Annotated in this window: 92 protein-coding genes, 1 tRNA gene and 3 pseudogenes (2 of these 96 cut by a window edge); 53 read left to right on the plus strand and 43 right to left on the minus strand. The window is 72.8% G+C overall.

Features of this window, described 5'->3' with window-relative positions:
- From ACGF3A_RS40065 to ACGF3A_RS40080, 4 genes and pseudogenes are all read left to right on the plus strand, one after another.
- Positions 1–498 carry the 3' portion of an acyl-CoA dehydrogenase family protein gene (locus ACGF3A_RS40065; RefSeq protein ID WP_393735490.1) on the plus strand. It extends 1,854 nt beyond the left edge of the window, so the window shows 498 of its 2,352 coding nt (coding positions 1,855–2,352); its start codon lies off the left edge, out of view; its stop codon occupies positions 496–498.
- Positions 499–713: 215 nt separating this feature from the next.
- On the plus strand, positions 714–2,258 hold the full coding sequence (locus ACGF3A_RS40070; protein ID WP_393735491.1) for a DHA2 family efflux MFS transporter permease subunit: 1,545 nt from the start codon (positions 714–716) through the stop codon (positions 2,256–2,258).
- Positions 2,255–3,688, plus strand: coding sequence for an MFS transporter (locus tag ACGF3A_RS40075; protein ID WP_393735492.1), 1,434 nt, complete (start codon positions 2,255–2,257; stop codon positions 3,686–3,688). The genes ACGF3A_RS40070 and ACGF3A_RS40075 overlap by 4 nt, the downstream gene beginning before the upstream one ends.
- Positions 3,689–3,860: 172 nt before the next feature.
- A pseudogene (locus tag ACGF3A_RS40080) lies at positions 3,861–3,992 on the plus strand (ABC transporter ATP-binding protein); the annotation flags it as partial.
- Positions 3,993–4,250: 258 nt separating this feature from the next.
- Here the strand turns inward: ACGF3A_RS40080 and ACGF3A_RS40085 are convergent.
- Complete coding sequence (locus tag ACGF3A_RS40085) at positions 4,251–6,266, minus strand: APC family permease (protein ID WP_393735493.1); 2,016 nt, start codon at positions 6,264–6,266, stop codon at positions 4,251–4,253.
- A gap of 159 nt (positions 6,267–6,425) precedes the next feature.
- Between ACGF3A_RS40085 and gap the strand changes: the two genes are divergently transcribed.
- Together gap and ACGF3A_RS40095 are read left to right on the plus strand one after the other, a co-directional pair.
- On the plus strand, positions 6,426–7,442 hold the full coding sequence (gap, locus tag ACGF3A_RS40090) for a type I glyceraldehyde-3-phosphate dehydrogenase (RefSeq protein ID WP_393735494.1): 1,017 nt from the start codon (positions 6,426–6,428) through the stop codon (positions 7,440–7,442).
- Between the two features lie 56 nt (positions 7,443–7,498).
- Entirely contained in the window at positions 7,499–8,407 is a 909-nt protein-coding gene (locus tag ACGF3A_RS40095) for a universal stress protein (protein ID WP_393735495.1), read from the plus strand.
- Between the two features lie 15 nt (positions 8,408–8,422).
- On the opposite strand, the gene ACGF3A_RS40100 is transcribed toward ACGF3A_RS40095, so the two are convergent.
- From ACGF3A_RS40100 to ACGF3A_RS40160, 13 genes are all read right to left on the minus strand, one after another.
- Positions 8,423–8,908, minus strand: a complete 486-nt coding sequence (locus tag ACGF3A_RS40100; protein ID WP_393735496.1) for a cyclic nucleotide-binding domain-containing protein — start codon at positions 8,906–8,908, stop codon at positions 8,423–8,425.
- Positions 8,905–9,150 (minus strand): CBS domain-containing protein, encoded by a 246-nt coding sequence (locus tag ACGF3A_RS40105; RefSeq protein ID WP_393735497.1) that lies wholly within the window; start codon positions 9,148–9,150, stop codon positions 8,905–8,907. Before ACGF3A_RS40105 ends, ACGF3A_RS40100 begins: the two co-directional genes overlap by 4 nt.
- Positions 9,151–9,183: 33 nt before the next feature.
- The gene (hypE, locus tag ACGF3A_RS40110; protein WP_393735498.1) at positions 9,184–10,236 is read right to left on the minus strand and encodes a hydrogenase expression/formation protein HypE; all 1,053 of its coding nucleotides are present in this window, start codon (positions 10,234–10,236) and stop codon (positions 9,184–9,186) included.
- Entirely contained in the window at positions 10,233–11,354 is a 1,122-nt protein-coding gene (gene hypD / locus ACGF3A_RS40115; RefSeq protein ID WP_393735499.1) for a hydrogenase formation protein HypD, read from the minus strand. Before hypD ends, hypE begins: the two co-directional genes overlap by 4 nt.
- A 10-nt stretch (positions 11,355–11,364) precedes the next feature.
- Complete coding sequence (locus ACGF3A_RS40120; protein WP_393735500.1) at positions 11,365–12,711, minus strand: Ni/Fe hydrogenase subunit alpha; 1,347 nt, start codon at positions 12,709–12,711, stop codon at positions 11,365–11,367.
- Positions 12,708–13,499 (minus strand): oxidoreductase, encoded by a 792-nt coding sequence (locus ACGF3A_RS40125; RefSeq protein ID WP_393735501.1) that lies wholly within the window; start codon positions 13,497–13,499, stop codon positions 12,708–12,710. The genes ACGF3A_RS40120 and ACGF3A_RS40125 overlap by 4 nt, the downstream gene beginning before the upstream one ends.
- A 1-nt stretch (position 13,500) precedes the next feature.
- Positions 13,501–14,322, minus strand: coding sequence for an FAD/NAD(P)-binding protein (locus tag ACGF3A_RS40130; protein ID WP_393735502.1), 822 nt, complete (start codon positions 14,320–14,322; stop codon positions 13,501–13,503).
- The gene (locus ACGF3A_RS40135; RefSeq protein ID WP_393735503.1) at positions 14,319–15,503 is read right to left on the minus strand and encodes a 4Fe-4S dicluster domain-containing protein; all 1,185 of its coding nucleotides are present in this window, start codon (positions 15,501–15,503) and stop codon (positions 14,319–14,321) included. The genes ACGF3A_RS40130 and ACGF3A_RS40135 overlap by 4 nt, the downstream gene beginning before the upstream one ends.
- Before the next feature lie 29 nt (positions 15,504–15,532).
- A complete protein-coding gene (locus ACGF3A_RS40140) occupies positions 15,533–18,226 on the minus strand; it encodes a GNAT family N-acetyltransferase (protein WP_393735504.1) in 2,694 nt (897 codons plus the stop codon).
- A 149-nt stretch (positions 18,227–18,375) separates the two neighbouring features.
- Positions 18,376–19,269, minus strand: a complete 894-nt coding sequence (locus tag ACGF3A_RS40145; RefSeq protein WP_393735505.1) for an AAA family ATPase — start codon at positions 19,267–19,269, stop codon at positions 18,376–18,378.
- Between the two features lie 144 nt (positions 19,270–19,413).
- Complete coding sequence (locus ACGF3A_RS40150; protein WP_393735506.1) at positions 19,414–19,680, minus strand: HypC/HybG/HupF family hydrogenase formation chaperone; 267 nt, start codon at positions 19,678–19,680, stop codon at positions 19,414–19,416.
- Between the two features lie 5 nt (positions 19,681–19,685).
- Positions 19,686–22,016 carry a carbamoyltransferase HypF gene (gene hypF / locus ACGF3A_RS40155; protein ID WP_393735507.1) on the minus strand — a complete coding sequence of 777 codons (2,331 nt, stop codon included), beginning with the start codon at positions 22,014–22,016 and terminating at the stop codon, positions 19,686–19,688.
- A complete protein-coding gene (locus ACGF3A_RS40160) occupies positions 22,013–22,522 on the minus strand; it encodes a hydrogenase maturation protease (protein ID WP_393735508.1) in 510 nt (169 codons plus the stop codon). Before ACGF3A_RS40160 ends, hypF begins: the two co-directional genes overlap by 4 nt.
- A gap of 262 nt (positions 22,523–22,784) precedes the next feature.
- Here ACGF3A_RS40160 and ACGF3A_RS40165 point away from each other — a divergent pair, with 262 nt between their 5' ends.
- Positions 22,785–23,816 carry an Acg family FMN-binding oxidoreductase gene (locus ACGF3A_RS40165; RefSeq protein WP_393735509.1) on the plus strand — a complete coding sequence of 344 codons (1,032 nt, stop codon included), beginning with the start codon at positions 22,785–22,787 and terminating at the stop codon, positions 23,814–23,816.
- Positions 23,817–23,973: 157 nt separating this feature from the next.
- Positions 23,974–24,852, plus strand: a complete 879-nt coding sequence (locus ACGF3A_RS40170; protein WP_393735510.1) for a universal stress protein — start codon at positions 23,974–23,976, stop codon at positions 24,850–24,852.
- A 59-nt stretch (positions 24,853–24,911) separates the two neighbouring features.
- Here ACGF3A_RS40170 and ACGF3A_RS40175 read toward each other — a convergent pair whose 3' ends face one another.
- Entirely contained in the window at positions 24,912–25,334 is a 423-nt protein-coding gene (locus ACGF3A_RS40175; RefSeq protein ID WP_393735511.1) for a hypothetical protein, read from the minus strand.
- 21 nt (positions 25,335–25,355) lie between these two features.
- Positions 25,356–25,784 carry an Hsp20/alpha crystallin family protein gene (locus tag ACGF3A_RS40180; protein ID WP_393735512.1) on the minus strand — a complete coding sequence of 143 codons (429 nt, stop codon included), beginning with the start codon at positions 25,782–25,784 and terminating at the stop codon, positions 25,356–25,358.
- Positions 25,785–26,101: 317 nt separating this feature from the next.
- On the opposite strand from ACGF3A_RS40180, the gene ACGF3A_RS40185 reads away from it, so the two are divergent.
- A complete protein-coding gene (locus tag ACGF3A_RS40185) occupies positions 26,102–26,962 on the plus strand; it encodes a universal stress protein (RefSeq protein ID WP_393735514.1) in 861 nt (286 codons plus the stop codon).
- 80 nt (positions 26,963–27,042) lie between these two features.
- Here ACGF3A_RS40185 and ACGF3A_RS40190 read toward each other — a convergent pair whose 3' ends face one another.
- Together ACGF3A_RS40190 and htpX are read right to left on the minus strand one after the other, a co-directional pair.
- On the minus strand, positions 27,043–28,050 hold the full coding sequence (locus ACGF3A_RS40190) for an Acg family FMN-binding oxidoreductase (protein ID WP_393735516.1): 1,008 nt from the start codon (positions 28,048–28,050) through the stop codon (positions 27,043–27,045).
- 40 nt (positions 28,051–28,090) lie between these two features.
- Entirely contained in the window at positions 28,091–28,996 is a 906-nt protein-coding gene (gene htpX / locus ACGF3A_RS40195; protein WP_393735669.1) for a zinc metalloprotease HtpX, read from the minus strand.
- A gap of 210 nt (positions 28,997–29,206) precedes the next feature.
- On the opposite strand from htpX, the gene ACGF3A_RS40200 reads away from it, so the two are divergent.
- The 13 genes and pseudogenes from ACGF3A_RS40200 to ACGF3A_RS40260 all read left to right on the plus strand — a co-directional run bounded on the left by ACGF3A_RS40200 (position 29,207) and on the right by ACGF3A_RS40260 (position 44,363).
- Positions 29,207–29,440, plus strand: a complete 234-nt coding sequence (locus ACGF3A_RS40200; RefSeq protein ID WP_393735518.1) for a hypothetical protein — start codon at positions 29,207–29,209, stop codon at positions 29,438–29,440.
- A gap of 11 nt (positions 29,441–29,451) precedes the next feature.
- Positions 29,452–31,830, plus strand: coding sequence for a stealth conserved region 3 domain-containing protein (locus ACGF3A_RS40205; RefSeq protein ID WP_393735520.1), 2,379 nt, complete (start codon positions 29,452–29,454; stop codon positions 31,828–31,830).
- A gap of 71 nt (positions 31,831–31,901) precedes the next feature.
- The gene (locus ACGF3A_RS40210; protein WP_393735522.1) at positions 31,902–32,831 is read left to right on the plus strand and encodes a universal stress protein; all 930 of its coding nucleotides are present in this window, start codon (positions 31,902–31,904) and stop codon (positions 32,829–32,831) included.
- The gene (locus ACGF3A_RS40215; RefSeq protein WP_393735524.1) at positions 32,828–33,322 is read left to right on the plus strand and encodes a Gmad2 immunoglobulin-like domain-containing protein; all 495 of its coding nucleotides are present in this window, start codon (positions 32,828–32,830) and stop codon (positions 33,320–33,322) included. The genes ACGF3A_RS40210 and ACGF3A_RS40215 overlap by 4 nt, the downstream gene beginning before the upstream one ends.
- Before the next feature lie 23 nt (positions 33,323–33,345).
- A pseudogene (locus ACGF3A_RS40220) lies at positions 33,346–33,645 on the plus strand (FAD:protein FMN transferase); the annotation flags it as partial.
- Between the two features lie 76 nt (positions 33,646–33,721).
- Positions 33,722–34,486, plus strand: coding sequence for a hypothetical protein (locus ACGF3A_RS40225; RefSeq protein ID WP_393735526.1), 765 nt, complete (start codon positions 33,722–33,724; stop codon positions 34,484–34,486).
- A 354-nt stretch (positions 34,487–34,840) separates the two neighbouring features.
- Positions 34,841–35,266, plus strand: coding sequence for a hypothetical protein (locus tag ACGF3A_RS40230; protein WP_393735528.1), 426 nt, complete (start codon positions 34,841–34,843; stop codon positions 35,264–35,266).
- Positions 35,267–35,340: 74 nt separating this feature from the next.
- The gene (locus tag ACGF3A_RS40235) at positions 35,341–37,992 is read left to right on the plus strand and encodes a tetratricopeptide repeat protein (protein WP_393735530.1); all 2,652 of its coding nucleotides are present in this window, start codon (positions 35,341–35,343) and stop codon (positions 37,990–37,992) included.
- 86 nt (positions 37,993–38,078) lie between these two features.
- Positions 38,079–38,441 (plus strand): hypothetical protein, encoded by a 363-nt coding sequence (locus ACGF3A_RS40240; protein WP_393735532.1) that lies wholly within the window; start codon positions 38,079–38,081, stop codon positions 38,439–38,441.
- Positions 38,442–38,981: 540 nt separating this feature from the next.
- Positions 38,982–40,559: a phytoene desaturase family protein gene (locus tag ACGF3A_RS40245; RefSeq protein ID WP_393735671.1), complete on the plus strand. Its 1,578-nt coding sequence runs from the start codon at positions 38,982–38,984 to the stop codon at positions 40,557–40,559.
- Positions 40,560–40,850: 291 nt separating this feature from the next.
- Positions 40,851–42,509: a nitrilase-related carbon-nitrogen hydrolase gene (locus ACGF3A_RS40250; RefSeq protein WP_393735535.1), complete on the plus strand. Its 1,659-nt coding sequence runs from the start codon at positions 40,851–40,853 to the stop codon at positions 42,507–42,509.
- A 50-nt stretch (positions 42,510–42,559) separates the two neighbouring features.
- Positions 42,560–43,696, plus strand: a complete 1,137-nt coding sequence (locus tag ACGF3A_RS40255; RefSeq protein WP_393735537.1) for a sensor histidine kinase — start codon at positions 42,560–42,562, stop codon at positions 43,694–43,696.
- On the plus strand, positions 43,689–44,363 hold the full coding sequence (locus ACGF3A_RS40260; protein ID WP_393735539.1) for a response regulator: 675 nt from the start codon (positions 43,689–43,691) through the stop codon (positions 44,361–44,363). The genes ACGF3A_RS40255 and ACGF3A_RS40260 overlap by 8 nt, the downstream gene beginning before the upstream one ends.
- 158 nt (positions 44,364–44,521) lie before the next feature.
- Here ACGF3A_RS40260 and ACGF3A_RS40265 read toward each other — a convergent pair whose 3' ends face one another.
- Together ACGF3A_RS40265 and ACGF3A_RS40270 are read right to left on the minus strand one after the other, a co-directional pair.
- Positions 44,522–45,115: a hypothetical protein gene (locus ACGF3A_RS40265; RefSeq protein WP_393735541.1), complete on the minus strand. Its 594-nt coding sequence runs from the start codon at positions 45,113–45,115 to the stop codon at positions 44,522–44,524.
- Between the two features lie 216 nt (positions 45,116–45,331).
- Positions 45,332–46,588 (minus strand): amidohydrolase, encoded by a 1,257-nt coding sequence (locus tag ACGF3A_RS40270; RefSeq protein WP_393735543.1) that lies wholly within the window; start codon positions 46,586–46,588, stop codon positions 45,332–45,334.
- A 248-nt stretch (positions 46,589–46,836) separates the two neighbouring features.
- Between ACGF3A_RS40270 and ACGF3A_RS40275 the strand changes: the two genes are divergently transcribed.
- A complete protein-coding gene (locus tag ACGF3A_RS40275; protein WP_393735545.1) occupies positions 46,837–48,372 on the plus strand; it encodes an ABC transporter substrate-binding protein in 1,536 nt (511 codons plus the stop codon).
- A 60-nt stretch (positions 48,373–48,432) separates the two neighbouring features.
- On the opposite strand, the gene ACGF3A_RS40280 is transcribed toward ACGF3A_RS40275, so the two are convergent.
- Entirely contained in the window at positions 48,433–50,043 is a 1,611-nt protein-coding gene (locus ACGF3A_RS40280) for a family 20 glycosylhydrolase (RefSeq protein ID WP_393735547.1), read from the minus strand.
- Between the two features lie 220 nt (positions 50,044–50,263).
- On the opposite strand from ACGF3A_RS40280, the gene ACGF3A_RS40285 reads away from it, so the two are divergent.
- Together ACGF3A_RS40285 and ACGF3A_RS40290 are read left to right on the plus strand one after the other, a co-directional pair.
- Positions 50,264–51,541, plus strand: coding sequence for a glycoside hydrolase family 1 protein (locus tag ACGF3A_RS40285; RefSeq protein WP_393735549.1), 1,278 nt, complete (start codon positions 50,264–50,266; stop codon positions 51,539–51,541).
- A gap of 10 nt (positions 51,542–51,551) precedes the next feature.
- The gene (locus tag ACGF3A_RS40290) at positions 51,552–52,133 is read left to right on the plus strand and encodes a TetR/AcrR family transcriptional regulator (protein WP_393735551.1); all 582 of its coding nucleotides are present in this window, start codon (positions 51,552–51,554) and stop codon (positions 52,131–52,133) included.
- Between the two features lie 82 nt (positions 52,134–52,215).
- On the opposite strand, the gene ACGF3A_RS40295 is transcribed toward ACGF3A_RS40290, so the two are convergent.
- Positions 52,216–54,492: a glycoside hydrolase family 3 C-terminal domain-containing protein gene (locus ACGF3A_RS40295; RefSeq protein WP_393735553.1), complete on the minus strand. Its 2,277-nt coding sequence runs from the start codon at positions 54,490–54,492 to the stop codon at positions 52,216–52,218.
- 213 nt (positions 54,493–54,705) lie between these two features.
- On the opposite strand from ACGF3A_RS40295, the gene ACGF3A_RS40300 reads away from it, so the two are divergent.
- Positions 54,706–55,602: an SGNH/GDSL hydrolase family protein gene (locus tag ACGF3A_RS40300; RefSeq protein ID WP_393735555.1), complete on the plus strand. Its 897-nt coding sequence runs from the start codon at positions 54,706–54,708 to the stop codon at positions 55,600–55,602.
- Here the strand turns inward: ACGF3A_RS40300 and ACGF3A_RS40305 are convergent.
- Positions 55,592–56,224 (minus strand): TetR/AcrR family transcriptional regulator, encoded by a 633-nt coding sequence (locus ACGF3A_RS40305; RefSeq protein WP_393735557.1) that lies wholly within the window; start codon positions 56,222–56,224, stop codon positions 55,592–55,594. The two genes, ACGF3A_RS40300 and ACGF3A_RS40305, sit on opposite strands and share 11 nt — an antisense overlap.
- Positions 56,225–56,485: 261 nt before the next feature.
- Here ACGF3A_RS40305 and ACGF3A_RS40310 point away from each other — a divergent pair, with 261 nt between their 5' ends.
- From ACGF3A_RS40310 to ACGF3A_RS40320, 3 genes are read left to right on the plus strand one after another with little or no spacing between them, the layout of a single operon-like run.
- Complete coding sequence (locus tag ACGF3A_RS40310) at positions 56,486–57,427, plus strand: ABC transporter permease (protein ID WP_393735559.1); 942 nt, start codon at positions 56,486–56,488, stop codon at positions 57,425–57,427.
- Positions 57,424–59,226: a dipeptide/oligopeptide/nickel ABC transporter permease/ATP-binding protein gene (locus ACGF3A_RS40315; RefSeq protein ID WP_393735561.1), complete on the plus strand. Its 1,803-nt coding sequence runs from the start codon at positions 57,424–57,426 to the stop codon at positions 59,224–59,226. The genes ACGF3A_RS40310 and ACGF3A_RS40315 overlap by 4 nt, the downstream gene beginning before the upstream one ends.
- On the plus strand, positions 59,223–60,113 hold the full coding sequence (locus ACGF3A_RS40320; RefSeq protein WP_393735563.1) for an ATP-binding cassette domain-containing protein: 891 nt from the start codon (positions 59,223–59,225) through the stop codon (positions 60,111–60,113). The genes ACGF3A_RS40315 and ACGF3A_RS40320 overlap by 4 nt, the downstream gene beginning before the upstream one ends.
- Before the next feature lie 970 nt (positions 60,114–61,083).
- On the opposite strand, the gene ACGF3A_RS40325 is transcribed toward ACGF3A_RS40320, so the two are convergent.
- The 9 genes from ACGF3A_RS40325 to ACGF3A_RS40365 all read right to left on the minus strand — a co-directional run bounded on the left by ACGF3A_RS40325 (position 61,084) and on the right by ACGF3A_RS40365 (position 76,478).
- Complete coding sequence (locus ACGF3A_RS40325; RefSeq protein ID WP_393735565.1) at positions 61,084–62,115, minus strand: DUF6907 domain-containing protein; 1,032 nt, start codon at positions 62,113–62,115, stop codon at positions 61,084–61,086.
- A gap of 209 nt (positions 62,116–62,324) precedes the next feature.
- Positions 62,325–63,800: a CBS domain-containing protein gene (locus tag ACGF3A_RS40330; protein ID WP_393735567.1), complete on the minus strand. Its 1,476-nt coding sequence runs from the start codon at positions 63,798–63,800 to the stop codon at positions 62,325–62,327.
- 317 nt (positions 63,801–64,117) lie between these two features.
- On the minus strand, positions 64,118–65,695 hold the full coding sequence (locus tag ACGF3A_RS40335) for a protein kinase (protein ID WP_393735569.1): 1,578 nt from the start codon (positions 65,693–65,695) through the stop codon (positions 64,118–64,120).
- Between the two features lie 186 nt (positions 65,696–65,881).
- Positions 65,882–69,088 carry a type I restriction endonuclease subunit R gene (locus ACGF3A_RS40340; protein ID WP_393735571.1) on the minus strand — a complete coding sequence of 1,069 codons (3,207 nt, stop codon included), beginning with the start codon at positions 69,086–69,088 and terminating at the stop codon, positions 65,882–65,884.
- A gap of 2 nt (positions 69,089–69,090) precedes the next feature.
- On the minus strand, positions 69,091–69,729 hold the full coding sequence (locus tag ACGF3A_RS40345) for a DUF4276 family protein (protein WP_393735573.1): 639 nt from the start codon (positions 69,727–69,729) through the stop codon (positions 69,091–69,093).
- Complete coding sequence (locus tag ACGF3A_RS40350; protein ID WP_393735575.1) at positions 69,726–70,955, minus strand: AAA family ATPase; 1,230 nt, start codon at positions 70,953–70,955, stop codon at positions 69,726–69,728. The genes ACGF3A_RS40345 and ACGF3A_RS40350 overlap by 4 nt, the downstream gene beginning before the upstream one ends.
- The gene (locus ACGF3A_RS40355; protein WP_393735577.1) at positions 70,952–72,247 is read right to left on the minus strand and encodes a restriction endonuclease subunit S; all 1,296 of its coding nucleotides are present in this window, start codon (positions 72,245–72,247) and stop codon (positions 70,952–70,954) included. Before ACGF3A_RS40355 ends, ACGF3A_RS40350 begins: the two co-directional genes overlap by 4 nt.
- Positions 72,244–74,241, minus strand: coding sequence for an N-6 DNA methylase (locus ACGF3A_RS40360; protein WP_393735579.1), 1,998 nt, complete (start codon positions 74,239–74,241; stop codon positions 72,244–72,246). Before ACGF3A_RS40360 ends, ACGF3A_RS40355 begins: the two co-directional genes overlap by 4 nt.
- A gap of 107 nt (positions 74,242–74,348) precedes the next feature.
- Positions 74,349–76,478, minus strand: a complete 2,130-nt coding sequence (locus tag ACGF3A_RS40365) for an N-6 DNA methylase (protein ID WP_393735581.1) — start codon at positions 76,476–76,478, stop codon at positions 74,349–74,351.
- A gap of 166 nt (positions 76,479–76,644) precedes the next feature.
- Between ACGF3A_RS40365 and ACGF3A_RS40370 the strand changes: the two genes are divergently transcribed.
- From ACGF3A_RS40370 to ACGF3A_RS40385, 4 genes are all read left to right on the plus strand, one after another.
- A complete protein-coding gene (locus ACGF3A_RS40370) occupies positions 76,645–77,871 on the plus strand; it encodes a hypothetical protein (protein WP_393735583.1) in 1,227 nt (408 codons plus the stop codon).
- A 76-nt stretch (positions 77,872–77,947) separates the two neighbouring features.
- On the plus strand, positions 77,948–78,370 hold the full coding sequence (locus ACGF3A_RS40375; protein WP_393735585.1) for a hypothetical protein: 423 nt from the start codon (positions 77,948–77,950) through the stop codon (positions 78,368–78,370).
- Positions 78,367–80,415, plus strand: a complete 2,049-nt coding sequence (locus ACGF3A_RS40380) for a hypothetical protein (RefSeq protein WP_393735587.1) — start codon at positions 78,367–78,369, stop codon at positions 80,413–80,415. Before ACGF3A_RS40375 ends, ACGF3A_RS40380 begins: the two co-directional genes overlap by 4 nt.
- 68 nt (positions 80,416–80,483) lie before the next feature.
- Positions 80,484–81,122, plus strand: coding sequence for a hypothetical protein (locus ACGF3A_RS40385; protein WP_393735589.1), 639 nt, complete (start codon positions 80,484–80,486; stop codon positions 81,120–81,122).
- A gap of 349 nt (positions 81,123–81,471) precedes the next feature.
- Here the strand turns inward: ACGF3A_RS40385 and ACGF3A_RS40390 are convergent.
- From ACGF3A_RS40390 to ACGF3A_RS40400, 3 genes and pseudogenes are all read right to left on the minus strand, one after another.
- A pseudogene (locus ACGF3A_RS40390) lies at positions 81,472–82,239 on the minus strand (transposase).
- A 120-nt stretch (positions 82,240–82,359) separates the two neighbouring features.
- Positions 82,360–82,584, minus strand: a complete 225-nt coding sequence (locus ACGF3A_RS40395) for a DUF397 domain-containing protein (protein ID WP_393735591.1) — start codon at positions 82,582–82,584, stop codon at positions 82,360–82,362.
- Positions 82,581–82,769: a hypothetical protein gene (locus ACGF3A_RS40400; protein ID WP_393735593.1), complete on the minus strand. Its 189-nt coding sequence runs from the start codon at positions 82,767–82,769 to the stop codon at positions 82,581–82,583. Before ACGF3A_RS40400 ends, ACGF3A_RS40395 begins: the two co-directional genes overlap by 4 nt.
- A gap of 53 nt (positions 82,770–82,822) precedes the next feature.
- On the opposite strand from ACGF3A_RS40400, the gene ACGF3A_RS40405 reads away from it, so the two are divergent.
- Positions 82,823–83,149 (plus strand): hypothetical protein, encoded by a 327-nt coding sequence (locus ACGF3A_RS40405; RefSeq protein WP_393735595.1) that lies wholly within the window; start codon positions 82,823–82,825, stop codon positions 83,147–83,149.
- On the opposite strand, the gene ACGF3A_RS40410 is transcribed toward ACGF3A_RS40405, so the two are convergent.
- Positions 83,114–83,198, minus strand: a tRNA-Leu gene (locus tag ACGF3A_RS40410). The genes ACGF3A_RS40405 and ACGF3A_RS40410 overlap by 36 nt on opposite strands.
- Before the next feature lie 169 nt (positions 83,199–83,367).
- Here ACGF3A_RS40410 and ACGF3A_RS40415 point away from each other — a divergent pair.
- Positions 83,368–84,654, plus strand: a complete 1,287-nt coding sequence (locus ACGF3A_RS40415; protein WP_393735597.1) for a DUF2254 domain-containing protein — start codon at positions 83,368–83,370, stop codon at positions 84,652–84,654.
- 31 nt (positions 84,655–84,685) lie between these two features.
- Here ACGF3A_RS40415 and ACGF3A_RS40420 read toward each other — a convergent pair whose 3' ends face one another.
- Positions 84,686–86,272 (minus strand): aldehyde dehydrogenase family protein, encoded by a 1,587-nt coding sequence (locus ACGF3A_RS40420; protein WP_393735599.1) that lies wholly within the window; start codon positions 86,270–86,272, stop codon positions 84,686–84,688.
- A 138-nt stretch (positions 86,273–86,410) separates the two neighbouring features.
- Positions 86,411–87,454: an alpha/beta hydrolase gene (locus ACGF3A_RS40425; protein ID WP_393735601.1), complete on the minus strand. Its 1,044-nt coding sequence runs from the start codon at positions 87,452–87,454 to the stop codon at positions 86,411–86,413.
- A 194-nt stretch (positions 87,455–87,648) separates the two neighbouring features.
- Between ACGF3A_RS40425 and ACGF3A_RS40430 the strand changes: the two genes are divergently transcribed.
- Positions 87,649–88,026 (plus strand): nuclear transport factor 2 family protein, encoded by a 378-nt coding sequence (locus ACGF3A_RS40430; RefSeq protein WP_393735603.1) that lies wholly within the window; start codon positions 87,649–87,651, stop codon positions 88,024–88,026.
- Here the strand turns inward: ACGF3A_RS40430 and ACGF3A_RS40435 are convergent.
- On the minus strand, positions 87,980–91,321 hold the full coding sequence (locus tag ACGF3A_RS40435; protein ID WP_393735605.1) for a BTAD domain-containing putative transcriptional regulator: 3,342 nt from the start codon (positions 91,319–91,321) through the stop codon (positions 87,980–87,982). The two genes, ACGF3A_RS40430 and ACGF3A_RS40435, sit on opposite strands and share 47 nt — an antisense overlap.
- Before the next feature lie 79 nt (positions 91,322–91,400).
- Here ACGF3A_RS40435 and ACGF3A_RS40440 point away from each other — a divergent pair, with 79 nt between their 5' ends.
- From ACGF3A_RS40440 to ACGF3A_RS40480, 9 genes are all read left to right on the plus strand, one after another.
- Entirely contained in the window at positions 91,401–91,676 is a 276-nt protein-coding gene (locus ACGF3A_RS40440) for a heavy-metal-associated domain-containing protein (RefSeq protein WP_393735607.1), read from the plus strand.
- Complete coding sequence (locus tag ACGF3A_RS40445) at positions 91,673–92,074, plus strand: nuclear transport factor 2 family protein (protein ID WP_393735609.1); 402 nt, start codon at positions 91,673–91,675, stop codon at positions 92,072–92,074. The genes ACGF3A_RS40440 and ACGF3A_RS40445 overlap by 4 nt, the downstream gene beginning before the upstream one ends.
- Before the next feature lie 70 nt (positions 92,075–92,144).
- Positions 92,145–93,011 (plus strand): metallophosphoesterase family protein, encoded by an 867-nt coding sequence (locus ACGF3A_RS40450; RefSeq protein ID WP_393735611.1) that lies wholly within the window; start codon positions 92,145–92,147, stop codon positions 93,009–93,011.
- The gene (locus ACGF3A_RS40455) at positions 93,008–93,760 is read left to right on the plus strand and encodes a 4'-phosphopantetheinyl transferase (RefSeq protein ID WP_393735613.1); all 753 of its coding nucleotides are present in this window, start codon (positions 93,008–93,010) and stop codon (positions 93,758–93,760) included. Before ACGF3A_RS40450 ends, ACGF3A_RS40455 begins: the two co-directional genes overlap by 4 nt.
- An 11-nt stretch (positions 93,761–93,771) precedes the next feature.
- Positions 93,772–94,095, plus strand: a complete 324-nt coding sequence (locus tag ACGF3A_RS40460; protein ID WP_393735615.1) for a PadR family transcriptional regulator — start codon at positions 93,772–93,774, stop codon at positions 94,093–94,095.
- Entirely contained in the window at positions 94,092–94,760 is a 669-nt protein-coding gene (locus ACGF3A_RS40465; protein ID WP_393735617.1) for a permease prefix domain 1-containing protein, read from the plus strand. The genes ACGF3A_RS40460 and ACGF3A_RS40465 overlap by 4 nt, the downstream gene beginning before the upstream one ends.
- 134 nt (positions 94,761–94,894) lie before the next feature.
- On the plus strand, positions 94,895–97,117 hold the full coding sequence (locus ACGF3A_RS40470) for an MMPL family transporter (protein ID WP_393735619.1): 2,223 nt from the start codon (positions 94,895–94,897) through the stop codon (positions 97,115–97,117).
- Positions 97,114–97,542, plus strand: coding sequence for a hypothetical protein (locus ACGF3A_RS40475; RefSeq protein ID WP_393735621.1), 429 nt, complete (start codon positions 97,114–97,116; stop codon positions 97,540–97,542). Before ACGF3A_RS40470 ends, ACGF3A_RS40475 begins: the two co-directional genes overlap by 4 nt.
- Positions 97,539–99,179: a multicopper oxidase family protein gene (locus ACGF3A_RS40480; protein ID WP_393735623.1), complete on the plus strand. Its 1,641-nt coding sequence runs from the start codon at positions 97,539–97,541 to the stop codon at positions 99,177–99,179. Before ACGF3A_RS40475 ends, ACGF3A_RS40480 begins: the two co-directional genes overlap by 4 nt.
- Positions 99,180–99,194: 15 nt before the next feature.
- Here ACGF3A_RS40480 and ACGF3A_RS40485 read toward each other — a convergent pair whose 3' ends face one another.
- A complete protein-coding gene (locus ACGF3A_RS40485; RefSeq protein ID WP_393735625.1) occupies positions 99,195–100,070 on the minus strand; it encodes a pentapeptide repeat-containing protein in 876 nt (291 codons plus the stop codon).
- Positions 100,071–100,172: 102 nt separating this feature from the next.
- Here ACGF3A_RS40485 and ACGF3A_RS40490 point away from each other — a divergent pair, with 102 nt between their 5' ends.
- The 4 genes from ACGF3A_RS40490 (at position 100,173) to ACGF3A_RS40505 (ending at position 105,423) form a co-directional block, all read left to right on the plus strand.
- Positions 100,173–100,928 carry a hypothetical protein gene (locus ACGF3A_RS40490; protein WP_393735627.1) on the plus strand — a complete coding sequence of 252 codons (756 nt, stop codon included), beginning with the start codon at positions 100,173–100,175 and terminating at the stop codon, positions 100,926–100,928.
- 56 nt (positions 100,929–100,984) lie between these two features.
- Complete coding sequence (gene pip / locus ACGF3A_RS40495) at positions 100,985–101,965, plus strand: prolyl aminopeptidase (RefSeq protein ID WP_393735629.1); 981 nt, start codon at positions 100,985–100,987, stop codon at positions 101,963–101,965.
- 129 nt (positions 101,966–102,094) lie between these two features.
- The gene (locus ACGF3A_RS40500) at positions 102,095–103,039 is read left to right on the plus strand and encodes a pirin family protein (protein WP_393735631.1); all 945 of its coding nucleotides are present in this window, start codon (positions 102,095–102,097) and stop codon (positions 103,037–103,039) included.
- 89 nt (positions 103,040–103,128) lie between these two features.
- Positions 103,129–105,423 carry an ATP-binding protein gene (locus tag ACGF3A_RS40505; protein WP_393735633.1) on the plus strand — a complete coding sequence of 765 codons (2,295 nt, stop codon included), beginning with the start codon at positions 103,129–103,131 and terminating at the stop codon, positions 105,421–105,423.
- A 153-nt stretch (positions 105,424–105,576) separates the two neighbouring features.
- Here the strand turns inward: ACGF3A_RS40505 and ACGF3A_RS40510 are convergent, their stop codons facing one another.
- The 3 genes from ACGF3A_RS40510 to ACGF3A_RS40520 form a co-directional block, all read right to left on the minus strand.
- Positions 105,577–106,071, minus strand: coding sequence for a phage holin family protein (locus ACGF3A_RS40510; RefSeq protein WP_393735635.1), 495 nt, complete (start codon positions 106,069–106,071; stop codon positions 105,577–105,579).
- Positions 106,064–109,168, minus strand: a complete 3,105-nt coding sequence (locus ACGF3A_RS40515) for a helix-turn-helix transcriptional regulator (protein WP_393735637.1) — start codon at positions 109,166–109,168, stop codon at positions 106,064–106,066. The genes ACGF3A_RS40510 and ACGF3A_RS40515 overlap by 8 nt, the downstream gene beginning before the upstream one ends.
- Positions 109,169–109,279: 111 nt before the next feature.
- Positions 109,280–109,834: a flavoprotein gene (locus ACGF3A_RS40520; protein ID WP_393735639.1), complete on the minus strand. Its 555-nt coding sequence runs from the start codon at positions 109,832–109,834 to the stop codon at positions 109,280–109,282.
- A 513-nt stretch (positions 109,835–110,347) separates the two neighbouring features.
- Here ACGF3A_RS40520 and ACGF3A_RS40525 point away from each other — a divergent pair.
- The 4 genes from ACGF3A_RS40525 to ACGF3A_RS40540 all read left to right on the plus strand — a co-directional run.
- The gene (locus tag ACGF3A_RS40525; protein ID WP_393735641.1) at positions 110,348–111,586 is read left to right on the plus strand and encodes a hypothetical protein; all 1,239 of its coding nucleotides are present in this window, start codon (positions 110,348–110,350) and stop codon (positions 111,584–111,586) included.
- Positions 111,583–113,760 carry a tetratricopeptide repeat protein gene (locus tag ACGF3A_RS40530; protein ID WP_393735644.1) on the plus strand — a complete coding sequence of 726 codons (2,178 nt, stop codon included), beginning with the start codon at positions 111,583–111,585 and terminating at the stop codon, positions 113,758–113,760. The genes ACGF3A_RS40525 and ACGF3A_RS40530 overlap by 4 nt, the downstream gene beginning before the upstream one ends.
- Positions 113,757–114,284: a flavin reductase family protein gene (locus tag ACGF3A_RS40535; RefSeq protein WP_393735646.1), complete on the plus strand. Its 528-nt coding sequence runs from the start codon at positions 113,757–113,759 to the stop codon at positions 114,282–114,284. The genes ACGF3A_RS40530 and ACGF3A_RS40535 overlap by 4 nt, the downstream gene beginning before the upstream one ends.
- 259 nt (positions 114,285–114,543) lie before the next feature.
- Positions 114,544–114,613, plus strand: the 5' end (the start) of a protein-coding gene (locus tag ACGF3A_RS40540; RefSeq protein ID WP_393735648.1) for a hypothetical protein. It continues 347 nt past the right edge of the window; the window shows 70 of its 417 coding nt (coding positions 1–70); its start codon is at positions 114,544–114,546; its stop codon lies off the right edge, out of view.

Genomic DNA, 114,613 nt, shown 5'->3' on the forward strand with positions numbered 1-114,613 from the left:
CCGGAACTGTTGGCGGAGCCGGAGGCGCGGCTGGGCTGCGCGGCCGGGGACGGCGGTCGGTCGGCCGCCACGCTGGCCAGGCATCTTCCGTTCGTACGGGTGCTCGCGCTGGAGCCGGGTGCCGTCCGGGCGCCGGAGTCCGACGCCGCCTTGCTGAGTTTCCGCACCGGCCACCTCACCGGCTTCGAGGCGGACGACCGCCTGGCCCTCGTGTGGCTGCCCGTCGCCGGACTGTCCAGCGCGCAGTTGCGGAGCGCGGTGGGATCGGCGACGGAGGCGCTCAGGCCCGGGGGCTGGCTCGTCCTGCCGTGCCCCACAGCCCCGCAGCGTGCGCTCGGCGCCGCCGTGACACGCCTGGACGCCGAACTCGCCGGTGCGACGTCGGCGCCGGAGGCGGAGGCCGAGGCGCTGCTGCGGGCAGCAGGGCTGGGACACGTGCGGGTGGCCTGGAAGGAGGAGGTGCTCGGTGTCCGGCTCGTCGCGGCGCGCCGTCCCTAGGTGGGGGTACCCCCTGCTCGAAGAGCTTGGGGGAGGAGTCGCAGGGCGCCGCGAGCCCAGCAAGATCCGCCAGAAGGGGCCCAGGGGAGCTGCTGCCGCGGGTGCCCCCTCACACCTCGCGCAGCGCGCGTACCCGCCTCCTTCCAGCCGGCCCCACTCGTTCCACTCGCTCCTTGTCCCTCCTGGAGGCACCCTTGCCGTCGACAGCCCCTCTCGTGAACGCGCCGATACGCGGTGGCGCCCCGCCCGCAAGGCGGTGGCTCGTCCTCGCTGTGCTCGGCGGAAGCCTGGTGCTGACCGGTCTCGACACCACCGTGCTCAACGTCGCCCTGCCGACACTGGTCGGTGAACTGGGGGCCACGACCAGCGGGTTGCAGTGGATCGTCGACAGCTACGCCCTCATGGCGGGCAGTCTGATGCTGTTCTGCGGCAGCCTCGCCGACCGTCTCGGCCGCAAGTGGGTGTACCTGAGCGGGCTGGTGCTGTTCACGGCCTCCTCGGTGGCCGCCGCGTACGCGGACTCCGTGGCGGCGCTCATCATGGCTCGGGGCGCCATGGGTGTCGGCGAGGCCCTGCTGATGCCCGCGACCCTCGCGATCATCGCGAGCATCTTCCCGAAGGGCCCGGAACGTACGAAAGCCATCGGCATCTGGTCGGCCGCGGTCGGCGTCGGCACGGTCCTCGGGCCGATGGCCGGCGGCTGGCTGCTGAACCACTTCTGGTGGGGATCGGTCTTCCTGATCAACCTGCCGATCGGCCTCGCCATAGTCCTCGCCACGGTCTTCCTCGTGCCCAACTCCCGGGCCCGGCAGATACGCAGGCCCGACGTCCCCGGCGCACTGCTCTCCGTGACCGCCGTGGGCTGCCTGCTGTGGGCGGTGATCGAGGGACCCGACCGGGGCTGGACCAGCGTCCCGGTGCTCGGCGGCATGGCCGCGGGGGCGGTGCTCGTCGGCGCGTTCATCGCCTGGCAGTGGCACAGTCGGGCCCCCATGCTGCCGCTGAGCATCTTCCGGCACCGGGCCCTGGCCGCCGGTGATCTCCTCATCCTGCTCGGCGCCTTCAGCCTGATCGGCATGCTCTTCGTCGTCGTGCAGCATCTGCAGTTCGTCCTCGGCTACAGCGCGGGGGAGACCGGCCTGCGGCTGGGACCCGCGGCCCTCGCTCTGCTGATCGCGGGACCGCTGGCCGGCGTCCTCGCGCCGCGTCTGGGCATGCGGGCCGTCGCCGTGGCGGGCCTCACCTGTCTGGGCGCCGCGCTGGCCGTACTGGGCACGGCGACGGCCGAGGACGGCTACGGACGGGTGCTCGTCTCTCTCCTTCTCCTGGGAACCGGCGCCGGGTTCGTCATCACCTCCACCAGCGACGCCATCATCGGCTCACTGCCGGAGAACGACCTCGGAGTCGGCGCCGCGACCAACAGCGCCTCCCTCCAGCTCGGTGCCGCGACCGGAGTGGCCGTCCTGGGCAGCCTCCTCAACAGCGGCTACCGGGCCGACCTCGACCAGGACCTGGGCCGCACCGCACCGCCCGAACTGCTCGATGCCGCACGCGAATCGCTCGGCACCGCGCTGACCGCTGCCGCAAAGCTGCCCGGCGAAGCCGGAGCCGCCTTCGCCGACACGGCCCGCCGCGCCTTCACCGACGGCATGGGCTCCGCGATGGCTGCAGGTACCGGCGTCTGCGCGCTCGGCATCGTCCTCGCCCTCTGCCTCGCCCCCTCGCGCCCCCGCGACCGCCGACCCAAGGACCCGTCATGAGCCACCACGAGGCCGCCACCCACCACGAATCGCCCGAACAGCGACCCCCCGCCGACCCTCGCCGCTGGACGGCGCTCACCCTCATCTGCCTCGCCCAGTTCATGCTGATCCTCGATGTGACCGTGGTGAACGTCGCCCTGCCCGACATGGCCGCCGACCTCGACCTCGGCCGCACGACACTGACCTGGGTCGTCACCGCGTACACCCTCTGCTTCGGCGGGCTGATGCTGCTCGGCGGCCGTCTCGCCGACGCCCTCGGCGCCCGCCGTACCCTGCTCGCCGGGCTCGCCGTCTTCACCGCTGCCTCACTGGCCACCGGGCTCGCCACCAGCGGGACGGCTCTGCTCGGCGGACGCATCGCCCAGGGCGTCGGCGCGGCGCTGCTGTCCCCCGCGGCGCTCGCCATCGTCACCACCACCTTCCACGGCCCCGAACGCAACCGTGCCCTCGGGATCTGGTCGGCCATCGGCGCCGCCGGTTCGGCCGCGGGCGTGCTCCTCGGCGGCATTCTCACCGACGGCCCGGGCTGGCAGTGGGTGTTCTACGTCAACGTGCCCGTGGGGGTGCTCGTCCTCATCGCCCTCCCCGCAGTCGTCGCGCACCGCCCCCCGCGCCCGGCCCGCCTCGACCTGCCCGGCGCGCTGCTCGTCACCGCCGGTACCGGGGCGCTGATCTACGGCCTGGTGGAGGCGGGCGACTCGGGCTGGTCCGGCCCCGCCACGCTGCTGCCCCTCGCCGCGGCGATCGTCCTCTACGGCGTCTTCGCGGCCGTCGAACGCGCCAGCAGCTCCCCGCTGATGGACCTCCGCATGTTCACCCGGCGTCCCGTGGTGGCGGGCTCGTTCCTGATGCTCATCGCCACCGCGCTGCTCATCGCGTTCTTCTTCCTCGGCTCGGTGTACCTCCAGCACGTCCGAGGCCTCAGCCCGATGAGGACCGGACTCGTGTTCCTGCCCGTGGCCGCGGCGACCGCACTCGGCGCACACCTCGGCTCACGGACGGTCGGCAAGCTGGGCAGCCGTACGACCGCGGTCACCGGTATGACCGTCGCCGCGCTGGGTACCGTGCCGCTGGCCTGGTTCCTGGACGGCGGCGGGGTCGGCACGGTCCTGCTCCCCGGCTTCGTCGTTGCCTCCTTCGGTATCGGCGCGGTGTTCGTCACCGCCACGACCACGGCCCTCGCCATGATCGACCACCACGAGGCCGGACTCGCCTCGGGAGTCGTCAACACCTTCCACGAGGTGGGCGGTTCGATCGGCGTCGCCGTCGTCTCCACGGCGGCCGCGGCCGGCATCGAACGCGGCGCCGTCTCCGGCTTCACCACCGCCTTCGCCGTCTGCGCGATCGGTGCGGCGGTCAGCGCCCTGGCAGCCCTGGCCCTGGTGCCCACGGGCAAGCCGCAGATGTCGGGCGGCATGCATGCGCACTGAGGGGACGGCTCCGGAGAACGCGAGAGCCGAGGCCGCAGGTGTGAGTGACGCTTTCGTCCATGCGCTCCCATGTCCGCCGACGACGCTGGTGCGGTGCTCGTGACTCGTGGTCATCACGGGCACCGCTGCCGTCATGGGGAGGACGTACGACTCGCAGCCGGTCCCTCTCAGGAATGGTCTCGATCCCGAGGGAATCGTGTGGATCCGCTCTCTCATGCGCAGGATGGCCGCCGAGGGACCTGCCGTGCTGATGTCCAGCCATCTGATGAGCGAGATGGAGCTGACTGCCGACCATCTCCTCGTCAGGCGTCCCTGGAAAAGGCATTCATGGACCTGACCCCTGCACGACCTGAGAGCCCTCGCCCCGGGCCGGACGGTCACCCTGACCGGGCCCGGCGGCGGCCCGTCCGGCGGCGCGCCCTCACCTCAGACCGTGCACGACGCACTTCGCGGCCCGCGAGGACCTCGCCGAGCAGGGCGGGAAGCTCACGTACGGACGTGTGGTGGATGACGGGGACCTGATCACCTGCGGCGGCATCAGTCCGTCCGGTGTCCCGTCCCGTCAGCGCTTGCGCTGGGGCGGCGGGTGGCCGCGGCGGACCGCGCCGGGTGCCGATACGGCGGGGCGGTCGGCGCGTGCGGAGGAGGCGAGTTGCCAGGGGACGCTGATGACCGTCACGCCGGGGGTGAACAGCAGGCGGCTCTTGAGCCACAGGGCGGACTGGTTGTGCAGGAGGTTCTCCCACCAGTGGCCGACCACGTACTCGGGGATGAACACGGCGAGCAGGTCGCGTGGACTGTCGCGGCGGACCGAGCGCACGTAGTGGACGACGGGGCGGGTGATCTCGCGGTAGGGCGAGTCGAGGACCCTGAGGGAGATGTCGGTGCCGAGGGTCTGCCACTGGTCCTCCAGGGTCCGTGTGTCGTCCCGGTCGACGGCGACGGTGAGGGCCTCCAGCCGGTCCGGCCGGAAGGCCCGTGCGTAGGCGAGGGCCCGGAGCGTCGGCTTGTGGAGGGTGGAGACCAGCACGATCGCCACGATCCTGGAGGGCGGGCGCAGTTCGTCACGCGGGTCGGTGACGGCGAGTTCGGCGGCGGTGGCGTCGTAGTGGCGGCGGATGCCCCGCATCGTCAGCCAGAGGACGGCGGCGGCGAGGACGGCGAGCCAGGCTCCCTGGGTGAACTTCGTCGCCAGGACGATCACCAGGACCAGGCCGGTGACGACGGCCCCGACCGCGTTGAGGGCGCGGATCAGGTGGTGACGGCGGCGCTCCGCCGGGTCGCTGAGGGTGCGCAGCACCCCGTTCCAGTGACGCACCATGCCTGACTGGGAGAGCGTGAAAGAGGTGAACACGCCCAGGATGTAGAGGTGGATGAGGCTGGTGACGTCGGCCTCGAACCCCCACAGCAGCAGCCCGGCCATGGTCGCCAGGGCGAGGATGCCGTTGGAGAAGGCCAGCCGGTCGCCGCGGCTGTGCATCTGGCGGGGCAGGTAGCGGTCGCGGGCCAGGATCGAGGCCAGCAGCGGGAAGCCGTTGAAGGCGGTGTTCGCGGCCAGGATCAGGATCAGGGCGGTGGCCGCCTGGATGGCGTAGAAGCCGACGCTGTGCTCGCCGCCGAAGACGGCGGCGGCGACCTGGGCGATCACCGTGCGCTGATGGACGGAGCCGCAGTCGCCGTCGGCGCCGGTCAGCCGGCAGGCGTCGTCGGCGATGTGCACCTTGGAGATCAGGGCCAGCGTGGTGACGCCGACGAACATGGTGAGGGCGAGGGCGCCCATCGCGGCCAGGGTGGTGGCGGCGTTGCGGGACTTGGGCTTGCGGAAGGCGGGCACGCCGTTGGAGATCGCCTCCACCCCGGTCAGCGCGGTGCAGCCGCTGGAGAAGGCCCGCAGCACCAGCATGACCAGGGCCAGGCCGGTCAGGTCGGCGCTGCCGTCGGCGGGCTCGATGCCGTGGGCGGCGCTCTCCGCCACGGGCGCGTCGCCGAGCGCGTAGCGCACCAGGCCTGTGGCGACCATGATCAGGATGCCGCCGATGAAGAGGTAGGTCGGGGCGGCGAAGGCGCGGCCCGACTCGCGGACACCGCGCAGATTCACCGTGGTGAGCAGGACGACGAAGCCCACGGCGAGCAGGACGCGGTGCTCGGCGAGCTGCGGCAGCGCGGAGAGGACGTTGTCCACCCCGGAGGCGACGGAGACGGCCACCGTCATCACGTAGTCGACCATGAGCGACGCGGCGACCAGCAGGCCGGCGGACGGGCCCAGGTTGGTCGAGACGACCTCGTACGAGCCGCCGCCGCTGGGGTAGGCGCGCACGACCTGCCGGTAGGAGAGGACCACCACGGTCAGCAGCAGCACCACAGCGGCCGCGATCCACGGGACGAAGTGCAGGTACGCCAGGCCGCCGAGGGTGAGGACGAGCAGGATCTCCTGCGTGGCGTAGGCCACGGACGACAGCGGATCGGAGGCGAAGACCGGCAACGCCAGACGCTTGGGCAGCAGCGTCTCCTGCAGCTCCTCGCTGCGCATGGCCCTGCCGAGCACGAGGCGCTTGAACACGCCGGTCGCCTTGGGCATACAGCGAGCCTAGGGGCCGCGCCGGGCGGACGTGCGGACCGGCCGGACACGCAGGGCCGTTCGGCCCCCGGGCCGTCCCCTCTTCGGCCCTGTGGTCCCGTCGCGTACCGCAAGGAGCATGTGCGTGACGGGGGCCGCTGACGGCAGAGGGAGGACGGCATGACGGTCAGGGTCGGCATCAACGGCTTCGGGCGGATCGGGCGCTGCTGCTTACGGGGAGCGCTGGAGCGCGCCGAGGGCAAGGGCACCCCCGTGGAGGTGGTGGCGGTCAACGACATCGCGCCGGAGGCGGTCCTCGCCCACCTGCTGGAGTACGACTCCACCTACGGCCGCCTCCAGCGGCCCGTCTCCCACGAGACCGGTGTCCTGACGGTCGGGGGCAGCCACATCGCGGTGACCGCCGTACGCGATCCCGGCGCACTCCCCTGGGCGGAGCAGGGGGTGGACGTGGTGATCGAGTCCACCGGACGGTTCCGGGCCCGTGAGGACGCGGCGCGGCACCTGGAGGCGGGCGCGCGCAAGGTCCTCCTGTCGGCACCGGGCAAGGGCGCCGACGCCACCGTGGTGATGGGCGTCAACGAGTCCGTGTACGACCCGGCGCGGCACCACGTCGTCTCCGCGGCCTCCTGCACCACCAACTGCGTCGTGCCGATGGTGCGGGTGCTGCACGAGCGGTTCGGCATCGAGCGCGGGCTGATGACCACCGTGCACGGCTACACCAACGACCAGTCGCTGCTGGACGGCCCGCACAAGGACCTGCGGCGCGCCCGGTCGGCGGCGCTGAGCATCATCCCCACCAGCACCGGGGCGGCGCGGGCCGTCGGCGCGGTCGTGCCCGAGCTGGACGGCGCCCTCGACGGCCTGTCCCTGCGCGTCCCCGTGGAGGACGGCTCGCTCACGGACCTGACCGTGGTGCTGCGCCGTCCGGCGGACGCGGACGAGATCAACGCCGCGTTCACCGAGGCGTCCCGGGGCCCGCTCAGCGGCGTGCTGCGGGTCAGCACGGCCCCGATCGTCTCCCGCGACATCGTCGGCGACCCCGCCTCCTGCGTCGTGGACGCGCCCCTGACCCAGACCAACGGCGCCCTGGCGAAGGTCTTCGGCTGGTACGACAACGAGTGGGGCTACGCCAACAGGCTGCTCGACCTGGCCGAGTTCGTCTCCGACCGGCTCTGACCTTCACGACGGCCGCCCACGGGCACGGCCCACGGGCAGGAATGAGGCGAACGGACATGACGGACACCCGCGATCACGTCGTCGTCGGCTACGACGGCTCGGCACCGGCAGCCCACGCCGTGGACCGCGCGGCGGCCGAGGCCGTCCGCCGGGGGACCGGGCTCGACGTGCTGTGCGGCTGGCCCTGGGCGCCCAACGCGTTCTCCGCCCCGGGGCTCGGCGCGGACGCGGCCGTGAGCGACCGCGAGACGGCGCAGGCCATGCTCGACGAGCTCGTCGCGCACATCGAGGAGAGCCGTCCCGGGCTGCCGGTCTCGGCGACGCTGACCCGGGAGGCCGCGGCGCCCGCGCTCGTGGGCGCGAGCCGCGACGCCCCGCTGACCGTGGTCGGCACGCGCGGGCACGGCGGCTTCGCCGGGCTCCTGCTCGGCTCGGTCGGTCTCCGCGTCGCCGCGCACTGCGAGGGGCCGCTGATGGTGGTGCGCGGCGACGAGCACGAGCAGCGCACGGAGACGCGGAACACGGTGCTGCTCGGCGTGAAGAGCGACGCCGAGACCGACCGTACGGCCGTGCGGTTCGCCTTCGAGGAGGCACGGCGGCGCGGGGCGACGCTGAACGCGCTGCACACCTGGCTGTATCCACCGCTTCCGGAGGGGCTGCGGCTGCCTCCCTCGGAGAACGACGCGCGGGAGCTGGAGGAGCACCGCAAGGCGGCGGAAGACGTCGCGCGCCACGCCTTCTCCCCGTTCCGCGAGGAGTTCGCCGACGTCAAGGTCGTCGCCGATCACAGCTGCGCGGACGCGGCCTCCGTGCTGCGGGAGGCCAGCCGCGCGGCGGACGTCGTCGTCCTCACCACGCACCGTCCCCGCCGTCGGCTCTCCCTCCAGCTGGGCCCGGTCACCCACGTGCTGCTTCACCACGCGCACTGCCCGGTGGTGCTGGTACCGGGGAGGACGGAGGCGTGAGGCGGGCCTCCCCGCTCAGCCGGCCCCCGCCGTGCCGGACGGGCCGTACAGGTCGAGCAGCCGGGTGCGGGCGGCCTGGAGCCTCCGCGCGACGACGCCGACGACGTGCAGCGCGAGGGCCTGGCCCAGCACGGGGTCCCGCGCACAGAGACGACGGACCTCGGCGGCGTCGAACTCGTAGGCGTGCGTCCGGTTCACGGCGCGGGCGCCCAGGTGCCATGCGTACGGCTCCAGCAGCCAGGACCAGCCGAGGAGTTCGCCGCGGCCGAGGGTCTCGATGACCTGATCGCGGCGGCCCGGCACATGCGCCTCCAGGGCCACCATGCCGCTGCGCAGGATCCAGAACCGGTCGGCCTTACCGCCCTCGTGGAAGACCCGAGAGCCGGCGGGGAAGGTGACCTCGCGCGCCAGGCCGAGGAGCCGCTCCCCGTGCCCCTCGGGCAGCGTGGCGAGCAGCCGGGACCTCGTGATCGTCGGGATTCCGCGCTCCTCGTGGTTCACAGCGTGCGCGTCCAGTCGCGTTCGGCCATGCGTACGGCGACGGGGACTTCGCTGCGGCGCTCCAGGCGGCCCCTGAGCGTCACTACCTCGTCGCCGCGGAGGAAGACGCGCAGCAGGTCGCTACGGGTCACGATGCCGACGAGGGTGCCGTTCTGGCCGGTCACGGGCAGCCGTTCGACGGAGCGGCGGGCCATGGTCCGCGCCGCCTCGGTCATCACGTTGTCGATCCTGCGGTGCTTCATTCCGTTCCCCTCCTCCACCGGCGCGGCGGCCGGTCAGCAGATGCGCGGCAGCAGCTCGCCGAGCGGCATGTCCAGCACGCGGGTGGCCCCGATGGCGGTGCGCAGGGTGACAGCGCCCTCCGGGGCCGGGTCCGGGGTCGCGGCCGTGACCTCGCCGATCCGCACCGCGTCCGCGCCCTCGGGCCGTGAGCGCAGCGCGGTCAGCGCCCGTTCGGCGGATCCGGGCGCGACGAAGGCGACCAGGCAGCCCTCGTTGGCGACGTGCAGCGGGTCCAGGCCGAGGAGTTCGCAGGCGGCGGCGACCGGGCCGGGCACCGGAAGCACGTCCTCCGCGACCTCGACCGTCACGCGCGAGTCGCGGGCGATCTCGTTGAGGGCCGCGGCGAGGCCACCCCTCGTCGGGTCGCGCAGCGCGTGGACGTCGGGCCCCAGCTCCGCCAGCCGCCGCACGAGCGTGTGCAGGGGGCGGGAGTCGGAGGCGATGTCCGCCTCGAAGCCGAGCCCCTCGCGGGTGCTGAGCACGGCGGTGCCGTGCAGTCCCAGCGGCCCGGAGAGCAGCACCGCGTCCCCGGGGCGGGCCCCCGCCGAGGTCGGGCACAGTCCCGGAAGGCGGCGGCCGACGCCGGTCGTGGTGAGGAAGACCTGGTCCGCCGCGCCCCGGCCGACGACCTTGGTGTCCCCGGTGATCACCGGTACGCGCGCGGCCTCGGCCGCCTTGCCCAGGGACTCCAGAACGGCTCGCAGCACGCTCGTCTCCAGGCCTTCCTCGGCGATCAGCGCGACCGCCAGCGCGAGCGGCACCGCGCCGCGCATCGCCAGGTCGTTGACCGTGCCGTGCACGGCGAGGGAGCCGATGTCGCCGCCGGGGTAGAAGAGCGGGCTGACCACGAACCCGTCGGTGCTGAGCACGAGTTCCGGCGTATCCGGGAGCAGCGCGGCGTCCTCCAGGGGCCCCGGGGGAGTCCCGGGGGCGAGGGCGGGCAGCACCAGCGCGTCGAGCAGCTCCGCGGTCAGGCGCCCCCCAGCGCCGTGACCGAGCTGCACGCGGTCGTGTTCGGCGTACGGGACGGGGCAGTCGGTGGTCATCGTTCGGCTCCCTCGGGGCGTGAGGCGGGGGCGCGGGTCCGGCCCGCGCGGTGGAAGGCCGCGCACGTGCCCTCGGACGACACCATCGGGGCGCCCAGCGGCGTGCGCGGCGTACAGCTCGTGCCGTACGCCGCGCAGTCGGTGGGCAGCGCGGCGCCGGTCAGGACGGCGCCCGCGATGCAGTCCGGGTGCTCGCGGGGGCTCAGCCCTCCCACGTCGTAGCGGCGGGCGGCGTCGAACCGGGCGTAGGCCTCGCGGAGTTCGAGGCCGCTGGCGGGCAGCGTGCCCAGGCCGCGCCAGGCGCGGTCGGAGACGCGGAAGACCCGGTCGACCGTCGAGCGTGCCTCGCGGTTGCCGTCGCGGCGCACGGCCCGGGCGTACTGGTTCTCCACCTCGGCGCGGCCCTCTTCGAGCTGGCGGACGGCCATGAGGATGCCCTCCAGCAGGTCGAGCGGCTCGAAGCCGGTGACCACGATCGGCACCCGGTACCGGGCCGCCAGCGGCTCGTAGGCGGTCCAGCCCATCACCGCGCAGACGTGTCCCGCGGCGAGGAACGCCTGCACCTGGCAGTCCGGGTCCTCCAGCAGCGCGGTCATCGCGGGCGGCACCAGGACGTGGCTGACCAGCACGCTGAAGTTGGCCAGCCCGAGGCGGTCGGCGTGCAGCACGGCCATCGCGTTGGCGGGCGCGGTCGTCTCGAAGCCGACGGCGAGGAAGACGACCTCCCGCTCGGGTGCCCCGGCGGCCATCCGCACCGCGTCCATCGGCGAGTACACCACCCGTACGTCCGCGCCCCTGGCCCGCAGCGCCAGCAGGTCGCAGGAGGAGCCCGGCACGCGCAGCATGTCCCCGAAGCTGGTCAGCGTCACGCCGGGCCGGGCGGCGATGGCCAGGGCGCGGTCGAGCGTCTCCAGCGGGGTGACGCAGACGGGGCAGCCGGGCCCGTGCACCATGCGCATGCCCGCGGGCAGCAGCTCGTCGATGCCCTGCCGCACCAGGGTGTGCGTCTGGCCGCCGCACACCTCCATGATCTGCCAGCCGCGGGTGGCCGTACGGTGCAGCTCGTCCAGCAGCGTGCGTGCCAGTACGGGGTCGCGGTACTCGTCGAGGTGGCGCACGGCAGGCCCCCTAGCCTCGGTCGACCGTCAGGTCGAGGAAGTGCGTGGAGCAGGAGATGCACGGGTCGTGGTTGCGGATCGCCCGTTCGCACAGGGCGGTCAGCTCGGCGTCGGTGGGGGAGCCGGAGTCGAGCGCGAACTGCGTGGTGCGGCGCAGATCCTCCTCGATGGCGCCCTGGTTCTGCGCGGTCGGCGGGACGAGCAGCGCGTCGGTGAGCGTGCCGTCCACGTCCATCCGGTAGCGGTGGTACAGCAGTCCGCGCGGGGCCTCCGTGGCGCCGTGCCCGGTGGCGGCGCGCGGCGGCACGTCGAGCGCGGGGCACGGCGGCGGCTCGTACGCCGCGATGATCCGCAGGGCCTCGTCGATCGCGTGGATCACTTCCAGCGCGCGGATCACGATCGAGCGGAACGGGTTGCGGCACACCGAGTCGCGGCGGGCCTGACGGGGGTCGCCCAGCCCGGCGGAGACCGCGGCCTCGCACAGCTCCGGCGCCAGCCACCGGCCGCTGAGCGCGAACCGGGCCAGCGGGCCCGTCAGATGGCGCCGACCGTCCAGCCGGGAGTGGAGCGCGGTGGAGTGCGGCACCTGCTCCTCCACCACGTGCCGGGTGAACTCCCGTACGGGGAAGCCGTACGCGGGCCGTGCCGGATCGGCGGGCAGCACCCTCGGGGTGCCGCGCTCGATGGCGTACGTGCCCGGTTCGGCCAGCGCGAGCAGGTCGGCGTCGACGGCGGCGTCGGGGAAGCCGAAGCCGGAGACCCAGCGCAGGGTCTCCCACGCGTCGTCGCGCGCGGCGCGCAGCCGGTCGGCGAGGGGCCGCAGTTCGGCCGCCGTCGGGACCCGGTGGAAGCCGCCGAGCCGGACGTTGACCGGGTGCACGGCGCGCCCGCCGAGCAGCTCCAGCAGCGCGTTGCCCGCCTGCTTCAGGCGCAGGCCGCGCTCGACCTCGGCGCGGTGGGTGCGGGCCAGCTCGATCGCGCCGTCCCGGCCGAGGAAGTCCGGGGCGTGCAGCAGATAGATGTGCAGGGCCTGGCTCTCGATCCACTCGCCGCAGTACAGCAGCCTGCGCAGCGCGGCGAGCTGCCCGCCGACCTCTACGCCGCAGGCGTCCTCGATCGCGCGGCACGCGCTCATCTGGTACGCGACGGGGCAGATGCCGCACACCCGCGCGGTGATGTCGGGCGGCTCGGTGTGAGCCCGGCCGCGCAGGAACGCCTCGAAGAAGCGCGGCGGTTCGTAGATCGACAGCCGGGCGTCCGTCACCCGGCCGTCGCGCACGCTCACGTGCAGCGCTCCCTCGCCCTCGACCCGGGAGAGCGCGCCGACGTGCAGGACGCGGGATCCCCGGTGCGTCATGAGTCCTCCTCGGGTCCCCGCGGACGCTGGGCGAAGGTCCGCGCGTTGTACGTGCGCAGGAACCGTTCGACGTCGCGTTCGGCCATGCCGTCGCGGCGCAGCAGCGGGATCAGCGCGGGTAGGTTCGCGGAGCCGGACGGCCCGAAGCAGCCGTAGCAGCCACGCCCGTACGCCGGGCAGATCGCCCCGCACCCGGCGTGCGTGACGGGGCCCAGGCAGGGCGTGCCGTGCGCGACGGTCACGCAGACGGTGCCGCGCCGCTTGCAGGCGAAGCACACGCTGTGGTTCGGGACGTCGGGCTTGCGGCCGGTGAGGAAGGCGGTGACGACCTCCAGGAGCTGGCCCTTGTCGATGGGGCAGCCGCGCAGCTCGAAGTCCACGTCCACGTGCGCGGCCACGGGGGTGGAGGTGGCGAGGCTGTCGATGTAGTCGGGCCGGGCGTAGACGACCGAGCGGAACTCCTCGACGTCGCCGAAGTCGCGCAGCGCCTGGATGCCGCCCGCCGTCGCGCAGGCCCCGATCGTCACCAGGTGGCGCGCCTCGGCCCGGATCCGCTGCACGCGTTCGGCGTCGGCGGCTGTGGTGACGGAACCCTCGACGAGCGCCAGGTCGTAGGGGCCGGGCCGGACGGCGCTGGTCGCCTCGGGGAAGTGCGCGATCTCGACCCGGCCGGCGAGCGCGAGGAGCTCGTCCTCGCAGTCCAGCAGGGTGAGCTGGCAGCCGTCGCAGGAGGCCAGCTTGTGGACGGCCAGCGTGGGCGTACGGTCGTGGTCGTGGCGTCCGTCCATGTCACAACTCCCTCGTCATGAGGAGCGGTTCGGCGCGGTCCCAGCCGATGACGGGCCCGTCGCGGCAGAGCAGGACGGGGCCGAGCTGGCAGTGTCCGCAGTGGCCCGTGGCGCAGCGCATGTTGCGCTCCAGCGAGACGCGGACGCGCGGCGCGGGCAGCCCCGCCTCCCGCAGCTCGCGCGCGGTGGCACGGATCATGACCTCCGGCCCGCACACGAAGGCCGTCGTCCGGGACGGCTCGAACTCCGCGCCGCCCAGCAGGGTGGTGACCACGCCCACATGCCCCGTCCACCCGGGGGCCGGACGGTCGACGGTGGCCTGTACGCGTGCGGTGCGCCAGGAGCGGAGCTGCCGGGGGTAGAGCAGCCCGGCCGGATCGCGGGCGCCCACCAGCAGGTTGAGCCGTCCGTACGCGTCGGCCTCCGCGAGCGCCGCCTGCACCAGCGGGCGCAGCGGCGCCAGCCCGATGCCCCCGGCGACGACGAGCAGGTCCTGGCCGAGGGCGGAGTCCAGCTCCCAGCCGGTGCCGAACGGACCGCGTACGCCCACCACGTCGCCGCTCCGTACGCGGCACAGCGCGCCGGAGACGGCGCCCACTGCTCGTACGGTGTGGACCAGGCCTCCCCGTCCCGGCAGGCCGGAGACGGACACCGGGATCTCGCCGACCCCGAAGGCGTAGAGCATCGCGAACTGGCCCGGGGCGAAGGGCGGCAGCGCCTCGCCCACGGGTTCCAGCACGAACGTGACGGTGTCCGCGGACTCCCGCCGGTGCCGCGTCACGCGGTGCGGCACGGGCGGGCCCACGGCGAGCGGCGCGCTCACGGCTCCGTCTCCTCGTGTTCCGCGCGTGCTTCGCGCTCCTCGCGCTCCTCGCGCTCTTTCTGGAGCGCCGCGGCCTCTTCGGTGATGTCGATGCCGACCGGGCACCACACGACGCAGCGCCCGCAGCCGACGCATCCGGACGTACCGAACTGGTCGTGCCAGGTGCCGAGCTTGTGGGTGAGCCACTGCCGGTAACGGCTGCGCGCCGAGGAGCGGACCGGACCCCCGTGGAGATACGAGAAGTCCAGGTCGAAGCAGGAGTCCCAGCGGCTCCACCGCTCGGCGTGCTCGCCGGTCAGATCGGTGACGTCCTCCGTGGTCGTGCAGAAGCACGTGGGGCAGACCATGGTGCAGTTGCCGCACGTCAGACAGCGCGCGGCGACGTCGTCCCAGCGTGCCGCCTCCGTGCTGGCGCCCATCAGCGCGCGCAGGTCGACCGGCGGCATGGCACGGCCCATCCGCTCCCGGGCCGCCGCGACCGCGCGTTCCGCCTCCTCGCGGGTGGCGGCGTCGGCGGGACGCCGGGGGAGTCGGGCCAGCACCCGCGCGCCCTCCTCGCTGCCCGCGCGGACGAGGAAGCGGTGGCCCTCATCGTCGACGACCTCCGTCAGCGCCAGGTCGAAGCCCCCCTGCGCGCCGGGCCCCGAGCCCATGGACACGCAGAAGCAGGTGGCGCCCGGCTCGGTGCACTCGGCGACTATCAGGAACGCCCCCCTCCGGCGCTCCTGATAGCCCCCCTCCCGGTACCGGCCGCTCGCCAGCACCCGGTCCTGCACGGCGATGGCACGCAGGTCGCACGGCCGTACCCCGAGGAAGGCGTAGGCCGGGGCATCGGGCGCCTCCGTCGTGACCGTCATGCCGCCGTCGGCGCCCCGCTCGGCGGTCCACTGCCGCTCGCGCTGCGGGTGGAGGAACGTCTTCCAGGAGTTGGGGCCCGCGCTGTGCGCGAACGCCGCACCGTCCTCGCGGGGCCGCAGCCGGTAGCGGCCCGCCTCCAGTTCGACGCCCCAGCCGTAGGGGAGCTGATCGCCCGACTCCAAGGGCGCCAGCACGACGGCCCCGTCCCGGACCGTCGGTCCGATCACGGTGCGGCCCTCCTCGGCCAGGACGCGGATCAGGGCGTCCAGGCCGTCCTTGCCGAGCACGGCGCTCTCGTACGGTGCGTTCGCGTCGTCGGACACGGTGCTTGCTCCTCCCGGGGCCGTCGCGGTCAGCGCAGCCTGCGCAGATACGGGTCGCGGTGCTCGCGCGGTACGAGGCGTACGCGGGCGTCGAGGGCGGTGACCGCGTCGGGCCTGGCGAGTACGGGGTTGAGGTCGGCCTCGGCGAGTTCGGGCAGGTCGGTGGCCATCCGGGACAGCCCCGTCAGCAGCCGCTCCAAGCCGTCGAGGTGGACGGGACCGCCACCGCCGCGGCCGAAGAGGAGCGGGGCGCACCGCGGCGAGGTGATCAGCTCGTGCAGGTCGCGGTCGGTCAGCGGCGCGAGGCGTGCGGCGTGGTCGGCCAGCACCTCGGTGGCCGTGCCGCCGAGCCCGAAGACGACCAGCGGGCCGAAGACCTCGTCCTGGACGACGCCCGCGAACAGTTCGATGCCGCGCGGCGCCATCGGCTGCACCACCACCCCCGTGAGCTGGCCCTCGAAGCGGGTCGCGAAGTCCCGGTAGGCGGCGCGTATGTCGGCCTCGGTGGTCAGGTCCAGGGCCACCGCGCCCTGCTCGCTCTTGTGCAGCAGGCCGGGCCAGTGGGCCTTGAGCGCCACCCGGCCCGTTCCCCGGGGCGGGGGCAGCGCAACGGTCCTGGCCGCCTCGACGGCCTCGTCCTCGGTGGCCGCCCACTGCCAGGGCTGCTGGGGGAGGGCGTAACGGCACAGGAGGCGGGCGCAGGTGTGCGGGTCGAGCCAGCCGCCCTCGGGGTGCGAGGACAGCCACTCCTCGACGATGAGCCGGGCCCCGGCGGTGTCCGCGCCCGGCGCCTCGGCCACGGTGCCGGGCGGGCGGGCCCGCCATTCCGCGTACGTGGCGGCGTGCGCGAGGGCGTGGGCGGCCTGGCGGGCGTCGGCGTAGCCCGGGATCCTGGGCTCGTCGCCGTGGTGGTGGAGCTGGACGGGGGCCTGCTGGCCGGGGAGGACCGCGGCGACCGTTCGGGAGCGACGGTCCGGGGCGTGGGTGAGGGCCCGGAGCAGATCGTCGCCGGTCGCCGCGGCCAGCGCGGTGGGGACCAGGGCCACGACGACGGCGTCCACGCCGGAGGTGGCCGACAGGAGGGCGACGCAGGCGCGCAGTCGGTCCTCGGAGACGGCGGCGGTGGTGTCCACGGGGTTGTGCGCGGAGGCCCCGGAGGGCAGCAGCTCCGTCAGCGCCTCCACCGTCCCCGGGGGCAGCCGCGGCACGCGCAGTCCCGCTTCGGCGCAGGCGTCGGCGGTCAGGACGCCGATGCCGCCCGCGTTGGAGACGACCGCGACCGAGCGGCCGGTGGGCAGGGGCTGGGCGTGCAGGAGCGCCGCGGTGTCGACGAGTTCGCCGATGCTGTGGGCGGCGATGATCCCGGCCTGGGTGAAGAGCGCGCCGCGCGTCATGGTGGGCGTCGCGGCGGCGGCCGTGTGCGAGGCGGCGGCGCGCCGCCCCGCGTCCGACCGTCCGGCGTCCACCGTCAGCACCGGCATCCGCCGGGCCACGCGGCGCGCCGTACGCGCGAACGCGCGCGGGTTGCCGAACGACTCCAGGTGCAGCAGCGCCAGCTCCGTCCTGCCGTCGCTCTCCCACCAGCGCAGCATGTCGTTGCCGCTGACGTCGAACTTGTCGCCGAGCGAGACGAAGTCGGAGACGCCCATGCCCAGTCTGTCCAGCCGGTCGAGCAGGGCGATCCCGACCCCGCCCGACTGCACGGCCACGCCCGTGGTCCCGGAGGCCGGGGGCCGCGCGGCGAACGTCGCGTTCATCCGGTGCTCGCCCGTGGTGGCCACGCCCAGGCAGTTGGGCCCGACGAGCCGCATACCGTGCCGTCGGCACGCCGCCAGCAGCGCGGCACCCCGCTCCCGGTCCAGCCCGGAGGAGAGGACGGCCAGCGCCCGTACGCCCCGCTCGCCGCAGAGCTCGGCCGTCCGCGGCACGTCGTCGGCGGGCACGGCCAGGACCGCCAGGTCGGGTACGAAGGGGAGTTCGGCCACGGACGGGGCGCTGGGCACCCCGGCCACGGCGCGGGCCTGCGGATTGACGGCGTGCAGGGGCCCGGTGAAGCCGCTGAGGGCGAGGTTGCGCAGCACCACGCCGCCCACGGAACCGGGCTTGCGTCCGGCGCCGACGACCGCGATCGAGCGGGGCTCCAGGAGCGGGCGCAGGCTCAGCAGGTCCGCCGACCTGTCCCGCGCGTCGACCGCGTCCAGGTACCGCTCGTCCTGCTCCAGACGCACCACGCAGCGCACCTCGGGCCCCTCGAACCGCCGCTCCACGTGCAGTCCGAGATCGGCGAAGACCTTGAGGACCTCGTGGTTCTCGGAGAGCGCGTACGCCGTGAGCGAGCCGACGCCCGCCGTACGCGCCGCGTCCACCAGATGCTCCAGCAGCAGGGTGCCGATGCCCCGGTGATGCCACTCGTCGCCCACCGCCAGCGAGACCTCGGCGGTGTCCGAACCCTCCGGCGCGACCACGGACTCGGCGATCCCCACGAGCCGCCCGCCCGTCTCGGCCACCAGAGCCAGATGCCCGGCGGACGTCGCGTCACGCGGATCGGGCAGCCCCTCGGCCGCCAGCCGCGCCGAACGGTCGCTGAGCGAGAAGAAGCGCAGCCGCAGGTTGCGGGGCGACATCTCCTCGTACAGCCGCAGCACTTCGGCGCTGTCCTCGGGCCCGGCACGCCGGATCAGTGCGGTGCTCCCGTCGGCCAGCAGCGCGTGCACTCCAGGCATCGCTCTCCCCTCCCACGCGTCGACTGCCCTCAGCGTCGACCGTGAACGGGCGCCTCCCCAGGGGCCGTGCGGGGCCGAACGGGGGGCCGGACGGCTCGGGGGCGGGGGCCGGAGGGCCTGTTGGCCGAGGGACCGTGAGGAGAGGCACGTCAGTGCCTGGGCGGTGGGAAGGGCCCCAACTGAGGATCCCGCCGCCCCAGCAGCCGCTCGGCCTCTTCCTCGGTGAACGGCAGCAGCGGCACGTAGGCCATCGCCTCCAGGCAGGAGGACCAGTCTCCCGGGGGCAGCCGCCGCTGGCCTGCGACAGTCAGTACGAGGTTCGACGGCAGGTCGCCGTAGCGCCCCTCCACCAGTTCGAGCAGCCACTTGCCGAGGAACGGCTCGGTGCGCTCGTAGGTGTCGAAGAAGAGCGCGAGCCAGGGCACTTCACCCGCGAGCCGGTGCAGAAGCGCCACGAACGGCGGGGTGAGCGCCTCCGCCGGACCGGGCGGTACGGGGTCTACGGCATGGGCACGCTCGTTGATGGCCGTCCCCACCCGATGGGCGGCCTGGCTCACTTGTTCCGTGGACACGGCACTGGCCAGGGGGCCGACGACGGGCAGGCTCTGTGCCACAGCGAGCCCCATCCCCGCCACGAGCTTGCCTCCGGTGGAAGGCCCTTCCTCGATCGGGCCCGCTGCTGCCTGGGCGTCCCGCAGCTGCTGCTGATAGGAGGCCAGTGCCTTGTCGAAGTGCTTCGCCGCGCCCTTGGGGGCCAACTGCCGCACCATCGACTCCAGCGTGGCGACCAGCCCTTCCGGTTTCTCGTCGACCCGCGCGGTGAGGGCCCCCATCTCTTCCCGGGCCAGCCGTTGGAACTGCTCGGCCAGGAGGGTCTTGCCCACCCCCGCGTCACCGTGGATGTTGAACAGGAACCGTCGCCGTTCGTCCTCCGGCGCTGTCGTGAAGTTGGCCCGAAAGTCCGCGAGTTCGTCCCGGCGCCCCACGAACCGGGCACGCCGACGCCGGCGCATCAACTCCTGCATGCTGGGACTGTCGGTCATGGCACCCCCTCCAAGCCATCGACCTCCCTCCAACTGTTGCAGGGACGAAAGGCGCTTCCCAAGAACCTGCGCCGGACCTCTTCCGACGCGATGCGCTCGCGTGTCCGTGGCAGGTGCGGACGTCGCGGGGCCGCCTCCGCGGTTCTAGCGTGCCGGGGGCAGCGGTTCGCCCAGTTCGCCCTCGACCGCGTCCGTCATGGCGCGGAGGACGTCGAGGGTGCGGTGGGCCTCGTGTTCGTCGATCGTGGTGATGGCGAAGCCGACGTGGACGATGACGTACTGGCCGGGCTCCGCCTCCGGGGTGCAGGCCAGGCAGACCTCGCGGCGGAGGCCGCCGAAGTCGACCCGGCCCTGGCGCAGTCCGTCGTCGTTCCACACCTCCAGGATCCGGCCCGGGATGCCGAGACACATGGGCCTCACTCCTCCGCTGTCAGCCGTGCCGCGGCGACGGCCGCCTGGCCGTAGCTGAGTCCGCCGTCGCCGCACGGCACCGCGTGGTTCGTCAGGACGCGCAGCCCCGCCGCCCGCAGTTCCTGGCGGACCTCGGCGAGGAGCCGCCGGTTCTGGAAGCAGCCGCCCGCCAGGCACACCGTCTCCGGCGCGCCCTCGTCGACGGCCGCTGTCACCAGCGCGCGGGTCGCCTGGGCGAGGGTCGTGTGGAAGGCGGCGGCCAGTTCCCGTACGGGGCGGCCCGCCGCGCGGCCCTCCAGCAGCGCCACCAGGGTGGGCACGGGGTCGAAGACGGCGAGCCCGTCGTCGCGGTGGGCGCGGTGGGCGCGGTGGACGTGCCAGGGCAGGGCCCCGGGGCGTGCCTCGCCCGCCGCGGTCTCCAGCGCGACGGCCGCCTGGCCCTCGTACGAGACCGTGTCGCACAGCCCCAGCAGGCTCGCGGCGGTGTCGAAGAGGCGGCCCGCGCTGGAGGCGCGCGGGCAGTTGAGGTCCCGCGCGATCATCGCCCGTACGACGTCCGCCTCGCGGGGATCGAGTCGGGCGGCGAAGGTCTCGGCCAGCGCGGGCGGTACACCCGGGGCGCCGCCCGGGTCCGGCGGTTCGGCGCCGTACAGATGGCCGAGGGCCATGCGGGCCGGGTGCCGGACCGCCGCGGCGCCGCCGGGGAGGGGCGCCGTCGCGAAGCGGGCCACGCGCCGGTAGCCCGTCAGGTCGGCGACGAGGACCTCGCCGCCCCACAGCGTCCCGTCGTCGCCGAGCCCCAGGCCGTCATAGGCCACCCCGGTGACCGCGGTACGCAGGCCGTGCTCGGCCGCGCAGGCGGCGATGTGCGCGTGGTGGTGCTGCACGGGAACGCGCCGTACGCCCGGGAGGGCTCGCGCCCACCGGGTGGACAGGTACTCCGGGTGCGGGTCGTGGGCCACGGCGCGCGGGGCGATGCCGGTCAGCCGTGACAGGTCCGCGTACGTGCGCGTGAACGCGTCGAGCGTACGGGCGCTCTCCAGGTCGCCGATGTGCGGCGAGAGATACGCCAGTCCGCCCTGGGCCAGTGCGAAGGTGTGCTTGGACTGGGCGCCCGCCGCGACCAGCGGTACGGGGGCGGGCGAGGGGAGGGGCAGCGGCGCGGGCGCGTGGCCGCGGGCCCGGCGCAGCGTCGCCGTCCCGCGTCCCGAGGCGCGGACGACCGAGTCGTCGTAGCGGGCGAGCACCGGACGGTCGTGGTCGAGGAAGCCGTCGGCGACGGAGCCGAGCGCCGCCCGCGCGGACTCCGCGTCCGTCGCCAGCGGCTCGCCCGCGAGGTTGCCGCTCGTCACCACCAGCGGCCGGTCCAGGTCGCGCAGGAGCAGATGGTGCAGTCCTGTGGTGGGGAGGAAGAGCCCGATCCGTGGGGTGCCGGGGTGAACTCCCGTCAGCATGGCGGACGTTCGCGCGGCGAGGAGGACCACGGGCCGGGCGGGGGAGGGGAGCAGGGCGCGCTCGTACGAGGTGGCGCGGGCCAGCGCCCGCACCTGCCCGAGGTCCCGCACCATGACCGCGAACGGCTTGTCCGGTCGGTGCTTGCGCCGCCTCAGCGTCGCGACGGTCTCCGCGCGCGTGGCGTCGCACACCAGCTGGTAGCCGCCCAGCCCCTTGAGCGCCACGATGCCGCCGCCGTCCACCACCGCCTCGGCGGCGCGCAGCGCCTCCTCGCCCCGCAGCCCGTCCCACGTCAGCCGGGGACCGCAGCGCGGGCAGGCGAGAGGCTCGGCGTGGAAGCGGCGGTCGGCCGGGTCGTGGTACTCGCGGGCGCAGTCGGCGCAGAGCGGGAAGCCGCGCATCGCCGTGCGCTCGCGGTCGTAGGGGAGCGCGGCGATCACGGTCGCGCGGGGGCCGCAGTCGGCGCAGTTGGTGAAGGGATAGCGGTGGCGGCGGTCGCCGGGGCTGAACAGCTCCCGTACGCAGGTGGGGCAGGTCGCCGCGTCCGGCGGGACCTGCCGGGAGGCGGCGCGGGCGCGCCGGGAGCGGCTGCCCCGCACGGTGAATCCGGAGCCGGGCCGCGGTACGGCGCTGTCCGCGGGCCCCACGCGCACGTCCGTGACCCGGGCCAGGGGTGGCGCGTCCCGGTGCAGCCGGTCGGTGAACGCGCGTACGGACGCGGCGCTGCCCGCCACGGTGACCAGCACCCGGCCGTCCACGTTCCGCACCCAGCCGTCCAGCCCCAGCGCCGAGGCGGTGCGGTGGACGAAGGGCCGGAAGCCCACGCCCTGCACCGTCCCCGACACCTCGATGCCCCGGGCGACGCGCTCGCCGCCGTTCATCGCGCGTCCCCTTCCGCCGAGCGGTGCGCGGTGATCTCGTCCTCCACGAGCAGGGCGAGCCGTTCGACGGCCTCGGCGACCGGCTCGCTCAGTCCGGTGCCCATGCTGTGGTCGGCGCCCTCGACGGCGTACACGACCAGGCGGCGCGGCAACCGGCCCAGCGCGCGGGAGAGTTCGACGGCCTCGCCCAGTCCCAGGCCGTGCGAGCTCGCCTCCGGGCTGCGGGCCGCGGTCAGCGCCGGGCCCTCGGCGGCCAGCCGGTGCAGCCGTCCCGGGTGGCCGGGGTGCGCGTGCGCGGCGTCCAGCACTACGGCGAGGTCCGCGCCCTCCCACAGGGCGATCAGCCGTGCCGGGTCCCCGTCGCACACCTCCAGCCGGGTGCCCGGCGGCAGAGGGCGCTCCCGCGCCCGTTCCGCCAGCGTGCGGACCACGGCCCAGCCCGCCCCGTCGTCGTGCCGGAACTCGTTCCCGACGCCGATGATCGCGATACCCGTTCGCACGGCCATGCCCTCAGCGTCGCGGCCGACGGGGCGCGGGGCCCGGGGCCTTTGGTCCCTCGGCGGGGGAGGAACGGCCCCCGTCCCGGGGAGGCGGGGCACCTGCCCGTACGGCCGTGGGCGCGTCACTGTGGCGGGAAGACGCGGACGTACGCCGCGTGTACGCGCACGGCGTGCAGGGCGTGTACGGCGCGCACGTACGTAAGGCGCGCACGTACGTACGGCGGCGCACCTCCGCGGTCCGCACTCCTCCCGAACGGGGGTCTCCGCCATGGCCGGAACACGGGACCACATCAGCCGTCCCGCCCACTACCTGGTGCGGGCGGCGGTGACGGCGCCGTCGCTGCACAACTCGCAGCCGTGGCTGTTCGTGGCGCGCGACGACGTGCTGGAGCTGTACGCGGACCCCGCCCGGCGGCTGCGGACGACCGACCCCGGCGGGCGTGAGCTGACGGTGAGCTGCGGGGCCGCGCTGTTCAACGTGCGGCTCGCGATGCGGCACCTGGGATTCCGCCCCCTGGTGCGGGCGTGCGACGAGCCCGGGCGCCGGAACCTGCTGGCCGAGATCCGCTGGGGACCGTACGAGCCGCCCGGCGCGGACGAGGAACTCCTGCACCGGGCCCTCACCCTGCGGCACACCCACCGTGGCCCGTTCCTTCCCGGCTCCCTGCCGGAGCCCCTCCTGCGGGGGCTGGCCGGGCAGTGCCGGGCGGAGGGGGCCCTGCTCCGCGTCGTCGCCGACGCGGAAGGGGCGAGCCGGATCGCCGAGGCGGTACGGGAGGCGGAGACGGTCTGGCGGGCCGACCCGTCGGCGGCCTCGGAGATCGCGCGCTGGGCACCCGTCGCGGCGCCGGTGCCGGAGGGGGAGGAGCGCTCCGTCCACCCGGCGTATCCGGACGGCACCGCGTTCGCGGGGCGCGACTACACGGGCCGGTCCCGCCATGGCTGCTGGCGCGAGCCGGTGGCGGGGGCGGGTGCGCCGGGTGCCGTGGTGGTACTGGCCACGCGGCGCGACGACCGCCGGGACCGGCTGCTGGCGGGGCAGGCGCTGCAGCGAATGCTGCTGGCCGCCGCGGCGTACGACGTCCGGGCCGCCTTCCACACCCAGCCGCTGGAGATTCCCGCTCTACGGGAACGGCTGCGCAGAACCGTCACGTTCGGCTTCCCTCCGCAGGTCGTCCTGCGCCTGGGGCGGGCGAGTGGCTCCGTACCGACGGCGCGCCGTCCGGCGGCGGAGGTGCTCAGCGGGATTGCGAGTGCGGGGCCCGTTCCAGCGGCAGCACCTCGGCGATCCGGGGTGTGATCTCGCCCCTGGCCCGTCCTGCGAAGAGGCACGTACCCCGGGGCCGAACCGCTCGTGTCCGGGAACTGCGGCCCCTGCCCGTGACGCGGGAGCGGCGACACGATGAAGGGAACGAGGCCTCCCTGCCTCTGCCGGGGGCCTCTGAAAGGGGGGGGCGATGACCATGACACGGCACCTCGCCGTCGGACTGGACGGCTCCGAGGAGAACCTGGCCGCCGCGCGCTGGGCAGCGGACGAGGCCGCACGATGCGGACTTCCGCTGCACCTGGTCTACGCGTCGGCGGGACTCCCGCCGGACGCGTTCGGACGCGCGGAGCGCGCATCCCCGCGCCACTGGCCGGGGCGGATCCTGCGGGACACCGCCGAGGAACTGGCCCGCCTGCACCCCGAATTGAAGGTCGTCAAGGTGCTGGAGCCGAGGGCTCCGCAGTACGCGCTCCTGGACGTCGCCAAGGCGGCGGAGTTCCTGGTGATCGGCACCAACGCGCCGGGCGCCCTGGGCGGCTGCATAGCAGGGGCGATGTCCCTGCTGATCGCCGCCCGCGCCCGGCGTCCCGTCGTCCTCGTACGGGCCGGTGGGGACGGCGCGGCCGGTGCGGCCGGTCCGTACGGGCGTCCGGCGGACGCCGACGGGGAGACCGTGCTGGCGCTCGACCCGACCCACGCGCCCGGCGGCGTCCTGGCCTTCGCCTTCGCCTTCGCGGCCCGTCGCGCGGGAACGCTCCGGGTCGTGCACACCTGGCGGTATCCGTACGGGACGTCGGCGGACGTACGGGAGAAGGCGGGGGAGGCCGCGGAGAACGGGGTCGACGAGGCGTTGCGTCCCTGGCGCGTGGCGTATCCCGACGTTCCGGTGAAGGTCCGGGTGGAGCGGGGCGAGGCGGTTCCGGCGCTGCTGGAGGCCGCCACCGGCGCGTCGCTCGTCGTCGTGGGCCGCCGCGTGCGACGGATACCGGTGGGCGCCCGGCTCGGCCCGGTGACTCACGCGCTGATCCACCGCGCGCCCGCACCCTTGGCCGTGGTCCCGCACGAGTGACACACGAGTGACGAGCGCCCGGACCGGTGCTCCGGTCCGGGCGCTGTCACCGCTCGCTGTTACTGCTTCTTGAGGTAGAGGGTCTTTCCCGCGTCGGCGCCCATCCACAGCTCCTTGTCGCCGCCTCCGAGCATCGCGGTGTTGCCGTAGGTGAGGGGCGACGAGCTGGGGTTGACGAGCACGGTGACGCCCTCGACGCACCAGGTGTCCTTGGCGTCGAGGGAGTTGAAGTGGAGGTAGACGGGGTAGTAGCCGAGCTCGTTGGTGTCGAGCTGCGGTTTGCGGGGGTCGTTGAGCGCGGCGTTGAGGACGTTGCTGCCCGCGCCGAGAACGAAGGACTGTTCCTGGCCCTGCTCGAAGTCGTTCCCGCTGGTGTCGAGGACGAACTCACGGCCACAGATGCCCAGCGAGACGCTGCTGTTGGTGCCCGCGCCCGCGGTCGACGAGGTCCAGACGTTCACCTTGATCGTGGAGATGATCACGAGAGTGCTCCCTTCGGCGGATCAGCCGCGCTGGACGGGGACGGTCTTCTCCGGGGTCTTGTGGGCGCCCGCGAGGGGGACGGTGACGGTGAGGATGCCGTCCTTGTACGAGGCGGTGGTCTCGTCCGTGCGGGCTCCGGCGGGCAGCCGGGTGGAGCGGACGAGGGTGCCGTAGCGGAACTCGGTGTGGTGGGTGGTCTCGGTCCGCTCGCCGCGTTCGGCCTTGAGGGTCAGGACGTCGTGGTCGATGCTGATCTCGATGTCCTTCTCCGGGTCGAGCCCGGGGAGTTCGGCGTGGACGCGGTAGGCGTCCTCGGTGAGCTCTGCCTCGATGCGGATGTCGTGGGCCCCGGGGACGCCGCGCCACAGCGGGATCCCGGTGAGCCCCGACTCGATCCAGTCGAAGACGTCCGGCAGATGTGCGGGGCGTCGTTCGCGGATGCCGGCCATGCCGATATCTCCTTCTCCTTCGGGGAGAGGGGGCGGTGTGCTCCCACTGCCACATCTAGTCGGGAACGGGGCGGGAGATGAGGGGCCGGGCGGGTGTTCCCCGGGGGCCGGACGGCTCCCGCCAAGGGCCGTCCGGCCCCGATACGGCGGCTGACCGGCATCTGCCACCGCCGGGTCCGCGGGCGCACTGTGGAGGCGTCGCGGCGTCGCGGGCAACTCACCGCCCATGCGGTGCGAGGCGAGGCGGGGCCCGTGCGCGCCCGCCTCCGTGCGCCCCGGTCCGACCGTCCACGCCGCGCTCCTGGAGGTGACATCCGGTGGTACGACCCGTCGCTGTGGGGATCGACGGCAGCGCCGCGAGCCTGGCGGCCGCGGCATGGGCCGCGCGGGAGGCCGTGCTGCGCCGGACCGGACTCGCGTTGGTGTCCGCCTGGTCCGGGCCCGGGGCCACGTCCCCGGGGGCACCCGGTGAGGCGGCCCGCCGACGCTGGGCGAGCCGGTCCCTGTCCCTGGCCTACGACCGGATCCGGGGCCGCCACCCGGCGCTGGAGGTCAGCAGGGAGGAGCGGGAGGGCCCGCCCGTCGACGTACTGCTTGCCGCGGGGGAGCGCGCGCAACTCCTCGTGCTGGGCTCCCGTGGGCTGGGCGGTCGCGCCACGCCGGTCCTGGGCTCCACGGGCCTGCGGACCGCCGCTCGGGCCCGGTTCCCCGTCGCCCTGCTGCCCCCGGAGACCGCCGCCGTTCCGGACCCGGCGCGTCCGGTGCTGCTCGCGCTGGACGTCCGCGACCCGGCCGACGACGTGATCGCCTTCGCGTTCGAGGAGTCTGCCCGGCGCGGGGTCGAACTGCACGCCCGTTACGCATGGAAGCCGTCCCTCCTCCCGGTGAGCTACCCGGCGTCTCCGCAGCCGCGCCGGCTCGGCCTGGCGGCGCGCCGTGAGACAGCAAGGCTGAGCGCCGCGCTGCGGCCCTGGCGCGACAAGTGGCCCCGGGTACGCGTGGTGGAGGACGCCCGGATGGACACCGGCCCCGCGGGCGTCGCCGCCGGGTCCGGAAACGCCTGCCTGACCGTCCTGGGCCACCGGACCCGCGCCCACGGCGGCCTCCTCGTGGGACCCGTGACGCGGACGGTGCTGCAGCTCGCGGAGTCGGCCGTGGCGCTGGTCCCGCACACCTGAACGTACGAGTCGCGGGGCATCCGCCTGCAGCCGCCTGCAGCCGCCCGGCCGGGCTCCGGTCGGGCTCCGGTCGGGCCCCGTCACGCGAGGTCGAGGACGTCCCGGACCGGGCGGCGTGGGGTGGCGGGGCCGGTGGGGCCGTAGCCGAGGCGGAGCACCATGTGGACGTGCCCCTTGCCCGAGACGGGCTCACGGACGAGCGGGCGCAGGTCTGCGTTCTCCAGGGGGTGGGAGGTCAGCGAGGTGGCCAGACCGGCGAGGGTCGCCTCCAGCAGGACGCGTTCCAGCGCCTGGCCCGCGCGCAGCCAGTCGCCCGGCGCGTCGCCGGGAGTGCTCAGCAGGGCCAGCCGAGGATCCCGTTCGAACGGCGTGGCGTCACGGTCGTCGGTCCGCGCCCGGCGTCCGGCGAAGTCCCGCAGTGGTGCCCTGCCGTCCTCCTTGCGCGGCCCGAAGGCGTACTCGGGAACACCGTCGACGGCGTCCCCCGCGTCCGCTCCCGTCCGGGTCCAGCGGGCCAGCTCCGCGACGCTCTCACGGTCGAGGGCGTCGCGGCCCTCGGCGTCGTGCACCAGCTCCAGGACGGAGTCGATGTGCCAGGAGCCGGGGAACAGCAGCTCGGCTCCCTCGTCGGCGGCAGCCCTCCGCAGCGTGGCCCGCACCTCCTCCGGGACGTCGCGCCCGGTGAAGGGATGGCGGCTGGTGCGCCGCCGCGCGATCGCCGGGTGGAGGCGGGCCAGGGAGCCCTGGTCCGCCCGGCCCGTGGTCGTATCCGAGGCGTCGCCCAGCCGTACGACGGCGAGGAGGAACGGGTCGTCGGCCTCGGGCAGCAGTCGTACCTCCGGGACGAGGCCGGCGTGCTCGGCGGCGACCCGCAGGTTGAACAGCGCGGCGCCGCAGCCGATGTGCAGCGCCCGGTTCCCCGGGTCGGAGCGCGGCATGGCCCGGCAGGGGTCGGCCCACAGCCCCACCTCACGTACGGCGGCCACGTAACGGAACCGCCAGGGCTGCGCGTTGTGCATCGACGGAGCCGTCACGGCCTCGGCGACCAGCGCCGTCACCGTCCCGGCGTCGAGCGGACGTGCCGTCATCGCGGCCTCCTTGCCGACGTCCCCGTCGCTTCACGTCGCTTCACGTCGCGTCGCGGCCCAGCCGCGTGGAGATCTCCGCGAGGGCGTCGAGACGCTGCTGGAGGGTGGGGTGGGTGGAGAAGAGGCGGGCCGCCGCGGAGCCCGGCCTGAGGGCGGGGGTGAAGAAGAACGCGTTGAACGCCCTCGCGGTCCGCAGGTCCTTGGTGGGGATGCGGGCCATGTCGCCGTCTAGCTTGGTCAGTGCCGAGGCCAGCGCGGAGGGCTTGCCGGTGAGCAGGGCGGCGGCGCGGTCGGCGGCGAGTTCGCGGTAGCGGGACAGGGCTCGGATGAGGAGGAAGCTGAGGGCGTAGACGAGGGCGGAGACCGTCATGACGATGCCCAGCAGCGCCGCGGTGTTCTGATCGCGGCCTCGCCCGCCGAACAGCCCGGAGTAGAAGGCGAACCGGACGATGAGCCCCGCGATCACCCCCAGGAAGGAGGCCAGGGTGATGACCGCGACGTCGCGGTGTGCGACGTGGGAGAGCTCGTGGGCGAGGACGCCCTGGAGTTCGTCCGGCTCCAGGCGGCGCAGCATTCCGGTGGTGACGCAGATGACCGCGTGGTCGGCGTCGCGGCCCGTGGCGAATGCGTTGGGCAGATCCGTCTCGGCGACCGCCACGCGCGGCTTGGGCATGTCCGCGGTGGCGCACAGCCGGTCGACGATTCCGTGCAACTCGGGCCGTTCCTCGGCGCTGACGAGCCGTCCGCGCATGGCGTACAGGGCGATCCGGTCGGAGAACCAGTACTGCGCGCCCAGCACCCCGACGGCGATGACGACCACGAGGATCACGGACTTGAGCAGTACCACCAGGGCGGCGAGGAACGCCACGTAGACGAGCCCGAGCAGGAACATCGTGAGCACCATGCGGGCGGTCAATTGCCGGTCGGCTTCAAAACGGCTGTGCATCGTCAGCACCTCGGGGTTCGGTTCCGCCGTGGGGTCGGGGGTCGGGGCGGCGCTCGGCCCGCGTCCCACCCCTCGTCCCTCAAGCGTCGCGCCGCGCCGGTCCCGCGCCCAGGGCCCATCGGGCCCGGAGCGTGCCCCGGCCGTGCCCGTCCGAGGGACCGGTGAGCCCTGGTCCGGCGCGGAGGGGCGCGCCACGGTGGGAGGAGGACCGTGTGGACGCGGCCCTCCCCGCCGCGTACGGGAGGCCGCCGTGGAGCAACTGTCGTACGGCAGTGTGATCGTGGCCGTCGACGGCTCGGCCGCCGCGCTCGCCGCCCTGCGCTCGCCGCACTGCGCTGGTCGGCCGCGAAGGCCGAGCAGACGCGGGCCCGCGTGGTGGCCGTGCACGCCTGGCTGCCGACCGCGTCGCTGCGCGCCCCTGCGCCCCCGCCGCCGGGCGGCTGACGACCGCCCGCGTGCAGGAGAAGCTGACCAAGCCGCTCACGGTGCGCACCCGCACCCAGGGCGGCAGCAGCGAGTTCCTGCCCCTGGGCTACAGCTACAGCTACAGCTACAGCACCCCGACCATGCTGGTGCTGTTCGTCTTCGTCTTCGTCAACGCCCTCGCCTTCGGCTCGGCCCTCGTCCAGGCCCGCCAACTGGGCATCTACGGACGCGCGCTGGCGGCACCCGTCACCACGCGCGCCCTGATCGCCGGGGAGTCGCTCGCGTACGCCGCGCTCACCGTGCTCCAGTCCCTGCTGCCGCAGGCTCACCGGGCCGGGGCGGTGAGAGGGGGCGGGTGGCGGCAGGCGGCGGGCTGCTCAGCAGAGGCTGCCCGTGCCCGTACACCATGTACACCATCACTCGGCGGTGGCGGGGACCGTCAGGCGTTCCGGCACCTCGAACAGTCCGTTCGCCGCGTGGACAGGTGGACACGTGGACAGCGGGCCCAAGAGGCCCTCGCTCACGGGGCGTACGGGCCCCGGTCGTGCCCGCCCGGACCCGCGCGCGGGGGTGCGGGCCGGGACACCATACGAAGGGGGGCGGGAGAGGAGCGCCGAGTGATGGCCGGGACGATTGAGAGGGGTCGTACGCCACGGAGTTCCCGCGCGCTACGGGCCTACCGGCGTGCCGCGCCCGGGTGGGCGCGGGAGCTGGTCGTCGTGCACACCTCCGCCGCCGTGCGGGCCCGCGTCAAGAGGGTGCTCGGGGCCCACCGGCCCCTGGGCGAGCGCTGCGCGCCGGTCAGGGCGGCCCTCGCGGTGCGGCGTCACCCGGAGGTCTTCCGCTCGCCGGGCTGGGAACCGCGACTGGTGCGCGGGGCGCCGCGCGCGGTCCAGCGGGTGGCTCGCCCCACCCCTCTCGGTGCGCGCCGCACTGCCCTGACCCGGGTCACCCGGGCACTGGAGCAGGCCGGGGTGGACCACTTCTGCGTACGGGGAAGGGCCGCCGCCTCCTCCGTCGTCGGGGTCGCGGCGGCCGACCGGCCGCGCGTACTCGCCGCGCTGGCGCGGGCGTGCGCCGAGGCGCCCGGATACGTCTCCGTCGAGCACCCCGCGCGGCCCGGCCGAAGGGTCCCGCGCCCGGGCTTCTCGCGCGGGGCCTGGGCGCGCCACGGCCTCGCCGCCGCCACCGTGATCCGCCTCTCCTGGTACCAGGGCGATCCGCGCGGCAGGCTGCTGCTGGGGCCCGCGTACGGCTGCGACGTGGAGTTCTGGGCGTCCGCCGAGGACACCGGCGAGCTGGTCGCGCCGCGGCCGAACCGTACGGCCGTACGGGTGCCGCGTACCGCACCGCCGGTGTCCGTCTCCGACTCGCTGTTCACCGGGCTCGCCACGCCGGGCCGCCCGCTGCCCGCCGTACGCACCCGGCCGGAGTTCGCCGCGCCTGCGCCGGGCGACGTGCTCTTCCCCGTCGACGCCGTCTACACCTGGGTGGACGGCAGCGACCCGGCGTGGCGTGAGCGCCGCGCGCGGGCAGGCGGCGGCGCGTACCACGAGGAGGCGGCGAACCCCGCGCGCTACGCCAGCCACGACGAACTGCGCTACTCGCTGCGCTCCCTGCGGTTCTACGCCCCCTGGATACGGGACGTCTACCTCGTCACGGACGAGCAGGTGCCGCCGTGGCTGGACGCGACGGCTCCGGGACTCCGGGTCGTCAGCCACAAGGAGATCTTCACCGACCCGGACGCGCTGCCCACCTTCAACTCCCATGCCATCGAGAGCCAGTTGCACCACATCGAGGGACTCTCCGAGCACTTCCTGTACCTCAACGACGACGTGTTCCTCGGCCGCCTCACCACGGCCCGCGACTTCTTCCTCGGCAACGGCCTGACCAAGTTCTTCCCCTCCCCGGCGCTCGTGCCGCCGGGGCCGCCCACGGCCGAGGACACCCCGGTCTCGGCGGCGGCCAAGAACAACCGGGCCCTCGTCCAGGCCGCCTTCGGCACCGTGCTCACCCAGAAGATGAAGCACACACCGCACGCGGTCCGGCGCAGCGTGCTCGACGAGATCGAGCACCGCTTCCCCGAAGCCCATCGCGCCACCGCGAACAGTAGATTCCGCGGCCTCGGCGATCTGTCCGTCGTCTCCTCGCTGCACCACTACTACGCCTTCCACACGGCCCGCGCCGTCCCCGGCCACCTGCGGTACGCCTACCTCGACATCGCGGACCCCCGGCTGAACGAGCGCCTCGACCGCCTCCTGGAGCGCCGGGACCGGCACGCCTTCTGCCTCAACGACACGGTCTCCCAGGAGTGCGACGAGGCGGCGCAGCGCGCACTGCTGGTGCCGTTCCTGGAGGCGTACTTCCCCGTGCCCGGCCCGTACGAGCGGGGCCTTCCGGCCCCCTGAAGCGGGCTGAAGCGCCCCTCCCCGCCGGGGCCGGCGCGCGCGACGGTGGGCGCAGAGAGGTGGTGGGGGAGATGGAGCCTCGCCTGATCGTCGGCATCGACGGGTCGGAATCCAGCCTGCCCGCCCTGGACTGGGCGGCCGATGAAGCGGAACGCCAGGGTGTGCCCCTGGTTCTGGTGCACGCGTGGTCGTGGTCGAGGAACGCGGGACATCCGCCGGGCCACACCCCGGTGCGTGGGGGCCGTGAGCCCGCGTACGACGCGGTGGCGGAGGACGCGATGCGCCGGGCCCGGGACCGGCGCCCCGGCCTGGACGTACGGCTGAACCTGTCGCCCGAGGGGCCCGTGGCGGCGCTGGTGGAGGAGAGCCCCGGCGCCCTGGCCGTGGTGACCGGCACCCGGGACCACGGCGAACTCGTCTCCCTGCTGCGCGGGTCGGTCAGCCGGGCGGTCGCCGCGTACAGCCACTGCCCGGTCGTCGTGGTGCGCGGCCTGGAGGCCAACAGGGCGGGCGATGCGGGGCTGGTGACGGTCGGGATCGGGGACGTACCGAGGGCCCGGGGGCAGGCGGGGGCGGTGGCGTTCGCGCTGCGGGACGCCGAGGCGCGGCACTGCCCCGTGCGTGCGCTGCGTGCCTGGCGCTGCCCCGCGCACGAACCCGTGGACCATCCCCCGGCGCTGGGGTACGCGGCCCACACCCACGAGTCGCGGGCCCGCGCGGATCTCGGCGACGTGCTGCGGGCCCACGAGGGCCGGACCGGCGCCGAGGTGCGAGGGGAGACGGCGGAGGGCCGGACGGGGGACGTGCTGCTCCAGGCCACGGCCAAGTCCGACCTGCTCGTCGTCGGCATCCACCGCCCCCACCGGCACCTGGGCCCGCGCCTGAGCGCGGTCCACCACGCGCTGCTGCACCACGCGGACTGCCCGGTCGCCTTCGTACCGGAACACGAGCCGGAACACGTACCGGGGCACGAGTCGGAACACGATGAGGAGGAGCGATGACCAACCGCATCGACCAGCCACGGCCCTTCGACCTGGTCGGCGACCCGGTTCTCGTCGCGGGCGTGGGGAACGGCTTCGAGGCCACCGTCAACTACCGGGTGGGGGAGGGGCACGACGAGGTGACCGGCCACTTCATGACGGGCGGCGGCAGCGGCGAGCACGGCGGCTTCCAGCTCCGGATCGACGTGAGCGGCGCGGCCTTCACGCTGGACCGGCTGCTCGTGCAGATCTTCTCCGTCAGCCCGGAGGACGGCCGGGAGATGCACGTCGTGACCGTCCCCGTGCTCTACGGGCCCCGCATCGTGCCCGGGTACTTCGGCTTCCGCGAACACAGGGTGACGCCGGGCGAGACCCTCTCCCGTATCGCCGAGGCGCACTACGGGGATTCCTCGCTCTACCCGCGCCTGGTGCGCGCCAACCCCGACCGCATCGACGACCCGGACCTGATCTTCCCGGGGCAGGTGCTGCGGGTACCGGTCGGCACGGAGTGAATCCGAGGCGGCGACGGTCCGCGTGCGTCAACGGCGGCGGCGACCTCCAGCTGCGCGGTCATGCCGCCCCCGGCACACCGTGGCGCGTCGGCATCGCCCACCCGCTGCGCCCGGGCCGCCTGCTCACCGTCGTCACCGCCCACCACGACCTCACCGTCGTCGGCCCCGGGCTCACGCTCACCGACGCCTACGCGACCGCCGCGTGCGCCCGGGGCGAGGGCGCGCAGGCGTGGATCGAGACGCTGAACGGCTACGCGGGCCTGGCGGTCCTGCCCGACGGACGGGAATGGCGCACCCCAGGATTCGGCCGCTACGGGGTGTGAGCCGCGCCGTGGGGTTCCCCCTGATTGGCCAGTCGGCCTCATCCGATACACAGGGTGCCGGGCCTATCCTGCGGCCATGGAGGACTCCGAGCGCGTATCCCCCGAGGACGAGGCGCGTATCCGCTACGCGGGGACGGTGCTGGCGCTCATCGACAGACTGCTCGGCATGGTGCCCGTGACCCCCGCCAAGGAGCGGGGCGGCGAACTGCTCGCCTCCGCCGAAGCCGTCCTACGCCAGGCCACCGGCCTGTGCGCCGACGCGGTGATCGCCGAGCGCGAGCGCGAGGTGTCGTACGCCGAACTGGCGCGGGTCGCGGGCATCTCCGAGGCGGCGGCCAGGGAGCGCTGGGAACGTCACGTGGACGCCTGGGCCGCCAACGGCCGCAGCTGTGTCGGCCCGGACTCGCCCGAGACCCCGCTGCGACGCGCCGCCACGTACGACGCCTGGTACGCGGAGCTGCGGCCGCACGGCCCCCCACGCGCCGTCACCGCGGGTCTGGAGGCGTTCCGCGCACCCGACGCGGCCCGAGAGGAGCGCCCGCACCCCGCCCACGCGGACGAGCTCCACCGTCGCGTCACCGTTCTCCTCTCGGAGGACAGGGCACGGGCCCGCGAGTACGAGCGCCTCAAGGACGCCGACGCCCCCGAGGCCATGGCGGCCAACCGCCTCCAGGCCGCCGAGGCACACGACGCCCTCGCCGCACTCTTCGACGAGCTGCGGCCACTGGAGCCCTCGCTGACCGAGGAACACCGCGACACCGCCGAACGACACCGCGCCTACGCCGCCCACTCCCGGGACCACGCCCGCCTGCTCGCGGAGACGCGGTCGGCAGACGGATAGACGCCCCACGGCCCGTGCCGCACCTGGCCCTGGGGTCATCCGGCAGTCCTCGCGCCGCTGTCCGCCAGAGGCGGAGAAGCGTCGTCGCGTACGGCCTCGCCCTGCCTTGCTGCTGTCGAGGGACCCAGCCGTAGGTTGAACTCACGTTCGGGAACGCTTGCCCTGGAGTTGGTGGTGCTGCAGCCGAGACCGAGCTTCCTTCTCGGTGAGACCGAGGGCGGTAGCTATCGTCGCCCACGACAGCTCACCGGCCTCCGGGACTGTTCGGTCCGCGTTCGATGCCCTTCGGCCTATGGCTCCGGGGGCGGGCGAGCCTCACGCTGGCGAGGTAGGACAGCGTGGTGGGGGTACGGGATGGACCCGGTGACGATGGCGGCGGGGTCGGCGCTGGTGGCGGCGATGGCCACGGATGCGTGGCAGCAGGCCCGGGACGGCATGGTCGCCCTGTGGCGGCGGATCCACCCGGAGCGGGCCGAGCAGATCAGCGGTGAGCTGGAGACGCTGCGCGGGCAGGTTCTCCAGGCCCGAGAGGACCACGATCCCGACACCGAGCAGTCGTTGGAAGGCGTGTGGCGGCTGCAGTTGCAGATGCTGCTGCAGCGGGATCCGCAGGCGGCCGGTGCCTTGCGTCGCGTGCTGGACGAGCAGCTTGCCCCGGTCCTGAACCAGGGCGAGCGTGAGCGGGCGTATTCCGTCATCCAGAACACCACCGTCAGCGGCGGAACGAGCTACGTCGCGGGCCGGGACATCCGCCAAGAGCCGCCAACCCCAAAAGACTGAAGCCGCCCGACCGGGCCCCCTCCGCTGCCCAGGTCGAGCAGCACGGCACGGCCAGCGGACCGGGGGAAGTGAACATGCCCGCCCGCGACATGTTCCGGACGACGGTGCACGAGGCGTCGCCGCCCGCACGGCCGGTGGTCACCCACGGCCTGCCCCAGGACATCGCGGGGTTCACCGGTCGCGAGGACGAGCTGGAACGCTTGCTGGCTGCGGCGTCCCCGGGCCGGGCGATGAACGTCCACACCGTCGACGGAATGCCGGGGACGGGCAAGACTGCCCTGGTCACCCGTGCCGCGCACCTGCTCGCCGGGCACTTTCCGGACGGGCAGTTCTTCCATGACCTGCATGCCCACAGCCCCGGCCTGCCCTCCGCACGCCCCGTCGACGTGCTGGCCGTGCTCCTGACGGATCTGGGCATCGACCCCCGCAACCTGCCACCGACCCTGGAGGGCCGCTCCCATCTGTGGCGTGACCGGCTCGCGGGCAAGCGGGTGCTGCTGGTGCTGGACGACGCCGCCGGTCACGCCCAGATCGAGCCCCTCCTGCCCGGCAGCAGTCCCGGCTGTCTGACCCTGGTCACCAGCCGCCGCCGTCTGATCGCCCTGGACGGGGCCGCCCCTCTCTCCCTCGACCCGCTCCTCCCCGGCGAAGCCGCCGACCTGTTCACCGGCCGCTGCCACCGCACCCCCACCGGCGGCGAGAAGGAAGCGGTCGCCGAACTGGTGCGGCTGTGCGGATATCTGCCGCTGGCGATCGTCCTGCTCGCGGGCCGCCTGCGGCACAGGGCCAGGTGGCCCCTCACGCGGTTCGCCACCGAGTTCGCCGAGGCACAGGACCGGCTGGGCGAGCTCGTGGGGGAAAGCCGCGCGGTCTACACCGCCTTCGCTCTCTCCTACAAGGAGCTGCCCGAGGACCAGCGGCGCCTGTTCCGTCGCATCGGCCTGCACCCCGGCCCCGACCTCGACGCCTACGCCGCGGCCGCCCTGGACGACGCACCGCTCACCGCCACCCGGCGCCGCCTGGACGCCCTCTACACCGGCCACTTCCTGGAGGAACCCGACCTCGGCCGGTACCAGCTCCACGGACTCCTGCGCGCGTACGCCCGTACCCTCACCGCCGACCATGACCCGGCCGATGAGCGCGCCCAGGCCGGCGAACGGCTCCTGGACTATTACCAACACACGACCCAGGCCGCCGACGCTCTGCTGACCGGCAGCCCCCGCCTCGCCACCGCACCGGTCACGCCTCCGTCGGCGGCCCCGGAACTGCGCGACCGGGCCGGTGCCCTGGCATGGATGCGCGCCGAACATGCCAACCTCCTCGCCTCCCTGGAAACCCTCGCGACGGACCAGGCGCCCCGGACGGTCGGTCTCACGGCTGCCATGGCCGCCTTTCTGTTCCAGGAGGGACCCTTGCCTCAAGCCGCCGCTCTCCACCAGCGCGCCGTAGCCGCGGCCCGGCACCTCGACGACACCTCCGGCGAAGCCCACGCCCTCAACGATCTCGGCCGCGTGCGGAGCCAAACGGACAACCTCACGGAGGCGATCCGTCTCCACGAACAGGCCCTGGCCCTGTTCGAGGGACTCGGCGACCGGCTGGGGCAGGCCCGCGCCCTCAACGAGCTGGGGCGCGTGCGGAATCAGTCCGACGAGTACGCGGTGGCGGCCCGGCTCCTGCAGCGGGCCCTGAGCCTGTTCGAGGGACTCGGCGACCGGCTGGGGCAAGCCGGCGCTCTCCACGTCTTGAGCAGAGTCCGGTGCGTGACGGGCGATTTCGGGGAGGCGGCTCGACTCATGGAGCGTGTCCTGGACCTTCACGAGGCCCTCGGTGACGGGTTGGGATGGGCCCGTGCCCTCGGCGAACTGGGCCGCGTGCGGTGCCTTATGCGTGAGTTCGAAGTGGGGGTCCCGCTCCTGGAGCAGTCCCTGAGCCTGTTCGAGGATCTCGGCGACCGGTTGGCGCAGGCCGGAGCCCTGCACAACCTGGGCACCGCTCACCACCTGATCGGTCAGTACGTGGAATCGGCCCGGCTTCTGGAGCAGGCCAGGGACCGGTTCGAGGGGCTCGGGGCCTGGCTGTCGCGGGCCCATGTCCTCAACGAGCTGGGCCGTGTGCGGGATCTGATGGGCGACTACGCGGAGGCTGCCCGGACCCTGGAACTGTCCCTGAGCCTGCACGAGGCTCTCGGATACCGGAGAGGACAGTCCAACGCCCTCTGGGCCCTGGGCCGCGTGCGGTACCGGACCGGCGATCACGCGGAGGCGGCGCGGCTCCTGCAGCAGGCCCTGGACCGGTTCGGGGACCTCGGAGTCCGGCTGGGACGGGCCCACGCCCTCAACGACCTCGGCCGCGTGCGGTACCTGACCCATGACTTCGCAGAGGCGACCCGACTCCTGGACCAGGCCCTGAGCCTGTTCCAGGAGGGTGGCGATCCGCAAGGAGAGGCCAACGCGCTGAACAACATCGGGGCGCTGCTGGCCGACTCCCGTGGACCGAATGCGGCCCTCCCCCTGTTCCGGCAGGCCTGTGAGCTGGCACGCCGGGTCCGTAGCCCGCTGGAGGAGGCGCGGGCGCTCGAAGGGGCCGCCCGGTGCCACGCTCGTACCGGCGACCGCGTGACCGCACTGGCAGAACTGCGCGAAGCCGTCACCCTCTACCGGCGCATCGACGCAGCCGAAGCAACAGCCGCAACCGCATACCTGACCAGCCTGAGGCCTGAGGCCTGAGGCCTGAGGGCGGAAGACACCGGTAGCGAGGAGGGGTCTGGGGCACCGACGACAGCCAGGCCCTTGCGCTGTTCGAAAACGACAGCATGGACGACCCGTTCGGCACACTCGGCCTCAAAGGGGCAGACCCCCACCTGCTCCTCGGAACCGTCGAAGCCCACCTGACAGGAGTGCCCGAGGAGCAAGTGGAAGCCGACCCCCGCTTCTGCCAACTGCTCAACGCCCCGGCGCACGAAGGGCCCTGGCTCTTCTCGCTCACGGACGCACTCCGTGACGCCCTTGCGGCGGCCACCCCGGAGCGCCAGCTGGAAGCCGCCACCGCGTGGACCCACACGGAGGACGGTGGCGGGCAGGACCCACAGCTCTTGGCCGACTTCCTGGAACGCCTCGGCGAACTCGCCCGCGACGCCGGGCCGCAGCGACGTCTGTACTGCGGCATGTCCTTGTAGAGAACCACCCATCGGGAACAAGGCCAACGGGTCCCCGGATCGCCGCCCTCCCGGGAGACGATGAGTGGGAGGCGCCCCGCACGGATCCCGACTCCCCGGGGAACACCGCAGTGGACCGAAGGGCCGCCTGAGAGCTTCCGACCTCGGGGTCTTCATGAAGGCGGCAGGCAGGCTATAGCCTCATGCCGCCCCAGCACATCGGCCGGGTCGAGGAAGCGCCCGCCCAGTTCGTGCGGGCGATCCCGAGCAGGGTGTAGGCGTCCCAGGGAACGAGGAAGACCTCCACTCCGTACGCGCTGCCGCGGTGCTCGCCGAGCGTGGCTGCCGTCGATCTCGGGCAGCGTGATGTCGAGCGACCGTGACAGCCGGCGTCGACGATCCGATCTCCCCCTGCGCGCCGGGTACGGGACGTACCGTCGGGGGGTGGACAACCGTGAAGAAAGCCGTGAGTTCCTCACTCCGCCGTCGGCCGAGGTCCCCCCGGAGCGGGCCAGGCCGCGGGCCGGGCCGCGCGCAGGGGCCCGCCGCCGTGCCCCGCGCGTGGGCGGGTCGGCGGAATTCCCCCGGGACGTCTATGACGCCGTCATCGTCGGCGGCGGTCACAACGGTCTTGTCGCGGCCGCGTATCTCGCGCGGGCGGGCCGCTCCGTGCTCGTTCTCGAACGTCTCGACGGTACGGGCGGTGCCGCCGTGTCCACGCGGACCTTCGCCGGGGTGGACGCGCGGCTGTCCCGCTACTCGTACCTCGTCTCGCTGCTGCCGTCGAAGATCGTCGACGATCTCGGGCTGCGCTTCCGCGTCAGGAAGCGCTCCGTGTCCTCCTACACCCCCACCGTGCGCGACGGCCGCGCCACGGGGCTGCTTGTCGGAGGCGGGGAGGAGCGGACCAGGGCCTCGTTCCGGGCCCTCACCGGGTCGGACTCCGAGTACGAGGCGTGGCGGGACTTCTACGCCATGACGGGACGTGTCGCCGAGCGCGTCTTCCCCACGCTCACCGAGCCGTTGCCCACCCGTGAGGCGCTGCGTGCGCGCATCGGTGACGAGGGCGCGTGGCGCATGCTCTTCGAGGAGCCGCTGGGCGTCGCCGTCGAGGAGCGCTTCCGCGACGATCTCGTACGAGGGGTCGTCCTCACGGACGCCCTCATCGGCACCTTCAGCGACGCCCACGACGCCTCTCTCGCGCAGAACGCCTGCTTCCTCTACCACGTGATCGGCGGGGGCACGGGCGACTGGGACGTCCCTGTCGGCGGCATGGGCGCCCTCACCGACGCGCTGGCCGACGCGGCGCGGGCGGCGGGAGCCGACATCGCCACCGGCCACGAGGTCCTGCGCATCGACCCCGACGATCCCCACGCGGAAGTGACCTGGCGCGCGCGTACGGGGGAGGAGGGCACCGTCGCCGCCCGCGACGTCCTGGTGAACGCCTCCCCGCAGGCGCTCGCGGAACTCGTCGGCGACGAGCCCCCGGCCGAGCGCGCCGAGGGTGCGCAGCTCAAGGTCAACATGCTGCTGAGCCGACTGCCGCGGCTGCGTGACGCCTCGGTCGACCCGCGCGAGGCGTTCTCCGGAACGTTCCACGTCGCCGAGGGCTACGAGCAGCTGGCCCGGGCCCACCGGCAGGCCGCCGGGGGCGCCCTGCCGTCGTCGCCGCCCTCGGAGATCTACTGCCACTCGCTGACCGACCCCTCGATCCTCGCCCCCGAACTGGCGGCCCGGGGCTGTCAGACGCTGACCGTGTTCGGGCTCCACGCCCCCGCGCGGCTGTTCGCGGAGGAGAACGACGCGCAGCGGGAGGCCCTGCTCAGGGCCACCCTCGCGCAACTCGACGAGGTGCTGGACGAGCCGATCGAGGACTGCCTCGCGCGCGACGGGGACGGGCGGCCGTGCATCGAGGCCAAGACCCCGCTCGACCTGGAGCACGCGCTGCGGCTTCCCGGCGGCAACATCTTCCACCGGCCGCTGGTCTTCCCCTTCGCGAACGAGGGGGACGGCACCGGCCGTTGGGGAGTCGGAACGGCCCACCGGAACGTGCTGCTGTGTGGTGCGGGAGCGCCGAGAGGCGGAGGCGTGAGCGGGATCCCCGGCCACAACGCGGCCATGGCCGTGCTGGAACGGTGAGCCCGCGGGCCCCGGCCCGTACTCTCCTCGGACCGCGCGGCGAGCGGCGGACGGTGTCGGCGAGGACGGTGACCAGCGGACGGTGACCAGCCCGGCCTGACGCGAAGGCGGGCCTTCGGCGTATGCGCTCATGTGCGGTCATGAACGTTCTTAATGGAGAGACCCGAACCGAGAGATCCGAACCGAGGGACCCGACCCGAGACCCGTCAGGACCGGTTCCGTGGACCGATGTGGCGGAAGGGGCGCCTTCCTACCTTTGCCGGGACCTTGTTCCTGCTCTGGAGGCACTCCATGTCCGCGCCCCTCGACCCCGGCCCACTGGCCGCCCCCGGACCGCCGCCGGAGAGCCCGCCGCCGGTGAGCACCCCGCCGGTGAGCCCTCCTGCCCCTTCCGACGATGACGGCCACGCGCCTCGAACCCGGCACCGGAGCGCGACGCTCCTGCTCTGGTGGGCACTCGGCGGTGTCCTGCTGCTCGCCGGGCAGCACGGCAACCCCTCGGTGGCCGTCGCCGCCTGGCTCTTCCCGGTGTTCCTGCTGCGGTTCACCCGGCGGGCCCGCATCGGCTGGGCCCTGTTGGGTCTCACCCTCGCTCACGCCGTCGCGGGCGCCGTCTGGATACTCGGCATCCAGCTCCCGGTCGACGGGCCCCCGGTCGACGCGATGGTGGGTTGCGCGCTGCTCAACCTGCTGTTGATCGTGCCCTTCCTGGTGGACCGCGCGCTCGCGGTCCCGCTGCGCGCGCGTCACCCGGTGCTGGCCACGCTGGTGTTCCCGTCCGCGCGCGTGGCGGTGGAACTGGTCGTCGTGCTGATCTCGCCGTTCGGCATCGTGTTCGGCATGCTGGCCTCGTCGCAGCACGAGGTCCTGCCGCTGCTCCAGATCATGTCGGTGACCGGCCTGTACGGCGTGAGCTTCCTGGTCGCGTGGCTCGCTCCCGTGGCCGACGAGGCGTGGCGGCGCCCGCGCCGCCGCCTCGCACCGGCCATCGCCTTCGGCGCCGTACTCGTGACGGTCCTCGCCTACGGGGGCGTCGTCCTCTCGACCGCCCCCGTGGACGCGCCCACGGTGCGGGTGGCCGGTGTCACGCCGTCCAAGTCGCTCGCGGACGCCGCCGACGCCCTGCCCGACGCCGAGTCCGCCGCGCGGGGAAACCCGGCCGTGGTCCGGCGCGCCATGGATCCGGTCCTCGACGACCTGACCAGCAGCACCGGACGGGAGGCGGCGGCGGGCGCGAAGTTCGTGCTGTGGTCCGAGGCCGCCGCCTGGGTGGTCGAGGAGGATCTGCCGTCGCTCTACAAGCGGGTGGGGAAGATCGCCGAGCGGCAGCGGGTGCACGTACTGGTCGCGGTGGCCGTCCTCACCGACGCGGCACCGCATGGGCGCAACATCATCAGTATGATCGGTCCCGAGGGGAACCTGCTCTGGGAGTACGACAAGTCACGGCCGGTTCCCGGGATGGAGCAGATCGATCCGGGCACGGACGATGTGCCCTCGATCAGCACCCAGTACGGAACCATCGCCGGTCTGATCTGCTTCGACCTCGACTTCCCGGAGGCCGCCGTCAACGCCGACACCGTTCTGGTCCCCGCCTCGGACTGGCGCGGCTTCGACCGTCTGCACACCGAGAAGGCCCGGCTGCGCGCCATCGAGTACGGCTACTCGGTCGTGCGGCAGGACGCGCACGGACTGGCCGCCACCTTCGATCCGCAGGGCCGACAGCTCGCGAGCTCGAACTGGTTCAGCACCGGCCAGCAGACCATGGTGGCCGAGGTGCCGACGGAGGGACGACGCTCCGTCTACGCCCGGGTGGGCGACGCGTTCGGATGGGCCTGCGTCGGGCTGCTGTGCGTGCTCACCCTCCTGGGAACGTCCCGACGCCTCACCCGGCGACGAGAGGACGGCGCACGTCGACCGGCCACCGCGAACTCACCACGGCTCCGGCTCTGATGCCCGACCGTTCACCTTCCGTCGCACCCTCCGCCACGCTGCCGGTCGACGTGACCACGTACAGCGTGCTCGTGGTCATGGGCACCCTCGGCGTGCTCGGAATCCACGACTGGGCGCAGCGCGGTCTGGCGATCGCGCTGTGCCTGGGCTTCGCGGCACTGCACGCCGCGAGCTGGTCCCGGTCCCGTCCGGACCGGCAGTGGAGGCTGATCCTCGGCTGCCAGACCGGGCTGGTCGCGGCCCTCAGCGTCCTGCACTCCGCCGACTACGAGACCTTCGGATTCCTGCTGTACGTGCTCAGCGTGCACGTCGGGCTGCTGTTCGGTCCACGGGAGGCCGCCGCCTGGACCTTCGGCTTCTGGCTGGTGACCGTCGCGAGCCTGCTGTGGCACCAGGCCACGAACGGCATGTTCGGCATGGTCTTCGCCCTCGGCGTCTTCCCGCTCTGCGGGGTGCTGGGACACGCTTTGCGGGAGATGGCACGGGCGAAGGCGGACAGCGAGGTGGCCCTGGACCGGCTGCGCGCCGCACAGGCCCGCATCGAGGAGCTCGCGGTCGCTGAGGAACGCCACCGTCTCGCTCATGACCTGCACGACAGCGTGAAGCAGCAGGTGTTCGCCACCACGATGCAGCTCGGCGCCGCGCGGGCGATGCTCGACGGCGACCCGGCCGCGGCGCGTGCCGCGCTCGACGAGGCGGAGACGTCCTCGCGGCAGGCGGCGGCGGAGCTCAACCTGGTGATCCAGGCGCTGCGTCCCCTCGACCTCGCCGAGCACGGCCTTCCCGAGACTCTTCGCAAGCACGCTCGGGACTGGGAGCGACGCAGCGGCATGCGGGTCAGGGTGCGCGTCGACGGAGAGCGGCCCGCGGCCCCGGCCACCGAGGAGACGGTGCTCCGGGTCGCCCAGGAGGCACTGGCGAACGCGGCACGGCACAGCGGCGCCGAACGGGTCGACGTGACGCTCGACTACGAGCCGTCGGCGGTCCGGCTGCGGATCGTCGACGACGGCGACGGGTTCCGGCCCGCCCAGGTCGTTGGGGGCGTTGGGGGCGTTGGGGGCGTCGGGGGCGTCGGACTGGAGTCCATGCGCGACCGGGTCCGCCGCCTCGGCGGCAGATTCACGGTCCGCAGCGCGCCGGGGCAGGGAACGACCGTGAACGTCGTGCTGGAGGAGCACCATGACTGAGACAGACCGCGATCCCATCTCGGTGATCCTGATCGACGACCACCACGTGGTGCGCCGGGGCGTCGCGGCGTTCCTCTCCACCCAGTCCGACATCGACGTGGTCGGCGAGGCGGCGAACGGCGCGGAGGGCGTCGCTCTCGTGGAACGTGTGCGGCCCGACGTCGCCCTCGTGGACCTGGCCATGGACGGCATGTCGGGAGTCGAGGCGACCCGCGCCATCGTCCGCGGGGACGCCGGGACCCGCGTCGTCATCCTGACCTCCTTCGACGACGACGCGAGCATCTTCCCCGCGCTGCGCGCCGGTGCGATGTCGTACGTGCTCAAGGACATCGGCTCCGAAGCCCTCGCTGACGCGATCCGCCGGACGGCGGAGGGCGACGCCGTGCTCCACCCGCGCGTGGCGCGCCGGGTGGTCCGCGAACTCGGCGGCGGACGCGACCGGACCACCAAGCTGCTCGACCAGCTCACCGACCGTGAGCTGGAGGTGCTGGGACTGGTGGCGGCCGGACTGCCGAACGCGGCCATCGCGCGGCGGCTGTTCCTGAGCGAGAAGACGGTGAAGGGCCACGTCAGCAGCACCCTGAGCAAGCTCGGACTCCGCGACCGCACACAGGCGGCCGCCTTCGCCTGGCGCAATGGCCTCGCCATCCCCGACGACGATGCCTGACCCGTCAGAAGGGATCTGCCCTGCCCCGTCGACCAGGCTCCGTCGACCGGCGCGTGGCGCGCGTACCGACCGAGGAGTGACGACCCGCCCGGGAGGACCAGCTGAGCACGTCGCCGGACCTGGCGGACCCGTCGGACCGGCCGAGTGCCGTCTACTCGTCACCCGAAGGGGTCCATGAGGTCCAGCCAGGAGCCTGGGTCGTCGTTGCCGGCGGGGCGGGGCCGCGGCGGGCGCGGTTCCGGGTAGGTCTCCGCCGCGGCCCTCGCGCGGACGATGTCGGGCCCGCCGCACGCCTCGACCGCGAAGGCGCCGAAGACCTTGGCGAACGCCGCCGGGTCGCGGAACTCCACGCCGAACGCCTGGCCGTCGAGCAGCGGCACCCACACCACCCGCTCGACACGTGCCCACTCCTGAACCGGCCGGGTGTCCAAGGTTGACCGCCCCTCCAGCCACAGCCGAGCCACGTGCAGCAGGTTCACCTTCTCCATCGGCAGCCGCTTGCGCCGCACCCGCAGTTCACGCGCCGTCAGCTCGACACGCTGATCCTTCTTCGGGTACCACACGACGCCGATCCCGAACGGCACCCACAGCACGATCCCGATCACCGGCCAGACCAATGCGTCGCCCCATGACCGGATCAGTCCGCCGTCCAGCAGGTACAGGACCCCGAAGACCAGAGCCCACTTCGCCGTCATCCGCCAGAATCCGGTGCCCTGCCGGTACAGGACCCGTCGCTTCCCCGTCATGGCCATGCCCACACGCTACCGGCGGCCACCTCCGACAGGACGCAGACGGACCGGTTTGAAGGGCTTCTGGTTCCGGGCTCCTTCGCTCCAACTCTCCCCGCTGCGCCCGCGACGTCGAAGCGGCGCGGATGCAGGCCGAGTTGGACGAGTTGGACGAGGTGGTCTGATCTCGGACGAGGCCGCCGCAGGGAGTGCGTGAGGCCCGGCGGTGGCCGGAGTGCTTCAGCTCTCCCGGTGGAGCCAGGTGCGCGCTGCGACCACCAGCGCCTCCACGCCGGTGTCGAGCGTGGGCTCGACGACCGGGGCGAAGAACGGGGAGTGGTTGCTCGGGAGCTCGTCCGCGCGGCCTTCCTCGATCGCTGCGAGTGTCGGTTCGGGGGACAGGCCGCCCCAGAACCAGAAGACCGTCGGGGCACCGAGCGCCTCGCCGAACACGCCGACGTCCTCGCTGGCGTTGACCGGCGGCATCCTCAGGATCCGCTGCTCGTCGAAGTGCGCGGAGAAGGCGGCCATCGTGGTCTCGGTTGCTTCGGGCTGGTTGACGAGTGCGGGGGTCTGCCCGTACCACCGCAGTTCGGGTTCGCGGACGGTGGCGCCAGCCGTCGCTTCCGCGTGGACGACGCGTTCGACGGCTGCGTGGATCAGATTGCGGACCTGTGGGGTGTAGGTGCGGATGTTGATCCCGAGTTCGGCCTGGTCGGGAATGATGTTGCTCTTGACCCCGGCCTGGAGGCGGCCGACGGTGACCACCGCGGTCTCCGACGGCGGGACCTCGCGGGCGACGATGCCCTGGAGCCGGGTGACGACGTGTGCGGCCGTCACCACCGGGTCGACGGCCGCCTCGGGGCGGGAGCCGTGGCCGCCCCGGCCGTGCAGGGTGACGTCGAGGGAGTCGCCGGCCGCCATGACCGGCCCCGTGCCGTATCCGATGAAGCCCGCGGGCAGCGGCGCCACGTGCTGGCCCAGTACGACGCACGGTTCGGGGAACTGCTCGAAGAGGCCGTCGTCGATCATCCCCTGTGCGCCGACGCCGAGTTCCTCCGCGGGCTGGAAGACGACCAGCAGCGTCCCCGACCATGTCTCGCGCGCCTGGGAGAGCAGTGTCGCCGCCCCGACGAGGCAGGTGGCATGCATGTCGTGACCGCACGCGTGCATCACGGGGACCTCGCGGCCCTCGTGGTCCACGGCGCGGACCGTGCTCGCGTACGGCAATCCCGTCTTCTCCTCGACGGGCAGCGCGTCGAAGTCGGCGCGGAGCATGACCACGGGGCCGTCGCCGTTGCGCAGCACGCCGACGACGCCGGTGGTGCCGACCTGCTCCGCGACCTCGTCGAAGCCGGCGTCCCGCAGCCGCTGGGCGAGAAGCCCGGCCGTCCTGGTCTCCTGGAGGGAGAGTTCCGGATGGCGGTGCAGATCCTGGTAGAGGGCGACCAGGTCTTCCCGGATGTCCGCCAGCCCCTCGATCGCCGATTGCCTCATCGACCTGCCTCTCTGCCGCCCCGTACATGACCACCAAAACCATAAGCTGCATGGTTTTTGAGATCAACGGGCGCCCGGTCCGTGTCGCCCGAGCCGCACGCGCATGGCGTGCGATGCATTGACGCCCAGAAACCGAACACATTACGGTTTTCGCTGTCGAGGGGCGGCGTCGCCCGGTCTCCGCTGCGTGACGCGGCCCTCAGTGTCCAGCCGGCGCCTTGCGTTCCGGCCCTCCAGACGGAGAAAACATGAACAGGTATGCCACTCGGCTCGGGGCGTCGGTGACCGGCGTCGCCGCGGCGGCACTGGTCCTCGCGGGATGCGGCGGCGGAAGCGGGTCTTCGGCGAACGGCGGGTCCGAGCTGGACATCGCCACCATGACCAGCGCCCAGAGTCTGGATCCGGCCGACGCGATCGGCGGTGCCCTGCCGTACTTCCAGGCGGTGTACGACACGCTGATCAAGCGGGCGCCCGACGGCACCCTGAAGCCCATGCTCGCCACCAAGTGGTCCTACGACGAGAAGCGCACGCGGCTCTCCCTGACGCTGCGCAAAGGCGTGAAGTTCGCCGACGGGACGCCATTCGACGCCGAGGCGGTCAAGGCCAACCTCAAGCACTTCAAGGGCGGAGGCGGCGGCGCCGCGAAGTATCTGAACGCGCTCAAGAGCGTGAAGGTCGTCGACGCCTTCCACGTCGAGCTGGAGCTGTCGGCTCCCGAACCGGCCCTGCTGTTCCATCTGAGCGACGCCGCCGGGCTGATGGCCAGTCCGGCCAAGCTCAAGGACGGCTCCCTGAAGACCGTCCCGGAAGGCACGGGGCCGTACACCCTCGACAAGGCCGGGACGGCGGTCGGGAGCAAGTACGTCTTCGAGCGGAAGAAGGACTACTGGGGCAAGGCACTCCCGTACAAGACGCTGAGGATCAGCGTCTTCGACAACGAGACCGCCATCGTCAACGGACTCAAGACCGGGCAGATCGACAGCGCCATCCTCCAGGACGCCAACCAGCAGAAGGCGCTCGCCTCCGACAAGCGGCTGAAGAGGACGGACTTCGCCTTCGACTTCCAGGGGCTGCTGCTCTTCGACCGCGACGGCAAGCGGACCCCCGCCCTGCGGGAGGTCAAGGTGCGCCAGGCGATCAACCATGCCCTGGACCGCGAGACCATGCTCGACAAGATCCGCCAGGGCCGAGGAGAGGTCACCGACCAGGTCTTCGGCACGGAGACCAAGGCGTACGACAAGGCCCTGGACTCGCACTACCCGCACGACCCGGCGAAGGCCAGGAAGCTCATGGCGGAGGCGGGTTACGCGAAGGGGTTCACGCTCAAGCTGCCCCGGATCTCCGCGGTCGTCAGCGATGCCCTGGCGTCGTCGATCGCGACCGACCTCAAGGCCGTGGGGATCACGGTGAAGTGGGACCAGCTCGACGGCGGCGCCGCCGTCCAGAAGGTCTACCGGGACCGTGCCTACTCGGCGATGGTGATGAACATCGGGCAGTCCCCGGTCGACTGGGTCACCGCCCAGGAACTCGTCGTGCCCGGAACGTTCAACATGTTCGGCACCCATGACCGGACGGGGAAGAAGCTGCTGGCGCAGATGCAGGCCGGGTCGGGGAAGCAGGCCGCCTCCGCCTCTCGTGCGCTGAACCGGCACCTCGTCGAGCAGGGCTGGTTCGCGCCCCTGTACCGGATGACGTACACGCTGGTGTCCACCGACCAGGTCAAGGTGGTTCCGCAGTCCGGCATGGCCGTCCCGTCCCTCTACAACTACTCGCCCGCCTCCTGACCGTTCCCGGTCCGTACGGCGACGAGGGGCCCGCGTGCCGGGCCCCTCGTCGCGGCGTGCTCACCGCCAGGGAACGTCGGTGGCGGGGAAGTGCGGCAGGCGCCGCTCGCGCCACCAGTGCGCGTGGTGGGCCAGCCGCTGCCGGTACTCGTCCCAGTCCGGTGCCCGCCCGCACCAGGCGGCCTCGGCGACGGACGGCAGGCGGGGCAGGAGCAGCGCGCTCACGTCGTCGAATCCGCCGAGCCGTTCGGCGAACAGCGTCGCCTCGACGCCCGCGATCCGGTCCTCGGGAACGCCGTGTCCGAGTGGCTCCCACTCGGCGGCGTGGCGCACTCCGCGCGGGCGGTAGGAGGGGAAGCCCAGGCCGGCCATGCGGGGCGGGCAGTCGTCAGGGGTGACTCCGGCCTCGTAGGCCCGGTCGAGGTAGAGGTGCGACTGGGGGGACAGCAGGACGTGGCCGCCGTCGGCGAGGGCGCGTGCCACGTCGTCGTCCGACGGTGCGAAGAAGCGCTTCATCGCCGCGATGAGCTCGACGCCGAATCCCGCGGCCACGAGTTCGGGGCGCTCCGCGAGCTCTTCTGCGGTGTCCGGTAGGTCCATCATCTCCACGTCCACCCAGTGCTGGAGGACGTCGCCCGCGGCGACCCCGGCCCGCGACGCCTCCTGCCAGGCCACCGGGGACTTGCCGAACTGCCGCACCAGGTCGCGCAGCGCGCGTACGGAGGCGGCGAAGCTCTCCCCGGTCGCGCCGAGCGCCTCGTCGGCGCCGATGTGCACGTAGGGGCCGTCGGTGAGCGCGCACACGTCGGCGAGCACGGCCGAGACCGCCGTGTGCGTGGCCGGGTCGGTGAGGTCCAGTGGCGGAACGAAGGGGAAGCGGCCCGCGAGGTGGGGCGGCGCGGGAGCGTCCGGCAGCTCGGGGAGAGCCCGGCGCAGTGCGGCGCAGTGCCCCGGCAGGTCGATCTCCGGGACCAGGGTGACGTGGCGCCGACGGGCGTACTCCTGGAGATCCTTGAACTCCGCGACGCTGTAGAAGTCGCGCGACGGGGCGTCCGGCCCCGCGGTGAGCGACGGCAGCGAAGGGATCTCCAGGCGCCACCCCTCGTTGTCGGTGAGGTGCAGATGCACCACGTTGAGCTTGTACAGCGCGGCCACGTCGATCAGGCGACGCACCTCGTGACAGGTGAGGAAGGTGCGGGCCGGGTCGAGCATCAGGCCGCGCCAGGCGAAGCGCGGGGCGTCACGCGCCGTCCGGTGGGGGAGAGCCCCGTCCCGCGGCGTGGTCAGCAGGAGCTGCGCGGCGGTGGTCGCTGCCCGGAACGCGCCCACGGCGGTGCGGGCGCGGCAGGTGATGCCCCCGTCGTGCACCGTGAGTTCGTACGACTCGTCCGGTGGCGGGGCGGAGCCCGTCGGCGCGAGGCCGATCGTCGTCCGGGGGGCGATGGGTGCGTCGTCGTGTGTCAGGCGCAGCACGGGGCCGTCCGCGGGGCCGCTCAGGAGGGTGTCGGCCGGGGCGAGCCGATGGCCCAGGTGAGGGGTCAGCAGTTCGCGCAGGGTGTCCGCCACCGCCTGGAGCGGGGGGTCGGCACGGATGTGCCAGGGGCCGGACGCGGACAGCGTGTGCTCGGGGTGGGCGGTGCTGGAAGCGGGTGCCGGGATGACGGCGTTCAAGAGGGTCCTCCCTGGTCCGGCCGTGCCAGGGGCATCCGGGCCGGCGTGTCAGGTGCGGCGTCGCGAATGCCCCTGGCCTGGCGCCGTCCCGGGTCGGCGGCCCCCGGCCGCCTCTTCCGCCCCGACCGGCGCCGTGTGTACGCTAACACGAAAACCGATCAATGAACGTTTTTTGTGTGGGGTCGACACCTGTACGGACCCCCACGAGAGGAGCACGCGCATGACGCCCCCGACCGGCCCCGAACTCGCCCTGCCCGACGGCTTCTTGATGGGAGCCTCGACCGCCGCCCATCAGGTCGAGGGGAACAACGTCGCCAGCGACATGTGGGCGCTGGAGCACGGTCCGGAGGGGATCGTCGAGGAGCCGAGCGGAGACGCGGCCGACAGCTTCCACCGCTGGCCCGAGGACATGGACCTGCTCAGTGAACTCGGCTTCAACGCCTACCGGTTCGGCATCGAGTGGGCCCGCGTCGAGCCGGAGCCCGGCCGGATCTCCCAGGCGGCCCTGGCGCACTACCGGGCCATGGTCCGCGGTGCGGTCGAGCGCGGTCTGACCCCCGTGGTGACGCTGCATCACTTCTCGTCCCCACGCTGGTTCAGCGAGCGTGGTGGCTGGCGCGAGCCCGACGCGCCGGACCTCTTCGCGGCCTACACCCGTACGGCGCTGGAGGCCGTGGGGACGGACGGCGGCCATGTGGCGACCATCAACGAGCCGAACATGATGGCGCTCATGTACACGCTGCGGCGCCTCGCCGCCGAACGCGGCCGGTCGGCCATGGACTCCGGGCGGCAGGACGGCGGAGCGGCGTTCGACGCGGCGACCGTGGAGCCCGACGCGCGGGTGACGGATGTGCTGATCGAGGCGCACCGCCGGTCGGCGGCGATCCTCGGGGACGCCGGGCTGCGGGCGGGCTGGACGGTCGCCAACCAGGTGTACCAGGCGGAGCCCGGCGCCGAGGAGATCGCCGCCGCTTGCGCCCGTCCGCGCGAGGACGTCTTCCTGGAAGCGGCCCGCGACGACGACTGGATCGGCGTCCAGGCGTACACCCGCCACCGGATCGGTGCGGACGGCCCGTTGCCGGTGCCCGAGGGCGCGGAGACCACGCTCACGGGCTGGGAGGTCTACCCCGAGGCCCTGGCCGAGGCCGTCCTGCACACGAGCGGGATCGTCGGGCCCCGGGTCCCGGTCATCGTCACGGAGAACGGCATCGCCACCGGCGACGACGCCCGGCGCATCGCCTACACGCGGCAGGCGCTGTCCGGGCTCGCCCGGGTGATGGAGCAGGGGGTGGATGTGCGCGGCTACTTCCACTGGAGCGCGCTCGACAACTACGAGTGGGGGAGCTACCGGCCCACGTTCGGGCTCATCGGCGTGGACCGCGCGACGTTCGCGCGCACGCCCAAGCCGTCGGCGCGCTGGCTCGGAGCGCTGGCCCGCAGCGGCCGTATCCCCGGGCCGTCGGCTCCGGCCCGGACCGTGGGCACGGCCGCACGTTAGGGTGGCGCGCATGGCGAAACGGGGCCCGTACGAAAAGGGCGAGGCCAAGCGCAAGGAGATCCTCCAGGCAGCCCTGGAGATCTTCGCCGCGGAGGGCTACCGCGGCACCTCCCTGCGCAAGGTGGCGGCGAAGTGCAACCTCAGCCTGCCCGGCCTGATGCACTACTTCGACTCCAAGGAGGACCTGCTCACGCAGGTCCTGCGGATGCGGGACGAGACCGCCGGGCTGCGGCACGAGCAGCGGACCAGTCCCGAGAGCTACCGGGAGATCATCCGCGAAGGAGCGAACACGCCGGGTCTCGTGGAGCTGTTCGTCTCCATGGCCGCCGCGGCCAGCGATCCCGGGCACCCGGCGCACTCCCACTTCGCGGACCGGTACCCGGTGATGCGGGAGAGGGTCGCGGCCTTCCTCCGGCACCGGATGGACGAGGGGGCGGTGCGCCAGGACATCCCGCCCGAGCGGCTGGCCGCCCTGCTCATCGCGGTGGTCGACGGCATCCAGCTCCAGTGGCTGGTGGACCGGACCGTCGACATGCAGCAGCCCGTGGACGATGCCCTGGCTCTGCTCGCCCCGGTCGAATCCGGTACCTGAACGAGACGGGGGCCGGGGAGCGATGCGCATCGCTCCCCGGCCCCCGCTGTGCCGGTGCGCCGTCCTCACCGGCCGTCATGTCTCACTCGGCCGCCCGCGCCGAGAGGTCCCGCACGTCCTGGGAGGTCACCGGGCTCTGCGGGAACTCGGAGATGACGTCGAGCGGCATGCCCGCCAGGAACCTCCGCATCGCCGGATCGTCGAGAGCGCCACCGCCCGTCGTGCCGCGCCCGCGTGCGAACGCCTCCTTCAGCAGCGGCCCGCCCACGGGGTGGGCGAGCCACTCGGCGAGCGAGTTGCGCCCGTCCAGCGGCAGGGCCGATGGGTCCCCGTCCACCTCGACGGCCTCGGACAGCCGGATGTCCCGGGACGAGGCGCCGACGTCGACGCGGTAGGTGCCGCCCTCGACCCGCCAGCCCTCCTCGCGCACGCTGTAGCAGGCCAGGTCGGCGCGCTCGACGACGATCGTCACGGTGCGCTGCTCGCCCGGGGCGAGGTCGACGCAGGTGAACCCCCGCAGTTCGCGTACGGGCCGCGCGACGAGCGAGGCGTCCGGGCCGTGCGCGTACACCTGGACGACCTCGCGGCCCGTACGGGTACCCGTGTTGGTGACCGTGACGGACACGCGCAGGGCTGTACGGCCGTCCGACCAGGTCACCGCGAGATCGTCGTAGTGGAACGTGGTGTAGGTCAGGCCGTGCCCGAAGGGGAAGGCGACCGGGGTGCGGCGCGCGTCGTAGCCCCGGTATCCGACGAACACTCCTTCGCCGTACCGGACATGGCCCTCCTCGCCGGGGAAGGAGAGGTGGGACGGTACGTCCTCCAGGCGGACCGGGAGCGTTTCGGTGAGCCTGCCGCCCGGGGCGGTCTCGCCGAACAGGACGCGGGCCAGCGCGCTTCCTCCGGCCTGTCCGAGGAGCCAGCCCTCCAGCAGGGCGGGAACCCGTTCGTGCCAGGGTGCCGTGCGGACCGCGCCCCCGTTGGACAGCACCACCACGACGTCGCGCCGGGCGGCGACGACGCGGTCGAGGAGGGCGAGTTGGGCTGCGGGAAGGTCGATGTGGTCACGGTCGAACCCCTCTGACTCGTCCCGCGCCGGGAGCCCGAGGAACAGTACGACCGTGTCGCTCCCGGCGGCGAGGCGCGCGGCGTCATCCGCCAGCTGTTCGGCGGACACCTCCGCTTCGGGGCCGTCCGGCAGGGCGTACCCGGGAGCGAAGCGCACGGTGGCGCCCGTCGCGTGCCGCCGGATCTCGTCGAGGGGGATCTCCAGGCGGGTGGGGGTGACCTGGGAACTGCCCCCGCCCTGGAACCGTGGTGTGCGGGCGAGTTCGCCGATCACGGCGATGGCGCCGGTCGCGCGGTCCAGCGGCAGCAGTCCGCGCTCGTTCTTGAGGAGGACGATGGACCGTTCGGCCGCCTCGCGCGCGAGTTCGTGGTGGGTGCCGAACAGTGTCGTGTCGGCCGCAGGGGCGGGGCGGGCGTCCGCCGCCGTGGCCCGGCGGGCGAAACGCGTCAGCCGCCCGACGGCCCTGTCGAGGATGTCCGTGGACAGCGTGCCGCTCTCCAGGGCGGCGACGACCTCGCGGTCGGTACGGCCGCCGGTGCCGGGCATCTGCAGGTCGAGCCCGGCGCGCAGCGCCGCCACCCGGTCGCGTACGGCTCCCCAGTCCGACATCACCACACCGTCGAAACCCCACTCGTCGCGCAGGACCGAGGTGAGCAGCCGCTCGTTCTCGGACAGCGGCACACCGTTCACCCCGTTGTACGAGGCCATCACCGACCACGGCCGCTCCCGCCGCACGATCCGCTCGAAGGCGCGCAGATAGATCTCGCGCAGCGCCCGTTCGTCGATGTCGGCGCTGACCCGCATACGGTCGGTCTCCTGGTTGTTCGCCGCGTAGTGCTTGAGGGCCGCGCCGACCCCCGCCCGCTGGAGCCCGCGCACCATGGCGCCGCCCAGCTCGGCGCTGAGGAAGGGGTCTTCGGAGAAGTACTCGAAGTTGCGGCCGCACAGCGGCGACCGCTTGACGTTGATGCCCGGACCGAGCACGACGTGCACGCCGAACGCCCGCGCCTCGGCGGCCAAAGCACTCGCCACGCGCTCGGCGAGTGCGGGGTCCCAGCTGCTGCCCAGCGCCACCGCGGGCGGGAAACAGGTGGCGGGGGCCGCGCTGCGCAGATCGGTCTGCCCTCCGTCCCCGGCCTCCTTGGGCAGCCGCAGCCCGTGCGGGCCGTCGGACATGCGCACGGCCGGGACGCCGGGTGCCCGAGCGGTGACGAAGTCGCCGTCGCCGCTGGTCAGTGACGCCTTCTGCTGCGTGGAGAGGGCCAAGTCGTCGGTGTGCTCTTCGGTCATCGCGCCCTGTCCTGGTCGGTGTGGGTCAGTGTTCCAAAACCGTAGAGTGATCGGTTTTGGCCGTCAAGGGTCGTGGCGCGTGGCCAGGGGGTCGGCGGTTGCGGATTCTCCGCCGATGCGTTGACGACTAGAAACCAGACACTCTACGGTTTTCGCGATGCGCGGCCGACGGGTGCCGCGCCGCTCTCGGTCCCTGGAGATAGGGGTACGGCAATGACGGTGCATCACTCACCCGCCCGGTCCACGCGGCGGCGTCCTGTCGCTACGCGGGCGGCGCTGGCCGGAGCCCTCGCCATGGTGCTCGCCGCCGCGCTCGCGCCCCCGGCCCAGGCGCGCGCCGGGAAGGGGCCCGTGCGCTACGTGGCCCTGGGGGACTCCTACAGCTCCGGCCCCGGCATCCCCGACGAAGCGGATGTCAACTGTGGCCGCTCGAACCGCAACTACCCGTCCCTGGTGGCCCAGGCGCTGGGCGCCGCCTCGTTCACCGACGTGACCTGCGCGGGTGCGGAGACCCGGCACATGGCGGAGCGGCAGGATTCGGCCCCGCCCCAACTGGACGCCCTGCGGCCCGACACCACGCTGGTCACGCTCGGCATCGGCGGCAACGACCTCGGCCTGACCGGCGTCATCGCCCGGTGCGTCCTGGTCGCCGGTCTCGACCCCGGCGGTGCCCCCTGCAAGGCGAGCTACACGCTCCTCGGGTCGGACGGCATCGGCAGCCGCATCAACGCCACCGCTCCCAAGGTCGAAGCGGTCCTCAAGGAGATCCATGCGCGCTCGCCCCGGGCCAGAGTGCTGCTCGTCGGCTACCCCGCGATCGTCCCCGGCGACGGCACCGTCTGCCGGGACCTCATCCCCTTCGCCACCGGTGACTTCGCCTGGTTCGGGGAGAAGGAGGAGCAGCTCAACTCCATGCTCGCGCAGCAGGCCAACGTCTACGACGCCACCTACGTCGACCTCTACGGTCCCTCTCTGGGGCATGACGCCTGCAAGCCGGAGGGAACCAGGTGGATCGAGCCCGCGACCACCGAGGCCGCCGCGGGCTTCCACCCGAACGCGGCCGGCCATGAGAGCGCGGCTGCCGAGGTACGGGCCGCCCTCACCCCGTGACGGGGCCGTCCTCGATGTCGAGGCGCAGGCCGTGGGCGGCGAGGAAGTCGACCACGCGCCTGCGCATCGGCACCGCGTCGGGCTCCAGGGCCCACTGCGTCTGCAGCCCGTCCATGAGGGCGAGCAACTGCTGTGCCACGACATCCGGATCGGCTGTCACGGGTGGCGCGGCCTCGGCGAACACGGTGCGCAGCAGTGCGGCGATCTCGCGGCGCAGCACCCGGTAGCGGGCGACGAAGTAGTCGTGCGCCGGGTGGCCGGGGGTGGCGGCCTCCGCCGCCACCAGCGTGTACAGGCCCACGAGCCCCGGCGTGCGGCTGTTGCGCTCCGCCAGATCCACGATGCGCCGCAGCTGTACGGCCGGGGGCACCGCCTCGCCGGGCTGGAGCATTCCCGGGAACAGGTGGGCGGCGTCCTCACGGTCCCGGCGCGCCAGCACCTCCAGGAGCAGAGCCTCCTTCCCCGGGTAGTGGTGGAGCAGCCCCGCGTGGGTCATGCCGGCGTGCGCGGCGATCTCGCGCAGCGACACCGCGTTGAACCCGGAGAGGGCGAACAGCTCACTCGCGGCATCCAGGATGCGGGCGCGGGTCCGCTCGCCCTTGGTTGCGTGCTGCCGACTCAACCGAGCCTCCTCAAAAGGGAATTCGGGCCGGTCGCACAGTGTCGAGGACGCCCATGGAGACGCCGAACCTACCAAGTGGTCAAAAAAATGCGCAAGAAACCTACCGCCTGGTTAAGAACGGGGGTAGCGTCGCTCGCACCCACCGCCCCCGACGGCGGTCCTCCCCCGCCCCGCCGCCTGCCGGATCCGCGCCCCGCGCGTACGAGCGGCCCCGCGCGGCACGTTCCGGCCCACCGGCCGCCGGACCTGGACACCGAGACCATGCTGACCTTCATCGCCCGAAGAATCGCGGCGGGAGTCGTCCTCCTGCTCGTCATCTCCTTCCTCTCCTACCTCCTGCTCTCCATCCCGACCATCGACGTCGGGCGCCAACTCCTCGGCCAGGGCGCGGCACAGTCCGCGGTCGACGCCAAGAACACCTCGCTCGGCCTGGACCGCTCCGTCCTGGCCCAGTACACGGACTGGCTGACGCACGCCGTGCGCGGAGACTTCGGTACGTCCTGGTTCACCAGCGAGGACGTCACCCAGGCCCTGGCCAACCGGATGCCCGTCACCATCAGCCTGGTCCTCGGCGTCACGCTGGTGACGGCCGTCGTCTCCCTCCTGCTGGGCGTGTGGGCCGGAGTGCGGCGCGGCGCCGTCGACCGTGCCGTCCAGGTCCTCGCCGTCGCCGGATACGCGCTCCCGGGATTCCTGGTGACCCTGATCCTCGTCCTGGTCTTCGCGGTCCGCCTCAACTGGTTCCCCGCCATCGGATACACCTCGTTCGGCGAATCGCCCGGCGGCTGGCTGTCCACCATCGCGCTGCCGGTGCTCTCACTGTCCGTGGCATCGGTGGCAGGCGTCTCCCAGCAGGTGCGCGGCGCCGTCATCGACGTACTGCGCCAGGACTACGTACGTACGCTGCGGGCCCGCGGCCTGGGCGGCGGCCGGATCGTGTTCAAGCACGTGCTGCGCAACGCGTCCGCGCCCGCCCTGTCGCTGCTCGGCATGCAGTTCGTCGGCCTGCTCGGCGGGGCGGTGCTCGTCGAGCAGATCTTCGGCCTGCCCGGCATCGGCAGCATGACCGTCACGTACACCACCCGCGGCGACATCCCCGTGATCATGGCGCTCGTCATGTTCACCGTCACCGGTGTCGTACTGATCAACCTCGCCGTCGACCTCCTGATCGGCTGGCTCAACCCGAAGGCACGCGTGGAATGAGCGAGAACCCATCGGCCACCCAGGCGCCGGACGGATCCACGACGACCCGACGCGGCGGACTCTTCCACCGCGTCCTGCGCAACCCGCTCGGGGCCGTGTCCCTGACCCTGCTGGCGCTCCTCGTCGCCGCGGTCCTCCTGGCGCCGCTCCTCGCGCCCCAGGGCCCGACCGCCGCGGCACTCGGCGACGCCCTCGCGGACCCGAGCGCCGCACACCCGCTCGGTACGGACTCCGCGGGGCGCGACATCCTGGCCCGCATCCTGTACGGAGGCCGCAACACCCTCGGCGGAGCGCTCGTCGCGCTGGGCATCGCCCTGCTCCTCGGAGTCCCCGCCGGCCTGTACGCGGGCTACCGCGCGGGCCGGTTCGACTCGGTCGCCACCTGGATCGTCAACCTGGTCATGGCGCTGCCCGCCATGGTCGTGCTGCTCGCCTCGCGCGCCATCCTCGGCCCCAACGTGTGGGTCCTGATGATCGTCCTCGGTGTCCTGGTCGCCCCCAGCTTCTTCCGCCTCGTCCGCGGCATCGTCGCCCACGTCCGCGGCGAGCTGTACGTCGACGCCGCCCGCATCTCCGGCCTCTCCGACGCGCGCATCGTGGCCCGGCACATCCTGATCGTCGTCCGCGGACCCGTGGTCATCCAGACCGCGCTCGTCGGCGGTATCGCCATCGGCCTGCAGGCCGGTCTGGAGTTCCTGGGCGTGGGCAGCGGCTCCACACCCACCTGGGGCGCCATGCTCAACGAGGCGTTCCAGAACATCCAGCTCCAGCCGGTCCTGCTGCTGTGGCCCGGCATCGCCCTGGGCGTCACCAGCGGCGCCCTCGTCCTCCTCGCGAGCGCCCTGCGCGACGCGCTGGAGGACCGCACGGGTTCCGAAACGCCGCGCCCCCGTCGCCTCCGCCGCCCCCGCCGAGCGGCCGCGCCGACACCGTCCACCAGCGTCGACGGTGACGACGACCGCGCCGCACTGCTGTCCGTCCGCGACCTCGCCGTCTCCTACACCCAGCCCGACGGCACCGGGAAGGAAGTCGTGCACCGCGTCGACCTCGACGTCCGGCCGGGAGAAATCGTCGGCCTGGTGGGGGAGTCGGGCTCGGGCAAGACCCAGACGGCGTTCTCCGTTCTGGGCATCCTGCCCGAGGGCGGACGCGTCAGCCGCGGCAGCGTCCTCATCGACGGCCGCGAGGCGGCCGGACTGCCCGAGCGCGCCCACCGTGCCCTGCGCGGCACCACGATCGCGTACGTACCGCAGGAACCCATGAGCAACCTCGACCCGGCCTTCACCATCGGCAGCCAACTGACCGAACCCATGCGCCACGTCCTCGGACTGTCCCGCAAAGAGGCCGCCGGCCGGGCGCTCGACCTGCTGAGGCGGGTGGAGATCCCCGACCCGGAGCAAGTGACGCGCCGCTACCCCCACGAGATCTCAGGAGGCATGGCCCAGCGCGTCCTCATCGCCGGCGCCATGTCCTGCGACCCGAAGCTGCTCATCGCCGACGAACCCACCACCGCGCTCGACGTCCGCGTCCAGGCCGAGATCCTCGACCTGCTACGCCGCCTCCAGGAGGAGCGCGACCTCGGCGTCCTGCTCGTCACCCACAACCTCGGAGTCGTCGCCGACCTGTGCGACCGCGTCGCCGTGATGAACACCGGCCGCATCGTGGAGACCGGCGCCACCCACGACGTACTCACCGACCCCAGCGACCCCTACACCCGTACGCTGCTCTCCGCGGTCATGGACGACACTCCCGCACGCCCGGCATGGCAGCCCCGCGAGACGAGGAACGACGCCACATGACATCCGACCGCACCTCCGCGCCCGCACCGCCCCTCCTCGCCTGCCGTGACCTACGGGTCTCCTTCCCCGGCAAGGGCTGGCGCGCCCCGCGCACGGAAGTCCTCAAGGGCGTGGACCTCGACATCCGGCCCGGCGAGACCCTCGGCCTCGTCGGCGAGTCGGGCTCCGGCAAGACCACGATCGGCCGGGCGATCCTCGGACTCGTCCCGCCGGCCTCCGGCACCATCACGTTCGACGGCGAACGCATCGACACCGCCGACCGGGCCCGCCGCAGGCAACTCAGCCGCGACCTGCAGGTGATCTTCCAGGACCCCTACACGTCCCTCAACCCCGCGCTCACGATCGGCGACACCCTCGCCGAGCCGCTCGTCACCCAGGGCATCGGCACACGCGTGGCCCGTGACCGGGTGCGCGTCCTGCTGGAACGGGTGCACCTGCCGACGGACGCCGCCGACCGGCTGCCGCGGGAGTTCTCCGGCGGCCAACGCCAACGGGTCGCCATCGCACGGGCGTTGGCCCTCGATCCCCGGCTCGTGGTGTGCGACGAGCCGGTCTCCGCCCTCGACCTGACCACCCAGCGGACCGTCCTGGACCTCCTCCTGGAGATCCAGGACACCACGGGGGTGGCCTACCTCTTCGTCTCCCACGACCTGTCCGTGATCCGCCACATGAGCCACCGTGTCGCGGTCATCCACCGCGGCGAGATCGTCGAGACCGGCGACGCCGACCCCCTCACCCGCGCCCCCAGCCACCCGTACACCCAGTCCCTCCTGCTCGCGGCCCCGGTCGCCGACGTCAACGAGCAGCGGGAGCGCAGAGCACGCCGGGCCGGGGCAGCGGCACATGCCTGGTGCCCCGCTTCTCAAACGACACGGCTCAGCCCCTGACCAGACCAGCAGGTCCGACCAAGGGCAGCGTGCCGTGCATGACAGGAGGGTTGTGTCATGCCGAAGTCACTGTTCGCGCGGGCTCCGCGCGGTGAGGACGAGGAGCGTGGAATTCGGCGGCTGGCCGGTGCCCGGCATGCTCCGAGCGGAGAAGCCATTCCGTTCGGTGTGATCTCGCGAGAGTCCGGAACGGCGACTTCTCCGCCCTCGCGGCCATCCTCATATGTCACCGCAGACTCGCCACATGAAATGGCGTCCAGCGCCGGTAGCGCTCTCGCCGATCACCGATGGGCGCGGCGGGTGCACCACGCGGGTGGGCGGCGTGGATCCTCGCCCGGACCCGACCCGCCTACCGGTGCAGGCACGGCAACTCCAGCGCCACCCCACCCGCGCCCAACCATCCCACCAACGCGTACGTCCGCGAGGACCACGTCCTGCCGCACCCGCCCGCCCTGCTCCTGATGCTCTCGGCAGGCCCACCTCGCTCGCACGCGGACGCGGCGGAACAGCTCCGGGGCACTGGGCTCTCACTGACATTCGATCCGGGGGCCAGGACCCTGACCACGGACACCCCGCAGAAGGAGAGGATCGCTATCGGCTGACGGGACACGAGGCTCGGCCCCGAGCGACACCACACGTGCTCCCCGAGGCGTCCTCCGGAACGACGAACACCCGCGCCCGACCGGGAGGCGGAGGCGGGTGCCGGTTCCGCGTGCCCGTGAAACGAGCGACGCGGGGGAAAAGTGTGTCCGAGGGGTGTATCGAGCCATGCGCACGACGTCCCGCCGCTGGTGGCGGGGGTGCTACGGCTCCCGTGACGCGGGCTGCTCGGTGTCGCAGCGGTCACGCCACCCAGCGCAGGCACGTGGGACTTGGAGCACGGCCCTTCTGGTGCTTCCGGATGGTCAGGTGCCGGCCCCGCACCAGGGGCCGACTCCTGCTTCGTTGTTGATCGGTCAGCGATCCGCGCTCAGGCGGCGGCCGCAACGACCAGCGGAGTTGGCGCGCCGGGTGGGCGACCAACTGGGACGAATTCTCCTCCGTCCTTCGCCACCAGTTCCTCCTGAACCTCGTGCACTTCGGCGAGCAGATGCGCGATCCGCTCCTCGCGTCCGAGCCGGGTGAGGTTGCACGGAAGGCTCACCCAGACCGGCCCGCCTTGTTGTGTGTCGCCCACGGCGTAGCCGCAGAAGCCGGGGGCCGAGTCGTCGGTCTCCACGATCCTCGCGCCGCAGTAGTCCACCAGCTCTTGGCAGGTGGGGACGGTCCCGGGCGGTGGCGCGTACTCGGCTCCCTGGGCGAGGAAATCGCTGAGCTGTGCGCGGAGTTCGTCGGCCTCGGCGAAGGTGAGCGCCACATGGCGCCAGCCCTTCGGACCGCCGACGGTCAGATCGATCTGCGGCAGCGGCGCGCACGGCATGTGGCTCATGCCGATCTCCAGCGTCTCGGGCTCGACCCCGTCCTTGGTCCTGGTCAGGGGTTGCAGTTCCAGCTTGGTGACCTGCTCGTGCGCCGCGTGGAAGTAGTCCCGCAGCAGCCCCGTCAGGGAGTGTGGCTCCTCCTCCCGGTACTGGCACCACGGCGGGCACGGAGCGACGAGCTCCAACGCGTGTACGGGCGTGGGATAGTGGTTGACCGACTCGGGGACGCCGCCCCGGACCACGGCGTCGAAGCGGTGCCGCAGGCCGCGCAGCCGCAGGGCGAAATGTTCGAGGCCGCTGCACAGTTCGCCGAGCGCCGCGCTGTCGACCTGCGCGGTGCCGTCCGGGGTGGACAGCCAGATACGGGGCGCGTCACCCCGGGCCTGCTCGTCGTGGCCGAGCCCGATACGTACGGACAGGACCGGGCCGTCGGTCCCCGGGTCGGCCCCGTCCGGGGCACGCAGCTCCACAGGGGTGCTGACGTGACTGCCGGTGGCCTCGGCGGCGCTCTCGCGAACGCACCAGCTCGGGCACTCAGGCTCGGCTGGCGACAGGGCGGTCAGAACAGCAGTACGGGACATGATCTCTCCTCGTGCTCGAAGTTGCCTTACCCCAGGGAGTTTTCGCGCCCGCCCCACTGGCACGCATCTAAACTCGGAAGGCTCCCATATCCCCTGGCCATCTCGTCCAGCCTGTGGGCCCTCGACGCGCCTGCGGCCTCGCCGACTCCGCCGCGCCGCCGACCGCGCGCAGCCGCCTCGGCCTCGACAGAGACCTCTGCCTTCCCCTCTCAGACCACCAACTGAAGCAGCCGGAGAAGCTGCCGGGTGGCCTCGACCGCTTCGCTCTCGGCCTCGGGCGCGTCGACGTCCCAGTGAGCGACGTTGTCCCGGAACACCTTCACGACGTCCAAGCGGTTCAGGAAGGTCTGCTGGTCAAAAGGCCAACGGAGCCGCTTCCACAGGTCCGAGTCCTGGAACACATACCGGTACTCGCCGAGCGTGACCTGCCCCTTCTTCTCCAGGATGTTCCTGGTGCGGGCAGGAAGGTCTCCCCGCTCGAAGCGATTGAGCGTGAGACGCAGGCGGAGCTCCACCTCCTCCAGGAGCGTGAAGGGCTCGACACGGAGCTTGAGCTGGTCCGCGATGTCCGAGGCGGTGAGCACGCCCGTGACAACGTGATCTGCGTCGATGATGACAAGGAAGCCATGCTGCTGCAGGTCCTGGATACGGGAGAAGAGTTCCTCGTGTTCACGAGCGGTTGGGGGGTTGTGGTCGGCGACCTCCGCGACGGTCCGACCCCGCTCGGCCAGTCTGGCGCGAGCGATGGACTTCCAGGTGACAACCCCTCGGACGCGGCCGTTGCGGTCAACAACAGGGAGCTGGGAGAAGTCGGACTCAACCATGTGGAGATGGGCGAGACCTAGATCATCGTCCACTGTGATCGTTGTGACATCGCGAGCGAACGGCAAGGTGCCGATCCGCCAGCCGAAGTCCCGGACGGGAGACGGCTTCCGGGAACCAACCGCCGAGGAGGAGTGGCCGATGGGCGCAGGGTCTGTGCTGACCGACTCCGCTGCATCATCGGAGCCCTCGGTGACCGCGGAGACGGTGACAAGGTCGTCCAGACGGACAGAGTTGAAGTGGGGTTCGACGATGAGGCCCCGGGCGGCGAGCTCCTGATCGACGAGTGCAGTGACACCGGTCGTGCGCCGGGACCACCCCCACAATCCGATGAGGTCGCGAGGGGTGAGCTGCCGGGTTCCGGCCTCGGCGATGTCTGCTTCCAGGGCGGCAGGGTCCGCCGGCGGCTCGACAGCACCGGTGTATCCGGGATCATGGCCTTGCTCGACGAGAGCGGTGATGCGGGCTGCGGCATCGCGGCGTGTGAGTTCGCTGATGGTCAGGAAGGCACCCATGCTGTCGCGCAGGTCGCCCTTGATTGCCGCACGGTCCACGTCACGCACCAACCAGTCGGTCTTCCGCACATGCCGATAGCCCACGGGCTGATCGCTCCGGTATTCGTACGGGCCGGCGAGCCGCCCGATCGCGACGATCTGCTGGAACTTGCGAGGCATGACGACAAGGTCCCCGACGTCCATCGTTCGGAAGCGCCACAATTGGTGCTTCCAGTTGGTCAGGGTCGCAGGAGACTCGTCGGGATAGACCGCCTCAAGCAGCCCGCCAAGGTCTGCGATCGATGCGCAGGAAGTCAGGTCGCCGAGCTCTTCCCAGCCCGCGATCACAAGCCCACGGTCGAGCGCCATGGCTTCTCGCTCTCCCCGCCGCCCGCCACGTATCGTCCATGCGCGCATGATGCACCCGTCTCTTCAGGAACCGACAACCGGACTCAGACAGCACAAGAGCGCCAACGTGTGATGTCGACCTGCCTCCGGACTCCATCGCGGGTCAGCTACGCCGCTGAAGGGCTCGACGTCAGGGAAGTGCCGCCCATGTGCACGACGTCGCCCCTCATCGGCAGGACCCTGATGCTGTCATGAGCCGTCCATGCCTATCGGCAGCGTAGACGCCCGTGACGCGATGTCGACAAGGATGCATTGCTGTCCGGAATCTGCGATGCACCTCACCCCTCGCCATCACCCAGCGCCAGGCGGATGCGGGCGACATCGGCTTCCAGGTCGAGGGTTTCCTCGTGGGCCGGGCCCAGGACGAGGTGCATGTCCTCCAACAGCGGGTCCAGGACGTCCAAGGCCTCGGGGAGGCGTTGTTGGGCGGCGAGGAGGCTGCCGATACCGCGGCGGAGTTCGAGAGCCTCGATGCTCGCATCGCTGTCCACGGTGCGGACCAGGTCCAGCACGTCCTGGAGTTCCTGGAGGGCGCGGGCGGCCTGGCCCAGATTGGCGCGGGCGAAGGCGGCCTGGGCCCGGCAGAAGCGGGCGGACTCGCTGGTGGGGCCTTCGGTGCGGGCGAAGGCGGCGGCGAGAGCGTCGAACTCCGGGAGCGCCGCGCGTACGTCCCCGCTCAGGGAGAGGGAGATGGCGCGCTGCTGCCGCAGTTCCAGCACCTCGCGGTTCTCGGAGCCCAGAGCCTGAGCCGCGGGAGCGATCACCTCTTGCAGAACCTCGGCGGCCTGTGCGAAGCGCTCCTGGCCGATCAGTGTGTTCGCCTGGTCACGAGCGGACTTGAGGTCCTGCTGGAGCTGCTCGGGAATGGGCTGCGGTTTCGGGTCGACCAAGGTGGGGGTGGGCAGGGGCGCGGTCCGGGTGGGGCGGGGACGTGGGGCATACGGGTGGCGGAAGACTCTCGTCGGGTCCGGTGTGTCGGCCGGTCCCGTCTCGCCCGGCGTCGGTTCCTGACCGGCGGCGGGCAGGAAGGGGAGCAACCGCTCGTAGACCTCCTGGGCGTCGGCCGGCCGCTGCTCGGGGCTCTTGGCCAGCATCTGCAGCACGAGCTGTTCCAGCGCCTCCGGTACGTCGGCGCGGAGCCGGCGCAGAGGGGTGGGCTCGGCGCCGACCTGCATCTGCATGATGTCGAACTCGCTGGGACCGTCGAAGACTCGCTGCCCGGCGAGGAGTTCGTGCAGGACGCAGCCCAGGGCGTACAGGTCGGTCTGCGGGGTGATCTGGCCGGCCTGGATCTGCTCGGGCGCCATGTAGGGGTGGCTGCCCATCTGGCTGCCCGTCGCCGTCAGTTTGGTCACATCGGTGCGCAGGATCGCGGCGATGCCGAAGTCCAGCACCTTCACCGTGCCGTCGTCGGCGATGCGGATGTTGTCCGGCTTCAGGTCGCGGTGGACTGCCGGGATCACGTGAGCGTGGGACAGGACGGTGGCGACTTGGGCCGCGACCGAGGCCGCCCAGGTGAGGGGCAGCAGTCTGCCGGGCTGAATGTACGCGCGCAGGGACGCACCCTCGATGAGCTCCATGACGAGGAACAACCGCTCGTGCGCCGCGTCCAGTACGGCGTCGTACACCTGCGGCACTCCGGGGTGCTGGATGCGCGCCGTGATGCGGGCCTCGCGGCGGAAGCGCTGGGCCAGCTCCTCGGCGAACCGGGGATCCAACAGTCCCTCCGGGCGGATGCGCTTGAGCGCGACGGGGCGGTCGAGGACCGTGTCGAAGCCACGCTGGACGGCCCCCATCCCGCCCTCGCCGAGTTCGCCCTGGAGCTCGTAGCGCTCGGAGATCTGCTGTGTTGGCACTGTGTGGGTCCCCGCCCCTCATCCCGTTCCGTACGGATCGTGGTGCGCGTGCTCCCCAGGTCGCAGGCGATGGGAGCGCGGATACTTCAGTGTGGCCACTGCACTGATCATTCGTCCACCGGTTCCGCCAGTTGCGCTGGATAGGGGCCGGCGCTCTGGCCCGCGCTCCGGCCCCGGTCCGGCGGTTCAGGCCGCGTCGTCCAGTCCGGCGTCACGGCGGATCTGACGGAAGGCGGCACGGCGGGCCATCCGGTCGAGGCCGGAGCGGAAGTCGTCGTCCCGGCCGCGGTAGCGCTTGCCGATGTCGGCGGTGCGGCTGACGTGGGCCATCATCTTCCCCTGGAAGACCTTGTCGAAGACCACGCCGAAGTTGTCCTCCTCGTTGACCAGCGCAGCCTGACGCACCTTCGGTTCAGCCATCGCCTCCTCGTACGGGCGGATCAGATCCCGCTCGGTGAAGTCGGTCCCGAACCTGGCGTTGAACTTCTCGATCAGTTCGGACAGCGGGCTCTTGTCGGAGTCCTGTGCGCCGCCTCCAGCGCCGTCCGCGAAACCCTTGAGGGTGGCGGTGCCCTCCGGGCTCAGACTGAGGTCATGCTCGCCGGTCTTGTCGACCCGTACATGACTCATGTCCACCTCGCCGATGTCCACTGCGGCGTCCGTGCGCGGGCGCAGTCGGGTGGCGAGGTGCCGTCCGTACAGGTGCAGCCGCTCCAACTCCGTGTCCTGGTACTGGATGACCTGGGCGAGGAAGCCGTACTTGCGGACGTAGTCGGCGAGATCGGCGCGGAACTCCTCCGCCTTCTGCTGCTCATCCTGATCCTCGCTGTCGCGCAGCTTCTCGTAGCGCGCGACGGCCGGGGCCAGCAGCCGGTACAGCTCGGCGTGCAGCTTCTTCCACTTCGCGTCCGAGCCCGCCGCCTTCTCGTCTGCTTCGAAGTAGGCGGCGACGAACTCGTCCAGCTCGCGCTCGACCAGCACCGGCGCCTGCATCACCCGGCTCTGCGCCTGGTACAGCAGGTTCGGGTCGGTGGGCAGGGTGTCGGCTTCCTCGAAGAAGGGCTGGAAGGCGGCCTTGATGTCTTCCGCCTCATTGGAGAAGTCCAGGACCGCAAGGTCGTCCTGGGCCTTGCGATCGTGGGTGCGGTTGAGGCGGGAGAGGGTCTGGACGGCGGAAATGCCCGTCAGCTTCTTGTTCACGTACATGGTGGTGAGCAGCGGCTGGTCGAAGCCGGTCTGGTACTTCTCCGCCACCACCAGGATGCGGAACTCCTGCTTGCCGGGCCCGCCGGACCGGGCCGCCGCGTCGTCGGCCCGGGTGTACGCGAACGCCTTCGGCAGCGCGCTCTCCGAAAGCCCGCCGTTCTCCTTCGACTCCGTGGTCTCCTCACCGTCCACCTGGACCGTCCCGGAGAAGGCCGTCAGCACACCGAGGTCCGGGTACGTGGTGTCGTACCCCTGGTCCTTGATGTAGCTGCGGATCGCCCGCCCCATGCCCACCGCCGAAGGGCGGGACCCGGTGACCACCATGGCCTTCGCACGCCCGGCCAGCCGTCCGCGGGTGTGAGTGCGAAAGTGCTCGACGATGATCTGCGCCTGCTGCGAAACGGTCGAATCGTGGGTCAGGGCGAACCTGGCGAGCTGCGGGTTCGCCTTCTTCGGATCGACCTCCCTGTCCTTCGGGTTGCTGTTGTGCAGCTTCCAGTAGGTGTTGTACGTGACGTAGTTGCGCAGCGGATCGAGGATGAAGCCCTCCTCGATGGCCTGCCGCATCGAGTACGTGTGGAACGGCCGGTAGACCGCCTCCCCCTCCACGTCCTCCAGCGTGCCGAACAGCTCCAGCGTCTTGTGCTTGGGCGTCGCGGTGAAAGCGAAGTACGACAGGTTCCGCGCCTTTGAGCGCTCCAGCGCCTTCCTGCGAAGCTTCTCGTCCACCGGGACCTCGGCGGCGCCCTCGTCCTCGGTGTCCGCGTCCAGGCCGAGGTCCCGCAGGGCGGCCCGTACGGCGGTGGCGGCGTCGCCGGACTGCGAGGAATGCGCCTCGTCCACGATGATCGCGAAGCGGGTGCCCTGGATCTCCGTCGGGTTGCGCTTGAGGAAGTCCATCAAGGCCGGAAAGGAGTGCAGGGTGACCGTGACGATCTTCCCGGTGTCGCGGGACAGGGCGCGGGCGAGCTGGGCGCTCTTCGCCCCGTGCTTCTCGTCTACGGCCACGACCAGGCCCTCGGTCTGGGAGAAGCTGCCCACGGTCGCGCGGAGCTGCGAGTCCAGGTTCCGGCGGTCCGTGATCACGATGACCTTGTCGAAGACCGGGGCGCCGGGCCGGAGCCCGGCGGCGAGGGCTTCCGGGTCGAGCGCGGCCGGGTCGGCGGAAGCGTGCAGATCGCTCAGGCGGTGCGCGAGCCAGGCGATGGTGTTCGACTTCCCGGAGCCGGCGGACGCATTGACCAGATAGTTGTGGCCCGCGCCGTGCTTCGCGACATGCGCGGTGAGCTTGGTGACCGCGTCCCACTGGTGGAATCGGGGGAAGAGCACGGAGCGCGTGGTGCGCCCGGTCGAGGTCTTCTCGGTCTTCTGGTGCACGAACCGGTGCAGGAGGTCGAGCCAGGTGTCCGGCTGCCAGATCCGGTCCCAGAGATACGACGTCGAGTAGGTGCCGGGCTCCGTCGGGTCCGGGTTCCCCTTGCCGCCGGGGCGGCCGGGACCTGCCGACCCGGTGTTGAACGGCAGGAAGCGGGTGTTCTTGCCACGCAGTTGCGTGGTGAGGAAGACCAGGTCCGGGTCGACGGCGAAGTTCGCGAGGGAGCGGTGCTTGAAGATCAGCTCGGTGGGGTCGCGGTCCGTACGGTACTGGTGCTTGGCCTGCTCGACGCCCTGGCCGGTGAGCGGATTCTTCAACTCGGCAGTGGCCACGGGGATGCCGTTGACGAACAGCGTCAGGTCGAGGGCGTGGCCCGCGTCGGCCTGCTTGGTCGCGTAGCGCAGCTCGCGGACAACAGTGAGGCGGTTCTTGCGGTAATTCGCGAGGACGGACTCATCGGGGACCAGGTTCGGTTTGAAGTATGCGAGCCGGATGTGCACACCGCGGTCCTTGACCCCCCGGCGGAGGACCTGGAGGAGACCCTCGGCCTGAATCGCCTGGTCCAGCCGGCGGGCGAAACCGCGCTGCGCCTCGTTCGCCCCGCCGTAGGCGGCCTTGAGCCGCTCCCACTCCTGGTTCTGGGTCCTACCGATGAAGGTGTACAGCTCGTTGGTGTCCAGACCGAGGTCGGCCTGATAGTCCGCGGGCAGCGCCTCGTGCCAGCGCAGCTCGTCGGCCTTGAGTGGTTCGCCGGGCTTGGTCAGGGCGGCGACTATGGCGTTTCCGAAAGCTTTCTCGTCGTGCGCGGGCATGGCTACTTCCCCCTCGTACCGGTCTTACCAGTGATCAGGAATTCGATGTCGCGGCAGAACTTGCGGAACGACGGCGAGTGGGCGCGCGCCAGCTCCAGGTCGAAGACCTGGGCGAGCGGCGCCTGATCCGCGACGGGCTTGTACGGGCTGCCATCGGTGCGGTGGAGGGTGAGCCAGCCCTTGCAGTCGCGGGGGCGTTCGCTGTCCTCGGGTGCGGTCAGGCCGTCCGGCATCCCTGCGGCGCCCCCGAGCGAGGGCGCGGCGGCGAGGAACCACGCTTCGAACTCGCGGTTGGCGAGCACGACGGCGGTACGGACGTCCGGGCGGGCCCGCTCGGCGCGGCGCAGCAGGGCAGGGCCGAGAGAGGCCGGGCAGTCGTCGTCCGCGTCGATCAGGATGAGGACGCCGCCACCACTTTCGGTGTGCGCGCCAGACAGGCGGCGGGCTTGGGCCTCGACGGCACGCTCGACTCCGCCGTTCGCGAGGAGACTGCCCCGGCCCATACGGAAGGGCGGGCGGATGTCGGCGTCCCAGATCTCCCGCGCGTACAGCAGGCGGCGCAGCAGCACGGGCAACGCCCGCATCTCGCCCTCGCCTTCGACGACTGAGGCCAGCGTGAGACGTTCCCCCGGGCCGGTCATGCCGCGTCTCCGGGAGCGTTGCCGGATGATGGGGTGCTGGGCTCGGGGTGGAGCTGGTCCGAACGCATCAGCTCCCCGACGGTCGCAAGCCCGTCCCGGACGATCGAGCGGCTCACCTCGTCCGCCGGCCCGATGGTCGTGAGCCCGTCGACCGCCTCGACCATGCGGATGGCGGAGAGATCGGCCTCGTCCCGGTCCAGCAGCTCCCCGCTCTGCGTCGTCACCAGCACCTGGAGCCCGGACTCGGCTGCCTCCGTCAGCGCGTCGTACAGCGCCCCGGCAGCGCGCGGGTGCAGCGCCAACTCCGGCTCCTCGACCGCGAGGAGCGAGATCCGGCCGTCCCGGGCAGGCGGCTGGTACAGCGCCGCGAGCAGTCCGATGGCGCGGATCGTCCCCTCGGACATCGACTCGGCCCGGAACTCGCGCGGCGCGCCATCGGGGCCGGTGTCGAGGGCGATACGGGCGGCGAGGTAGTCCCCGGTGAGCGGGGTCGAGGACACCTCGGTGAGGCGCGGGACGATCGCGGACGCGTAGTCCGACACGCGCCGGCGGTGGGCGGGAGCAAGGCGTGCGAGAACGGCGCCGAGGTCGCGGCCGTCCTCGGCGAGGGCATCGGTACCGGGATCGGGGCGGGCGTCGCGGAGGGTGGCCAGGTCGGGCTCGTAGAAGAACATCGAGGTGAGGGCGGTGTGCAGGCGGGCGTAGGGCTCACTCACGCTGAGGAGGGGGAGGTACAGGCTTCCCGGGCGGAGCCGGCCGCCTGCGGTCCGGCTGTCGGCGGGGTCGGTGGCGACGCCGTCCTCGACGGTGAAGTGGGCGTCGGGGGACGCGTCTTCGAGGCCGAGCTCGGCGTGTTCCCGGGCGACGCGGACGCGGAGGGAAGCGGCGGGTGCATCGGGCCGGGCCAGGGTGAGCGAGTAGTGCGCGCGCCAGGGTGGGTCCTCGGGGCCCGGGCCGGGGATGCGCAGGTCCACGGCGATGCTGCACGTGTCGGTCGGCTGCGGCACGCGCCGCAGCACGTTGTCCAACCCGCCCCGGGAGGCGACCGCTTCGGCGGGACCGTCACGCAGGGCGTCGCGGAGGAAGTGGAGCGCGTCCAGGAAGTTGGACTTTCCGGCCGCGTTAAGGCCGAGGAGAACGGTGAACGGGCTGAGGGTTACGTCGCATCGGGCGATCGACTTGTAGTCCTCGACCCGGACGCGGGTGAGGAGGGGGGCGGCGTTCATGCGAGATCAACCCCTCGCCCGGACGCGGAAGATACGTCGAACTGGCCGGTGACGGCGGCGGTGATGAGCGCTTGGCGGCGCTCGGCAAGCTTGGCCAGTTGCAAATTCATCGCACCCTCAAGGCGGCGCTGTAGCAGTTTCTCTTTCTCCAATTCATTCGCAATTGCCTCTTGTGTGGCATCCGGTGGGCAAGGGACGTGAAGGCTCGCCACCTGACTCTCGCTAATCGAGGGAACGGGCCCCGGGTTAACTAGCTGTCCCATGTCCAAGAAGGAGAGAAGATTCGCCCAGTATCGCGGGTCACCACGCCTGAAGACAATAGCCCTCACATTGTCGTCGATCACGCTACAGCGCGTGGTGATTCGCCGCCGGTTAAGTAGCAGGGCTGCCCCCACGCGAGCATAAAGAACCGCCCCTGGCGGTACGATGCGTGCACCTAGTTCAGCAGCTACTGCACGGCTCACCCAATTCTTCGCTTGACCGAGGTGATTCGAGCCGTCGGCTAGCTCAAAGTCGCCCACCTTGATGAATGGGTAGTCTCCTGCCTCAGCCCCTTGGAAGCTGTGCGGGAACGTCGTTCCCGCAATGAAGCGTGAGACGTGACTGATGCGAGGTGTACCCCAAGCACGGGGGACTTCACCGATCCATCCGATAGTCTGGGTGAGTTGTGGAGCCTCACGGGTTCCGGTAACCAGGTTACGGCGGATCGCCCGGAATCTCTTGCCCAGTAGGAACGCTTGCTTCTGCCTCAGTCTGACCATTTGATCAATACGGGCAGTCTCGGTGTCTAGGAAGTCGGCGATACGGCGCTGCTCCTCCAAAGGGGGGACAGCGATGAGGAAGTTACTCAATTCTTCCTTGGTGACATGGACCATGCCGATCATCCCGCTCGTCAGTTCCCGCTCGATACGGTGAGTAGCGGCGCTCAGCGCCCAGTAGAGCCAATTTCTGTCGCAATTTCGAGCGGTAACCTTGAAGATGTGCTGGTTTAGGAAATACAGTCCAGGTGTATCCCATCTGAATGGGCCGAAGGAGGTCCCCGGGTTTCCAGACCAAGAGAAGAGGAGGTCACCTTCTGTGACATGATGCCGATCGGCAATGCTGATCGTTGAATGATTGAAGTCCTGGGATCCATTGAGGTTCTCAATCCGAATGATTGGCGTACCCTCAGCCGACCAATCCTGACTACTGAAGACATAGCCGTTCGACAGTTCTGCCAAGTACTTGAGGGGAGTTTTTACCCAGGGTTCAGTGGGAGTGCGGGGCGGGTACACGATAGTTGAGTTCGTCACTCCGTCACCTCCCCCAACAGCGCCTGAATCTCCGACTCCAGCGCCTTCAACTCCGCGTCGATCTCCGCCAGCGGCCTCGGCGGCTCGTACACATAGAAGTGCCGCGTCAGCGGAATCTCGTACCCCACCTTCGTCTTGCTGTGATCGATCCACGCGTCCGGTACGTGCGGCAGGACCTCCCGCCGGAGGTACTCCTTCACGTCCTCGTCCAGCGGCACGTTCTCGAAGTCCCGCAATTCCGGATCGGGTTCCTTCTCCCCCTTCACCCTCTGGACCTCGCCCTCCGGATCGCGCACTCCCACCGCGTCCCGCAGCGCCTTGTTGAACGGCGCCCCCGTCGGCCACAGCCCTCCCGCGTCAACGACCGCGCCCTGCATCGCGAGCCAGGCGGCGTCCTTCGTCTCCCACCGCTTCCCGAGCAGCGTCTTCAGCGCCCCGACGAACGCCTCCGCCCGCTCACCGCCCAGCTTCTCCACCGGCTTTGCCGCGCCCAGCGCCGCCAGCGCGTCCTCCGTCACCTCGAAGTGCAGCTTCAGCGGCCGTTCCACAGTGATGCGCCGGTATCCGAAGTCGTCGTTGCGGAAGACCTTCACCTTGCCGTGCAGCGGGTGTTCCGCATCCCCCGCCGCCTCCAGTGCGTCGCCGTACAGCCGGGTGATCTCCTTGATCTGCGGGTCGGAGATGAACTTCCGCTTGTCGCCGAGCGACTTGCGCATCTTCTCCCACTGGTCGCGGGCGTCCAGCAGGACGACTTTCCCTCGGTGGTCGGCGTCCTTCCGGTTCGTCACGATCCAGAAGTACGTGGAGATACCGGTGTTGTAGAAGAGCTGGTCCGGGAGGGCGACGACGGCCTCCAGCCAGTCGTTGTCGATGATCCATCTGCGGATCTCGGACTCGCCCGAGCCCGCCGCGCCCGTGAAGAGCGGGGAGCCGTTGAAGACGATCCCGACCCGGGAACCGCCCTTCCCGTCCGCGGTCACCGGCTTCATCTTGGAGATCATGTGCTGGAGGAAGAGCAGCGAGCCGTCGTTGATACGGGGCAGACCCGCGCCGAAGCGGCCGGAGTAGCCAAGGCGTTCGTGCTCGTCCGTCACATCCTCCTTGACCTTCTTCCACTCCACGCCGAACGGTGGGTTGGCCAGGAGGTAGTCGAACGAAGCGCGCGCGTGGCCGTCGTTGGAGAAGGAGTTCCCGGCCGCGATGTGCTCCGGGTTCTGGTCTTTGATCATGAGGTCGGAGCGGCAGATCGCCCAGGACTCCGGGTTCAGCTCCTGCCCGTACACCTCGACCGTCGCGTCCGGGTTCAGCGCGGTGATGTGCTCCTCGGCGGCGCTCAGCATGCCGCCCGTGCCGCACGCCGGGTCCATGACGGTACGGATCGCAGCCCCCGTACTCAGCGCGTCGCCGTCCGGGGCGACGAGGAGGTTCACCATGAGCTTGATGACCTCGCGCGGGGTGAAGTGCTCACCCGCGGTCTCGTTCGACTGCTCGGCGAAGCGGCGGATCAGTTCCTCGAAGATGTAGCCCATGTTGTGGTTGGACACCACTTCGGGCCGCAGGTCGAGATCGGTGAACTTGCCGATGACCTGGTAGAGGAGAGAAGCGGTGTCCAGCCGCTGGATCTGGTTCGCGAAGTCGTACTTCTCCAGGACCTCCCGGGCGTTGGGGGAGAAACGCGCAACGTAGTGCTGGAGGTTGGCAGCCGCGCTCTGCGGGTCACCGGCGATCTTCTTCAGGGTGAGAGCGCTGGTGTTGTAGAAGGAGTACCCCGAGGCTTCCTGGAGGAAGAAACTGGCATCGAAGCCCTCGGTCCCGTGTTCCGCCGCGGCCTCGACGACCGCCGCGCGCGTCGGCTCCAGGACGCACTCCAGCCGTCGCAGCACCGTGAACGGCAGGATGACCTTTCCGTAGTCGGACTGCTTGTAGTCGCCGCGCAGAAGGTCGGCGACTGACCAGGCGTGGTTCGCCAGCTCGGTGTGCTTGCTGCTGTTCACGGGTGTCTCGGCTCTCTTTCCAGGCTCTCTGGGTTCCGAGTCCGCCGACGCACGGTGAGGGCGGGCGGGGTTCCAGTGTGGTGGGTCAGAAGGTCACGGGGATCGGGTCATTCGGGCACGTCACTGTCCGGAGGATTCAGGGCACCGACGGTGAGGCCGTCGGCAACGGTGTCGGCGGCTTCCCGCGCCAGCCCGGCCGCCCGCGCGGCCGCCGCACGCAGTTCGTGAACGCGGCGGAAGGCCGCCCCGTAACGGCGTTGCTCCGCCAGCGGCAGCAGCGGCACCCGCATGCGGTTCGGGGTGAGGTGAACGAGGGAGCTGGTGGTGGTGGAAGCCGCGGCGAGGTTGTCGCGGGAACCCAGGAAACCGGAGAGGAACCACGAATCGAGCCGCTTCGGATCGGGGCGGAGCAGGTAGATCTGCGGGCCGAGCAGCGCGTCGGCGTCGGCCTCGTCGGCGACGCGGGTGAGCGTGCCGCGCCCGGCACCGGACACGCGAGGGAGGAGTACGTCGCCGGGGTGGACAGGCTGCTCGTCGCAGGGCCGGACGTCGTCCCCTGTGCCCGAGGGTGCAGAGCCTTCAACGATGTCGCGGGCGAGGAGTACATGGTGGTCGGCGCTAGGTCCGTCGTCGCCGGCCGTCGTCTCCCGGGGCGGGCGGGCGGCACTCTGGAGAACCGTGAGCGCACCGCCCCGGGCGAGGTCCGCGACCGTCGCCCAACGCCACTCCCGCGCGGAGTCACCCGAGGGGTGCCACGCAGGTTCGTCCGCGGCGAGTGGCTGGGCGGCTTCCGTGAGCTGTTGGCGCAGGTACGCAGCGCGACGTGCGAGCCGTGCCGGGTCGACGTCGGCGGGCGTCTCCCGTACATGGCGCGCCGGGGAAAGGTCTGTCTGCTCGCTGAGCAGGTCGACCACAGAAACAGCGCGCGCCACCCCTGGTTCGTCCGCGAACGCCTCGGGCTCGTCTCGGAACGCCCCCCACAGGTCGAGGGCACGCTGCGCGAGGGGCACCCAGTCGACGGACTCGGTCCGGCTCCGCGTCCCCGTCCGCGTGGTCGCCCCCGTCGTACTGTCCGTCGGAGACGCCGTCTCCACGAACAGGACGGAGGTCCGTTCCGGGCCCGCCGGGTCGGGGCGTTGCAGGACCCAGAGCTGCGGTGCGATTCCCGCATACGGGAGGACCCGCGGGGGCAGCCCGAGGACCGCGCGCAGGGCCCCGCTGCGGACCAACTCCGCTCGGATGCGGCGCGCCGACGTACGGAAGCCGAGCCCGGGAGGCATCAGGAGCACGGCGTAACCCCCGGGTTCCAGGTGTGCCAAAGCGTGCTGTGCCCAGGCGAGTTCGGAGTCCGAGCGGGAGGGGACGCCGTAAGCCCAGCGGGGATCGAGGGCCAGCTCCTCCTGGCCCCAGTCGCGCAGTCCGAACGGAGGGCTGGACAGCACAGCGTCCACGGTCAGTTCGGGGAAGGCATCGGCGCGGAGGCTGTCCCCGGTACGGATGGTCGAACGTGCATCGGGAGCTGTGATCAGCAGCCGGACTGCGGTGCGCTGGGCCTGTACGGGGATGAGGTCCTGGCCGTACAGCGCCCCCGCTCCTTGGCGCGCCGCCTCGACAAGGAGCGTGCCGCTGCCGCATGCCGAGTCGAGGACGCGGCGGGTCCCGGCAGGGAGAAGCCGGGCCATGAGGGACGCCAACGGCTCGGGGGTGGTGGAGGTGCCGGTCCTGGCGGTGTCTTCGAGTTCGCGGGTGGCGAGGACGTCGAGCGCGGCCTGGGCGCCGTCGTCGTGGACGGTCCGGAGGAGTGCGCGTACGACCTGCGCCTCGTCCCGCGCGTAGTGCGAGGAGCCGGTATCGGGTACCGCGTCCGGGAGGCGGTCGGCGGCGGCGTTCGCCTCGGCGGTCAGCTCGTCGTCCGGTAGGCCGGCGAGTCGGCCGAGCTCTCCGTCGGGGAGGTGCGCGGCAGTGAGTACCAGGGGGAAGAGGCGGGACGCGGTGCCCGCCCCGTGGATGCGGAGCGCGGTGCGCAGCCCCTGCCGGGCGGGCGCAGGGGTGGTGCTGCCGCGTTCGCGCAGCCACTCCTGGACGGCCGCGAGGTCGTAGAGCGGACTCGATTCCGTGCCGCCGGTCGGCGCCGGGAAATCCTCGTGTCGCCTGCGCCAGTTGCTGACGGTGGCGCGCGTGACCCCGGCGATGCGGGAGATCTCGGCCGCCGTGACCTGGGCGGATGGCTGTGACATGAGGGGTCCTCGGGGTTGGATCCATGCGCGTGGTTCACACCGTACAGCAGACCCAAAGCATCAGATACTGTTTGACAGTGCTTTCAGTGCCATGTTTACTCGATGATGCTTGCCAATGGAAGCGGCATGGGAGCGGCCCGTGCTGTCCGCGAGGAGGAGAGAAGCCATGACCTTGACCATGCCGACCGCGACCGCCGAGGGGACCCAGCTCACCGTGACCCCGTTCCGCCCGGATGCTGCGATCGGCACGATGGGGCTGCCCACGCTGCTGCAGCTCGTGCCCTCGCCCAAGACGGAGGAAGACCAGCGGGCGCTCAAGTACGCATCCGGCGCTGTGCGTCGGCATGCCGAGTCGCGGGCGCTGGTGCAGCGGATGCTCCGGGCCTCGCAGAAGGGCCGCAACGTGACGCCCTACGCCGTCTACCTCGCGGCCGGGCTCAACGGCGAGTACGGAGCCGGCTGGTCCACGCCACCCATCACGCTGTGGCTGGACGGCGAGCCCGGTGCGGTGGGTGAGGAACTGGTCCCCGGCACTGGTGTCCGGACCGTGACCGTGCTCCCCGGCGCGTGCGTGATCGCCGTCGATGGAGAGACGCAACTGACCGCCTGGCACGAGCTGTACGACAACCCGGAGCGGTTCGGCGTCACCTACGAGAAGCTCAGTGCGGTCCGGGTGCCGTTCGAGCTGTACTTCGGGCTCACCGCGGAGGACGCGCGGCAGATCTTCTACGACCGCAACGTCGAGGGCGTGGCGGTCGACAAGAACCTGGCGATGTCCATGGACCAGCGCGACCTCGGCACGCACCTCGCCCGCCGCATCGCCGACACCGTCAGGGTCGAACACGACGGGAAGATCGTCCCGTTCACGAAGCTGGTGCAGGCGCGCAAGCGGCAGCTCACCAAGTCCGACCCCGCCGTCGTCACCCTGTCCGCCCTGCGCGTGCTGGTGATCACCGCGCTGTACGGACGTGCGGGGATCGGGCTGTCCTCTGCCACTGTGCACGCTGAGGACCTGCCGGACGGCGTCGCGGCCGAGGACGCGGAGGCGATGCTCGTGCCGCTGCTGTCCGGGCTGATCTCACACCTGTATCCGCACTTCGAGGCCCGTACGGCGGTGTCCGCTCCGGCCGTGCTGGCCGGGCTCGGGGTCACCGCGCACCAGGTCACCGACTGGGCCGAGACCGGGCAACGGCTGAGCGAGAGCGGGCTGTACGCGCTGCTGGAGCCGGTGCGCTGGGAGCGCGAGGCCTACTACTGGGACAGCATCGCCGCCACCGCCAACGCGCGCGGCGCCCTCAACTTCGGCGGCGGAGTGAAGGACTCCGGCGGCAAGGTCGCGGACGCACTGCTCCACCCGGACACCGAGCACGGCCGCAAGGTCCGGGGGCGGTGACCCGTACTCGGATCTGCGCCGCACCCATGGACTCGCAACCACCGCAGCAGCTGCAGAAGTTACAGGAGGGAACAACATGACGACGCCCGCAGAGTTCGTCGCCATGGCAGGCGCTGCCACCACCGGCGCGCTCGGCACCGAATCGGTCAAGTACGTGCGCGACCGCGTCCTCGGACTCTTCCGGAGTCACGCCCCGGAAGAGGCCGAGGCCGTACTGGAACGGCTCGACGGCTACGACGAGACGCTCGCCGCCGCACCCGGCCCTGTACGGGAGCACCTGGCGCGGGCCGCCGAAGAAGACATCACCGCAGCTCTCGGCACGCTTGCCGCCCGCTCGGACGAAGCCGCGGCAGCGGTGTGCGAGCTGGGGCGGGAGCTGCGTGAGATGCCCGCCGGGGCGCCCGCGTCCCGCACCGTCACGTTCCAGCACATCAGCACCGGAGGTGGCGACTTCTTCGCCGCCGGACACGACAACAACGCGACCAAGGGGGACAAGTGAACGGCCAGTACGAACAGCAGCCCCACCCGCACGAGCGTCCCGGGCCCGCGCGGACCGTGAACCTGGAGAAGGTCCACATCGGCCGCGACGCCAACATCGCCGCCGGAGACCTGGTCCAGTTCTTCGGTCTGCACCAGCTCTTCCCGCACAAGATCGGCCGGAGCGGTGTCCTGGCCGACGACCGGTACGTGAAGCCCCACGTGAACGTGCCCCGCCCCGAACTCGCCCCGCCCGCTCCCGACTCCGCGCACGGCCCCGGGGTCATGTTCGTGGTGGGCGAGCCCCACTCGGGCCGCCGCACCACGGCCTTGCACCTGCTCGACCGCTGGCTGCCCCGCCCGGGCGGTGCGCTGTACGAGCTGTACCCGGACTGGGACCAGGCTGACGTCTCACTCCTGCCCTGCCGCTCCGGAGGCGGGTACCTGCTCAACCTCACCAGCAGCCGCGAACCGCTCAGCGACACGTTCGTCCAGCAGCTCCCCGCCTACGCCGAGCGCGCCAGGGCTGCCGGCTGCTGCCTGATCGTCCTCGCTGATGACCGGGTGGCAGGACCAGTGCTCACCGCTGGCCACAACGAGAGCGCCGTTCCTGCCGTCGTACTCTCGCGCCCGGCTCCGGACGAAGTCGCCCGCCACCGCCTGCTCGCCGAACCCGACCCTGCGCTGCGGGTCCGTGCCCAGTGGCTGGAGCCGGGCCGCAGCGCCTTCGCTGGGCTGCTCCAGGGCGGCGAGCCGCCCGCCGAGGGCGTACGGCTCGCTGAGGTCATCCGCTCCGCAGACGGTCCCCACGACGCCAAGGCCCTGGACCGGTACCGCGGCTGGCAGCACAAGCTCACCGAATGGTTCGACACCGACGTCGAGAACGCCCCCGAGAACCGGGCCCGGCAGATCGCCGCCGCCTTCCTCGACGGTGCCCCCGCCCGCGTCGTACTCGACGCCGCCGACCGGCTGCTGTCCTACGAGGAGTGCCTCTGGCGCCAGCGGCCCGGTGGCCCGCTCGCCGGGATCGGTCATGCCCAGCAGTGCGAGCGGGCCGACCTGCGCTTCGCGGACGGCGCCATCTCCCTCGACGGCGCGTGGCCGGGCGCGGGGACGGCAGTGCTCCAGCATGTGTGGCGTACCCGGCCCCAGCTCGTCCCGCTACTACGCCGCTGGCTTCGCGAGATCAGTGGATCGGACGGGATTGCCGTCGGGCACCTCGACAAGATCGCGAACGCCGTGTTCACCCTTGCTCAGAGCGAGGGCGCCGAGACGGTACTCGACCTGGTGGAGGAGTGGCTCAAGGCCGACCGGAACGGTCACGTCGCGTTGGCCCGGGACGTGCTCGCTCAGCTGTGCCTGGATCCGATCATCGGCACCCGTGTCCGCGCCGAACTGAGCGGCTGGGCCAAGGCGCACACTCTGCCGGAACGACAGCTCGCCGTCATCGACCTGTGTCGTGGCGACCTGGGGCGCCGGTACCCGGCCCTCGCACTCAAGCGGCTTCAGTATGTCCTGGCCAGCAAGGCCGGGGAGGGCGTGCGCAGCGAGGCCATGGCAGCCGTCGCGGCCCTGCTCGCTGACCCGGAGCGGGGCGCTCGCACGCTCAAGACCCTCACCGACTGGGCCACGACCGACGTCCCGGACGACCGCCGTCTCACCCTGTTCCTCGACGCCTTCGACCAGCCCGGGGAAGTACTGTGCGCGCTCGGTACCGATCCCGCGCTCGGCCTTCTGTCCCGGACGGGCAGGCTGCGTCAGGCCGTCTGCGAACTCCTGCGCACCGGATGGAGTGCCGCGTGGGACAGCTCGGTCCTGCGCGCCCGCGCTGCCGAGATCCTGCGCCGCTGGGTGGACGCCGCGGAGGAGGGCGTACTGCCCGCCGATGCCGTCGCGGAGGTCGCCGAGGCCGTGTTCACGAAGCAGACTGACGCGCTGAGTGATGAACTCGACCACGTCATCGGCGGGGACGGGGAGCTCCGCCACATGCTCCGCGGCCGGTTCGTACTCACCGTTACGAAGTGGGCCGCGCGCAACGGGCAGGACGACCTCCAGCAGGTGGTGTGAGGGTGCGCCTCATCCGGAATCGTCGATGGGACCGGCGCGGAGAGCACGTGATCACCCGTCTCGAAAGCATGGACAGCGGACTGTACTTCGAAGCCCGCCTCACCTGCCGGTGGCAGTCCGCCACCGGGCCCCTGCTGTTCGGGGACGTGGTCGCGCGCTGCCTGCTCCGGGACGCCGCGAACACGGTCAGCAGCCGGTACCCGGTGCTGCTGCCCTCCGAGGCCGAGGACGCGGTGAACGCCCGGCTCTCCGAGCCGCTGCGCCAGGACCCGCGGTTGGAGGCCACCGGACGGGTGCGCCTCAGCATCACGCAGGACACCGAGGTACTGGCCCGGCGGCGGGCAGAGGCAGCCGCGCAGCAACGCCTGGCAGAGGAGACCGAAACCGTCCGTCTCGAACTTCTCCGGGAACGCCTCCTGGACCGGCAGCTCGGGGTGGTGTGGTGGCTCGACCGCTACGCCGACCTCCAATTCGCCGACGGAGACCCGGATGAGAAGACGAAGTCCGTCCTCGCGGCCTTCCGCCAGGTCACCCAGACGCTCCGCTCTGATACGGGCGCGGGCGAAGGGCGCGCAGGCGAGATAGCTGTCCTGCGGGCACGTATCGACGAGTTGCTGGCTACGTTTGAGGACCCGGCAACCAGCAAGCGCGCGTTCGACCTGCTGGAGACGGTGATCGCCACCATCCTCCCTCGCGATGCCACGTGAGTGCCCTGACGTCGGTCCGTCCGCCCAGCTTGGGCGGACGGACCGACGTCAGCGGCGGGGGATCGGCCGCGCTGAGATGAACGAACCGATAGGCGGGCCGACGAGCCCACGACCCCGGCGGAGGAGGCCCCAGCCAATAAGGAGAATGATCTCATCCACTCGGACAGCAGGGCGAGCGATTCCAGTCGCCCCACGTGTGGACTGGACGATCGGATATGCCAATGACCGTCTCGCGGAGTCCTTCGGCGAGAGGGATCGGCGCGATGTTCGAGAACTGCACATTCAAGGCTGTCCCGTAAATGATCACCGGGTTGATTCGGACGCGATCGGCCCCTGACCCTCCCCTCGCCTACCTGGCGAGGGGAAGGTTGTGCAGTCGTGCGATTCCCAGTCTGCCGTGGTGGACGCCGTCGCCTTTCAGGCGGCAGTCGCGGAGGATCTTCCAGCCCTTCCTCCGGGTGAAGGTGTGCTCGACACGGGCGCGGACACGCCTGTGGGAGCGGTTGGTTCCGCCTGCCAGGCCGGGAGCCGCTCGTTCTTGACCCGGCGGTGCGGGATGACGACCCCGGCGCCCTAGTAGCCGCCGTCCGCGATGGTCGCGGTCTTCCTGACGACGTCCTTGGCGCTGGATTCCTCCCAGCCGCAGGAGTCGTGTCGGCTGCCGGGCAGCGGCCGGCCGACCACGAAGACTAGCCTGGCCTCAGCGTCGATCACGGCCTGGTGGGCAGTGGAGTAGCGGTAGTTCTTGGACTATTCGGCGACCGTGCGGTCCCGGGTGGGCACCAGGTTGCCGTCCACGATGAGCACGGAGTCCCTGGCGAGGCGCTTGCGCGGCTGGAGGGCGATTTTCGGGCCGAGGAGATCGATGATCCGGTCGGCAGCAGACTTCGAGACGCCGAACAGCGGGGCGAGCTGGCGATGCGTCAGGTTCGTGAGCCAGTACGCCGCGACTAACAGAACCCGGTCCTCCAGTGACAGGCCCCAGGGCGGACCCCGCCTCGGCTCGTCGGCGACCTCGCGACGCGCCACGGTCATCAAATTGCCGAAGCAGCGCGGGCTCAGCCCCGGTGAACGGGGCTATCCAGGACGGCTCCGACGCCGTGATCACACCAGCCACAGCAAGATCATCTCATCCGTGACCAGCAGTTACGGGACAGTCTTTACACGAAACAGCACAGCCCATTTCATGGGCTGTACAGCCGGACCTGGGGTTGGTGGCCAACATCGCTTGTAACGGTCAGTTCGTACACTCCCCTGCCCGGGCGATGTCTACCAGGGCGGTGAACTGGCTGGTGGCCAGGAGGAGGGCGGGGCCGTGGGGGTTTTTGGAGTCGCGTATGGCGATGGTGTCGGTGAGGTGGGCGATCTCGACGCAGTTGCCGCCGCCGTTGCTGTACGACGAAGCCCGCCATGCGGCGTCAGTCAGGTCCGATGCCTGCGCGGCGACGGGGTGGGTGTTCATTCGGCTGTCTCTCTCGCTAGTTGGTGCAGGATTTCCGGGGTCTTTCCCGGGGGGAGTGCGCCGGCGGCCATGGCGTCGAACGTCCGGGAGAACCGGCCGACTTCGCGCGGCTTGTCAGTCACGGCGACTGTGAACCAGGCCGTGTCGGTCTGGACCGTGGTGGGCAGACCGTCGGCCAGGTACATGAGGTTGACGCTACCGCGCCGCGATCGACGCCGATACCGACCCGGCGACCGTCATGGAGTGGATCAACCAGGCCGCCGCCGCCCGGGACGCCGCCCAACGCCAGATCACCGCCGCCCAGGCGGCCCCCGCCCCGAAGGCCGCCCGCCCGCTCACCGAGGAGGAGATCGCCAAGGTCATCAAGGACCTCGGGGACCTCACCGACCGGCTCCAGCAGGCCGCCCCGGAACACAATGCGCCGCTCTACGCGGCCTTCGGGCTCAGGCTCACGTACGACCACAGCAAAAGGGCCGTGACTGTTGAGTCACGGCCCGAAAGCGTCCGCACACGACGTGCAGGTGGTGAGTGTCCGAGGGGGGACTTGAACCCCCACGCCCGATAAAGGGCACTAGCACCTCAAGCTAGCGCGTCTGCCATTCCGCCACCCGGACTTGGGTTGTCGCCCCGGCCCCGTGGGGCGTGGCGACACGGGTAACGATACCAAGGGTTTGGAGTGCTTCTCACCAGGGTTTTCCGGCGTAGAGTCCCGTTGTGGTGGATTCGTCTGGGAATGTCGGGTCGGGGGTTCGGGTTCAGGTGGCGGTGGGGCGGCCTCGGCCGTTGTCGCCGTTGCGGGAGCATCTGCGGGACACGTTCTGGTTCGCGCCTGTGATCGGGCTGGTCGGGGCCGTGGTGCTGGCCCTGGTGTGTGCGCTCGTGGATGACGTGTACGTCGCCGAGCTGCAGCGCGAGCGGGAGTACGGCGAGCTGCGGGACATGATCCATTTCGCGGACACGGCGAAGTCGATCGTGGCCATGATCGGGTCGTCGGTGCTGACGCTCGTCGGCGTCGTGTTCTCGATCTCGCTGGTCGCGCTGCAGATGGTGTCGAGCCAGTGGTCGCAGCGGGTGCTGCGGCTGTACGTGCGGAGCCGGGTGACCAAGGGGACGTTCGCGGCGTTCCTCGCGACGTTCGTCTTCTCGCTGCTGGTGCAGCTGCAGTATCCGGAGTCCTCGGATCCGCAGCGGGTGCAGAGCGTGCCGTTCGTGACGATCGCTGTGGCGTTCTTGCTGGTCATCCTGAGTCTGGGGCTCTTTATCGGGTACGTGAACGCCACCATGTCGCTCATGCGCGTCAGCCATGTCGTCGACCGGATCTCGCGGGACGCGCGGCGGCTGCTGGTGCTGCCCGCACGGCCGTACGTGATCGAGCGCGTGGGGGAGCGGACCGCCACCGTCGTGCACCGGGGGCGGGCCGGGGTGCTGCGGGACGTGCATGTCGCCCGGCTGGTGCGGGTGGCCTCCGCGCAGGGAGTGGTCGTGCACCTGCTGCCGCGGATCGGGGACTTCCTCGTGCCGGGGACGCCGGTGATCGCCGTGTACGGGGAGTGGCGGCGGCCGGGGAAGCGGCGGTGGGCCGAGTGGGCGTTCGACACTGCGCTCAGTACGGGCGTCGAGCGCACCTTCCACCAGGACCTCGGGTTCGGGCTGCGGCAGCTCGTGGACATCGCGCTGCGCGCCCTCTCGCCCGCCGTCAACGATCCGACCACCGCCGTGCAGTGCCTCGACCGTGTGCAGCAGTTCCTCGCCGAGGCCGCCGACAAGCCGCTCGGGCTGCTGCTGCACACCGACCGGGCCGGGGCTCCGCGCCTCGTGCAGGACCTGCCCCGGTGGGAGGACCTGGTCAAGCTCGGCTTCACGGAGATCCGGAGCGTGGCCACGCGTCAGCCGCAGGTCACCCGGCGGCTCCGCGCGGCCTTGGAGGACCTGGTCGAGCTCGCTCCCGAGGAGCGGCGTGCGCCGCTGCTGCGGCAGCGGGAGCTGCTGGAGCATGCCATGGAGCGGGACGTGCCGGATGTAGATGAGAGAGAGTTTGCGCTTACCGCTGATCGGCAGGGGATCGGGTAGGGCCTTCCCGGGCCTTCCCTCGCAGGGCCGGCTATGCCGCGCGTTGTTCCGGTTGCAGGCGGTAGTCCGGGAAGTTGCCGGGGAGGCGTTCGTCCGCCGGGCCCTGGGTGACCGCGTGGACCAGGAGGTGGCCGCCTACGAAGGCGCCGCGCCACGAGGCGCCGAAGCCGCCGAAGAGTTCGTCGCGGTCGCCGCGGGAGCGGGACCTGCCGTGGCCGGTCTTGAACGCGCGGATCTGCGGCGCCAAACGGTCGTAGAGCGCCCGGTCGTCCGTGGAGAGGGTGGCGACCAGGGCGCCGTTGCTCGCGTTCATCGCGGCGAGGAGCTCGGCCTCGGTGTCGGCGAGGACGATCGAGTCCACGGGGCCGAACGGCTCCGCGTGGTGCAGCGGGGAGGACGGGGGCGGGCCCAGCAGGGTGGTCGGCGGGAGGTACGCGGAGGTGTCCTGGCCGGGCAGGAAGCGGCCGTCGGCCAGCGTCCCGCGGTGCAGCGGGACAGCGCCGCGGCCGATCGCGTCGGCGGTCAGGTCGGCCAGCTCGCGCGCCTTGCCCGCGTTGATCAGCGGCCCGAAGTCCAGCTCCGGCAGCGGGTCGTCGGGCGCGGCGACCGCCAGCGGGTGCCCGAAGCGCAGCGACCGTACGGCCGGGAGGTACGCGGCGAGGAAGTCCGCGAACAGGGTGCGCTGCACGACGAAGCGCGGGTAGGCCGTGCAGCGCTGCTTGGCGTAGTCGAACGTCTTGCGCAGCAGCGGGGTGAGCGCGTCCCAGTCGCCGAACTCCCAGACGCCCCAGCAGTTGAGGCCCTCCTGCTCCAGGACGTGCCGCTTGCCGAGGTCGGCGACCGCGGTGGCCACGCGCGCGCCCGCGTCCCGGCCGCCGACGAAGGAGACGCAGCCGATCTCGGGCGCCCGTACCAGCGCCTCCGACAGCTCGCCGCCGCTGCCGCTGACGAGGGTGAACGGCAGACCCTCGCGCACGCTCAGCGCGCAGGCCACGGTGAGGCAGGCGAGGCCGCCGTCGGTGGGGGTCTTGGCGATCACCGCGTTGCCCGCGAGGGCCTGGACGAGCATGGCGTGGACGAGCACGCTCATCGGGTAGTTCCAGCTCGCGATGTTGCTGACCGGGCCCGGCAGCGGGGAGCGGCCCTCGGTCATCGGGCCGATGTGTTCGACGTACCAGCGGACGCCCTCGATCGCCCGGTCCACGTCCTGCTGGGCGAGCTTCCAGGGCTTGCCGATCTCCCAGACGAGGAGCAGCGCGAGGAGTTCGCGGTGCGCTTCGAGCGCGTCGAGCGCGGCCGTGACGCGGGCGCGGCGCTCGGGCAGCGGCACGTGCCGCCAGGCGCGGTGCGCGTCGAGCGCCGCGCGGACCGCGCCGTGCGCCGTGGCCGCGTCCAGCCGGGGCGGGCCCGCGATCGGCGTCCCGTCGACCGGGGTGGTGGCGGGCAGCGGTTCGCCGTCGGTGTGCCACGCGTCGGCCCAGCGGTTACGGGCGCGGGGGACCCTGTCGCCGGGTCCGCCGTCGGTCACGGCTTCCGGCACGGCGGCCCGGGCCCGGGCCCAGGCGTCGGACCACGCGGTGCCGGGCTTGAGGGTGAGGGCATGCGGGGCGTGTCCCATCGTCGCGCTCCCTGGCGTCGTCGTCCTGGCAGTACCGACGGGAGGATGGAGGGGGCTGGTCGAGGACGGGTCGGGTCCGCGCATCCCGGGTCCGCGCATCGCCCGTGTCCCTCAGCCGTACGGGCCAGCGTGAACGGCTCAGTTCCGGGTGAGCGCCCGCGTCAGCATCGGGAGCGCGCGGTGCAGTTCGCGCTCCCAGTACGGCCAGGTGTGCGTGCCCGCGCCGTAGAGGTCGGCGGTGACGCGGAGGCCACGGGCGCGGGCCATCTCGACGTAGCTGACGCTGGACGGGAGGAGCCGGGCCTCCAGCGTGTCGTGCGGGGCGCCGGGCGGGTCCAGCGGGCCGGGGGTGCCGTCGCCCGCGCCGATGAACACCGGGTAGCCGCGCGGCAGTCGGCGCACCAGCTCGGCGGGGTTGTGCGCCCGCCACACGTCCCGCTGGGCGACGGGGTCGCCCCATACGGCGCGCGGGTCGTACCCGCGTTCGGAGAGCAGCGAGTCGACCAGCCACCACCCCTGCCGGGTGTCGCCGAGCCCGCTGAACGACGCGGCGGCGCGGAACATCCGGGGGTGGCGCGAGGCGTACGCGAGTGCGCCGTACCCGCCCATCGAAAGGCCCGCGACGGCGCGGCGGGTGCCCGCGCCGAGACCGCGTTCGAGGATCTGGCGCAGCTCGGTGAGGTGGAACGTCTCCCACGCGGGTGGCCCTCCCGAACCCCCGTTCCACCAGTCGCTGTAGAAGCCGACGGGCCCGCCCTCGGGGAGGACGACGAGGGCGCGTGTACGGGCCGTCGCCCGCTCGATGTCGGTCCTGTCCGTCCACGCCTCCCAGCCGTTGCCGGGGTCGCAGCAGCCGTGCAGCACCCAGAGGGACGGGACGCCGGTACGCCCGCCGGTACGCCCCTCGCCGTGGCCGGGCGGCAGGAGGACGCGCGCGTGGCCCTCGCGTCCGAGCGCGGGCGAGTCGACGGTCAGGTCGAGCTGCCGCCCGTCGCGCACGGCACGGACCACCCGTGCGCCGTCGTCGGCCTCGACGCCCAGCAGCGCGGGGACGGCCTCGTGTGCCTGGACCTCCGCCCGCGCGGATGCGGGGGCCAGTGTGAGAAGTGCGGCGAGCAGCAGTGCAAGTACGGCGGGGCGTCGGGTGTACGGGGCGTGCGGGGTGTCCAACGAGCGTTCCATGCGCGCTCCTCGACCTCCGGCGGCGGCGTACGGCGACGCAGCAGACTAAGCGCGCCGCAGTGGCCGCAACAAGAGCGCGGACATGGCCCCGCCGCCCTTACCTCGGCGGTAATCGACCGGGGGTGGCGCCGCCGGGCAAGGTCATACCCAGCACGACAACGGACGACGAGAACGACGAGAACGAGGAGACCGCCATGGACGCCACCACCTACCAGGCCGCCGTAGAGCGCTACTTCGCCGCGTGGAACGCACCGGACGCGGAGGCCCGCGCGAAGGCCGTCGCCGCGGCGTGGACCGAGGACGGCACCTACACCGACCCGCTGGCCGACGTGCGTGGCCACGAGGCGCTGACCGCGGTCATCACGGCGGCGCGCGAGCAGTTCGCGGGCCACGAGTTCGCGCACACCGGCGAGGTCGACGGCAACCACGACATCGCCCGCTTCACCTGGGACCTGGTCTCCACGGCGGACGGTTCCTCGCCCGCCGCCGGGTTCGACGTGATCACCCTCGCGGAGGACGGCCGGATCACCTCGGTGAAGGGGTTCCTGGACCGGGTTCCGGGGGCGGCGTAACGGGCGGCACGGAGCCGTCGGCGCGGCGGGCGCGGGCGCGGGCCAGTTCGTCCCCGACCGCCGTGACGGCCTCGGGCGGCGCGAGCGCGAGCCCGTGCTCGTACGCCGCCGCGTGGCCCCCGTGGCCCAGTTCCGCGGTGAGCGCGTCCGTCAGGTCCGAGACGTCGGGGTTCCCGGCGTCGGGTGCGCCCCGCAGCGCGTGCGCCGCGCCGAGGAGTCGGGACGCGGCGGTGAACTCGCGCATGGAGTGGAGGAGTTGGGCCACTCCCACCGCTGTCTCCGCGACGAGCACCATGTCCCACGCGGCGACGGCGCCCTCCAGTGCGGCGCTCAGGCAGCGCCCCGCGGCCGCCGTGTCGCCCCGCGCGACGGCGAGTCGGCCCGCCGCCGAGCGGTGGAGCGCGTGGAAGGCGGCGTGCGCGGCGTGCGGTTCGAACGCCGCCTCCGCCAGCGCGTACTGCCGCCCGGCCTCCGGCAGATCGGCCGCGGTGCGCGCCAGGTCGCCGAGGGCGAGCCGGGCCAGGCCCGCGTACCGCGCGGAGCCGGCACCGGTCGCCACGTCGAGGAGCTCGGCGCGCGCCGCCTCCGTATCGCCCGTACGGGCACGGGCCGTGGCCAGCCAGACGCGCTGCAGGTCGTGGCCGCCGAGCAGCCGCGCCGGTTCCATGGCCTCCTCCAGCGCGGCGACGGCCTCCCCGTACTCCCCGAGCGAGGTCAGCGCGAACGCGGCGTGCGTCAGCGCGCTGGTCAGCCCCCAGCGCTCCCGCGCGGCGCGGAACTCCCTTGCGGCGGCGCGCAGTTCGCGGCACGCCTCGGCGCCCGCGCCGCGATTGCTGTGGAGGAACGAGCGGACCAGCAGCAGCATGCCGCGCGCCCAGGGGTCGGCCGTGCCGCCGAGCCCCTCGGCGGCGGCCGCCAGCCCCCGTTCCGGCTCGTCCGTGACGAGAGCCGCCAGCGGTTCGACCAGCGGACCGGCCGGATGCGGGGACGGGTGCGCGGACGGCCCGGCGGGGATTCTCCGCAGCAGCCCTGCCAACTCCGCGCGCGCCTCGGCCGTACGGCCCGCGAGCACGCTGTGGAGCAGATAGCTCGCGGTGGCCACGCGCCGTGCGTCGGCCTCGGCGTTCGTCGCGCCGATCGGCTCGGTCTCCCTCACCAGCGCGTCCCGCAGCAGGGTCACGGCCTGCGCGTGCTCGCCGGTCAGCGTCCAGAAGAACGACGTGGCGGCGGCGAGCCGTAGGGCCGTCGAGGTGTCCCCGGCCTCGTGCGCGAAGTGGAAGGCCGCGACGAGGTGTTCGCGGTCGGCGGTGAGCCGCCGCAGCCACGGGAGCTGGTCGGGGCCGCGCAGCAGGGGCTCGGCGTGCTCCGCGAGGCGGAGGAAGCAGCGGGCGTGCGCAGCGCGCGCCCGCTCCGTCAAGCCGCGCTCGGCGAGCTGTTCCAGGCCGTAGGCGCGGATGGTCTCCAGCATGCGGTAGCGGACTTCACGGCCGTCCGACGGGGGCACGGTCTGGAGGAGCGACTTGTCGACAAGGGTGGCCACGCGGTCGAGGACCGGAACGCCGTCCGGAGCGACACCCTCCGCCGCATCGAGCGTGAAGGAGGCGGGGAACGCGGCCAGGAACCCGGCGAGGTTCCCGGTGTCCTCGTCCAGCAGGTCCCAGCTCCAGGCGACGACGGCGCGCAGCGTCCGGTGGCGGGGGAGCGCGGTCCGGCTGCCGCCGGTCAGCAGCGCGAAGCGGTCCCCGAGGCGGTCTCCGAGGCGGTCCGCGAGCTGCTCCACGGAGAGCAGCCGCAGCCGGGCGGCGGCCAGTTCGAGGGCGAGGGGAAGCCCGTCGAGGCAGCGGCAGACCGCGGCGACGGTGGCCGCGTTCTCCTCGGTGACCGCGAACCCGGGGCGTACGGCTGCGGCGCGGTCGGCGAAGAGGCGGGCCGCGGGCGAGGCCGTCACCGCGTCGGCCGGGCCGCCGGGCGGCGGGCAGTCCAGCGGCGGGACCGGCAGCAGCGACTCGCCCAGGATCCCCAGCGGCTCGCGGCTCGTGGCCAGTACGCGGAGGCGGGGGCACCGGCCCAGCAGCTCGTCCACCAGGCGGGCCACGCCGTCGAGGAGGTGCTCGCAGCAGTCCAGCACGAGCACCGTCTCCGTCAGCGAGAACGCCTCGGCCAGCCGGCCGACCGGCCCCTCGGCGCCGTCTCCGGACGGCTCGGCGCCCCGTACGCCGAGCGCCGCGAGCACCGCGACCGGGACGTCCTCCGGCGTGGCCACGGGCGCCAGCTCCACCGTCCGTACGGTGCGGCCCTCCCCGGCGAGCCGCACGGCCTGGGCGAGCGCGAGCCGGGTCTTGCCCGCGCCGCCGGTGCCGACGAGCGTCACGAGCCGCGCCTCGCGCAACCTCTCCTCCAGCGCGGCGAGTTCGCGCTCGCGCCCGACGAAGCTGGTGAGCGCGGCACGCGGCGGATCGGCAGGGACCGCCGGAACCGGAACCGGAACCGGAACCGGAACTGGGACCGGAACCGGGGCCGACACGGGAGCGCCTCGCTCCGGCTCGCCCCGCAGGACGGCGAGGTGGATGCGCCGCAGTTCGCCGGACGGGTCGGTGCCGAGGCCCTCGGCGAGGTGGGCGCGGAACCGCTCGTAGACCCCGAGCGCCTCGGCCGGACGCCCGTCCGCGTGCAGGGCACGCATGAGCAGGCCGCGCGGGCGCTCGCGGTGGGGGTGGGAGGCGGTGAACGCCTCCAGCTCGGCGACGAGACCGGCCGGTTCAGCGCGGCGCGCGAGGTCCGCCTCGACGCGGTCCTCGACGGCCGTCAGCCGCTGCTCCTCCAGCCGCGCCACGACGCTCGCCATGAAGCCCGAGCCCGAGCCCGGGCTCGCGGCCGGTACGTCGGCGAGGGCCTCGCCCCGCCACAGGGCGAGGGCCGTACGCAGCTCCCCGGCGGCCTCCTCCGCGCGGCCCTCGGCGAGCGCGCGCCTGCCCCGGAGGGCGAGGGCGGCGAAACGGTGGGCGTCGACGGCGTCGCGCGGCAGGGCCAGGCAGTAGCCGCCGGGCCCCTGGCGGAGGGGCACGTCGGCGGGGAGCGTACGGCGCAGCCTGCTGACGAGGGACTGCAGCGCGTGCGTACGGTCCGGGCCCCCGGGGTCCTCGGGCCACACCGCGGAGGAGAGCGCGGCCACGCCGACGGGGCGGCCCGCGTCGAGCGCCAGCCTGGCCAGCAGGGCGCGGAGCCGCGCGCCGCCCACGCCGGAGGTCTTCCCGTCGGTCCTGAGCTGCAGCGGTCCCAGCACTCCCACGCGCATGGGCACATGGTGCCAGCGCTCTGCCAGCGTTCTGGGAGCGGCCCGTCGCACCGTGGGGGCAACCAATGAGGAGGACGGAATGCCGTCAGAACGAGCCGCGGACGCGTCCGGCGCGGTCGTGTACGAGATCACCGGAATGGTGTGCGGGAACTGCGAGACGTTCGTCGGCGAGGCGATCGGCGAGCTGCCGGGCGTCCTGCGGGTGGACGTCGACGCGGCGTCCGGACGCGCCTCCGTCACGGCGGAGGGTGAGCCGGACGACGCGGCCGTCGCCGCCGCCGTCGAGGAGCTGGGCTACGGCTTCGCCGGACGGGCGCGCCCCCCTCACCCCTCAGCACCCCGAGGAGCACGATGAGCACGATGAACCGCTTCGCCGATACGCCGCCCGACAGGTTCCTGGAGGAGTTCTACACCGCGTTCCAGGAGGAGGCCCTCACCTGCGAAGGGGACCTCGGAGCCGTCGTGGACCGCTACTTCAGCCCCGGCTTCCTCCAGGTCAGCGACGGGATCGCGATCGACCGCGAGAAGCTGATCGCCCATCTGAGGCCCATGCGGAAGATGGTGGAGAGCGGGCACTACGAGGTGCGGGAGGCGCTCGCGGACGGGGACCGGCTGGCGGCCCGTATGGTCATCCGCGCGGTCACCCGGAAGGGCAAGAGGATCGACACCGAGGTCCATCTCTTCGGCGCCCTCGACGCCCAGGGCCGTTTCACCCGCCTCGACCAGATCACCAGGACCCTGCGCGACGAGTAGCGGCGATCGGTGACACTGAGGGAGGAGCGCACGCTCCAACTGCTGTCGTCGCGAAGGGAGTACGGGGGAGATGTCACCAGGGCGCGGGGGAGATCCGAAGCTGTTCGCCATCAGCGACCTGCATGTGGCGTTCGAGGACAACAAGGCGTTCCTCGACACCCTGCGGCCCGGGTCCCCCGGCGACTGGCTGATCGTCGCCGGGGACGTCGCCGAGACGATGGCCGACATCCGGTGGGCGCTGCGCACGCTGGCCGGGCGCTTCGCGCGCGTGGTGTGGACGCCGGGCAACCACGAGCTGTGGACGCCCCGCGACGACCCGGACCAGTCGCGCGGCGAGGAGCGCTATCTGCGGATCGTGGAGTTCTGCCGCGAGCTGGGCGTCGCCACCCCGGAGGACCCGTTCCCGGTGTGGGAGGGCCCCGGCGGCCCGGTCACGGTCGCGCCGCTCTTCCTGCTGTACGACTACACGTTCAGGCCCGAGGGCACGCACACCGCGGAGGAGGCGCTGAAGGCGGCGTACGAGGCGGGGGTGGTCTGCACCGACGAGGTGATGCTGCACCCCGACCCGTATCCGGGCCGCGACGCGTGGTGCCGCGCGCGGGTGCGCGTCACGGAGGAGCGGCTCGCTGCCCGTCCCGAGGGGCTGCCGACGGTGCTCGTCAACCACTGGCCGCTGGTGCGCGAGCCCACCCGCGTCCTGCGCTACCCCGAGTTCGCGCTGTGGTGCGGCACCGAACTGACGGACCGCTGGCACGTGACGTACGACGCCGCCGCCGTCGTCTACGGGCATCTGCACATCCCCCGGACGACCTGGCACGACGGGGTGCCGTTCGAGGAGGTCTCGGTGGGCTATCCGCGCGAGTGGCAGAGGCCCCGGCATCCCTCGCCGCGGCTGCGGCAGATCCTCCCGGCGCCGGTGCGCGAGCCCGTCCCGTGATCGAGGAGCTGCTGCCGCCGGAGGCAGCGGTGGTCTCCGCGCGCGGCGACGTGGCCGATGCCGAGCTCTATCCCGAGGAGGCGGAGGCGGTGGCGTCGGCGGTGCCCGGGCGGCGGGCCGAGTTCGCCACCGGACGGCACTGCGCCCGCGCGGCGCTGGCGCGTCTCGGCGTGCCGCCGGGGCCGCTGCTGCCGACCGGCAGGGGCGCGCCGGGGTGGCCCGAGGGCACGGTGGGCAGCCTCACGCACTGCGCGGGGTACCGCGCGGCGGCCGTCGCGCGCCGCAGCGAACTGTGGACGCTCGGGATCGACGCCGAGCCCCACGGGCCCGTGCCGAGGGGGGTGCTGAGCATGATCACCGCGGGCGGCGAGGTGGACCGGCTCGCGCGGCTGGCCGCCGCGCGGCCCCATCTGCACTGGGACAGGCTGCTGTTCAGCGCGAAGGAGGCCGTCTACAAGGCGTGGTATCCGCTCACGGAGCGCTGGCTCGGCTTCGTCGACGCGGAGCTGGACTTCGCGGAAGCGGAGGCGGAGGCGGAAGCGGAAGCGGAGGGGGAGATGGGCGGGAGTGCCGGGTCAGGGTCAGGGGGTTCGTACGGGACGTTCGCGGCCCGGCTGCTGGTGCCGGGGCACGGCGCGCTCACCGGGTTCGACGGCAGGTGGGCCGTGCGGGACGGGATCGTCGTCACCGCCGTCGCCGTGCGCGCGGCCGACCAGGCGAGCGGAGCCGGCGTGGACCGCCATGTGTAGTGTGGCTCCGCATGAAGGCGGAGACCCTGCGAGGGAACCTGGAAGGGATGCTGCTCTCGGTCCTGGAACCCGGCGACATGCATGGCTACGCGGTCATCGAGGAGCTGAAGAGGCGCAGCCAGGACACGATCAACCTGCCCACCGGGACGGTCTACCCGGCGCTCCACCGCCTGGAGGCCGCGGGCCTGGTGAGCAGCGAGTGGTCCCGGATCAACGGCAGGCGCCGTCGCAACTACTCGCTGACGGCGGCGGGCCGCCGCGAACTCGCCGCGAAGAGGGTGGCGTGGCAGGAGATCTCCTCGGTGATCTCCGGGGTGCTGGGCAGCGGGACGTGACGCAAGCGGCCGTCCTGCGGCGCTACGAGAAGAGCCTGGCGGCGCGGCTCGTAGGCCCCCGGGCGCGGCGCCGGGAGATCGTCGACGAGGTCCTGGACGGGCTGCGGTGCGCCACCGAGTGCCACCTCGACGACACGTCCGACCCCGAGGAGGCCGCGCGCCGCGCGGTCCAGGAGTGGGGCGAACCGGCCCTTCTGGCGCGGGAGTTCAACGACGCGACGCTCCGGCTCAGCGCCGGGAGGCTCGCGTGGCGTGCGCTGTGCGCGCTGCCGCTGCTCGCGTTCACCTGGGCGTACGCGCTGCTGAGCGGGCCCCCGGGGCCGTGGGGCTACCGTCCGCCCGTGGTCATGGGCGGCCTGGGCGTGATCGCGTTCGGCATCGTGCTCTGCCTCGCGGGCGCGGTCTCGGGGCTGCGCGGCGGGCGCGGGCTGCGCGCGGCGGCCTCCCGGCGGGGGGAGACTCTCGCCAGCGGCACCCTCGCCGCGCTGGGCGGGGTGCTGTGCGTCGTCGCGGCGCTCACCGTGATGCTGTTCCACCGGGGCGTGGGCCACCCCGAGTCGCTGAACTGGGCCCTTGTCTCCGTTCCCGCGACGCTGACGGCCGGTTCGGCGGCCTATTTCGGGCTCTCCCTCAAGCGTTTCGCCGCCGTCGCGCGCCACGCGTAGTCCCCGGAAGCCTCTCCCTCCTCACCCTCAACCCCTCGCAACTGACGCCGCTTGCGCGCCAGTTGGCGGGGGGTTACGTTTGCCCTCATGTGTAGCGTGGCTACATAGTAGCGTCCCTACAGGAGGTCGGATCCGTGGAACGTACGACCCGGTGGGTGCTGGCCCACAAGTGGCCCGTGGTCCTGGTGTGGCTGGCGCTCACCGTGGTCGGCGGCGCCATGGCGAGCGGCACCGTCGACAGGCTCAGCTACGAGTCCCGGCTCCCCGACCGCCAGGCGCAGCGGGCGAACGACGCGCTCGCCGAGCGCTTCCGCGGCACCGGCGGCAAGAACGCGCCGCTACTGCTGACGGTGACCGTCCCCGAGGGCACGAGCCTGGCGAGCGCGGCGGTCCGGCGGCAGTGGGACGGCCTGGTCACCGAGGTCACCCCGAAGGGCGGCCGCAGCGTCTCGTACGCGAGTGGTGCGAGCGGTGCGAGTGGCGCGGACGGCGTGGACGGAGCGGGCGCCTCGTCGCTCTTGTCGGAGGACAAGCGCACGACCGTCGCGCTGGTCTACCCGCCGGGCAACCCCTCGCAGACGCCGTACGAGAAGTCGCTGCCCGGCATCAAGAAGGCCGTGGCGCGGGCGGAGATCGCCGGTCAGCCCGTCGAGCTGACGGGGCAGCCCGTCCTCTCCGGGCGCGACAGCGGCGCCCAGCGCGGCCCGCTCTACGAGACGCTGATCGGCGCGCTCGGCGCCCTGGTGGTGCTGGTCCTGGTCTTCGCCAGCGGCCTCGCCGTCGTGCCGCTGCTGATGGCGGCGGTCGCGATCCCCACCACGTTCCTGCTGGTCAGGGGCGTCACCGGGATCACCGACGTCTCCTTCATCGTCCAGTACCTCGTCGCGCTCATCGGCCTCGGCATCGCCATCGACTACGCGCTGCTCGTCGTCACGCGATGGCGCGAGGAGCGGGCCAGGCCGGGCGCCGACGGGCCGGGGCGCGAGGCCCGTACGGAGGCCGTCGTACGGGCGGTCGGCAGCGCCGGTCGCGCCGTGGTGCTCAGCGGCGCGACCGTCGCCATCTCGCTCGCCGCGCTCGTCGTCCTGCCCGTGCCGTTCCTGCGCAGCGTCGGCTACGCGGGCCTGCTCATCCCGCTCGTGAGCGTCCTCGTCGCCGTCACGCTGCTGCCCGTGCTGCTCCACTCCTGGGGCGACGCGCTCGACAGGCCGCGCCGTACGCACCGGCCCGACAGCCGGATGTGGACCCGGATCGCCCGGCTCACCACCCGCCGCCCGGTGCTCTGCGCCGTCCTCAGCGGCGCACTGCTGCTGGCCGCGGCGGCGCCCGTGCTCGCCATGCGGCTGGGCGCGCCCGAGACCGGGACGCTCGCCCAGGGCGGCAAGCCCGCCGCGGCCTTCGAGCGGATCGTCGACGCGGGCTTCGGCGAGGGCATCGCGCGCCCCGTCGAGGTGGTCGGCGAGGCGGGCGGCGCCGACGCGATGCGGGAGCGGCTCGCCCGGCTGGACGGCGTCGCGGGCGCCGTCGCCCCCGGGGACTGGCAGCGCGAGGGCAGCCGCGTCACCGAGGTGTGGACCACCGAGGACCCCTCCAGCGGCGCGGGCCGGGACGCGGTCTCGGCCGTCGTGGACACCGCGCGCGAGACCGACGGCGTCCTCGTGGGCGGCGGCCCCGTGCAGGACATCGACTTCGTCGACGCGGTCTACGGCTCGCTCGGCCTGATCCTGATCCTCGTCGCCGTCCTCACCTTCCTCGTCCTGGCCAGGACCCTGCGCTCGGTGCTCCTCCCGCTCAAGGCCCTGGTGCTCAACGCGCTCTCGACCTGCGCGGCGTACGGCGTGGTCGTCCTCGTCTGGCAGAAGGGGTACGGCAGTGAGCTGCTGTTCGACACCCCGGCGGTCGGCGCGGTGACCATCTGGATCCCGATGGCGGTCTTCGCGTTCCTCTTCGGACTCTCCATGGACTACGAGGTGTTCATCCTGCACCGCGTCCGGGAGACCCACCTCGAACTGACGAGGAAGGGGGTCGCCGACACGGTCGTACCGTCCGTCGTCACCGGCATCAGCCGCACGGGACGGCTGGTCACCTCGGCCGCGCTCATCCTCTTCCTGGCCTTCACGGCGCTGGCGAGCATCCCGGTGACCGACGTGAAGGTGTTCGCGACCGCGCTGGCGGCGGGGATCATCATCGACGCCACCGTGGTCCGCGGCGTTCTCACCCCGGCCCTGATCACCCTGCTCGGGCGCGCCAACTGGTGGTTCCCGCGCACCCGCTCCCGCTCCGGCCCGTCGTCCCCCGGCGAGGAGACCCCCGCCGCCCGGGACACCGACCGGCACGACCCGAAGGTGGAGGCATGACGGACGTACGGGAACGACCCGGCGCGGGCGGCGCGGGCAGCGCGGGCACCACGGGCGCCCGGAGAGCGTTCGCGTTCTTCCGCGGCGCCGCGACGCTGCTCGCGCTGGCGGTCCTGGCCCAGGTGGGCCTCGCGGCCGGATACCTCGGCGGTGACTACGACTCGCTGGAGCGGCACGGCGCCAACGCCGGGATCGTGGTGGCCCTCGCGCTCCTGACCTCGGTCACGACCGTCCTCGTCCGCCGTACGGGCGGGCCCCTGTGGCCCGTGCCCCTCTCGCTGGTGCTGGTCCTCGCGCTCTTCGGGGAGATGATGCTCGGCATGGCCCGCGTGGTCGCCGTGCACGTCGCCCTCGGCACGGTCCTGGTGAGCGCCGTCGCCGTGCTCGTGACCTGGGCCTGGCTCGGACGGGAGACCGTCTCATGAGGCGCCCCGGAGGGCTCGGACGGCGCGGGTTCGTCGGCGGCACGGTCCTGGGCGTCGCCGGTGCGGCGGCCCTCGGCGTGCCGCTGCTCGGCAGCAACGGCCGCGCGGCGCGGGGCGCGAGCCCCGGCAAGCTGCTCACGTCCTCGGCGAAGCTGCCCCGGCCGTACGAGGTGCCGCTGCCCGTGCCCGAGGTGCTGGAGCCCGTGAGGAGGAGCGGCACCACCGACACGTACGAGATCACGCAGCACGAGGCCGACCTGGAGATCCTGCCGGGGCTCAGGACCCGCGCGTGGACGTACGGCGGCACCTTTCCCGGGCCCACCCTGGTCTCCGAGGCCGGGCGCCGTACGCGCGTCGCGCACCGCAACGAGCTGCCGCAGCCCACCGTGGTCCATCTGCACGGCGGCCACACCCCCGCCGCGAGCGACGGCTACCCCACCGATGTGATCCTCCCGGTGCACGGCCGCATCACGGCCGAGCGCGCCATGCGGGACATGATGGCGGGGATGCCGGGGATGCCGGGGATGCCGGGCCACGGAGGAGGCCATCACGGCGGGGTCAGCGGCATGGCGGAGGGCTCGCGCGTCCACACCTACCCGCTCGACCAGCGCGCCGCCACGCTCTGGTACCACGACCACCGGATGAGCTGGACGGGACCGGCCGTCTACCGCGGCCTCGCCGGGTTCCATCTCGTGCGGGACGACGAGGAGGAGAAGCTCCCCCTCCCGAAGGGCGACCGGGACATCCCGCTGATGATCACCGACCGGGCCTTCGAGGAGGACGGCGCCTTCACGTACCCCCTCAAGCACCCCCGCGAGGACCCCGACCTTGCCCGGCCCGGCGTCACCGACGCCTACATGGACGGCGTCCTCGGCGACGTGATCCTCGTCAACGGGGCGCCCTGGCCCGTGCACCGCGCCGAACGGGCCCGCCACCGGCTGCGGTTCCTCAACGCGTCCAACGCCCGCCCCTACCGGCTGGAGTTCGACCCGCAGCCCCCGGGCGGGGACGCGTTCGTCCAGATCGGCAGCGACGGAGGGCTGCTGGAGCGGCCCCGCGCGCACGACGCGCTGCGGATCGCCCCGGGCGAACGGATGGACGTCGTCGTCGACTTCTCCGGCTGGAAGCCGGGCACGAAGGTCAAGCTCCGCAACACCCTCGCCGAGGGCACGGCGCGTGAGGTGATGGCGTTCGAGGTCGGTGACGGCCGGGTCGCCGAGGACGCCGAGGTGCCCGAGGCGCTGTCCCGCGTGGCGCGGCTCGACCCGGACAAGGCCGTGGCCACCCGCGACTTCCACTTCCGGCAGGGCAGGGACGGCTGGACGATCAACGAGCACCCCTACCGGCCCGGCAGGGCGCTGGCCAGGCCGAAGCTCGGGCAGACCGAGATCTGGCGGTTCACCACCAGCCTCCACCACCCGGTCCACGTCCACCTCGACCACTTCCAGGTCGTCTCCCGCAACAACGGGCGGATCGGGCCCTACGACCACGGCTGGAAGGACACCGTGGACCTGCCGCCGATGGACGCGGTGGAGGTCGCCGTCCGCTTCACGGACTACGCGGGCACGTTCATGCTCCACTGCCACAACCTGGAGCACGAGGACATGGCGATGATGGGGGACTTCGTGACCGAGTGACCCGGCGGCCGTCCGCTACGCCCAGTGCGCCGGGCGGGCGAGCGCGGTGGGGAGGCGGGTCGTGGCGTCCCCCCGCGCCGCGTTGACCTGGGGCTGGGTGAGGAAGAACGCGTCCGTCAGGTCGGCGCCCGCCAGGTTCGCGTCGCGCAGGTCGGCGCCGATCATGTCGGCCGTCCGCAGATCGGCGCCGGAGAGGTCGGCGGCGATGAGCAGCGCCCCGCGCAGGCTCGCGCCGCGCAGCCGGGCGTTCCGCAGCCGGGCGCCGAGGAGGTCCGCGCCCCGGTGGTTCCTCTTACGGCCCGGCACCGTGGCCCGCACCAGGTCGCTGACGCGCAGCAGCAGGCCGTTGACCTCGCCGCGCACGGCCTCCACGTCGAGCTTCGCCAGCTCCTCGGCGGCGCCGCCCGCCAGCCGGTCGATCTCCTCGCGCGCGGCGCGCAGTTCGGTGCGGAGGGCGCGGGCGGGGGAGAGGGACAGGGCCTCCGTCACGTACCAGAGCAGTTCGTGGAGCTGCTTGGTCACCGGGAAGACGGCGAACATCAGCTCGGCGCCGACCGGTTCGGACCGCCAGTCCCGGCCCCCGAACGTCTCCTGGGAGACGCGCTGGCCCGCGCCGAAGCAGTCGTAGACCGTGCAGCCCTGGTAGCCCTCCTCGCGCAGCCGGGCGTGGATGCCGCAGCGGAAGTCCTCGCGCAGATTCCCGCAGGGCTCGCCCCCGCGCTTGCTGACGGGGAAGTCCGCCGAGGCGGCGAAGGGGAGCGCGACGCAGCACAGGCCGAAGCACCGCGCGCAGTCGGCGCTCAGGGCGCGGCCGGGGGCGGGGGCGGATGTGGGGTCGGGGGCATGCGAGGACAACGTACGGGACTCCTGGGGAAGCGGTGGCCCGCCCATTCTCCCGCATCTTCTCCGGCATCCGCCCGTACGGGGGCTGCCGCACCTCCCTATGGGTCACAGCGCTCGCGGCGCCCGGCGGTCCCTTTCCAGGATCGAGCCATGGCGGAACACGGTGACACGAGGAGCAAGGGCGACGCGGGGGAGCGGGCCGAGGACCGGCACGGGGGGCCCGGGCACACGGTGGTGCTCGCCGTCGCGCTGGCGCTGCCCGCCGTGAAGGTCGCCTGGACCGTGGGCGGCGGCCACTCGGCGTGGGAGGTCCTCCTCGTCCTCCAGCCCTCGAACTGGATCGACATCCCCATCGGCATGATGCTCACCAACCCGCTGCTCGCGGCCGTCTTCGCCGTCGTGCTCTCCCGCGTCGTCCTCGCCTGGTTCGCCGCGCGCGGCGCCGTGCCCTCCGGCCGCAGCTGGACGGCGCAGGCCCGGGTGGCCGCGCTCTCCCTCGCCACGCCCCTCGCGATCGGCACGCTGATGGCCGTCTTCTACGGGCCCGGGTGGGGGCTGGGCACCGGGCTGGTGCTGCTCGGGCTCCGGTACGGGGTGCTGGCCGCCTACCGCGCGGACCACAGTGTCCTGGTCGGCGCCGAGAAGGTGGTCGCGCTGCTGCTCACCGTCGTCGTGCTGCCCCTGGCGGCGCTGACGGCGGCGCTCGACGGCGAGTCCTGGGCGCCCGTCCTGCACTGCACCGTCGACACCGGCCAGGGCGGCTCCCGGCAGCGCCTGGTCGAGTTGGGCCGCCAGGGCCAGGGCGTCTACGGCTGGAGCACCGACAGCCACGCGGTCGTCACGGGCGTCGCCTGCGCCGCCGACGAGGACCGGACCGTACGAGATCCGTGGTGGCGTCAGGTGTAGGCGGGCACAGGCGTAACGTGCCTCTCTGCTACCGGCACCAAGGGGAGGGGCAGGGGATGAGGACGCAGTATCCGGACATCGAGCCGTACGCGTCGGGGATGCTCGACGTGGGCGACGGGAACCTCGTGCACTGGGAGGCGTGCGGCAACCCCGAGGGGAAGCCCGCGCTCGTCGTGCACGGCGGACCCGGCTCGGGCTGCTCGGCGGGGGCCCGGCGCTGGTTCGACCCCGCGCGCTACCGCGTCGTCCTCTTCGACCAGCGCGGCTGCGGGCGCAGCACCCCGCACGCCAGTGACCCGGCGACCGATCTGCGGCACAACACCACCGCGCACCTCGTCGCCGACATGGAGAAGCTCCGCGCCCACCTGGGCATCGAGCGCTGGCTGCTGTTCGGCGGCTCCTGGGGCTCGACGCTGATCCTGGCCTACGCCGAGCGGCACCCGGAGCGCGTCTCCGAGATCGTGATCCCGGCCGTCACCATGACCCGCCGCTCCGAGACCGACTGGCTCTACCGCGGCGTGGGCCGCTACTTCCCCGAGGCGTGGGAACGCTTCGCGGCGGCCTCGGGCGTCTCCGGCGTCACCCACGACTCCGGCGACATCGCCGAGGTGCTCTCCGGCTACGCCCGCCTCACGGCGGACCCCGACCCCGCCGTGCGGGAGCGGGCCACCGCCGAGTGGTGCGCCTGGGAGGACACGGTCCTCGCGCCCGAGCCGAACGGCGCCCCCGCGCCGTACTCCGGGCGCCCCGGCAGGGCCCGGCTCGCGCTCGTACGGATCTGCGCGCACTACTTCTCGCACGGGGTCTGGCTGGAGGAGGGCGAGCTGCTCGCCCGCGCCGACCGGCTGGCCGGGATCCCCGGGGCGCTCGTCCACGGCCGCCTCGACCTGGGCGGCCCGCTGCGCACCGCGTGGGAGCTGGCCCGCGCCTGGCCGGACGCCGAGCTGACCGTCGTGGACGACGCGGGGCACCTGGGCAGCCCGGCGATGCGGGACCGGGTCCTCGAAGCGCTGGAGGGGTTCGCCGTACGTCCCTGAGCGGAGCCGCCTGCGGAGCCGCCTCCCGTGCCTACGTACGGTGAAACCCGGGCCCGGAGTGCGGGCGGGTCCCGGCGGGCGCACCATGGCGGGAGGCCGACCCGTGGACCGACGGGAGGGACCCCACCCATGGACCGCCACGACTCCGCCCCCGTGACGCTCCGGCGCGTGCAGCGCTCCGAGCCCCGGCGGGTCGCGGGCCCCGACACCCAGGTCGACAACAAGGCCCTGGTCATCGCGCCCGGCGACTTCCGCCGCACCGACCCGTTCCTGCTCATGGCCGAGGACTGGTTCTCCTCGACGGGCTTCGACTGGCATCCGCACCGCGGCATGGAGACCGTCACCGTCGTGCTCGGCGGCGTCCTGGAGCACGGCGACAGCCTCGGCAACGCGGGCACCCTCACCTCGGGGGGCGTCCAGTGGATGACGGCGGGCCAGGGCATCATCCACCGCGAGCTGGCCTACCGCGACGAGTACGCGCACACCCTCCAGCTCTGGCTCAACCTCCCCGGCGAGCTGAAGATGTCCGCGACCCACTACCAGGACCTGCTGCCGGGCGACTTCGGCGTCTACACCGAGCCCGGTGTCCGCGTCGAGGTCGTCTCCGGCTCGACCGGCGGCTCCACCGGCGGCTCCACCGGCGGCTCCGCCGGGCCCGCCGCCACCGGGCCCGCCACCACGCTCTGGCCCGTCACCGGTCTCTTCGTCACCCTCGATCCGGACACCACGTACAGCCAGCTCCTCGCCTCGCACGACCGGGCGTTCGCCTACGTCGTCTCCGGCACCGTCACCCTCGCGGGGCATCAGCTCTGGGAGGGCGAGACGGCCTGGTCCGACCCCGTCGCCGAGCCGGCCTCCGAGGACGACCCCGTCAGCGAACTGGTGATGACGACCCCGCCGGGCGGCGAGCGCACCACCCTGATGCTCTTCTCGGGGCGCCCCATCGGCGAACCGGTCGCCGCCGGGGGACCCTTCGTGATGAACAGCGAGGACGAACTCCGTCAGGCTTTCGTGGACTTCGAGTCGGGCCGCTTCGGCCCCATGCCACGGATGGCGCGCGTCACGAACCGTTGACCACCCCTCACGTCACGTGCTGTCCCCTGCGTATCCTCCGTACAGGGCAGTGCAGGGCACGGTGGTCGGCACGACGGTGAGGCACATCCATGGCATTCGGCGTGATCCAGCGGCGTACGGGCGAACTCCCCATGGAAGTCACCGGGTTCGTGGGCAGGGACGCCGAACTCCGGCAGCTCGACGGGCTGTTGGCGCACGCCCGGCTCGTCACCGTCACCGGGCCCGGGGGCGTCGGCAAGACGCGCACCGCGCTGCGCGCCGCCACCCGCCTCCGCGCGCGGTACGCGGACGGGGTCTGCCTCGTCGAGCTGGCCGGGCTGCGCGACCCCGAGCTGCTCACCGACACCCTCGCCAGCTGCCTCGGCCTGCCCGAGCAGGACTCCCTCGACCAGCTCGACGTCCTCGTCGACCACCTGCGCGACCGCGAGATCCTGCTCGTGTTCGACACCTGCGAACACCTCGTGGACGCCTGCGCGATGCTCGCCGACATCCTGCTCCGCGAGACCCGCGCCGTCTCCCTCCTGGCCACCTCCCGCCAGCCCCTGGACGTCCCCGGCGAGTACACCTGCCCGGTGCATCCGCTGCCGGTGCGGGAGGCGGGCGAGGGGCCGGGGTCCGGCGGGGACGCCGTCGAGCTGTTCGCGCAGCGCGCCGCCGCCGTCCTCCCCGGCTTCGCCGTGACCGACCGCAACCGCGCGGACGTCGTCAAGCTCTGCCGCCGCCTCGACGGCATCCCCCTCGCCCTCGAACTCGCCGCCGTACGGCTCCGCGCCGTCCCCCTCGCGCAGCTCGTCGACCGGCTGGAGGACCGCTTCCGGCTGCTGACCGGCGGACGGCGCACCACGCTGCCCCGCCACCAGACGCTGCGCACCGCCATCGACTGGAGCTACGGCCTGTGCGACGCGCAGGAGCGGCTGCTGTGGGCCCGGCTCTCGGTCTTCGCGGGCTCCTTCGACGTGAGCGCCGCCGAGGAGGTGTGCGCCGACGCCGAGCTGCCCCGCCGGGAGATCCTGGAGACCCTCATCCACCTCGTCGACAAGTCGGTCGTGCTGCGCGAGGACGACGAGGAGCACGGCACCCGCTACCGGCTGCTCGACACCCTCCGCGAGTACGGCGCCGAGCGCGGCGAGCTCGGCCCCGCCCGGCGGCGGCACGTCGAGCGGTACGCCGCGCTCGCCGCCGACCTCGACGCGCGCTTCCTCGACGACGACCAGCTCGTCCGCGCCGACGCCCTGCGCCGCGACCACGACAACGTCCGCGCCGCGCTGGAGTACGCGCTCGCGCTGCCCGGCGACGACGCCACGACGGCCGCCGCGCTGGCGGGCAGCCTGTGGGGGTACTGGCTCGCGACGGGCCGCATGACCGAGGGCCGCTACTGGCAGACCCGGGTCCTGGAGCGCTTCCCGGGGCCGTGCCCCCAGCGCGTACGGGCGCTGAGCGTCCGCGCCTCCCTGGCCACCTTCCAGCGCGACCTCGTCGCGGCCGACGCCGACCTGTCCGCCGCGATCGAGCTGGGCCCGCTCGACGACGTCCACGCGGCACGCGCCCACGCCCACCTGCAGCTCAGCCTCGCCGCGCAGCACCGCTTCACCGAGGCCGCGACCGTCGCCGCCGAGGCGGAGCGCCGGATGCGCGCGCTGGGCGACCGCACCGGACTGTGCGTGCTCTACGGCACGATGGCCTACGGCTTCCAGCTCGCGGGCGAGCCCGCGAAGTGCCTCGCGTACTGCCGTCTGACCCACCGCATCCTGGGCGAGCGCAGCGGGGAGCACTGGCTGCGGGGCTATCTCTTCTTCGTCAGCGGCATGGCGCACTACGCGCGCGGCGCGTTCGAGGAGAGCGCCGACGACCTGTCACAGGCGCTGCGTCTCAAGCACGAGCTGGGCGACCCGGCCGGCACCGGGTACGCGCTGTCGGGGCTGGCCTGGCTCGCCGCCGCCGACGAGCGCTTCGAGCGCACCGCCTGGCTCCAGGGCGCCGCCTCCGCGCGCTGGGTCAGCGTGGGCAGCAGCGCCCGGCTCACCGAGACCATGGAGCGCTTCGACCAGCACGTGCGGGAGGTCGCGCGTACCGCTCTCGGCGGGACGCGGTACGCGCTGCTGCGCCGCCGCGGCGCGGACTGCCCCCTCGCGGACACCGTGGCGTACGCGCTGGACGAGCCCCTGGTGCCCGCGCGCCCCCGGCAGGCCCCGCAGGACGCGCTCACCCGGCGCGAACGCGAGGTCGCGGCGCTCGTCTCCGAGGGCCTGTCGAACCGTCAGATCGCCGAACGCCTGGTCATCTCCAAGCGGACCGTCGACGCCCACCTGGAGCACATCCTCGCCAAGTTCGGCGCCTCGTCCCGCACCGAGATCGCCGCCCGCCTGGCCGCGGGGGGCCACTGAGCCGCCTGAGTCGCCTGATCCGCCACGCGTGCGGGCGCGGTCGTGGGGGGGGGGGGGGGGGGGGGGGGGGGGGGGGGGGGGGGGGGGGGGGGGGGGGGGGGGGGGGGGGGCGCCCGGCGCCCGGGGGTGGTCAGGGGGTGCGGCGTCGTGCCGTCAGGCCCTGTGGTGCGGGGCTCCTCCGGGGTTGACGCCTTGGGTCGGGGCCATGCCCGGCCCCGGCGGGATCGGGCCCGCGCCGACGCCGGGGCCGAGACCTGTGGGCTGCCCCAGCGGGGGACTCTCGCCGGAGACGGTGTCCGCCGTGCGGCGCGTACGGCCGCGGGCGCGGGCCGCCGCGCGGAACGCCAGCGCGAGGCCGAACAGGCCCGCGGCGACGATCAGGAAAGCGGCCCAGGCGGGCAGCACGAGCGCCAGCAGCAGTCCGACGGCGACGGCGAGCGCGCCGCCCGCGTACAGCGAGGCCGCCGTCGCGCCCGCGTTCATCTTCACGGTGCGGCGCTGCGGCTGGGCGCGCAGCTCGGCGAGCATCTCCTCCTCGATGACCTTCAGTTCCTCACGGACGATCCGTGCCACCGGCTCGGACAGATCCGTGCCCGGCGCCGTGGCGGCACGTCCGCCCGTGGGTGGATACATCGACTTGTCACTCATGCGGGCCGGGTACCCCGCCGCCCGGGTCCGACTCCTGCCGCCTCGCGAAGGCGCTGAGCGCCGCCCGGTCCTGCTGCCCGGTCTTGGCGAGCAGGCTCGCGACGTGCTTCTCGACCGTACGAGGGGAGATGAACAGCTCGCCCGCGATGGCCAGGTTCCCCGGGTGGCGGCCCATCAGCCGGAACACCTCGAACTCCCGTCCCGTCACCCCCAGCAGCCGCAGTGCGTGCGGCACCTGGGACGTGCCCCTGCGGCGCTGCGGCAGCGCGGCGCCGGTGCGGCGCAGCAGGGCGCGGCACGCGGCGGCGACAGCGGGGACGTGCGCCGTGTGGAAGTGCTCCTCCGCGCGCCGCAGCCACTCCTCGGGGGCGCCCCAGCGCCGCTCGTACGCCGCCTCCGCGACCAGCCGCAGCCCCAGATGACGGGCCGTGGGGAACGGCGCCCCCGCGCGCTCGGCCTCCGCGACCGCCGCCACCGCCTCGGCGCGGCGCCCGGCCCTGCCCAGCGCCACGGCCCGCGCCAGCAGCGCGAAGTGCCGGTTCCACCGCACGTCGCCGACGACGGGCGGGAGCGCGTCGGGGGAGGTGAGGGAGGTGCCCGCCCCCGTGTCAGCCCCCGCGTCCGCCCCCGTGTCCGCCCCCGTGTCCGCCCCCGCGTCCGTCCCCTCGTCCGCGAGGGCGTCGAGGAGCAGCGCCAGCCCGTGGCGCCCGGTCAGCGGCAGCGCGGCGGGGAAGCGGTCCTCCAGCGCCGTGGCCAGCGCCAGCTCCTCGCGGGCCCGTTCGCGGTCCTCGTCCAGCAGCGCGCCGAAGCCCAGTGCGAGCCCGCGCGCCACCGGCGCCCAGCCCGTACGCTCCCCGCCCCGCTCGGCGAACTCGGCCCACGCCCGTTCCGCGCCCGCCCGCTGCCCCCGGTGCCCCGCGAGCACGGCGGCGGCCAGCGGGGCGAGGACCCGTCCTTCCGCGAGCCCGAGCGCGTCGGCGCGCGCGCGTGACCGCGCGACGAGCGGTGCGGCCTCCTCGTACCGCCCGCCGAGCACCGCGCCCAGCGCGAGCAGGCACTCGGCGCCGAGCCCCGGCGGCGCGGTGCCGAGCTGCCCGGCCTCGCGGCGCACGTGCTCCAGGCGCCGGGTGTCGCCCCGGACGAGCCAGTGGGCCGTGGCCCTGCCCAGGTGCGCGTCGAGCCGCGCCAGCGGCAGCCGCGCCCGTTCGGCGAGCCGGCGCGCCTGGTCGAAGCAGGAGTTCGCGGCGTCGGGCGCGGTGCGCAGCGACAGGGTGCCGAGCGCCTGCCACGCCTCGCAGGCGACGGCGGTGTCGTCGCCCGCGAGGGACAGCGCGCCGCGCGCGAGCCGTTCGGCCCGCTCCGCGCTGCCGGGGCCGGGGGAGCGCAGGGTGAGCAGCGCGTCCGCCGCGTCGAGCCCGCCCCGTGCCGGTGTCGCGCCGTGACCGAGCCGCGAGCGCGCGCCGTCCAGCCAGTGCCGGGCCTCCTCCGCCCGGCCCGCCGCCGTCGCGGCGCGCGCGAGCCCGGCGCGGAGCCGCGCGGCGCGCGCCGGGTCAGGGAGGACGCCGCACAGCGCGTCGGCCTCCTCGGCCAGCGCGAGGGCGCCCCCGGGGTCACCGGAGGCGGTACGCGCGTCGAGGAGCTGTTCGAGGGCGCCGGTACGCAACTCCGCCGCCGCCTCCCCGTCCACACCGGCCAGCAGCGTGTGCGCCCGGCCCAGCGACCCGGCCGCCACCGCGGCCCTGCCCTCCGCCAGCGCCCGGCCGCCCATCCGCGCGAGCAGCCGCGCGGCGCCCAGCGGATCGCCCGCGCCGAGCGCCAGGTCCGCCGCCGTACGGGACCACGCCCCCGGCATGCCGGGGTGCAGCTCCTCGATGGCCTCGGTCAACTGGCGTACGCGCAGGGCCCGTTCGGCGGGGGTCAGTACGGCGAGCAGCGCGGCGGGCAGGACGGGGTGCCGGAACACGTACCAGTCCGGGGCCGGTTCGTCCGCCTCCAGATAGCCGCGCGCGACGCCCTCCTTGAGGTGCTCCAGCGCCTCGTGGTCGTCCAGCCCCGTCGCCCGCTGCACCACGGGCAGCGGGAACCGCTGCCCGAACAGGGCCGCCGCCGTGAACAGCGCGCGCCCCCGGGGCCCGGTCCGGTCGGCGCCCTGGGCGACGCGACGCGCCAGGGCCCGGGGCACCGACACGTCCGGATCACCGGTCAGCCGCCAGCCGCCGGTGCCGGAGTCGGAGTCGGTGTCTGCGCCGGTTCCGGTGTCGGCGCCGGGTACGAGCGTCCCGAGCCGCACCAGTTCCCCCAGCAGCTCCTGGAGGAGGAAGGGATTTCCCGCGCTGCCCTGCCACAGCGAGTCCACCGCCGCCTCGGGCAGCTCCGCCGGTGCCGCGCCCAGGCAGGAGGCCAGCAGCGCGCGGCTCGCGTCCCTGCCGAGGCGGTTCAGCGGCAGCAGCACGCCCCGGCCGTGCGCGCGGGCGGCGTGCGCGAGGTCGAGCGCCGCGCACGGCTCGGACCGTAAGGTCGCCAGCAGCATCGTGCGCTGCGCGTCCAGGTTGTCGGCCAGGTACTCGACGACGGCGAGCGTCCCGGGGTCCGCGGCGTGCAGGTCCTCCAGGACGAGCAGACAGCCGCCCTCGCCGCCCGCCGCCGCCGTCACCCGCAGCACGGCCTCGGCGAGGACCACCAGCGAGGCCGCGTCGCCGTCACCACCCGTCCCGGGCTCGGCGCCCGCCCCGGCGGCGCCCGCCAGGGGGCAGTCGGGGACGAGGCGGCCCAGCGCCGCGCCGTACCGCGCGGGCACGTCCGCGCACAGGCCCGCCGGGGGCGCCGACTGCCGGAACAGCCGCAGCATCGCCTCGGCCAGCGGCCGGAACGGGACGGCGGGCCCGACCGTTCCGGCCGCCCTGCCGCGCAGCACGCGCATCCCCCGTGCGGCGGCGCGCTCCGCGAGCTCCCGCGCGAGCCTCGATTTCCCTATGCCTTCCTCGCCGAGCAGGAAGACGACCTGCCCGTTCCCGCTCCGGGCGTCGTCCAGCGCCCGTTCCAGATCCCCGACCTCGTGGTCCCTGCCCACGACGGCCTGCGCGCACGTCCCCCGCATCGCGTGTCCCCCGACAGTTCAGCGCTCAATTATGCTTCCGGGCGAACGGTATTCGTCTCGGACGTCCCTTGCGGACGGGTTTTCCGGGGGTGCGGCGCAGATGAATGAGTGTCAATCCTCCGACAGGCCCTCCTCCACCCACTTGATGATGCAGTCGGCGGCCTGGTGGGGCGGCGGCAGCACGGGGCCGATGGTCACCTCGCCCTGCCACAGCTCGAACACCTCCGCCTCCAGCGGCTCGACCACCGTGTGCCCCTCGGCGCGCAGCGCGGCGACATGGCGGCGCACGGAGGGCTTCCGCCACATCACGCCGTTCATGCTCGGGAAGAAGAGCGCGGGCCGCTCGGCCGCCAGCAGCGCGGTCTGCGCCGGGGTCCCGGCGAGCCCCAGGGCCGCCGCCGCCAGCGTGTGCGCCGTGGCGGGCAGCACCACCAGGGCCAGCGAACGCCGCGCGAACTCCGTGGGGTTCAGCTCCGGGTCGTCGCTGCCGTACACCTCGTCCACGTGCCAGGCCACGACCTGACGCGGCACGAACCGCTCGGCGCTGCGGGTGAGCAGCACGCGCAGCGGCAGGTCGATCTCCTGGCGCATCCACTTGAGATACCCCGGCAGGTTGCTCGCCGCGCTCGATCCGCAGGCGATGACAGAGAGTGTGTCGTCTCGCATGGCACGAGCCTCGCCGCGCCCCGCCCCCGGGGCATGGGGGCGGCGCCCCCGCATTCGGCGGCGGCCCGGGCCCGGAATATGGGGGCCGCGTCCCCATGTGCCGCCCCCGGGGCCCCTGGCAGCGTTCAGGTCGTGCCGGGAAGTCCGGCGCCCAGGTACCCGAACGGGGAAGTGAGAACCATGAAGAAGATCACCGTGCGCAAGACCGGCTCCATCAAGCTGACGTCGTCCGCCACGTTCTACCAGCCCGACTGCTGCTGAGTCTGAGCCGACGGGGCCCGCGCGGAGCGCACGTTCCGCGCGGGCCCTCCCTCCCACCACCGCGCATCGAGGAGACGAGCCCCATGAAGAAGATCACCGTACGCAGGACCGCCCACGTGAAGCTGACGTCCTCGGCGTCCCTGTACCAGCCCTCCGTCGGCTGCTGAGCCCCCTGCGGGGCCCGCGCGGAGGAACGGTCCCGCGCGGGCCCCGCTTCCACTTCACCTGGTCAGGAAGAGACCCCGAGCCACCATGAACGCAGCCAACCCGGCCCACGCGGCCACCCGCATCCCGCTGCACCCCCTGACGTTCGTCCCCGAGCCGGACGGCGTCATGGTGGGCCGCGCCGACGCCGCCGCCTACGCGCTGCTGCCCGAGGACGGCGCCGCGCTCCTGGGCCGCCTCGCCGACGGCATGCCCGCGCGGGAGGCCGCGGCCTGGTACGAGGCGACGTACGGCGAGACCGTCGACATGGCCGACTTCGTCGCCACCCTGGACGAGCTGGGCTTCCTGCGCGGTGAGGGCGACACGGCGGCGGCACCGCCCCGCGTCCGCCTCCAGGCACTGGGCAGGGCCGTCTTCTCGCCCTGGGCATGGACCTGTTACGCGCTGCTCGCGCTCGTGTGCGCCTTCTTCCTCGCCGTCGAGCCGGGCGTACGCCCGAGCGCCCAGCACGTCTTCTTCTCGCCCTCGCTCATCGTCGTCCAGCTCGGGCTCGCGCTGGTGCAGGTGCCGCTGGCCCTGCTCCACGAGGGGTTCCACGCCCTCGCGGGACGCAGGCTCGGGCTGCCGACCAGGCTCGGCATGGGCCGCAGATACTTCCTGCCCGTCTTCGAGACCAGCCTCGACGGACTGCTGGGCGTCGAGCGGAAGAAGCGCTACCTGCCGTTCCTCGCGGGGATGCTCGCCGACGCCGTGATGGTCTGCGTCTTCACGGCCCTCGCGGGCGCCGACCTCGCCGACGGCTCCCTGTCGTGGGTGGGGAAGCTCGCGCTGGCCGTCTGCTACGTGACGCTGATCCGGCTCGCCTGGCAGTTCTACCTCTGCCTGCGCACCGACGTGTACTACGTCCTCGCGACCGCCCTGGGCTGCACCAACGTCCACGAGGTGGCCTCCGCCTATCTGCGCCGCCGGTTCCCGGCACTGGCCCGGATCCCCGGCGTACGGCTGGCGCGGCTGGACGAGAGCGAGTGGTCGCCGCGCGACCGCGCCGTCGCCCCCTGGTACTCCGTGATCCTCGTGGGCGGCGTCGCCCTCCTGCTCGCCGGGGCCCTGCTCGTCGTCGGGCCCGTCGTGCTGGAGTTCGCCACCCGTGTCGTGGACGGCCTCGGCCACGCGTCCCTGAGCGACGCGCGGTTCTGGGACTCGACCGTCACTCTGCTCCTCGCCGTCGTCCAGTTCGCCGTGCTTCCGCTGCTCGCGGGCCGCGGCCCCCGCACCGACAGCCCCGCTCCGAACGCCCGGAACGCCCGGAAGGAACAGTCCGCATGACCACGCACACCTGGACCACGGGGACCGACACCGCTGCCCGCGCGACCCTCGCGGTGCTCACGTCCGAGGGCGGCCTCGTGGCCGACTGCCACCGCGGGCTGCGCGGCCCCTACACCGGGGCGGGCGAGCTGGTGCGGCTCCTCGTCCCCGAGGCGTACGCCGCCGACCCCGCGCTGATCCGCGCCCACGTCATCGAGATCCTCACCGTCGCGCCCGAGCTGCGGGAGGTCATAGGCGCCGCGCCCGAGACGCTGACCACCCTCGCCATCCCCGTCGAACGCACCCGGCTCTACGCGCCGACCCGCACCCGGCGCATCGCGCACGGACTCACCGAGTTCCTGCACGCCTGCGCCCGGCTCGCCGTCCGGGAGACGGGGCGCGACACCTTCCCGGTCGCCTTCACCCGGCTCGACGAGGCCGACCACACCGATCAGGAGTTCCTCGCCATCCTGCTGCGCCGCACCCGGACGGGCCCCCTGCGCGTGACCGTCCACACGCGGGGCGACGGCGGGAACCTGACGGAAGAGCTGCGCGGGTCCCTCGCCGCGCACGCCCACCGTGCCCCGGCGGAATCCGCCGGCCGCGCGCCGGCACTCACCTCCCCGCCGGCGCGCCACGCGCCCGGGTCCGGTCCAGGTGCGGGGGACCACCGCCGGACCCGGGACGCGCTCGCCCACGCCTACGTCGAGGCGGACGGCACCTCCGACGACCCCGCCGAACGCGCCGCGTACGGCGCGTTCCGCGAGGCGGAGCCGGAGGCGGCCGCCGCGCTGCACGCGGCACGTGCCGCCGCGCTCGCGGACGTCCCCGGCGCCTTCCTCGGCGCGATCCCGTACCACCTCGAACGCGGCGGCGACCGCGCCCGCGCGGGCAAGGCCCTGCTGACGGCCGCCGAACACGCGGTGGAGCGCGGCTACTACCACGCACTGCTCGAACTGTCCCGGCGCGGCATGGAGTCCATCGACCCGCGCGCCGAGACCATCCCGTACTGGCAGATCGCGACCAAGGTCACCACGGCCCTCGCGGTCCTCGGCCGGTACGAGGAGGCGGAGGACCTCTACATCGATCTGCGCTGCATGTTCGACGAGCCGGGACTCCATCTCTTCACCGGCTACGCGATGGCCATGATCTACACCCGCTTCCGCTCCTCGGAGAACCGGGACCACCGCCGCGCGAAGGCGCTCATCAACGGCTCGATCGCCATCGCCTCGCAGTGGGAGGTCCCCGAGGAGCGCGCCTTCCATCTGACGTTCCATCAGAACGGTCTCGCCCTGATCGAGATGCACATGGGCAATCTCGACGAGGCGCTGCGCCTGGTGAACGTCGGCATGGAACGGCTCCGCACCGAACTCGGCGAGGACAAGCACCGCCTGCACAAGTCCGTGCTCGTCCACAACCGGGGCAAGCTCAGGGACGCGCTCGGCGACGCGCGGGGCGCCCTGGAGGACTTCCTCCGCGTCACCGAGATCGACCCCAACTACCCGGACTACTACTTCGACTGCGCCGACGTCCGCCGCAAGCTCGGCGACCAGCAGGGCGCGCTCGCCGACTACGACAAGGCCATCTCCCTCTCGCCGCCCTTCTGGGAGCTGCACTACAACCGGGGCGACCTGCTGCAGGAGATGGGCAGGACGCGGGAGGCGGCGGCCGAGTTCGCCCGCGTCGTCGAGCTGGAGCCCGACCAGGCCGAGGCCCGCGCCTCCCTCGCGGACCTGCTGCTGGAGGCCGACGAGACCGAAGCGGTGGGCACGCTCGTCGCGGACGGGCTCCGCCTCGACCCGGCCCAGCCCCGGCTGCTGTGCGTACGCGGCATGCTCGCGCTGATGGACGGCGAGACGGAGGCCGCGCGCGCCGACTTCGACGCGGCGCTCGACGCCGACACCACGCTCGTCGGCGCGCTCGCAGCCCGCGCGGCGCTCGCCCACGAGGCGGGCGACCCCGCGAGGGCGCTCGCCGACCTGGACAGGGCGCTGGAGCAGACCCCGGACGACCCCGACCTGCTCTACAACCGCGCCTTCGTGCACGCCGCGGCGGGCTCCTGGGACGCCGCGGCCCGCGACTGCGCCCACGCGCTCGGCCTGCCCGGCGCCGACCGCGAGGAACTCCTCCGCCTCCAGGCCAGCTGCGCCGGACGCGCGCACCCGGCCCCGGACGTCCTGGAGGAGGTGTCATGAGCGCCGTACGGGAAGAGGCCGCGGCGCCCGGCGACGTGCGGGGGTTCATGCGGGCGTGGGCGACCGGCGTCGCCGTCGTCACCAGCACCCTGGACGGCGAGCCCGCGGGGTGCACCGTCAACGCGTTCCTGTCGGTGTCGCTGCGCCCGCCGCTGCTCCTGGTCTCCCTCGCGAACGGCAGCCGTACGCTCGCCGCCGTGCACGCCCACGGCGCGTTCGGCATCAACGTGCTGGGCTGGGACCAGCGGCGGCTGGCCGCCCGGTTCGCGGGCGGCGCCGCGCACCACGCGGACCGCTTCGCGGGCCTCGCGTGGCGGCCGCACGCCGGGGTCCCGGTGCTGGAGGGCGCCGTCGCCGCCTGCGTCTGCGTACGGGAGCGGCTCATCGGCGCGGCCGACCACACCCTCGTCCTGGGGCGGCCGGTGTGGACGGACGCGGGCACCCCGGCAGAGCCCGGCGCGCCCGTCGTCTACCACGGCAACCGCTATCAGCCACTGGCGCCGTCCACGAGGGCCGTCCCGTGACGGCCCTCGGCCGACGCCGTCCCGGACCCCCGGCGGGGTGCCACGTGTTCGGGGCCGCGGGCGAGTGCGCGACGGTGCCGCTCCGTCGGCGCCACCCCGGCGACCTCGCGCGGGACGCCGACCAGGCCGCGCCGCGCGCCGCCACTTCCCCTGGCACCTCGGGCGAGCGTACGGGCATTACCCCGGCGGTAATCGACCCCCGCCCGGCACCCCGGCAGGGTTGACCGTGCCCACTCCACACCACTCGGAGGTGCACGTCATGGCTCTGTCCTACGCGCGATCGAACACCGCCGCATCCGCCACCGTCTGGCTGCGCCGCTTCCTCGCCC

The organism is Streptomyces sp. NPDC048172 (assembly GCF_043202595.1).
Taxonomy (GTDB): Bacteria; Actinomycetota; Actinomycetes; order Streptomycetales; family Streptomycetaceae; genus Streptomyces.

Coding starts and splice junctions, on each gene's coding strand:
- ACGF3A_RS40270 (WP_393735543.1), bottom strand. CDS start 46,588: ATGAGGCAATCGGCGATCGAGGGGCTGGCGGACATCCGGGAAGACCTG.
- ACGF3A_RS40215 (WP_393735524.1), top strand. CDS start 32,828: ATGACCAACCGCATCGACCAGCCACGGCCCTTCGACCTGGTCGGCGAC.
- ACGF3A_RS40485 (WP_393735625.1), bottom strand. CDS start 100,070: ATGGGCGGGCCACCGCTTCCCCAGGAGTCCCGTACGTTGTCCTCGCAT.
- ACGF3A_RS40300 (WP_393735555.1), top strand. CDS start 54,706: ATGACGGTGCATCACTCACCCGCCCGGTCCACGCGGCGGCGTCCTGTC.
- ACGF3A_RS40425 (WP_393735601.1), bottom strand. CDS start 87,454: ATGGAACGCTCGTTGGACACCCCGCACGCCCCGTACACCCGACGCCCC.
- ACGF3A_RS40400 (WP_393735593.1), bottom strand. CDS start 82,769: ATGTACCTGGCCGACGGTCTGCCCACCACGGTCCAGACCGACACGGCC.
- ACGF3A_RS40265 (WP_393735541.1), bottom strand. CDS start 45,115: ATGGCCATGACGGGGAAGCGACGGGTCCTGTACCGGCAGGGCACCGGA.
- ACGF3A_RS40105 (WP_393735497.1), bottom strand. CDS start 9,150: ATGAAGCACCGCAGGATCGACAACGTGATGACCGAGGCGGCGCGGACC.
- ACGF3A_RS40225 (WP_393735526.1), top strand. CDS start 33,722: ATGGAGGACTCCGAGCGCGTATCCCCCGAGGACGAGGCGCGTATCCGC.
- ACGF3A_RS40290 (WP_393735551.1), top strand. CDS start 51,552: ATGGCGAAACGGGGCCCGTACGAAAAGGGCGAGGCCAAGCGCAAGGAG.
- ACGF3A_RS40190 (WP_393735516.1), bottom strand. CDS start 28,050: ATGACGGCACGTCCGCTCGACGCCGGGACGGTGACGGCGCTGGTCGCC.
- ACGF3A_RS40525 (WP_393735641.1), top strand. CDS start 110,348: ATGAACGCAGCCAACCCGGCCCACGCGGCCACCCGCATCCCGCTGCAC.
- pip (WP_393735629.1), top strand. CDS start 100,985: ATGAGGACGCAGTATCCGGACATCGAGCCGTACGCGTCGGGGATGCTC.
- ACGF3A_RS40310 (WP_393735559.1), top strand. CDS start 56,486: ATGCTGACCTTCATCGCCCGAAGAATCGCGGCGGGAGTCGTCCTCCTG.
- ACGF3A_RS40085 (WP_393735493.1), bottom strand. CDS start 6,266: ATGCCCAAGGCGACCGGCGTGTTCAAGCGCCTCGTGCTCGGCAGGGCC.
- ACGF3A_RS40165 (WP_393735509.1), top strand. CDS start 22,785: ATGGCCGGAACACGGGACCACATCAGCCGTCCCGCCCACTACCTGGTG.
- ACGF3A_RS40440 (WP_393735607.1), top strand. CDS start 91,401: ATGCCGTCAGAACGAGCCGCGGACGCGTCCGGCGCGGTCGTGTACGAG.
- ACGF3A_RS40430 (WP_393735603.1), top strand. CDS start 87,649: ATGGACGCCACCACCTACCAGGCCGCCGTAGAGCGCTACTTCGCCGCG.
- ACGF3A_RS40420 (WP_393735599.1), bottom strand. CDS start 86,272: ATGGGACACGCCCCGCATGCCCTCACCCTCAAGCCCGGCACCGCGTGG.
- ACGF3A_RS40320 (WP_393735563.1), top strand. CDS start 59,223: ATGACATCCGACCGCACCTCCGCGCCCGCACCGCCCCTCCTCGCCTGC.
- ACGF3A_RS40075 (WP_393735492.1), top strand. CDS start 2,255: ATGAGCCACCACGAGGCCGCCACCCACCACGAATCGCCCGAACAGCGA.
- ACGF3A_RS40120 (WP_393735500.1), bottom strand. CDS start 12,711: ATGACGCACCGGGGATCCCGCGTCCTGCACGTCGGCGCGCTCTCCCGG.
- ACGF3A_RS40505 (WP_393735633.1), top strand. CDS start 103,129: ATGGCATTCGGCGTGATCCAGCGGCGTACGGGCGAACTCCCCATGGAA.
- ACGF3A_RS40530 (WP_393735644.1), top strand. CDS start 111,583: ATGACCACGCACACCTGGACCACGGGGACCGACACCGCTGCCCGCGCG.
- ACGF3A_RS40160 (WP_393735508.1), bottom strand. CDS start 22,522: ATGGCCGTGCGAACGGGTATCGCGATCATCGGCGTCGGGAACGAGTTC.
- ACGF3A_RS40375 (WP_393735585.1), top strand. CDS start 77,948: ATGACGACGCCCGCAGAGTTCGTCGCCATGGCAGGCGCTGCCACCACC.
- ACGF3A_RS40340 (WP_393735571.1), bottom strand. CDS start 69,088: ATGCCCGCGCACGACGAGAAAGCTTTCGGAAACGCCATAGTCGCCGCC.
- ACGF3A_RS40460 (WP_393735615.1), top strand. CDS start 93,772: ATGAAGGCGGAGACCCTGCGAGGGAACCTGGAAGGGATGCTGCTCTCG.
- ACGF3A_RS40150 (WP_393735506.1), bottom strand. CDS start 19,680: ATGTGTCTCGGCATCCCGGGCCGGATCCTGGAGGTGTGGAACGACGAC.
- ACGF3A_RS40140 (WP_393735504.1), bottom strand. CDS start 18,226: ATGCCTGGAGTGCACGCGCTGCTGGCCGACGGGAGCACCGCACTGATC.
- ACGF3A_RS40250 (WP_393735535.1), top strand. CDS start 40,851: ATGTCCGCGCCCCTCGACCCCGGCCCACTGGCCGCCCCCGGACCGCCG.
- ACGF3A_RS40180 (WP_393735512.1), bottom strand. CDS start 25,784: ATGGCCGGCATCCGCGAACGACGCCCCGCACATCTGCCGGACGTCTTC.
- ACGF3A_RS40330 (WP_393735567.1), bottom strand. CDS start 63,800: ATGGCGCTCGACCGTGGGCTTGTGATCGCGGGCTGGGAAGAGCTCGGC.
- ACGF3A_RS40510 (WP_393735635.1), bottom strand. CDS start 106,071: ATGAGTGACAAGTCGATGTATCCACCCACGGGCGGACGTGCCGCCACG.
- ACGF3A_RS40395 (WP_393735591.1), bottom strand. CDS start 82,584: ATGAACACCCACCCCGTCGCCGCGCAGGCATCGGACCTGACTGACGCC.
- ACGF3A_RS40535 (WP_393735646.1), top strand. CDS start 113,757: ATGAGCGCCGTACGGGAAGAGGCCGCGGCGCCCGGCGACGTGCGGGGG.
- ACGF3A_RS40230 (WP_393735528.1), top strand. CDS start 34,841: ATGGACCCGGTGACGATGGCGGCGGGGTCGGCGCTGGTGGCGGCGATG.
- ACGF3A_RS40325 (WP_393735565.1), bottom strand. CDS start 62,115: ATGTCCCGTACTGCTGTTCTGACCGCCCTGTCGCCAGCCGAGCCTGAG.
- ACGF3A_RS40210 (WP_393735522.1), top strand. CDS start 31,902: ATGGAGCCTCGCCTGATCGTCGGCATCGACGGGTCGGAATCCAGCCTG.
- ACGF3A_RS40450 (WP_393735611.1), top strand. CDS start 92,145: ATGTCACCAGGGCGCGGGGGAGATCCGAAGCTGTTCGCCATCAGCGAC.
- ACGF3A_RS40145 (WP_393735505.1), bottom strand. CDS start 19,269: ATGACCGACAGTCCCAGCATGCAGGAGTTGATGCGCCGGCGTCGGCGT.
- ACGF3A_RS40350 (WP_393735575.1), bottom strand. CDS start 70,955: ATGAACGCCGCCCCCCTCCTCACCCGCGTCCGGGTCGAGGACTACAAG.
- ACGF3A_RS40475 (WP_393735621.1), top strand. CDS start 97,114: ATGACGGACGTACGGGAACGACCCGGCGCGGGCGGCGCGGGCAGCGCG.
- ACGF3A_RS40515 (WP_393735637.1), bottom strand. CDS start 109,168: ATGCGGGGGACGTGCGCGCAGGCCGTCGTGGGCAGGGACCACGAGGTC.
- ACGF3A_RS40480 (WP_393735623.1), top strand. CDS start 97,539: ATGAGGCGCCCCGGAGGGCTCGGACGGCGCGGGTTCGTCGGCGGCACG.
- htpX (WP_393735669.1), bottom strand. CDS start 28,996: ATGCACAGCCGTTTTGAAGCCGACCGGCAATTGACCGCCCGCATGGTG.
- ACGF3A_RS40235 (WP_393735530.1), top strand. CDS start 35,341: ATGCCCGCCCGCGACATGTTCCGGACGACGGTGCACGAGGCGTCGCCG.
- ACGF3A_RS40445 (WP_393735609.1), top strand. CDS start 91,673: ATGAGCACGATGAACCGCTTCGCCGATACGCCGCCCGACAGGTTCCTG.
- hypF (WP_393735507.1), bottom strand. CDS start 22,016: ATGAACGGCGGCGAGCGCGTCGCCCGGGGCATCGAGGTGTCGGGGACG.
- ACGF3A_RS40275 (WP_393735545.1), top strand. CDS start 46,837: ATGAACAGGTATGCCACTCGGCTCGGGGCGTCGGTGACCGGCGTCGCC.
- ACGF3A_RS40435 (WP_393735605.1), bottom strand. CDS start 91,321: ATGCGCGTGGGAGTGCTGGGACCGCTGCAGCTCAGGACCGACGGGAAG.
- ACGF3A_RS40260 (WP_393735539.1), top strand. CDS start 43,689: ATGACTGAGACAGACCGCGATCCCATCTCGGTGATCCTGATCGACGAC.
- ACGF3A_RS40240 (WP_393735532.1), top strand. CDS start 38,079: ATGGACGACCCGTTCGGCACACTCGGCCTCAAAGGGGCAGACCCCCAC.
- ACGF3A_RS40285 (WP_393735549.1), top strand. CDS start 50,264: ATGACGCCCCCGACCGGCCCCGAACTCGCCCTGCCCGACGGCTTCTTG.
- ACGF3A_RS40170 (WP_393735510.1), top strand. CDS start 23,974: ATGACCATGACACGGCACCTCGCCGTCGGACTGGACGGCTCCGAGGAG.
- ACGF3A_RS40500 (WP_393735631.1), top strand. CDS start 102,095: ATGGACCGCCACGACTCCGCCCCCGTGACGCTCCGGCGCGTGCAGCGC.
- ACGF3A_RS40370 (WP_393735583.1), top strand. CDS start 76,645: ATGACCTTGACCATGCCGACCGCGACCGCCGAGGGGACCCAGCTCACC.
- ACGF3A_RS40345 (WP_393735573.1), bottom strand. CDS start 69,729: ATGACCGGCCCGGGGGAACGTCTCACGCTGGCCTCAGTCGTCGAAGGC.
- ACGF3A_RS40490 (WP_393735627.1), top strand. CDS start 100,173: ATGGCGGAACACGGTGACACGAGGAGCAAGGGCGACGCGGGGGAGCGG.
- ACGF3A_RS40125 (WP_393735501.1), bottom strand. CDS start 13,499: ATGGACGGACGCCACGACCACGACCGTACGCCCACGCTGGCCGTCCAC.
- ACGF3A_RS40095 (WP_393735495.1), top strand. CDS start 7,499: ATGACGGACACCCGCGATCACGTCGTCGTCGGCTACGACGGCTCGGCA.
- ACGF3A_RS40520 (WP_393735639.1), bottom strand. CDS start 109,834: ATGCGAGACGACACACTCTCTGTCATCGCCTGCGGATCGAGCGCGGCG.
- ACGF3A_RS40385 (WP_393735589.1), top strand. CDS start 80,484: ATGGACAGCGGACTGTACTTCGAAGCCCGCCTCACCTGCCGGTGGCAG.
- ACGF3A_RS40405 (WP_393735595.1), top strand. CDS start 82,823: ATGGAGTGGATCAACCAGGCCGCCGCCGCCCGGGACGCCGCCCAACGC.
- ACGF3A_RS40365 (WP_393735581.1), bottom strand. CDS start 76,478: ATGTCACAGCCATCCGCCCAGGTCACGGCGGCCGAGATCTCCCGCATC.
- gap (WP_393735494.1), top strand. CDS start 6,426: ATGACGGTCAGGGTCGGCATCAACGGCTTCGGGCGGATCGGGCGCTGC.
- ACGF3A_RS40315 (WP_393735561.1), top strand. CDS start 57,424: ATGAGCGAGAACCCATCGGCCACCCAGGCGCCGGACGGATCCACGACG.
- hypE (WP_393735498.1), bottom strand. CDS start 10,236: ATGACCACCGACTGCCCCGTCCCGTACGCCGAACACGACCGCGTGCAG.
- ACGF3A_RS40295 (WP_393735553.1), bottom strand. CDS start 54,492: ATGACCGAAGAGCACACCGACGACTTGGCCCTCTCCACGCAGCAGAAG.